The following is a 112,373-nucleotide window of genomic DNA, read 5'->3' as shown; positions in this document are numbered from 1 at the left end:
CGGACGGTGACTGTCGAGCTGGACGACTTTATCGGATGCGCGGCGCTCCGGGGTCTGGACCAGCTTCAGTGCCGGACGCTCGCCACGGAAAGGGTCTTCCTGGTCGCCGGCCGCCGGAAGTTCGTCACCGGTCTCGGCAAGCGGCTCGCCGTCGCCTGGCTCGGATGCCGTCAATTCGGTTGCAAACTCGGCGCCGTCGGTCGGTTCGCTTGGAGCTTCCACAGGCTCCGCTGCAGCGTTGCTTTCTTCTGTCACAACGTGCGGGGCTGTGTCTTCCGCCACCACCTCGTGATCCGCGGCCGACAGATCCTGCGCCGTGTCGTCAATCTCGCCGGCAACCGTCTCCTCGTCCGCCACGGGCGGGCGAAGAGTCAGGCCTGTTGCCTGTTCGTCATCGACAATATCGGCCACGCGCACGATACCGAAACCGCGGAAACCGTCGAATTCGCGATTGCGCGAATAGGTCGGAAGGGCGGCGAGATCGACCGGAACCTGCAGGCTGGTGCCTTCGACCGGCCAGTAGATCGTCTTTCCCGACCAGGTGTCGCGCCGTTTCAGAAGCTCGCTGATCGTGTTGCCCGGGTCGAGGTGATAGCGATCCGCCAGATCGCTAAAACTTTGCCCGGTAATATCGGCGGAATGCGGCCCGACAGCGGTTGCAAATTCCTCGGAGATTTCACTGAAACGTCCGTCCGCATCGATCTTCCAGACGAAACGCACGGCGCGGCTATTCGGGTTGAAGACGAAACCCTGCACAGGCTCTGGTGCGTCGTCTTCGGCAGACATGTCTTCAAGCGGGATATCGGTTGGGACCGTGGCGTCGCCGTCTGCCACATTATCAGTGGCGGTTTCGACAATGGGTGTGCCGCTGGCGGTTTCAATCACAACCGTTTCATCCAGCCCAACACGGTCGTGGACAGGTTCTTGCGGCACTTCGACCGGCTCGGGCGGCAACGGTTCGCCAGCCTCGATCTCCTGCGCCACCGTTTCATCGGCTTCAGGCACAACGGCAGTCTCCTCGGGGGCGCCGGTTTCGGCAACCTCGTCCAGATCGTCCACGGCTGAGGCGATAGGCTCCGGCGGTGCATCGGAAGGCAACTCCAGATGCGCTTCTGTCTCTTCGGCCACGGTTTCAACAGGAGCCATGAAATGGTCAGCGAAAGGCTGTTCGGTCTCTACGGCAGGCACGGCGTCATTATGCGGATCGACGAAGCCATCCTCTTCGGCAGCAATTTCTTCGATCTGCTCGATCTCGTCGATGACATCGGCGGGCAGGGCTGTGGGTGAGAGAACCGGCACGGCGGCCTCGCTGACAACCGGCTCGCTTGCGGCTGGCGTCTCACCGGTATCCGCAATCTCCTGAAAATCCGTTCCGGGATCGAGATTGCCCAAAATGGTCTCGACCGCAAACAGCAGATGCAGGGCGGGACGTTCCGAGAGCTTGCCGATTGCCGCCGGCAGATGGCCTTTGCCCGTCGGGATCGGACGCTTGAGCAGCCAGTCGCTGTCGCGGGTAACGGCTGTTACCAGCGAGCGGCAGGTCTGCGGTGTCATCGCCAGCGCTGCAAAACCGGGCGAGGCGGCAAGCACGGCGCCATCGCCATCCAGTACGGCCATATGCGTGTCCGGGTCGTCGAAGCCCGAGATCATTCTGGCCGCGCGGTCCTGAATGGCCAGCGGCTTGCCGTTGCGGGGAGCGGCAAAGAGGATGGCCGTTTCACCCGGCCGCACGGAGATCATCTCGACCGAGGCGCTGACCGAAGCGCGCTGGAAACCCGAGGCGATGCGCATCAGGAACGCCCGGCTATCGCCGCTGCGCTTCAACTGCCGGGCGGCGGCCTCCATCTGGCGATAGGCGGCATCGTTGCGGTTGGCGCCGCTGTCGATGAAATCATAGATCGACGGCAGGCCGAACAGGAACGCACCTTCGCCATTCGACCACAGCACCTGGCTCATGTCGGGCGAAAACAGGACCGCAGCATCGCCCTTGGCAAAATGCTCCCGCACCCGTTCGTGAACGGCTATGTCGATAAAGGGATACGATTTTGCGGGCATCGGCTGACCTGGTTTGCGCAACCGCCAAAGGGGCGGGATTGTTAACAGTCTATTAATAGACGCCGGCGCGCCTAGGGTCCAGCTTGCAGACTATGGCGCGAAGGCCTTTCGCGGCGCAAGGTTAATGCAGCTGATTTTAATGAATGCTGCACTGCACAAATATATTGCAATGCACAACAAAATCGCCTATATAGACATCATCACACGATGGGTGCCTCATGAGAGGGCCCAAAACCAAGGAGCGCAGATCATGGCTACCAAGAAAACCGACGACGTCTTTTCGCTTGCTTCGTTCGATCCGGCAAAGGTCACCGAAACGTTTCGCGATTTCGCTGAAAAGGGTGCTGCCCAGTCCAAGGAAGCCTATTCCAAGATGAAGACCGCCGCCGAAGACGCAACGAAGACGGTTGAAGCGACGATCGAAAGCGCCCAGTCCGGCTCCGTCGAACTCGGCCTCAAGGCGATCGATGCCCTGCGCACCAATGCTGAAAACTCGCTGTCGCACATGGAAGCGCTGCTCGGCGTCAAGTCGGTTTCCGAACTGTTCGAACTGCAGACCGCCTTCATCCGCAAGCAGGCAGAGCTTGCCATGGAGCAGGCGAAGTCGATGCAGGAAGCCACCCGCAAGATTGCCGAAACCGTGACGAAGCCAGGCAAGGATGCCGCCGAAAAGGCCATCTCCGGCTTCAAGAAGAACTGATTTCTGCAGGCGCGGTCTTTGGCCGCGCAGCGTGACGACAGAACCGGGTGATTTTTTACCCGGTTTTTTCACATCTACGGGCAAGTTATGGCTTGCAAAAAAGACGGACTGCCCGTATTTGACCCCTCAGCGGCACATGCTAATGTCTGTGCATCGCTGTGTTGTGCGGTTGTAGCTCAGTTGGTTAGAGCGCAGGTTTGTGGATCCTGAGGTCGGTGGTTCGATTCCACCCAACCGTACCATTCTCTTAACAATGAAATATTTGATGATACGGCGTTTTTGCTGATCGTGATTTGACGCATTGCAATGCCCCTCATTTTCAATAGTCCGTGTGCCTGCCGCTTGCAGCCCAGAATCTCCCGGTATTTTGATGTTCTGAGAAGGTCTCCATCTATCGAGAGCTTTCAATAAATGGGTTATTCGGAATCGTGAGCGATTCACGCCATCGGCATGCGAGGCGAGGGAAGAAAATGACTGACGCTGCTCCCGAAATCCTGATGCTGAGTACCAAAACTGTTTACCAGAACCGTTGGATGACGGTCCGGGAGGATATCGTTGAGCGCCGGGATGGCTCGCGGGGTGTTTACGGCGTTGTCGAGAAAAATGACTTTTCCCTGATCGTGCCCATCGATGCGACCGGTATCGTCTATCTGGTTGAACAGTTCCGCTATCCGGTCGGAAAACGCTATTGGGAGCTGCCCCAGGGTTCCTGGGAGGAGCAGGCGGGTGTTGATCCGCTTGAGCTGGCACACGGCGAATTGCGCGAGGAAACCGGTCTTGCCGCCGATGAAATGATGTATGTCGGCCAGCTCTTCGAAGCCTATGGATATTCGACCCAGAGATGACATATTTTCCTCGCCCGAGGTCTGCGTCCGCTTTCGACAGACCTCGACCCGGAAGAACAAGGATTGGTCAGTCGTGGCTTTGCGACGGAGGCGGTCATCGACATGATTGTGCGTGGCGAAATCAAGGATGCCGCTACGGTGGCGGCATTCGGGCTGCTGCGCCTTAAAGGGCTGCTTTAACCAGTCCCTTCGTTGACCCTGCCGATCTGCGGTCGCCGCAAAGTTGCAGAAAAGCCACAATACGCCCTCTTTTAGCGCCCGAGCGTGCCAAAGCACTCCACACCGGCCCGTTCGTTTGTTACCTTCGCCGTCGAAGAGCGTTGGCGCATAGAGGTTGCAGTTTGCCTAAGTAATACCGGTCTCAATCCAGTTTCACCCGTATTGTCCGACGGCGATGCCGCCGGCGTGCAGATGTGTTCATCGGGTGGTGGCATGAGACCGGTCTGGCATTGTTACAATGTGCCATGTGCAGCTCCGCTGTCTCAGCTCTTCAGCCGCCCAGAACATCGCCACACCGCGCCCGCAAGGGTTTCTCCTGCACCATCTTGGTGGACTTCCGAACGGAAGACCAAGACGATATGTGCAATTCACTTCGGGTCCGATGGACCATTACACCGCAGACGGCGCCCCAGCCCTGGATCGCCTGCAGCGGATGCGGAACGCAAAGGCCGTTCCAAAGCAGCGGCAAGATTCGGCTCAACGCCAACGGCCGCAGGCTCGATGCCTGGCTGATCTACAAATGCCTGTCCTGCGACAAGACCTGGAACCGGCCGATCTTCGAGCGCCAGGCTGTCGGTGATATCGATCCGGCAGTTCTCGACGCGTTACAGTCCAACAATCCGGATTGGATCAGGGCTGAAACGTTCAACATCGGGGCTCTGCGGCGGAAATCGCAACGCATCGAGGAGTTTCCAAACTTTGAAATCGCCAAGGAACTGCTTGAGGAAACGTCCGGTTGGACCGCGCTCAACATCGAGCTGAACGTGCCGTTTCCGGCCAGCATGCGGCTTGATCGCCTGCTGGCAAGCGAGCTGCAGGTATCGCGCACGCGGCTGCGGGCTCTGCACCATGGTGGTCTGCTTCAAACCGCGCCAGACGCCGCCGGCATTTGGCGAAAGCGGATCAGAAATGGCACCTGTGTCATGATCGATCTCGCCACCGAGGTGAATCGGGAGAAAGTGTGGAGACCTGTCGCCGCGGGAGGCACTGCATAGGGACCAAACGACGACACAAAGGCCTGCATTGCTGGGCCTCTGTGGTCTCTGTCAGCTCACTGGAGATTTACCGCCTGTCCTGTCATTCCAGAACGAGTGATTTCAGCGGTGTTCCACCTGCTGCGGCGGTTGCGGATTTTCATCGGGATTGGGCAACGGTTCCTCGTCCGGGAGCCGGTCTGGCTCGGGTTCGGTGACCGGTACCGGCTGCTGGATGGGCGGAATCGGGCCAGGAATGGGGTCGGCGGGAAGCGTCATCGTGCGGTCTCCTGTTTCAAGAATATCAACGCGATGGCGGCCCGCATGTTCCTTCATGCCGACCAAAGCCGGGCCTCCTCAGATCTTGGAGCCGTTTGTAAACCTTGTGTTTACCTAGTCCTGTGTCGTTTCCATCCATCACTCCTTAAATTAGGATTCTGTTGACCCTTCGCCGCTTAGGTTCCGGCTGTTCGATGTAGAACCGGCTCGCATGATGCGCCGCTGAAGATGACGATGGGGTTGGTGGCACATGACGTGCGGAAAATATCTGGCTATTCCGGCCGGCGCTCTCGGCTTGACTTTGATTCTGTTGCCGATGAGCCTTCAGGCGCAGCTCATGCTTTCTTTTGCTGTTCTCGGCATCATGTTCATCGGCATGACGCGTCCCGACAACAGCACGTTCCGCGTCATCACGCTCGTCTTTGCCGGCATCATCGCACTGCGCTACGGTTTCTGGCGCACCACCGAGACGCTGCCGGATATTACCGAGCCGCTCAACTTCATTCCCGGTTTCCTGCTCTACCTCGCCGAAATGTACTGCCTGGCGATGCTGGCGATCAGCTTCTTCATGGTCATCGATCCGATCAAGCGGAAGACGCCGGACATGGGCGCTGCCGCCGACCTGCCGACGGTCGATGTGTTCATTCCAAGCTATAATGAAGACGCCGAGCTTCTGGCCGTGACGCTGGCCGCCGCCAAGTCGATGGCCTATCCGAAGGACAAGCTGAACATCTACCTGCTCGACGACGGCGGCACGGATGCCAAGCGCAACCACAAGAACCCGCATGTCTCGGTCGCCGCCATCCGCCGCCATGAGCAGTTGAAGGCGCTCTGCGCCGCCATGGGCGTGCGCTACCATGCCCGCAAGCAGAACGATCACGCCAAGGCCGGCAATCTCAATGAAGGCCTGAAGGTTTCCAAAGGGGAACTGGTCGTCGTGTTCGATGCCGACCATGCCCCGGTGCGCGATTTTCTGCGCGAGACGGTCGGCTTCTTCAAGGAGGATGAAAAGCTCTTCCTCGTCCAGACGCCGCACTATTTCCTCAATCCCGACCCGCTGGAAAAGAACCTCCAGACCTTTGCCCGCATGCCGTCGGAAAACGAGATGTTCTATTCGATCCTGCAGCGCGGGCTCGACAAGTGGAACGCGTCGTTCTTCTGCGGCTCCGCCGCCGTGCTGCGCCGTTCGGCGCTGGTGACCACCGATGGTTTCTCCGGTCAGTCGATCACCGAGGATTGCGAAACGGCTTTGTCGCTGCATTGCCAGGGCTGGCATTCGGTCTATGTCGACAAGCCGCTGATCGCCGGCCTGCAGCCGGAGACGTTCGTCTCCTTCATCGGCCAGCGCGCCCGCTGGTGCCAGGGCATGCTGCAGATTCTGATCCTGAAGCGGCCGTTCCTGGCCAAGGGTCTCTCGATCCCGCAGCGCATCTCCTATGCCGGCATCAACATGTTCTGGCTGTTTCCGCTGTCGCGGCTCGCCTTCATGTTCTCGCCGCTGCTCTACATCTTCTTCTCGCTGGAAATCTACAAGGCCAACATCCTCGAGTTCGCCTCCTATGCGGTCACCTATCTGATCTCCTCGTTTGCCATGCAGAGCTATCTCTACGGCCGCGTCCGCTGGCCGTGGATTTCCGAGCTTTACGAATATGTCCAGGCCGTCTTCCTGTTCGGCAGCATCGTCAGCGTCGTGCGCAATCCGCGCAAGCCGACTTTCAATGTGACCGCCAAGGGCCAGACGCTGGACAAGAGCAAGCTGTCGCCGTTGGCTACGCCATACTTTGCCATCTTCTTCCTGCTGCTCGCCGCTGCCCTTTATTCCGGGTACCGCGTCCTGACGGAGCCGGTCGCCAGCGAGCTGCTTCTGATCGTCGCGATGTGGAACCTGATCAATCTTGGTCTCGCCGGTGCGGCCCTCGGAGCGATTGCCGAACGCCGCGAACTGCGCCGCAATCAGCGCCTGCCGGTCAAGCGTCATGCGCTGATGCATATCAACGACATCATTCATCATGTCATTGTGCAGGACGCCTCAAGCGGCGGCGTGTCGATCGAGTTCGTCGACAAGGAACCGAAACTGGACCTCGTCAATCCGACGGTGGCCAAGGTCGAGTTGCGCCGGGGCGGCCAGATCTTCTGTTTCAATGTCGTCTATCGCTCGCGGCGTTTGCTCGACCAGACGGCGATTTGCGGCTTTGCCTATTCCGAGCGCACGCCGGAAACGGTGATGGCGATTGCCGAACTGATGTATTCCGACCAGTCGGTGCTGCAGGATCGTCTGGAGCGCCGCCAGACGCGCAAAAACTTCTTCTGGGGCACCAGCCGGTTTGCGCTCTGGAGCCTGACGGAATCGCTGCGCGCCATCCGCTACAGCGCCGGCCTGATCCGGGAAAGCGTCGTCCAGTCCTTCGAGGATGCGCCGATGGTGCTGAACGACAACAACATCGCCCCGGTGCCGCTGCCTTTCAAAACAGCCGACCATGCCCCGGTTCTCAAGGGAGAGCAGCTCTATGGCTAAGCCTTTTCGCACCCGGACAGCTAGCCTGTCGCTTGCCCTCATCATGGCGCAGACGCTGCCGTTGTCCGCCCAGAGCCTGCTCGACGCAGCCCCATCCGCTGCCCGCATCCTGCCTGGCGACAGCGAGAGCATTCTGTCGACCCGCCCGGTTCAGGCGGAAGCTGCCGCTGCCAAGGTCACCGGTCTGGTGCCGTTCGAACAGGCCCTGCCGGCCTATCACCTGTCGGGCGAGGACGCCGTTGCAAGGCTGAGCTTCAATCTCGCGTCCGATCAGGCCGCGAGCGGCGGACAGCTGGCGCTCGCCTATCGCAATGCCGTTTCCGTCCTGCCGGATACGTCCGTCATGGATGTCGAGGTCAACGGCCGGTCTGCCGGAACATTGCGGATCGCCTCGCCAAACGGGTTCAAAAGCGAAGCGCTGACGATCGGTGCCGGCCTGTTGAAACCGGGCCGCAACCAGGTGGTTCTGCGGGCCCGGCAATACCATCGGGTCGATTGCTCGCTGGAAGCGACCTATGAGCTGTGGAGCGAGCTTGATCCTTCACAGAGCGGTTTTGTTGCCGGCAGCCATCATGGCTTCCGGACTTTCGCCGATCTCTTGACCGTCGCCCGCACCGACGCCAACGTCACCGATATCCGCCTGGTCCTGCCGCAGGCGGCGACCGCCGAAATGCTGAACGACGCGGCCCCCGCGCTGCAGACGCTGGCGCTGTTCATGAACCGGGAGGATCTGGCCGTCACGGTGGGCGAAAAGCCCGGCACCGGTCCGGGTATCGATCTCTATGTCTCGACGGACAAGACCGGGGCACAGGCGCGCGACGCCGATGGACGGCCGGCACCCTACGGCCTTTCGGTGCGCGACGCCGGTAACGGGGGCCGTGCAGCGGTCAGCCTGCGGGGCGCGACCCGCGCCGATATGAGCAGCCAGTTGCTTCAGGCCATCCAAGGGCCGCTGAAGGAAAGCCTCGACAGCGGCATTTTCTCACGCCAGTCCGGGGCAATCATTGCCGATGCGTCGACGAGCTATACGCTGTCTGACGCCGGATATGAGACCCGGGTCTTTTCCGGGCGCCTATCGCGCACCGGTTTCAACATGGTCATGCCGGCAGATTTCTACCCGGCCGACTATGCAACGATCGGCCTGAAGCTGAGCGCGGCCACGTCTCCCGGCCTGAAGCGCGCGGCGCAGTTTCTGGTGCGGGTCAACGACCGCGTCGTCACCAGCTATCCCTTCCGCAACACCGCCGGCGAACAGTTCGACGGCAAGCTGATCGAACTGCCGCTGCGGGCGTTCCGGCCGGGCAACAACAAGGTCGAGCTTCTGGCCGAGCTGCCGGTCGAGGCGGACGAGACCTGTGCGCCCGAGGCCCGCGACGACACCAGGCCACGGTTCATTCTCCTGAAGGACACCAGGATCGAAATCCCGGCACTCGCCCGGATCGGCCGTCTTCCGGATATCGGCGCGCTGGCCGGCACCGCCTATCCCTATGCCGATGGCAGGCCGTTCGACATATTCATCGAGCGTCCGGATGCGCAGTCCGCCGGCGCCGCCCTCACCATGCTGTCCCGCCTGGCGCTTGCCGCCCGAAATCCACTCAACGCCAATATCCGCCTGGGTGCCGCCAATCCGGCTGGAGATCGCAACGCGCTGGTGATCTCCACGCAGAACGCCTTTGCCGAGCTTGGCAGTGCCGGCAAGAGCGCCTTTCCTGTCGATGGCTTTCAGCCGATCGCGGTATCCATCGCGGACGTTGATCCGATCAGGACGGCGACCATCGGCGGCAATGTTTTCGCAGCCAGCCCGGCGCGAAACAATGACGACGATTCCACCGCATTGCTGGATGCGTTCCGTAAATCGACGACGCGGCCACAGGACACGCTGTCCGTGACATCGAAGCTGCAGGAATGGTTCTCAGGGGCTGGCGGGCGCTTCGGTAAATGGCTGAACTACCAGGACGGTTCGGGCACGACAGCAATGCTCAGGCCCGGGCATTCGCTACTGACCTTGACGCAGACCCCGTCACCGTCCGGCGAAGCGGTCTGGACCGTCGTCCATGCGGGATCGCCCGCCGATATCGCGCTTGGCGTTCGCCGGCTTGTCGAGCCTGCCGTCTGGCAGGGGTTGAGTGGCGGTTCGGCCGAGATCGAGACCGCCAGCCTCGCCGTCAACACGGTGCCGGCCGGATCGCACTTCATCGCCGGGATGACCGACCAGAGCCCCAGCAACATCCGCCGTCTGGCGGCCGCCTGGTTCTCCGACAATTTCCAGTTCTACGTTCTGCTCATCGTCGGGTTGATGGGCATCTTCGCCGTGTGGCTCGGTCTTGCCATTCCGCGCAAGGGTGTGAGGTCGGATCAATGATCATCATGAAAAAATACTGGGTCGCCCTTCTGGCCGCCTCAAGCCTGCTTATGCCCGCAATGGCGTCCTCGGAGGATTCGGCAAGGCTGCTGACGCAGGCGGCCGGCTCCTTCCGCATTCTCGATGAGGCGGCGTCCGGTGGGCCTGCAGATGTCGAGCCTTCACCTGCCGGCACTGCGCGGGCAGCGACAGCCGTGACCGCTGACAATCAGCCCGATGAGGTCGAGATGGCGGCGCTCTATTATTACGCCGGGCAGAAACAGGATGAGCGCGTCGCCGCAGAGGCTGCGCGCCTGCGGCTGAAATTCCCGCAATTCGAAATGCCACAGGACCTGTACCTGCCCCAATCGGCACGCGGCGCCGACGAAACCGTGCTCTGGCAGCTCTATGACAAAAGCGACTTCACCGGCATCGATGCCGAAATCATCCGCCGCAAGACCGAGGCGCCCGACTGGCAGCCGACGGCCGATTTCACGGAAAAGCTGGCGCGCCGCAAGCAGCGCGTGCTGATGACGGAAGCGGCCAAGGACAACAACTGGACGGACATCATCCAGGCCGGTGGCAGTATCGATCCCGCAACGGAAACAGAGATCGATCTGCTCTGGATGCTGATCGACGCCTATGCGCAGGCGGGCATGAAACAGCCTTTGGCCGATGTCTATCGCGGTATCCTTTTGCGTGAAGGCGACAAGCGGCTGCCGGACGCGGAGCTGGTGACGACTTCGCAGAAGGCGATCCGCGATTTCCCGGCGGCGGACGTCCAGGCGGCGATGCAGAAGCTGGCCGTGACGCCGGCGATGCAGGCAGGCCTGCAGCCCGTGGCCTTCGATCTGATGCGCAAGACGGTCGCCGATTTCAACGCCGATGAAAAACGGACGGTGCCGCTGACTGATGACCAGCTGGAGCCACTCAAGACAGCAAATCCTGCGAAGATCGAGGATATGGCCTTGCTCGGCTGGTACTACCTGAAGATCAAGCAGCCGGCTGTCAGCGCCGGGTGGTTCGGCAAGGCGCTGGCAATCCAGCCGGATGCTCCAAATGCCAAAGGGCTCTATCTCAGTCTTGCCGCGCAAAATCTCGAGGAAGAAGCCTACAAGGTGGCGACCACCTATCTGCAGGACCTGTCCGGCGACCCGGAATTCCTGATGAACGCGCTGTCTTTGCGTTTTGCCAAGCCCGATATGGCTGCGATCGACGAAAAGATCGTTGCGTCCTACTCGACGACGATCCTGCAGACGTTGAACGCCGATCACGCCGAAATCCTCGCCTGGTACGCCTATAATTCCAAACAGTACGAAGCGTCTGCCGCCTGGTTCCAGAAAACGGTCGACTGGAAAGCGGCCCCTGCGCGCGTCAAAGGGTTGGCGCTCTCTTACCTGCGGCTGTCACAAAAGGCGGAATTTGCCGCGCTGCAGGAAAAATATGGTTCGGCCTATCCCGATATCTGGGACGAGATTCGCGTTGCATCGCCGCCGAAGGGCAGGGTGGCCGCTGCGGTCGTGAAACCGCGTGGGGTCATTCGGGCCAACTACTTCCGCAATTTCCAGGCCAAGCGCTATGCCGCCTGCATCAACGATCTGGCCGACCTGCGCAGCCGGGGGCAGCTGTCGCCGGATGCGGCCCAGATCGGCGGCTGGTGCTATCTCGGTCTTGGCCGCCTTGCCGAGGCACGCGCAGCCTTCGCCGATGGCCTTGCCGCCGGCGGACAGGTGCAGGCCGATGCCGCCTATGGCACGGCACTGACCCTGTTGCGCGGACGTCTGACGGATGATGCCGAGGCGATCATCCGGGCCTATCCGCTCAGTGCCGCACGTGACCGGGAAATCCGGGTGGAAATCTATTTCCAGCGCGCCCGGGCAAGCTTTGATCGCAAGCAATATCAAAAGACGCTCGATGCGCTGAATGCGCGCGCGAGCCTGGTGGCGGAGCCAGCCGATCTCAGCCAGTTGCGCGGCTGGGCCTATTACCATCTCGGCAACAAGCAGGTCGCCAAACAGGTGTTCCAACGCCTCAACGATCACCTGTCGGACGCTGGCGTGAGAGCCGGCCTTGTCGCCACAAGCCAGACGGATACACGCCGATGAAAAGTTGTTTTCCAGCAATCGCTTTGCTCTCGATGCTCGCATCGTGCACGTCGGCCGTCGATGACCCGTTCTTGCGGACAGGATCTGTCGAGGGCAACTGGCCGTCGCTCGCAACCACCGTGTCACCCGAGCACGCAGTCGCAGCTCTGCCGGGACTTCCGGCAACGACTGTACGGCAGACCGGCGCCAAGGGGAAAATCGAGCAAACGATCGTCTACGCCAATGCGACCGACCTTGCTGGCGAGAACACGCTGAGCGTTACGATCGACCCGTCCGCCAAGATCACCCGCAGCAATGGTGCGCCGTCACGGTCGCAGGTCGAAGCTGAGATGCGAAGCGCCTTGGCTGGCGTGACGATGCGGATCAGCCCTGTGATTGCCGACAATGCCTATGGGGTCTTCGGCTACGCGACCGGCAGCATCGGCCAGGGCGGAAGCTGCGTTTACGCATGGCAGCTTGCAAGGAACAGCAGCCCCTATGATGGCGGGCGGTTTTCTACGGCCGGCGGTGCGGCCCAGATCCGGATGCGCTATTGCAGTCCGTCGATCGCGGCCGACCGCGTCGTCGCGCTGATGCAGGGCCTGCGTCTTAATCCGGCGTCGTCGCAAAACGTCCAGGCGCTGGGCTATGCCGCAGGGCCGGGCGCGTTTGAGCCTGTGCCGTTCACGGAACGGCAGGCCCGGCCGGTTGCGGCAGACTTCGCCGCCGCCCCGCCGGTGCGCCGGGTTAGCCGCCCTGCAGTCGTCGCAGAGACGCCTGTAGAAACAGCAAGCACCGAAGCGGCGGAGAAGACAGAAAAGATCATCGTCAACGCCGTTAAAGTGCCGCTGCCGGGAGAGACGGCTGTCCTGGCCACAGCCGATACAGCGCCGGCGGTTGTGCTGCAGGAGGCCGCGAAGTCCGTGATGAAACCATCCCTCGTGCCGTTGCCGGCAACCGTCGCGCAATGGGCATTGTCAAATGAAGATGCTGTGCTCTTCGGTCACCAGTTCCTGAAGGAAATCGACGACGGTGCGGACGCGGACGAGTTCGCGGGCGCTCTCGTGATAGGTGGTCCAGTAACCCCGCCGGATCGTCGTCTCCGGCAGGATGCGGATCAGCTCGGGATATTGCCGGGCGATATAGTTGTGCAGGATGCCGATGCCGGCACTTGAGCGCACCGCCTCGGTCTGGCCCGTGGCGCTGGAAATCTCGAACGAGGCATCCCAGCTGCGCATGATCTCGCCGGTGAAATTCAGCGAGGCGGTAAAGATCAGGTCTTCGACATAGCCGATGCGGCGATGGGTTTTCAGGTCGTCCACGCTTTCGGGCGCACCATAGGACGACAGGTATTCCTGGGAAGCATAGAGCCCCAGTGTGTAATCGGTCAGTTTCGACGATATCAGCCGGCCCTGTTCCGGCCGCTCCAGCGTGATGGCGATGTCGGCCTCGCGTTGCGACAGCGAAAACGAGCGGGGAACCGGTACCAGCTGGATGCGCAGTTCCGGGAAGCGGGCCGTCAGCTTGCCAAGGCGCGGGGCGAGGAACGAAACCCCAAAACCGTCGGGTGCCCCAACGCGCACGGTACCGGCAACTGCCGTGTCTATGCGGCCGATCTGCGCCTGCGCCGCCAGCATCTCGGTTTCCATTCGCTCTGCCGCATGCAGGAAGATCTCGCCCTCGGTCGTCAGGTCGCAGCCATTGGTCCGGCGGATCAAAAGCCGCGTCTTCAACGACTCTTCCAGCGCCGTGACCCGCCGGCTCAGCGTCGCATGATTGACCCCCAGCCGCTTGGAGGCCGACAGGATCTGGCCGCTACGGGCAACCGCCAGGAACATGCGGACGTCATCCCAGTTCATGGATACACTCCCTCTTCTCCCCACCGGGGAGAAGTGCCGAGCATGGCGAGGCGATGAGGGGGGCGTCAATCTCTAAAGGTGTGGCGCCCTCATCCGGCGCTATGCGCCACCTTCTCCCCGATGAGGAGAAGAGGGAACGGGCTTTGAACATCAATTTCTGCACAACGGTTCCTGAATATCGCGCGTTGATTTGTGCATATTGTAGTGCGACACTCCCGTCATAATCAAGATCAGGAGGATCACCATGTACGAGATCGGTCATTTCATCGGCGGCAAGCGCGTTGCGGGCACCAGCGGGCGTACCGCCAACGTCTTCAACCCGGCAACCGGCGAAGTTCAGGCAACCGTGGCGCTGGCAAGCGACGCGGAAATGGCTGCCGCCGTTGCAAACGCCAAGGCCGCACAGCCGAAATGGGCTGCGACCAATCCGCAGCGCCGTGCCCGCGTCTTCATGAAGTTCGTGCAGCTTTTGAACGACAACATGGACGAACTGGCCGAGATGCTGTCGCGTGAGCATGGCAAGACCATCGACGACGCCAAGGGCGACGTCATTCGCGGGCTGGAAGTCTGCGAGTTCGTCATCGGCATTCCGCACCTTTCCAAGAGCGAATTCACCGAAGGTGCCGGCCCGAACATCGATATGTATTCGATCCGCCAGGCCGTCGGCATCGGTGCCGGCATCACCCCGTTCAATTTCCCGGCGATGATCCCGATGTGGATGTTTGCCCCGGCGATCGCCTGCGGCAACGCCTTCATCCTCAAGCCTTCGGAGCGCGATCCGTCCGTACCGATGCGTTTGGCAGAACTGATGATCGAGGCTGGTTTGCCCGCCGGTATCCTCAACGTCGTCAACGGCGACAAGGGCGCGGTCGATGCGATCCTGACGCACCCGGACATTTCCGCCGTTTCCTTCGTCGGCTCGACACCTATCGCCCGCTACGTCTACGGCACGGCGGCAACGAACGGCAAGCGCGCCCAGTGCTTCGGCGGCGCCAAGAACCACATGATCATCATGCCGGATGCCGATCTCGACCAGGCCGCCAACGCCCTGATGGGCGCAGGTTACGGTTCGGCCGGCGAGCGCTGCATGGCGATTTCGGTTGCCGTTCCGGTCGGCAAGGAAACTGCCGACCGCCTGATCGCAAAGCTGACCCCGATGGTTGAATCCTTGCGCATCGGTCCTTACACCGACGAGAAGGCCGACCTGGGCCCGGTCGTCACCAAGGAAGCCAAGGAGCGCATCCTCGGCCTGATCAACAAGGGTGTCGAAGAAGGCGCCAATCTCGTCGTCGACGGCCGCGATTTCAAGCTGCAAGGCTATGAAAACGGCAACTTCGTCGGCGGCTGCCTGTTCGACAACGTCACTCCGGACATGGACATCTACAAGCAGGAGATCTTCGGGCCGGTTCTTTCCGTCGTTCGCGCCAACACCTACGAGGAAGCCCTTGATCTGCCGATGAAGCATGAATTCGGCAACGGCGTCGCGATCTATACCCGCGACGGCGACGCCGCCCGTGATTTCGCATCGCGCATTAACATCGGCATGGTCGGTATCAACGTGCCGATCCCGGTTCCGCTCGCCTACCACTCCTTCGGCGGCTGGAAGTCATCGTCCTTCGGCGACTTGAACCAGCACGGCACGGATTCGATCCGGTTCTGGACCAAGACCAAGACGATCACCTCGCGCTGGCCGTCCGGCATCAAGGACGGTGCCGAGTTCTCCATCCCGACGATGAAGTAAAGCCGGGATATCATCTATTCTCCCCGATTGGGCCTCCGTATGGAGGCCCTTTTTTGTTGTCAACTTTCTGGTGCGGTTGACCTGCGGAGGTGACAGTTTAAGAGTTTGCCCAAGCGGCCGAATATCGGGGGATGTTTGGCCGTTGTTGAATTGCATCTGATGATACGCAAGAGGGGCGACGATGAGCATAACCGACACGGCACCATTACCGGCCGCATCGCAGGATTTCCACCGGCTGTCGTTTACCGGAAAAGCGGCGGAATATTTCGGCATCTGGATCGTCAATATCCTTTTGACCATCATCACGCTGGGCATCTACTCCGCCTGGGCCAAGGTGCGCCGCAACCGGTATTTCTACGGCAACACAGTGCTGCTCGGCCGCGCCTTCGAATATCACGCCAAGGGCAAGCAGATTTTCATCGGACGGTTGATCGTCCTTGGCTATCTTGTGGTTTACAATATCATCCTGGCGGTGTTGCCGATTGCCGGCCTCGTCGTGGGTTTGGTCGCTCTGTGCTTCTTTCCCTGGCTGATCATGCGCGGTCTGCGTTTCAGCGCCCGCGTCACCAGTTACCGCAACGTCCGTTTTAACTTCGTCGGGAAAATGGGCGGTGCGTTCGTCGCCTTCATGGCGGGTCCGGTGATGGCCGTTCTGTCGCTCGGCATCCTGGCGCCTCTCGCCAGCCGCTGGATGTATCGCTATCTCGGCAACAATCTGCGCTATGGCGGCCGGCCGTTTGCAACGGATCCAAAACTCGGCTCGATCTATCAGACCTGGTTCTTCTCGGCGCTGATCGTCGTACTCGGCTTGCTGGTCGTCGCTGTCGCAGCGCTTGCCAACCTGTCCCTGATCGTGGCTTTGATCGATAACCCCAATGCACTGCCTCCCGAATTCCAGGCATCGATGGTCTTTCTCGGCATCATCGCCTATCTGGCCGTACTTTTGGCCTTCGGCATCGCAGCGCTGTTCTATCGTGCCGGCGTGCGCAATATCGCCTGGTCGGCGACCCGCTTCGATGGCAGGCATGACCTGAAAAGCGACTTGCCGCGCTTTGGCTATGTCTGGATCGCCGTGTCGAACGTCGTCGTCACTGTCCTGACGCTGGGCCTGATGCGCCCTTGGGCTGCGGTTCGCATGGCCCGTTACGTCAATGAGCACACGGCGATCCGCTTCGACGGCGATGTTGGTGACGTTCTTGCCACGGTCGAGCAGGAAGGGTCTGCAGTTGGAGCGGAATTCATGGAGTTCGAGGGCTTCGATTTTGGTTTTTGACGAAAAGCCGGTCTGCCGGGGTGATTGGCATCTGCGTGGTTCCAGCCGCTCGGTCCCGTCCCGCTTGGTCGAGAGGGACGGGCAGATCCTGGCCATTGCCGGGGACGATAGTGAACTCTCGTCCGCGATCTTTTCGAAACTCGACATTTCCCCCAGGGTCGGCGCGATCCCACGCCGTGTCGAGTTTCCCGATGGCTCGCTGTTCGAAACCACAGACAATGCTGCGATCGATGATCTGCAACGGGCGAACGGGCGCAAGCGGGCAGGGCTCGTTCACGGCCTCGAACGCTTTCACCCGCGGCTTCTGGTCTTCGTCGTCGCGGTGTTCCTGCTGTCCGGCCTGGTCTACCGGTATGCTCTGCCGGTGCTGGTGGAAATTGCCGTTGCCGTGACGCCGCCGGTGGTGCCGCACCTGATGTCGATCAGCACCCTGGAAACACTGGATCGCACCGTCCTCAGCGAAACGAAGCTGGACGCGGCAAAGCGGCGGGCGATTTCGGATGGTTTTGCCCGCATCGCGCTCAATTCCACCCGTGGTCCATCTGCCTATACGCTGAACTTCCGCGAGGGTGGGGCGGTTGGTCCGAATGCGTTCGCACTGCCGGACGGTACGCTGGTCATTACCGATGAACTGGTCGATCTTTCAGGCGGCGATACGGAGATGCTCATTGGCGTTCTGGCGCATGAGATCGGCCATGTCGAACTGGAGCACAGCCTGCGCCAGATTTACCGGGCTGCGGGCATGGCCGGTCTGATCATGCTGATCGCTGGCGATGTCGGCGATAGTGTCGAGGATTTGCTTGTCCAGGGCGGCGGCCTTCTGGCGCTGTCCTATTCCAGGGATGCGGAAGCGGCGGCTGACCGGCATTCGGTCGAGTTGATGCAAAAGGCTGGATACGATCCAACCGCGATCGCACGCTTTTTCGAGGTCATCGAAAAGAAACTCGGCGACACGTCCGGCACCAACATTCTGTCGACGCATCCTGGAACCCCGGACCGCCGAAAGGCGATCCGCGAATATGAGGCGGAATTGCGCGAAAAGCAGGCGGGAGATGAGGCCGGGAGGCGATAATCTACCTAAACTTGAGGTGTCATATCAACTTTTCCCGTCTGGAGGGTAGACAGGTCGCTGGAAGCTGATCATGATCGCTTCAATCATGTTTTTCTGCTTTTTGGAATTGTTCCAAACTAGCATCCGTCCTATATGATGAGCAGCGATGTGAGATGCCGGTCGAATCGACTGTGTGACCACGAATTTTTGAGTGCCTCTATGGGCTCACAGGTTCATCCGAACCCAGGGGCGCCGAACGATCCAAGCCTGGAGTGAATGATGCGTCTGACAAAGCAAACGAACTACGCAGTCCGCATGCTGATGTATTGCGCTGCCAATGATGGCCATCTCAGCCGCGTTCCTGAAATTGCCAAGGCCTATGGCGTGTCCGAGCTTTTCCTTTTCAAGATCCTGCAGCCGCTCAACAAGGCCGGTCTCGTCGAGACGGTGCGTGGCCGCAATGGCGGCGTGCGTCTGCCCAAGCCGGCAGCCGATATCAGCCTGTTCGATATCGTCAAGGTGACCGAAGATAGCTTTGCCATGGCGGAATGTTTCGAAGCCGGCGAGATCGATTGTCCGCTGGTTGACAGCTGCGGCCTCAATGCTGCCCTGCGCAAGGCGCTGAACGCATTCTTCGAAGTCCTGCAGCAATATTCGATTGATGATCTGGTGAAAGCCCGGCCACAGATCAACTTCCTGCTCGGCATCGACCTGATCACCCACCCGAAGACGGCTGCGGCCTGATATCATTTTCTATCGACGAAAAGCCCGGTTGAGCCGGGCTTTTTGCCGTTTATGCTCTCGTCACATATTCGCGCAGGATGAATTCGATTGCAGTCGGGTCGAGCTCGCCCTTGTCGATGCGGAAATCGGCGCCGTACTCTTCGAATTTCTGGAAATAGGGGTCGGCAAGCGACGAGGAAATAACCCCGATCGGCCCGATATAGCCCTGCTGGCGTAGCGCCGGCACGGTCTCGCGAAAATCGCATTGCTGCAGCCGGTTGTCCATCAGCACCATCGAAACCGGCGTGCCAGCTTGGATGAAGTCCAGTGCCGCGTCGATCGTCTGGCAATAATGCAGGTGGATCTCCACGCTAGAGACCTTTTTCATCAAGCCGCGCATGATCAGGTTTTCAGCCGGATCGTCGTCGACAAGCAGGATATGGATCGGCTGGGTCATCTGGCGATTTCGCTTGGTGAATGGCTATAATAAGACTGGTGAAAATGCATTTTCAGACGCCCGCGGGCGTCATTGTATGATCTGTTCCCGGATCGCTTTCGCCACCATCTGGGTTCGGTTGACGACATCGAGCTTCTTGAGGATCGTTGCCGTGTGCGAATTGACCGTGTGTTCCGAGACCGAGACGATCAGCGCGATCTCGCTGGCCGTCTTGCCGTGGGAAATCCACCGCAGGATCTCCGTTTCCCGCGGCGTCAGCCCAAGGCCCGCCTTGTTGGATAAAACCAACCGGTAGAAATAGTCGAAGGCGCAAACGGCGTCGTAGCACAGCGCGAAATGCGCCTGCCGGTCCATGTCCGCTCCATCGCCGAGAAACAGCACCACATACCGCGCCCCGTTGATGCCGGCGACCGGAACGCACATCAGCATGTCGAAGCCGAGCTGTCCAAGAAGATTGCCGCCATGGCCGGGATGGGGATCGTCGGCCTTCCAGATCGATGGAATGGACGATGCGTGAAGGCTTTTGAAAACGGAGGAATCACCAAACCGGTGGCGCTTATCATAGGCGTCGGCAAGTCCGGAGGGTAGGTCGTGCAACGCCAGCCGGTTGGTCAGCGTGCAGGCATCGCCCTCGTTTCCAAGCAGCAGGATACCAAAATGGTCGAACCCATAACGGAGTGCCATCGTGTGGAAAATTCGAAAGAAATCGACCCGATTGAGAGCCTTCTCCAAATCGCTGTCATGATAATTTTGCCGGTGGTTCTTTAAATCGGTCGTCACGTCGCGGCCGTCCCCCACGTATTCCGCGATTGCTATTTTAACGTGCGATTCACGATAAGCAACTGCGTGGGGACGGAAAAGCTGAGTTGTCGGCAGTTTTGATGACAGCGGCTGGTGGCCGGCATGCCCATAGCGAGAGGGAGGACTGAATATGGTCGCTTTCATCCAATCCCCGCCTGGCAGATGAAAGCTGAACAGTCCTCCCCGCCCCGCAATGGCCTTATGCCATGATGCCGCTCCGCATGCTATCAGTGCAAGTTGCGATTGACTTTAACGGTAAAACGAAATCGATTCGGCCGGGCGATGCTGGTGCCGAAAAGAAAGTCGTGTATAGCCTTCGGTCTTGTCGCATATGGAAGGATTTTCCAATTGGACAAATTTTTCGGGTCGCTTATTGCATTGCCCGATCAAATGTCGTTCCATCCGGGCTTGACCGGAAACAACGGCTTCTGCGTCAGAAAAATACGAGAACAAGAACAAAGCTGGGAAGCAAACTCATGAAAAAGCTCTCTACTCTCCTTGCGGCAACCGCAATCGCCACTTTGATGGCCGGTTCCGCATGGTCGAAGACCTTCGTCTACTGCTCGGAAGCATCGCCGGAAGGCTTCGACCCTGGTCTCTACACTGGCGGCCAGACCTTCGACGCTGCCGCGCACACGGTCTACAACCGGCTGGTGGAATTCAAGCGCGGCACGACGGAAATCGAGCCTGCGCTGGCCGAAAGCTGGGAAATTTCCGCTGATGGCAAGGAATACACCTTCAAGTTGCGTCCGGGCGTAAAGTTCCAGACGACCGAATATTTCACGCCGACGCGCGAACTGAACGCCGATGACGTGATCTTTTCCTTCGAGCGCCAGTACAAGGCCGACAATGCCTGGAACAAGTATGTTCCGGGTGCATCCTGGGAATATTTCTCCGGCATGGGCCTGCCGGATTTGCTCGAGAAGGTTGAAAAGGTCGACGACCTGACGGTCAAGATTGTCCTGAAGCGCCCGGAGGCGCCGTTGCTGGCCAACCTCGGCATGCCCTTCATCTCGATCCTGTCGAAGGAATATGCCGACAAGCTTCAGGCTGACGGCAAGATGGAACTGATGAACCAGCAGCCGCTCGGCACCGGTCCGTTCACGTTCGTCGCCTACCAGCCGGATGCCGCTATCCGCTACAAGGCAAACCCTGACTATTGGGGTGGCAAGCAGAAGATCGACGACCTCGTGTTCGCGATCACCACGGATGCCGCAGTGCGCGCGCAGAAGCTGAAGGCCGGCGAATGCCACCTGATGTCCTATCCGAACGCAGCTGACGTTGCCGAACTCAAGGCCGATCCGAACCTGAGCATCTCCGAACAGGCCGGCCTCAACGTTTCCTACCTCGCCTACAACACGCTCGTTGCTCCGTTCGACAAGGTCGAGGTCCGCAAGGCTCTCAACATGGCGGTCAACAAGCAGGCGATCGTCGATGCCGTGTTCCAGGGTGCCGCAACGGTTGCCAAGAACCCGATCCCGCCGACGATGTGGTCGTATAACGACAAGGTCGAGGACGACAAGTACGATCCGGAAGTCGCCAAGAAGATGCTTGAAGACGCTGGCGTCAAGGATCTCAAGATGAAGATCTGGGCAATGCCGGTCGCGCGTCCGTACATGCTGAACGCCCGCCGTGCAGCCGAACTGATGCAGTCCGACCTTGCCAAGATCGGCGTTACCGCCGAAATCGTCTCCTACGAATGGGCCGAGTACCTGAAGCTCTCGTCTGCCAAGGACCGCGACGGTGCGGCCATCCTCGGCTGGACCGGTGACAATGGTGATCCGGACAACTTCCTTGACACCCTGCTCGGCTGCGACGCTGTCGGCGGCAACAACCGCGCTCAGTGGTGCAACAAGGAGTTCGACGCCCTGGTGACGATGGCGAAGGAAACCTCCGACGTTGCCGAGCGCACCAAGCTCTATGAAGAGGCACAGATCGTCTTCAAGAAGGAAGCGCCTTGGAACACCCTCGACCACTCGCTCGCCGTCGTTCCGATGAGCAAGAAGGTCTCGGGCTTCGTCCAGTCTCCGCTCGGTGACTTCGTCTTCGAAGGCGTTGACATCGCCGAGTAAGATCGGCTGAAATAAAGAAAGGCACGCCGCAAAGAGCGTGCAATGGCCGGCGGCTCGAAGACATTCGGGCCGTCGGTTTTTCAAAGAAAGAAGGGATTGGCTCCCATGTTGCGCTTTATCTTCGGACGTCTTGCCGTCCTGATACCCACGTTCCTCGGGGTATCGCTGATCGCGTTCTCCTTCATTCGACTTCTGCCGGGCGATCCGGTCATGTTGATGTCGGGTGAGCGCGTCATGGCTCCGGAACGGCACACCGAACTCATGCACCAGCTCGGTCTCGACCGGCCGATGTATGTTCAGTATTTCGACTATCTCGGCGGTCTCGTGACGGGCGACTTCGGTTCGTCCATCGTCACCAAGCGGCCGGTTCTCGATGATTTCATGAACCTCTTTCCGGCAACGCTGGAATTGTCGCTTTGCGCCATCATCGTTGCGGTTCTGCTCGGCATTCCGGCCGGCGTGATCGCTGCGGTGAAACGGGGGACATGGCTCGACCAGTCGCTGATGGGGGTCGCCCTCATCGGCTATTCGATGCCGATCTTCTGGTGGGGCTTGCTGCTCATCATCTTCTTCTCAGGCTATCTCGGCTGGACGCCGGTCTCGGGGCGCATCTCGATGATGTACTTCTTCCCGCAGGTCACTGGCTTCATGCTGATCGACAGTCTGATCTCCGGGCAGACGGGCGCCTTCAGATCGGCGGTCAGCTATCTGATCCTGCCGACCGTCGTGCTGGCGACCATTCCGCTCGCGGTCATCGCCCGCCAGACGCGCTCGGCCATGCTGGAAGTGCTGGGCGAGGATTATGTCCGTACCGCCCGCTCCAAGGGCCTGTCGCCGTTCAGGGTCATCGGCGTGCACGCATTGCGCAACGCGCTAATCCCGGTCATCACCACCATCGGCCTGCAGGTCGGCGTGCTCTTGGCTGGGGCGATCCTGACGGAAACCATCTTCTCCTGGCCGGGTATCGGCAAATGGATGGTCGATTCGGTGTTCAAGCGTGACTATCAGGTCGTGCAGGGCGGGCTGATGCTGATCGCCGCCATGATCATGATCATCAACCTCATCGTTGATGTGCTTTATGGCTTCATCAATCCGCGTATCCGGCATTAGGAGGGTCTGATGGCTGTCGCTGAAATTAAAATTGCCAAGCCGCAGACCGGCTTTGCCGAGTTCTGGTTCTATTTCTCGCGCAACAAGGGCGCGGTGATGGGGCTTGCGATCTTCCTGATCATCCTGTTCGTCGCCATCTTTGCGGCTTTCGTCGCGCCGCATAGTCCAAGTATCCAGAACCGGGATGTGCTTCTTTTGCCGCCCGGCTGGACGCAGGGCGGGCAGTGGACCTATCTTCTGGGGACCGATGCCGTCGGCCGCGATATCCTGTCGCGTCTGATCTACGGTGCCCGTTTCTCGCTGTTCATCGGCCTCGTGGTCGTGACGCTTTCGGTCATCTCCGGCGTTCTCGTCGGCCTGATCGCCGGCTATTTCCGCGGCCGCACCGATACGATCATCATGCGCGTCATGGATATCATCCTCGCCTTTCCGTCGCTGCTTCTGGCCCTCGTGCTGGTGGCGGTGCTCGGTCCGGGCCTGGTCAACGCGATGATCGCGATCTCGCTGGTCAACCTGCCGCATTTCGTGCGGCTGACGCGTGCCGCCGTCATGTCGGAACGCACCAAGGACTATGTCATCGCGTCCAGGGTCGCCGGTGCCGGTACCCTGCGGCTTATGTTCCTGACCATCCTGCCCAACTGCCTCGCACCGCTGATCGTCCAGGCGACGCTCGCCTTCTCGGCAGCGATCCTTGACGCCGCAGCACTTGGCTTCCTCGGCATGGGCGCTCAGCCGCCGACACCGGAATGGGGCACGATGCTGGCCGAGGCCCGCGAGTTCATCCAGCGCGCCTGGTGGGTCGTGACATTCCCCGGTCTTGCCATTCTCGTCACCGTCATTGCCATCAATCTGATGGGCGACGGCCTGCGCGATGCGCTTGATCCCAAGTTGAAGAGGTCATGATGTCGCTTTTCGAAATCGAAAATCTCGTCGTCGAGTTCCAGACGGCTGCCGGTCCCTTCCGTGCCGTCGATGGCGTCTCGATGAGGGTCAATGCCGGCGAAGTGCTGGCCATCGTCGGCGAATCCGGCTCCGGCAAGTCGGTCTCGATGCTGGCGGCGATGGGCCTGTTGCCCTGGACGGCCAAGGTCACCGCCGACAAGCTGCAATTCAACGGCATCGATCTGCTCGGCCTGTCGCCGTCGGATCGGCGCAAGATCGTCGGCAAGGACATTGCCATGATCTTCCAGGAACCCGTTGCCAGCCTCAACCCCTGTTTTACCGTCGGGTTCCAGATCGAGGAAGTGCTGCGCATTCACCTCGGCCTCGACAAGGCGGCGCGCCGGGCGCGGGCCATCGAACTGTTCGATCTGGTCGGCATTCCCAACCCTGCAGAACGCCTGGGGCATTTCCCCCACCAGATGTCGGGTGGCCAGTGCCAGCGCGTGATGATCGCGATTGCGTTGTCGTGCAATCCGAAACTGCTGATCGCCGACGAGCCGACCACGGCGCTCGACGTCACGATCCAGAAGCAGATCCTCGATCTGTTGATGCGGCTGCAGGCCGAACATGGCATGGGCCTGATCATCATCACCCACAATATGGGCGTGGTGGCCGAAACTGCCGATCGCGTCATCGTCCAGTACAAGGGCCGCAAGATCGAGGAGGCCGACGTGCTGTCGCTGTTTGAATCACCCAAGAGCGAATACACGCGCGCGCTCCTGTCGGCACTTCCGGACAATGCCACCGGCGACCGCCTCCCGACGATCGCGGAATTCCTCAGCGACGACCAGATCTTTGCAGGAGCTGTTCGATGACCCATGTACTCGAAGCCCGAAACCTCACCCGCGATTATCACATCCCGGGCAGCCTGTTTAAAAAGTCCAAGACCGTTCACGCCGTCAAGGGTGTGAGCTTTGCGGTCGATCAGGGCAAGACGCTGGCCATCGTCGGCGAAAGCGGCTGCGGAAAATCGACGTTGGCCCGTATCGTCACCATGATCGATCCGGCAACCTCGGGCGACATGCTGATCGATGGTAACAAGGTCGATATTGCCAAGGAACGGCTGACGCCGGAAATGCGCCAGAAGGTGCAGATCGTCTTCCAGAACCCCTATGGCACGCTGAACCCGCGCAAGAAGATCGGCGAAATCCTCACCGAACCGCTGATCATCAACACCAATATGAAAGCCGACGACCGCCGCGACAAGGCGATGGCCATGCTGAAGAAGGTTGGGCTTGAAGAAAAGCACTACGGCCGCTATCCGCACATGTTTTCCGGCGGCCAGCGCCAGCGTGTGGCGATCGCCCGCGCGCTGATGCTCAATCCACGGCTCCTGGTGCTCGACGAGCCGGTCTCGGCACTCGATCTGTCGGTGCAGGCCCAGGTTCTCAACCTGCTCGCCGATCTGCAGGACGAATTCCAGCTGACCTATGTCTTCATCAGCCACGACCTGTCGGTGGTGCGCTACATCGCCGACGACGTGATGGTGATGTATTACGGTGAAGCCGTGGAATATGGCAGCCGTGAAGAGGTCTTCAGCGATCCTAAGCACAATTACACCAAGACGCTGTTTGCCGCGACGCCGCGCGCCGATGTCGACAGCATCAAGGCACGGCTCGCCCGCAAAAACGCGGCCTGAACGGCGCTGGGTGCGACAATCGCGTGATGACGGTTCCACTGACCGGAAATCTGCGGTAAAGCGCCTGCGTCACCACAATTCATATGCGGCCCGCCGCATCTTACGAGGAATATGAAGATGGAAATCAAACGCTTCGAAACCGGTCCGCGCATGAGCCAGGCCGTTGTTCACAATGGCACCGTCTATCTCGCTGGCCAGGTCGGCGAAGCCGGTTCCGATGTGACCGAGCAGACCAAGCAGGCTCTCGCATCGGTTGATCGTCTCTTGGCTGAAGCCGGCACCGACAAGTCCCGCATCCTGTCGGCAACCATCTGGCTGGCCGACATGGTCGATTTCCCGAAGATGAACGCTGTCTGGGACGGCTGGGCATCGCAGGGCAACACACCGGCGCGTGCGACCGGCGAAGCCAAGCTTGCAACTCCGGACTATCTCGTCGAAGTCATCGTCATCGCCGCTCTCTAAGAGCTGCCGCTGATCGCGAAAAAGCCGGCGCCTGTGAAGGGCGCCGGCTTTTTCGTTTCTGACGATCAGTTTCCGATGCGTGCCGTGCCGGTTTCGCCGTTGTCACGCACCCATTTCACCTTACCCTCGCCGGTTTCCGTCAGGTCGAAACACATCGGCGAACCGTCGTACCAAACCTTGAATTGCTGACAGAGCTTGTCGGACTGAATCCACCAGCGGCCCTGGTCGGTCGGCTGAATGAATTTTCCCAGACCCAGCGCCTTGCCGGTGCCATCGACTTGCCCGGAGGGATGATAGTTCAGTGGAAACTCCCCGCCCATCGGAGCGGCAAGATAGATCGTCTTTCCAATGATGAGGCTTCGGATATCAGCCTCCTTCATTTGGGTCGCTTCCGCCGCCGCAGCGAGGCCGGACACCGTGACGCTCAGAATGATGATTGCAGTTTTCCGCATGGCAGTCTCCATCGCATTGCACTCCATACGCCTCGCCAGGCAATTGGATCACTCAGCAATTGGATGAGCAGGAGCTACTCCGAATGTGTTCGCCTGGATCACCGCAAGGCTATGGAACTATTCGGCTTGATCTGCGTTAAACTCGGTATTCTAAGGGAATGCTCTCCAACATAAAGGAATGTGCCATGCTGTACTGGTTGCCAAGGCTATGCCTGTTCCTGCTCGCTGCTGCAGTTGTCGGCCTGGGTGTCCTCCCTGCGACGTCGGAAGACATTGCCAATACGCTGATCGTCGTGATCCTGGGTCTCGGCCTGTTTTCGCTGACCTTGCATGTCTTCCCTCCGGAGCGCTACTGACGACGTCGCTCCAAGGCGTGACAAAGCTGTTTCATTTTCTAGCAAACGTTGTAGGCTCCGCTGGTGAGCCGCTCGCAAAAAAAGCTGAACGATGCCCAATTCCGCGACCCTTGCGGTAGATGAGGCGGCGCATGCGAGAGGGCTGCTTGACCGCCATGCTTGAGGTTCGCGAATGGTGATCGCAAGGGCGGCCTATTCCAGAGCCGTGCCGGTGATGCTTTTCGCGGGCGCTGTTTTGCTCCTCGTGATTGTCCTTGCGTCGCTCCGTTTCGCCAATCAAACCCGGCGGGACTCGGAAGATGCCCTGCAGCGTCGGGATTGAACAATCGCGCACTGCTACTTTTCAGCTTGTTGCAGGATGCCGAAACCAGCCAGCGCGGTTATCTCATCACCGGCGAGGAAAAATACCTGGCGCCTTTCAAGCGTGCCGAGGCGCTCGTCAATATTCAATTCACCAGCATTACCGGCGACATGATGAAGTCGGGCATCAGCGATGTGACCATCGACCGCTTGAAGCGTCTGGTGGACGATAAGCTTGCCGAAATGCGCAAAACCATCGCCACCAAAGCCGCAGGCAAGGACGCGGAAGCCGTCACCATCGTTCGGAGCGATGCTGGCAAGAAGGCGATGGATGAAATTCGCGAAATCATGACGAGGATCAATGCCGTCACGAGCAATATCGCCTTTCAGAAAGGCATGTCTCTCGACAGTGCGGCCCGGTGGTTGTTGATCTCGATCACGGGCGGCGCGGTGCTGCTGGTGGTCCTGGTCGGTGGCGCCGTCTGCCTCGCTGTCGCCCATGCGCGGCAACTGGAGACAGCGCGCAATGCCCTTGCCGAGCACAACGAAATGCTTGAGGTCAGGATCGGTCAGCGCACCCAGTTCCTGGAGCGCGCCAATCGCGAGCTGCAAAGCTATGCCTATATCGTCGGCCATGATTTGCGTGCCCCGCTGGTCAATATCATGGGCTTCACCTCCGAACTTGAACGGGCGGCGGCCATCTTTGCCGGCTATATGAAAAAGCCGCCTGCATCCCGCGATGCGCTGACCGAGAAGGTTGCCCTTGAGGCGGTCGATATCGACATTCCCGAAGCTTTGGGTTTCATCCGTTCGTCGATGCGGCGCATGGATGATCTGATCAACGAGATATTGAGACTCGCGCGGGCCGGAAGCCGGCAGTTGAGCCGGGAACCCCTTGACCTTGCGGCGTTGCTGTCGGAGACCGTCGCCAACCTGAAGCACAGGCTCGACGAAAGCGGTGCCAGTGTCGTGCTTTCACCAAGCCTGCCGCATGTCATCTCGGATCGGCTTGCTCTGCAGCAGATTTTCGGTAACCTTTTGGACAATGCGGTGAAATACGCCGATCCATCGCGAAAGCCGGTTATCCGGGTGTCGGGAGCTGTCACCAATGGCAACGCAGCGATTGAGGTGAGCGATAACGGCAGAGGCATAGCCGAGCGGGATTTGGAGCGTATTTTCGAACTTTTCCGGCGCTCCGGACCTCAGGACCGGCCAGGCGAGGGGATCGGCCTCGCGCATGTCCGCGCACTGGTTCGACGCTTGGGAGGAGACGTCGCAGTGCAGTCGGTTCTGGGGCAGGGAACGACCTTTATCGTAACGTTTGCGGCCGATATCCGATCGACAAAAGCAGGGGAGAGGAGCCATGAATAACGGATTGCAACCGGTCGCCATCATCATGATCGAGGATGATCAGGGGCACGCCCGGCTGATCGAGAAGAACATCCGGCGCGCCGGTGTTACCAATGAGATCGTCCCATTCGCGACCGGCATGACAGCGCTCGCTTTTCTTCTCGGTCCGGACGGCAGTGGTAAGGTTCATGCCGGCCGGCCGCTTCTCATCCTGCTTGACCTCAACCTTCCGGACATGACCGGGATGGATATTCTTGCGCGGGTGCGCGAAAGCGACCATCTCAAGCGGGTCATGGTCATCGTGCTGACGACCACCGACGATCCCGTTGAAATACACCGCTGCTATGATCTCGGCGCCAATGTCTATGTTGCCAAGCCGATGGAATACGAAAAATTCGTCAACGCCATCCAGCAACTCGGCCTGTTTTTATCCGTCGTCACCGTGCCGGAGGTGTCCTGATGGATCGGGAGATATCGGCCGATCATCGTGGGACGACGATACTCTATATCGATGATGACGAGGCGCTTGGAGTTCTCCTGCGCAAGAACCTGGCGCGGCAGGGTTTTACCGTCGTCAACGCCATCGACGGGAAATCCGGTCTCGCCCGGCTGGAAGAGGGCGGGATCGATGTCGTCGCGCTTGATCATTATCTGCTGGGGGAAACCGGCCTGGATATTCTCCCCGTCATCGTCGAGATGCCCGACCATCCGCCGGTTGTCTATGTTACCGGCTCGGCGGACGCCAGTATCGCGGTCGAGGCTCTGAAACGCGGCGCCGACGACTACGTGACGAAGAGCGTCTCCACCGATTTTGTCGATCTGTTCGTTGCTGCACTCAACCAGGCATTGGAACGGGCACGGCTGCGGCGCGAAGCGCTGGCGGCGCAGGAGGCAATATGTCAGGCGCGTGATCGTGCCGAACTGTTGCTGCGGGAGGTCAATCACCGGGTCGCCAACAGCCTCAGCCTCGTGGCTTCGCTGGTTCGCATGCAAGCCTCCCTGATCGCCGACCCCGTGGCCGTCAGCGCGCTGCAGGAAACCCAGATGCGCATCCATGCCATCGGCAACGTCCATCGCCATCTCTACGCCAACGATCAGGTCGGCACGGTCGATCTCGACGGTTATCTGAAAAGCCTGCTCGACGAATTGCAATCCTCGATGCGCGACGAGGCACGGCCACATGATATCGTGCTGACGGCGGAAATGCTGCAATTGACCACCGACAAGGTCATATCGCTGGGGTTGGTGGTCAGCGAACTGGTGACCAACGCCTTCAAATACGCGTACGCCCAGGGAACGGCCGGTGAAATCCGTGTCCGGGTATCACGCCGGGATGGCTATACGATAGAGCTTCTTGTGGAGGACGATGGGACGGGATTTGATCCGGATGCGCCTGTCAAGGGAACGGGGCTAGGCACGAAGATACTCAATGCCATGGCCGCAACCATGGGTGGAGACCTTGCCTACGATCGCAACATCGCAGCCGGCACCCGTGCACGCATGACTTTCCCCGTCTAGCTTCATCGTCGCGACAGCCTCCTTTGCCGGCGTGCTCGGTTTTCTTGCCCGGCACTATGGGAACTTTTTCACAAGCAATGCGTTAGCAGCCGCTATGCACCGGAAGTGTCTCTACGCCGGTGTTTTCCGCACATTGATCTTATCGGTCGTCCGGCAGCCTGCGCGCCGTGGCGGGCCACATGGAGAGCCGGAACATGGGTGCTGCCTTGACGGGGAGTGGAGCTTTCAGGAAGCGGAAGCTGGCGGAACTGGAAGCGCAGGTGGTTGCGGCGGATATTCCCGAAACGTCGCCGAAGAGCGGGCTCGATCTGGTGGTCGCCTGGAGCATCGTCGGGACGTTCATCATCTTTGCCTCGACCGTTATCTACATGATGGAATCGATCCTGATGCCGGTCACGCTTGCGATCGTCATCGGCATGGTGCTCGGCCTTGCCGCCGATCGGCTGGCGCAATACGGATTGCCGCCGGCGCTGGGCGGTCTGCTGCTGGCCGCCATTTTTATCGTGGGGCTGTTCTTCCTGATCAATGCTCTCATCGAACCGTTGACATCGCTGGCGGGGCAGGCGCCGGGCATGCTTGAGCGGGCGATCGAGCGGATTCTGCCGTATATACAGCGGTTCGAATGGGCAAAGGTGGCGATAGCCGGTACGGACGAAAAAGCCGTGACCGATGTGGCCATTCAGAATGCCGGGACCATGCTCGGGCTGGTCGCTGCGGGCGTAACGCCGGCCTTCATCCAGACGATGGTGTTCATGGCGGCGCTTGGCCTGTTCCTTGTCGGACGCGGGCATCTGCGCAAGACGATCATCCTTGCCTTTGCCACCCGCGATCGCCGGCTTGCCGCGATTCGCATCATGAATGCGACGGAGAATGCGATCGGGTTTTACTTCTCGACAGCAAGCCTGATCTACATTGTGCTCGGCATGATCACCGCCTCGATCGCTTTTGTCGGCGGCCTGACGATGGCGCCGCTCTGGGGTCTGTTCGCCTTCGTTTCCAGCTTCATTCCCTATCTCGGCGTCACGGTGATGACGCTGGCGCTACTTTGCGCCGGTCTGATGACGCATGACGCCCTGTTGCTGGCGCTGGCCCCGGCCGCCGCATTTTTCATTCTGCATCTGGTCATGGAAAACCTGGTGACGCCGGCCATTCTCGGTCACCGGCTGGAAATCAACCCGTTCCTGATCTTCCTGGCGATCATCTTTTGGACGTGGATGTGGGGTGCCGTCGGCGCCATGCTGGCCATGCCGCTGTCACTGATCGCCATGACCATCTTCAACGAGGTTCGCACCCAGCCGCCGGAACGCCAATTGCCGGGTTGAGCAGAGGTAAGACACGATGCGAGACCGTTCCGGTGTATGACAACTGAAAGCGACATGAATGCCTCCAATGCTGGATACTTTCGATACGGTGCAGGCTGACCTCCATGGCGGCCGGGCGCCCTGGGGCCGCGGCATGCGCGCTCCCAACAATTCCCCTCTCTCGCAAAGCATCAAGACGGATGTCCTCGTCGTTGGCGGTGGCATCACCGGATCGCTCGCGGCCCAGCATCTGGCGGCGCGTGGGGTGGACGTCATTGTCGTCGACCGCGAGCAACCCGGTCTCGGCAGCACGGCTGCCAGCACCGCGATGCTGCAATGGGAAATCGATTGCACGCTTGGGGAATTGACCGAATTTTATGGTTTTGAACGGGCCGCCCAGCTCTACCGGCGCAGTGTCGCCGCAGTGCAGGGACTGACCGCATTGGTGGAGGGGCTCGGCTTCGATTGCGCCTTCCGGCCCCGCTCCACCCTCTATATTTCCGCCGGAGAGGCTGGCCCCTCAGCCTTGCGCGAGGAGCATCTGTTAAGGCAGCGTGCCGGCCTGCCCGGGATGGCGCTTGATCACAGGGACCTCTTGTCCCGCTTCGGGATCGACCGGGCAGCGGCCATTCTCTCGCCCGGCTCTGCCGATGCCGACCCGCTTCTTCTGTCCTGGGGCCTGTTGCGTGATGCTCAGGCGCGTGGTGCGCGGCTGATCGATGCGATGGTGACGGCTTACCATGATGCGCCGGGATCGGTGACCGTCGAGACCGATAGTCCGTTCGTTATCGAGGCCCGGCATGTCATCCTGGCAACGGGATATGTCATGCCCGATTTCGTCCGCAGCGACATCCATAGGACGGCGTCGAGCTGGGCGATCGCAACCGTGCCACAAGCGGCCGGTACGCTCTGGCCGGGTGGCGAACTGATCTGGGAAGCTTCGGAAACCTATAATTATGCACGCACCACCACGGATGGACGCATCATCATCGGCGGCGGCGACGACGATACGGTCGATCCGGCGGCGCGCGACAATAAGATGCCGGAGAAATCGGAAAAGCTGGTAGAGGACCTCGTCAAGCTGTGGCCCGCTGCCAATCCCGCCATCGACTTCTCCTGGTCCGGCGCGTTTGGAGAAACCGACGACGGCCTGCCGCTGATCGGCGCGGTTCCCGGCATGCCGTGCATTCTTGCGGCCTATGGTTATGGCGGCAACGGCATCACTTTCAGCTTCATGGCATCGCGCATTCTGGCCGAACTTTGCGCCGGCCAGCGTCAAGACTGGTTCGACGCCTTTGCAATCGACCGGCCTTCGCCGGTGGCCTAGGCTCAGAGTTTGCGGGCGCGGGCGTTTTCGTCGAAGAACAGCGCCTGGCTGATCAGTGCCTTGACCATTTCCGGGTTGAACGGCTTGGTCACCAGAAAGGCCGGCTCCGGCTTGGTGCCGGTCAGCAGCCGTTCCGGGAAGGCGGTGATGAAAATCACCGGGATCGTCGTGCTTTTGAGAATCTCGTTGACCGCGTCGATGCCCGAGCTGCCGTCGGCGAGTTGAATGTCGGCAAGGATCATTTTCGGTGCGGTCTTTTCAAACAGCGTGATTGCTTCGCCATACGTTCTCGCCACGCCGGCCACCTTGTGGCCTAGGCTGGTGACCATATCTTCGATGTCCATGGCGATCAGTGGTTCGTCTTCGATGATCAGGATTTCGGTGGCCACCTGTTTCGAAATATCCTCGGAGGCCTGGCGCAATAGGCCGGCGGCTTCCATTTCCGTGACGCCGAGGATCTGTGCCGTTTCTTCAGGCGAAAACCCTTCGACGGAGACCAGCAGGAAGGCCTTGCGCGCTGCAGGCGAAATCACTGAAAGGTTTGCTGCTGCGCGCGCTTCCCAGCTGAAGGGCGACGTTGCTTCCGGCACGTCGATGGTCAGCGTGTCGAATACGGAGCAGAACAATTTGAACAGGTTGACCCGGTCGTTGGCGCCTTTTGGAAAAAGCGTGATGTCTGCGATCAATGCTTCCAATACGGCAGCGACATAGGCGTCGCCCGAGGTCTGCGACCCGGTCACGGCGCGCGAGAAGCGGCGCAGATAGGGAAGATGGGCTGCGATCCGCATGGAAAGTGACATTTATGATTTCCTTCAGTATGATGGCGCCGAATTTTGCCGGTGCCCGACGCTGGCGCGTTACCAACATCGCATTGGTTTGAACATGTTTTATGCGTTAAGGGAAGTTTCCCAGCTGAACGAATTCTAGGTCGGTTTCAAGGAAGCCAGATAAAATTCGGAATATGGCAATGTTTTTGATGTACCAAACAAGGACGCGTGGAAGCGGCGCTGTATGGCCGCCGCCGATGCGGGTTCAGGAGCGAAACGGACGATGACGAACATACCGGAAAATCAGCGGCGTGCCGGTATGGGCAGCAGGACAGGTGTCGCCAGCAGCGATCCCAATGCGCAAATCGCCTCGAAACTCAAGGCCCTTTACAACGCCGTCGAGCAGGAACCCATTCCGGATCTGTTTCTCGGTCTCCTTGAAAAACTCGACCAAGCCGAGCAATTGGGTAAAACGCAGGGCTGACGCTTCAAGCGTTTCCGAACTCCCCCAACTTTTCGAGACGTAAAAAAACGGGCCGAAGCCCGTTTTTCTGTTTCGATTCTAGGCTTCTGATCAGCAAGATGCAGTGTAGCGGCGGCCGTAACGATCGCGGTAGACGCAGCGGCCCGGCTCGTTGGCATTGCCGATCAAGGCACCGGCCACACCACCAACGGCAGCACCGACTGCAGCGCCACGCACATTGCCGGTGGCTACCCCACCGATGATCGCGCCGGACGCAGCACCGATACCAGCACCCTTTTCAGTCTGGGAGCAGGCGGCGAGCGGAAGGATGAGCGCGACTGCAAGGAGGATCTTTTTCATGACTGGTTCCTTTTCAAAAGTGTTGATGGACGAAAGAATGAAGTTTTAAGGCAAATCAGATGCGGCCCATCAGCACAAGGATGAGGAGTATCACTACGACCAGCCCGAGGCCACCTGAAGGTCCATAGCCCCAATTGCGGCTGTGGCCCCAATTCGGCAGCGCGCCGATCAGCAAGAGCACTAAGACAATCAGGAGAATTGTACCGAGCATTGATATTTCCTCTTCGGGTTCCGGCCGTGCGGGTCACGGGGTCTGCTGCAATAACGCCGCTCACGCGAATTTGTTCCAGCGTGTACTGTCATTTAAGCGTTGCAAGCAGTGCATGGCGCAGAGACGCGCCAGGCCCTTGTTTCGTAAGAAAATTGTTACGGTTAGGTATCAGTGTGCGCTCTGTACTTACATGCAGGGATGTATCCAATCGCGCCGCCGGAAGAGTAAAGCCATGCTTCGGCGGGATAAAGCTCCACCAATCCCCGCCGTCATTTCTGCCCGTTGGCCAAGCGTCATTAGGGTCAAATATTTTGCGGGCAATAGATTGGAACTTACCGGCCATCCTCTCCGTTTCCCCGCCACATCATTCATGTGCAGGGAGCACGACGATGGAACATATTGCAGCGATCATGATGCTTGTCGGCTGTACGCAGGGCAATGTCGAATGCAAGGAACTCCCGGCTCCGGCCGTTGGTTTCGAAACCGCCGAGGACTGCCAGGCGCTGTTGCAGCCGTCGCTTGATGAGTTCCGGGGCAAGTACAAGATCGTTTACGGCAAATGTGCTGCGATCGATCCGGCCCTCTATATTGAAGATGCGACCATCACATGGGCGATCACCCCAGCCAATGAGCTTGATGTCCAGGTGACCTTTGATCAGCCTGCGGCACCGGTGCTGGTGGCCGGCAAAGGGGATCAGCAGAGCCTGCTCAGCAACTGAGCGTTTCACGGACGGTAGAATTCTACTGGCCGATCGTAGCACCCGCCAGCCTGAGACGGCACCTGAGGCTCGCATGCGGCAGGGTCCGTTTTTGCGTGCGGGATTTTGCCTGTAGCTGAAATTATGGAACAAAATCCGCGCGGTTACGTTCTCCAAGGCAATCGCAGCCAGTTGAACCCTGGCGTTTGGCCTGATGGCTTTCTCCCAAATTTACTCGAAGGAGCTCAACAATGATCCGCACTCTCATGGCGACGACCGCGCTTGCCGCGTTTTTGACGACCAGCGCGTTGTCCACAGGCGCATGGGCGCAGGAAGGTGCTACGAAGGCTGCTGGGGCTCAGGCTGCAAGCACCAGCTCAGAAGCTGCCAAGCCCGGTCCCGCCGGCTATTTTTCAGCCGCCCCCGAACAGGTTCTGGCAACGTCGGTCCTCGGCAAGACCGTCTATACCGGTGCTGACGAACAGGGTGAAGCCATCGGCGATGTCAACGACGTGGTCATCAATGCCGATGGCGGCGCAGAAGCGCTGGTGATCGGCGTGGGCGGGTTCCTCGGTATCGGCGAAAAGGATGTGGCGATCAGTTTCGACCGCGTGTCTTGGTCGGACAGGGATGGTCAGCGCATCATCGTCATTTCGGCAACCAAGGAAGAATTGCAGGCAGCCCCTGAGTTCCAGCGCACTGCCATCATGGATGGCGTCGCGGCAACGGTGCCCGAGGATCAAGCCGCTGCGCCCGCGACTGCACCGGTCATTACGGACGAGGCTGCGGAAGCGACGCCATCCGTGACCGGCACCACACCGCAGATGACAGACCCGGATATCGCCCCGCCGGTCGATTCCACCGGGACCACCGCAACGCCGCCGGATGAAATGCAGCTGGTCGATCCGGGATTGATCAGCGCGGAAAAGCTGATCGGCACCGAGGTCAAGGTCGCCGACGATACCAAGGTCGGCGAGATCGGCGACGTTCTTCTCGACAAGAACGGCAAGGTCGAGGCCTATGTCATCGACGTCGGCGGTTTCCTCGGTATCGGGCAAAAGCCGGTAGCGATGAGCGCGCAGAGCGTTCAGGTCATGGCCGACGCCAAGGGTACGATGGTCATCTATTCGCCGTTCACCAAGGCGCAAATGGAAACCCAGGCCGCTTATGACGAGGAGGCCTATAAGGCCAACCCGCGCGGGATCGTTTTGGCCGCTCCCGCAAATTAACGGTCGCGTTCAATGGACCGGCGTCGAAACGACGCCGGTCCATTTTTGGAAGTGAAGCCGGCGACTTTCAGGCAGGCACAAAAAAAGCGGCCGCTGGCCGCTATCTTTTTTTCGGGAAGTGCTCGGTTTCATTGACCCGACCCCTTGCGCGAAGCTTTTTCTGCGGCGTCGAGATCGGTCAAAAGATCCGAAAGCAGCCGGTCCGTTTTCGGCGGTGCTTCCGCAAAGTACAGATCGCGCAAGGTCGTACCGATATGTTGATGTCTATCGCGGCTCTTGCTTGGCAAGCGAGCTGAGGCCGCTGCAGATTTCCAGATGTTCGTTGTCGATACGGTCATTTTACTATCTCGCATGATGTATATGCCTTCACAACGTTCGCTACCTGGCTAATGTTCCGAGAAATACATGGCCAAACCGTGTCAAATTGGGACGATCTTTCGCGCCATGGTTAAGGATTAGTGTCAATCGGGATCCGTCGCGTCCCTGCCTTTTTTCCCGGAACAAAGGTTCACGTCCTGCGTTTATTCACCAATGCATTAAACTAAGGAGAATGTCCGATGCTGTATTATGCTCTCGTCTTCCTCGTTGTTGCCATCATCGCCGGTGTTCTGGGCTTTGGCGGTATTGCTGGCGCTTCTGCAGGTATTGCACAGATTCTGTTCTTCCTGTTCCTCGCCTTCCTGGTCATCTCGTTGGTGGCTGGTTTGATGCGTAGAACCTGATCCCATCTCAGGCGATGCGTGACGGAGGGAGCGATGCGAGAGCATCGTTCCCTTTTTCGTTCACGGTGGCGGGCCACTGCAGCCCGCATCAGCCTTGCCGAAGGCCATGGCCTTGGCTATTCATGACCGGACCATCTCGCAACTGCACAGTCCGGAGCCGCAGCAAGCATGAAATCGCTGGAACTCATCGTTGAAAGGATCATCCTGTCGAGCCGCTGGCTCCTGGTGGTCTTTTACCTGGGGCTGGTTGCGGCACTGGCGCTCTACGCAGTGTCCTTCGTCTACAAATTCTACAAGATCGCCATCATGGTCTTCACTTACGATGAATCGGACATGATTCTCGCCATGCTCGGCCTGATCGACGCAGCACTTGTTGCCAGCCTGATCGTCATGGTGATGATTTCCGGCTACGAAAACTTCGTCAGCCGTTTCGACGAGGGCGATGCCGAGGTGTCTTTCGTCGGCAAGCTTGATTCCGGCAGCTTGAAGATCAAGGTGGCGTCGTCGATCGTCGCCATCTCGTCCATCCATCTGCTTCAGATTTTCCTGAATGTGCAGAACTACACCAGCGAGCAGCTGATGTGGGCGACCATCATTCATATCGCTTTCGTGGTCTCCGCGCTGATGCTTGGGTTCCTCGAGCAGATCATGACCAGACTGAAGAAATAAGCAGAAAGCAGAGTGGGGAACCGGACATGAAGACAGACGTCGTAGTTTTGGGCGCAGGCATTGTCGGCCTGTCGACGGCCATTCACCTTGCGCGGCGTGGCAAGTCCGTCGTCCTGCTCGACCGCCGTGGCGCCGGCGAAGAAACCTCCTACGGCAATGCCGGCTTGATCCAGCGCGAGGGCGTTTTTCCCTATGGTTTCCCGCATGATTTCGGCGCGCTGTTCCGCTATGCGCTGAACAACACGATCGACGCCCACTATCATTTCCGCGCATTGCCCGGCCTCGTGCCGTTCCTTATCCGCTATTGGTGGAATTCGGGTTTTACCCAGCACCAGAACATTGCCTCGATGTATGCGCCGCTGATCGAGAATTCGATCGCCGAACATGCCGACCTGATCAATGCGTCCGGTGCCGGCGATCTCATCCGCAAGGACGGCTGGATGAAGGTCTTCCGCACCGAGGCTGCGCGGGATGCGGCCTACAAGGAGGCGGAAAAGCTTTCGTCGACGTTCGGCGTCAATCATCAGAAATTGTCGAGCAGCGAGCTGAAGGTGATGGAGCCGTCGATCCGGGCGGATCTCACCGGCGGACTGCGCTGGACCGATCCCTGGTCGATCCGCGATCCGCACAGCCTCAACAAGGCCTATCTCAGCTATTTCCAGTCGCTCGGCGGCCGCCTGGTATCCGGTGACGCGGCGACGCTCGAGCATATTCTCGAAGGTGCGGGCTGGCGCGTTGCGACGCCGGAAGGGCCGCTGGAGGCCAAGGAGGTCGTCGTGGCGCTCGGCCCCTGGGCCGATACCGTGACCAAGAAACTCGGCTACCGGTTCCCGTTGGCGGTGAAGCGCGGCTACCACATGCATTACGGTATGGAAGAGGGCGCTCAGCTGAACAACTGGGTGCTCGATGCCGAGAAGGGTTATTTTCTGGCGCCGATGCTGCGCGGCATCCGGCTGACCACCGGTGCCGAATTCGCCAATCGCGATGCACCGAAGACCCCGGTACAGTTGACGCGGGCCGAGCGCGTCGCGCGCGAATTCTTCCCGCTGGCAGAACGCCGCGACGACGAGCCGTGGATGGGAGCGCGCCCCTGCACGCCGGACATGATGCCGATCATCGGCAAGGCGCCGCGTCACGAAGGCCTGTGGTTTGCCTTTGGCCACGCCCATCACGGCATGACGCTTGGCCCGGTTACCGGCCGAGCGCTTGCCGAGAAAATGACAGGCGAAAAGACCGTAATCGACATCAAGCCGTTCCGGCCCGACCGGTTTGTGGCCTAATTGACATGCGGTATAAGGCGCCGAAGGTGATCCTCGGCGTCCAATCCTTTTTGCTTTTTTCCGATTAATTTCCTTGAAGCTGGAACAATCGTCAAAGTCGTCCGTTAAACAGGTCGGCTGAAGACGAGGACTCGGCCAGCTGTGCGTTGCGCGGCAAATGGAAATGACCGTCGTGAAAAGCGGCGGCGGGAGCGTATTTCATGCAGAAACAGGTGATAGAATTCGGCGGCGAAGCCGTGGGCGCTTTGATGCGTGAAGAGAACGGCTATCGCTTCGTCGCGGTCAAGTTCGGCGTCTGGAGCCTGGATGGCCGTCTGTTTTCGCAACCGTCCGAAGCGAAACGTGCGGTGAAGGTGCTTCTGTCGAAATCGGCAGGCCGGTCGATGCCGTCGGCCAGCTTCTGGGTTCCTGGCGCGGGCGACCCGTCCAGCAGCCAGTTCCAGTGGAACGCCGTTTCGCCGGTCCCGTCCGTATCCATCGAAAAACGCGTCTGACATTGACCCGTGCCGGTCATGGATCGGTATAGCCTGACGCCCGGATGTTGAACTCGTGGGCGGCCGGATCGGTTCGAAACAGCAATGTGCCCGTAGCGGCCGATTGTGCCGGGACATAATCGAAGGTGATTTCCTGCGTCTCGATCAGCGTGTTGCCATCCGTCACATCGCCCTTGACCGGTACGGAAGCGGCGGTTCGTGATCCTTTGTTTTCGATGATGAACGAGACTTCGTATCCGCCACCTGGCGCCGGCTGCTGGCGAAGGCCCTGCACCGACAATTGCGGCACACCGCCGGACGAAACGACGGCGTGGTAACTGATCCAGCCGATCATCGCAGCAACAAGCAGGGTGCAAATCCCGCCCGTCAGCCATTCGATCCAGTGCGCACCGCGGCCGACTGTGCGGCTGTTTGTTTTGACCGGTGTCGCGTCAGCCATGTTTGTTCCTCATAGCATGTTTGTTCCTCATAGAATGAGCCGCGCCGCAGCGGCGCCGATGGCGCCGGGAAAAGCTAGAACGATCATCGCCATCATCGCCGGCGTAAACGATCCGCCATCCAGCCGTTCAAAACTCCAGAGTCCGTAGAGACTGATGATCAGCGCGATGACGTAGCCGGGCAGGGTAAAGCGGATAAAGGCATGCCACCAAGGCGTATCGCTGGACAGCTCATGGCCCCCCTTGAAGGACACGGCATAAACGAAGGCGTGCATGAGGGTGATGGACATCACGATGGTCGCCAGCGCATGCCATGGCGTCATCTTGTAGGCGATCAGGATCATTTCCTCCGTCGGTGCCATGTTCAGGTTGAGGAACAATGCGCCCACCGCCATCATGAACAGCTCGCTGCCATAGCCGGCCTGCTGCTCGTCTTCGGTGTCGTCCTTGCCGCTGCCGAGCTGGCTGCGCCCGAGCAATGCACCTATGCTGGCGGGAATGGCCTGGACCGCGATCTTGCCGGTGATCTCCTCGGCCGGCATGCCGGCCACCAGCAGCTTGAACAAGGACAGCGTTACGGCGCTTGTGACGATGCCGATGCCATAGGCGATCATCGCGTCACGGATTGCGACCTTCCAGGAAAACGTCTCTTCAAAGCCGATACGATGGGAGATGCCGATCAACAGCGGTATGGCGAGCAGCAGAAGAAGCACCAGGCGCCAGCGGTCCATGGTGAAGCCCAATGCCCACATTTCCATGGTCATCTGCATCGGCAGCGCAAACAGAAGTGCCCCACCCATGCCCCGGCCGATGCCGATCAGAAATTTGGCCGGTTCGGTCGCCTCTCTGGACCGATCGGCATTATCGCCGCTTCCGGCAGCACCGGCGCTGGCCTTCTGCATAGATCCCCTCCTGCCATTCGCTTGAAAAGCCGCCGCTATTGCCTGCTGCGGCTGGAGCCTGCCGGTCAATCGTCCCAATCTACCGGGATGCCGCTGTCCGCACCGATTGTTTCCAGGGTATTGCGAATGCTGATCACGCCGGGAACGGCATAGATCAAGGCTTCGATCTGGCGTGCCTCCTTCGCGGTATCGACAGTGCCTTTCAAAAGGACAGCGCCGCGGCGGGCTTTGAGGTCGATACCCGATGTGTCGATATTGCTGTCTTCAAGCCTGTTGGCAATCAGCTCTTCCAGCGCATCGTCGTCGACATCTGCCTCGGTATCGTCGCCGAAAAGGTCGGGGCCATCCTCACTTTCGATCGCGGTATCGTTGCTGCGCTGGAAACCGGGGTTGCCCGCCTCGTCGAAATTTTCCGCGCCTTCTCCATAGGAGCCATTGCCGACCTTGGTCTCGGTTCCAGGGGTGGCGTCCGCGTAAGGCCAGCCTTCGTTGACATCCCGTTCCTCGTAGTCGCGGTAATCATCCTCGCGTCCTGTGGTCTTCGGTGTTTTGCCGGTCATGGTGATGTCCTCGTTTTGATGAATCGAGGGAGAAACGGATAGCGTGACATTTGGTTCATTTGCAAAAGGCGGTTCCGGAATATTCCGGGATCAGCGCATAAAAATGGCGGAGCCGCCGAAGCAGGTCCGCCATTCGTGTCAGACGTCCATCGCTGTTAGTTCTGCGGTGCAGTACCGGTAGCCGGGGTCTGAGTTTCCGGCGTCGCAGGCGTGGCGTTCGGGGTGGTTGTGGTGTTCGGCGTCACGCTTGTGTCCGGAGTTGCAGTGCCGGGCGTCGCGCTGTTATCGACAGGCGGAGTGACGGTATCCGCCGGCGGCGTTGTCGTCTGCTCTGTCGGCGTCGGCTGTGTTGCCGTGCCATTCGTCGGATCGCTCGACAATTCCGCCGGCAGCCAGACAAGCAGCGCCAGAACAAGACCCGCAAGCAGGATGATCAGGACTGGCCATTTCGAGCGTGCCGAGCGGGGTTCGAGTTCTTCCGGCAGCCGCTGATTGGCCAACGGATCGGTCACCGGAGCGCCTGTCACCGGATCGATACGCGGGCCTGCCTGTTCGGCCGGCCATGCTGCAGGATTCACGTTGCGGTTTTCAGTGGGATCAAAACGTTGATTCATGGCGGACATATCCTTTCGAGAAATGGTGCCTGTGCCAGCAAACGTTGCAGGCAACTGCCCGATAAACGTTGCCGCGAGGCGATTGTTCCTCAAAAGGCCGGCGAAGGCGGCAAAACCGCCAATCACCGGCAGGAAATGCCCATTTTACTCCAAAATACGCCGGAACGGGGCGGGATCAACTCGACGGCAGTTCGGCGATCTCGCCAAATTGTACCAGCAGCCGCGGACTGGTCATGTCGCCGCTTTCTTCATCGACCTCGACGGCATAGGCCGCCACTCCGATAAACCGGTCGGCCATGGCCGCAGCGATCTTTTCGGCGCTCGCAGCATTGGATGCCTGGCGCATTTCTCCCGGTCCCACTCCGCCCCGAACCTTGCGATAAGGAATGACGATGAATTTCTCGGCCATGGACGGCCCTTTCAAGAATTGATGCCGACAAGGCCCGGCACGGCCGGTTCGATGGACTGCACGGCGCATGGTGATTGCGGCAGGCGGGGCCTGCATGGGTGACATGGCTGCGATCTGTAGCACCGATCGCGCTGCGGCTGTACCGGCAATCCGGCAAGTGATGCACAAAATGCCGAAGGTGCTCTCCGGCTGCCGGTTGCTTTTACGCTTCCTTCGAAAAGGGAACCGTGCGCACCGGCAGACAGGGCACCTCGAGGTGGTCTGGCGGCAGTTTTGCCTTGGCCCGCTCCACCATCATCTCGTAACCGCTTTCCAGGTGACGGCAGAACCGCTCGGCATCAAACAGCGGCGCCAGAAACCTGTTGCGGGAAATCTGCTGTTTCAGCCGCCTGACCTCGTCCGGACTTTGCGACAGGTTGACCGCCAGCTCGACAAAGGCATCCGGTGTCGTCGCCACTAGGTTCGGCAGGCCGAGCGCGGTCATCAGGCTTTCGGAGACCCGCGAGGCGAAATTGCTTCCCTGCATCGAAACCACCGGAAGGCCCGCCCACAATTTGTCCGATGTGGTCGTATGGCCGTTATAGGGGAACGTATCGAGTCCGATATCGGCCGCCTGCAAGCGGGCGATATGGGCGTCATAGCCGGTCGGGGATGCAAAAATGATTCTGTCCGCTCCAACTCCGCGTTTGCCGAAGGCGGAAAGAAAATTGCTGCGGGACAGATCACCGTCAATCATCACCCAGAGAACCGAACGCTCGGACCGCCGCAGGATGTCCGCCCAGCGGTCAATCACCGCAAGCGATATCTTGCGGGCGGCATTGAAGGCGGCAAAGATGAAGCGGTCTGACGGCAAACCGAGCGCCTGCCGGCCGGTGGCCGGCGGTAGAGCCCGGTGGACAGGGTCGTTGGGCTGGTAGCTTTCCGGCAGCAGGCAGAATTTCTCGTGGTAGTTTCGTCTGGAACTGTTCGGCAGCACGATCCGGTCGCCGATGACATAGTCGCAATCGATATTCACCGCGCTGCCGGGGAAACCAAGAAAGGCAACCTGAATGGGCGCCACCATCTGGTTGAGAATGTTCGACCGGGAACCGCCGGTATGGCCCTTGAGATCGACGAGGATGTCGATATCGTGTTGGCGGATGATATCGGCCGCCTGTGCATCGGTCTTGCCGTGCAGCGAAACGATCCGGCCCCATCTCGACCGGTCGCCGTCGGCGGCGGCGTGGTGCTGCGGCGTGTAGCAGTAGAGCGTCACGTCAAACCGTTTGTCATCATGCGCTTCCAGCACGTTTTGCAGCAGCCGCATCGTCGCATGCTCGCTCCAGAAATCGCTGGAGAGATAGCCGATACGGATGCGCTCGCCCCAGGGATGCTGCCGCATCCGTCGCTGTCTGCTGCTGGCCGGTGTGGGGATCGATGTCAGGCCGGGATTGTTTGTCGCCAGCCGGTTCAGCCGCTCATCGCCGCACCGCAACAGGTTCGAATAGGCGGTTTCGCCCTCAAATGCGGAGAGGTCGCCGCCCGCCAGCTGACCGGCACTCGCACGCTCGAGTTTTTCGATCGCCTCGAAATCGCAGAAGTCGCGCGCCACCGACATGAACTTGAACTGCGTGTAGGGATCGTCGGGAAAGAGCGCCGCAAGCTTGCGAAACACCATCAGCGCCAATGGATTGCGCTCGCTGTCGCCAAGAATTTCCCCGGCAAGTTTCAGATGATCGGCCTCATCGCTATTGGCCAGTGCAGGCTTGACGAGATCGACAAGAGCGGTGTCGCCGGTGCGCCGGAACGACTGAGCCAGACTATAGGCGAGGCCGGCATCGTCCGGTCTGCTGTCCAAGAGTTTGATGCCGATCAGCTGGGCGCGGTCATCGTCGCCGGCCTCGACATACAGCGCCGTGGCGCGGCCAAGCAGTGTGCCGGCATCGCGGCCGGCATGGGGCGCCGCCTGCTCCAAGGCTTGCGCAGCCTCGGCCGGAAGCCCGAGTTTTTCGAGCGCGTCGCCGAGAAGCACGAGCGGAGCTGCATCCGTGGCTGTTCCAAGCAGGGGACTGAGAAGCGTCAGGCTTTCCAGATAGTCGCCCCGTTCAAAGGCAATCCGCGCCGCTGCAACCGCTTGTCCGTCCATATCCGCTATTCCAGGAAGTTCATCAGGAAAACGCGAAAATAGCGCCCATTGCTTGCGCGGAGCGGATCAACCGGCAGCGTGAAACGCAGCCGAAAGTCCGAAGGGTTGGCTTGAAATATGATGAATATTCAACGCGCTGACGTCGTCCTGGAAATGCCATGAGCCGAGAGAAGTGGACGGCCACGGCGTTTCGTGGCAGCGAGAGAGACGTCAATCTACCCGCCCGGCCCTATTCTAAATCTAATAGCAGCCGCGCCCTGTCCTTGCGGACGGAAGGCCTTTCGCAGATTTTTCCGGAAAATGAAACCCCGATTTTCACGAGGGGATGCGCTGCCGGACGCCGGACAGACCGCCGCTTGCCGGAAAACCAAAAACCGTGGGATGGAAAACGTTTCGAAGAAAAATTTGGCTGGGGAACCTGGAGCCGAACGGGTGTCTGCCAAAAACGGTTTACATACAGATGGTTACGCTATCTCGTGTCAACATTTTGGGGGTAGGATTCGGAGTTGTCAACTGAGGCTCTAAATCTGTCCCCCGACACCCTTAAACTTTTCAACAAACATCGCAATTTTCTGGAAGACGCTTTGTTTCCTGCTCAGATAGTGAGGGTTGAGCGGGCTCATTTTCGGCAATATTGCGTTTAGTTCCGTGCCGTTGTCGGTCGCAAATTCGCGTCTGATAGATGTGGCGATGTAGCGCTTTGCGGCGTCGACATTCAGATTCTCAGAGGAAATCAGTTCTTCCGCCTCCCGCCGCTGCTCTGCTTGGGCAAAGGTAAAAAAGGCATCAATGACGGTAGCCTTGTCGCCAATCTTGTCCAGATCGGTTTGATTAATGAAATCGACCAAAAGGCTTTCCTTTGCCCGGTTGCCAATGCTGGCTCGGATGATGCGCCGTACATCCTCAACAAGGGCGGCCTTGTCCTTGACCTTTTTGTTGTTTTCGAAAATCTGTTCCAGAATGTAGTCGAGATTAATCTCTTGAGACTTGAGTAGGTCCACCTCAAACACTACGTCGTCCCAATCGACGGTAGATTTGTCTGTCTCATTGGCCGCTTTTTCTCGGCGCAACCAATCGCGGATGTCGTTGTAGGTCGACCGGTAATCCTGGATTTTTCGCTCGGCCGGAATCCTGATTGCATTCAGTGTGGCGAAATCTTGATCGTCTAAATGATGCTCAGCTTTGAAGGTTTCCACGGCTTGGGCATCACTTGTGTCGATATCCTGCAGGGCTTTCAAACTTGCAAATTCATCGTAGTTTTGCAGCACGTTCTCGACGCGTAGATATTCGCCAAACAGCTTGGCGAAGTATTTCTTGTCGCTCTCTTTGACAATCTCGTCAGGATTAGGGAATCGCTGTTCCAACTCTGTCACCACATCGGCAAAACCACGTCGTGCCTCACCGGTAATCAGATCAGTGAAGCCTTCCATGTATTCGTGGTAGCTCTTTTCCAGAACAACGTTCTTGGTGCTGCTGTTACCAAACAAGGTGATGGCATCTGCGGTGGCTTTCTCAAGGTCGCGAAATGTGACGATGTTTCCAAATGTCTTGGTTGCATCGTAAATTCGGTTGGTGCGCGAGTAAGCCTGGATCAGGCCGTGATACCGCAGATTTTTATCAACAAATAGGGTATTTAGTGTTGGGGCATCGAAGCCAGTAAGGAACATGCCGACGACAATCAATAAGTCGACCTCTTTGGCTTTAACCCGTTTTGCCAGGTCACGGTAATAGTTCTGGAAGCTATTTCCATCGACACTAAAATTGGTTTTGAAAACGCCATTGTAGTCGGCAATTGCGGCGTCCAAAAATTCCTTGGCGCTGCTGTTCATGGCAGTAACGTCGAAAGTTTCGTCCGCAATCTCGCCGACGGCGTCCTGTTCCTCGTTGGCTGCGTAGGAAAATATTGTTGCAATTTTAAGCGGCTTTTCGTTGTCGGCCTGAAGCTTTGTTAGTGTTTCATAGTAAAGCTTAGCTGCGTCAACGCTGCTGACCGCAAACATGGCATTGAACCCCCTATTGCCGCCTTGAAGGCGATGCGTTTTCTGCCGAAAATTGTTCAATATGTATTGAGAGATTTCCCGGATGCGATCTGGGTGCAGAAGCGCTTTTCTGTTTTCAGCAGCGTTTAGTTTTTCCTCATCCTGTTCGGTCTCTATTACCTTAAACTGTGGGCGGACGTCGTTATAGTCCACCTTGAATTTCAGCACTTTCTCATCACGAATTGCATCGGTAATAACATAGGAATGCAGCTCATGCCCGAACACGCTCTTCGTATCCTCAGCGCCTAGCGCGTTTTCACCGGCGAAGATCGGTGTCCCAGTGAAGCCGAACTGATAGAAGCGCCTAAACTTTCTTTTCAAGTTCTTCTGAGCTTCCCCGAATTGACTCCGGTGGCATTCATCAAAAATGAAAATCACCTCTTTGTCGTAGACGGGTAGGTCACCTTCGCTCTTCATCAGGTTGTTGAGCTTCTGGATTGTCGTGACGATTATCTTGTTGTCGTCTTTATCCAGGTTCCGCTTCAGTCCGGCGGTGCTGTCGGAACCATTTACGCTATCCGGTGAAAAGCGCTGGTATTCCTTCATCGTCTGATAATCGAGGTCTTTTCTGTCCACGACAAAAAAGACCTTGTCGATAAACTCAAGTTCGGTTGCCAGACGTGCAGCCTTAAAGCTGGTGAGCGTTTTGCCCGACCCGGTCGTGTGCCAAATATAGCCGCCGCCTTCCGACTTGCTCCAGTTCTTGGCCTCGTGCGAACTTTTGATCTTCCACAGAATGCGCTCGATAGCGGCAATCTGGTAGGGTCGCATCACCAACAGCGTGTCGCTCACATCGAAGACGGAATAACGCAGCAGCACTTTCAACAACGTATCTTTTTGGAAAAAAGTTGTTGTAAAGTCCTTGAGGTCTTTGATCAGCCCGTTATCGGCCTTCGCCCAGTTCATGGTGAAGTCAAAGCTGTTCTTATCGCGGCGTGTAGTGTTCGCGAAATAGCGAGTGTCAGTGCCGTTCGATATAACGAAAAGCTGAAGGTACTTGAAGAGCGATTGCTCGCTGTTGAAGCTCTCCTTGCCGTAGCGGTGTAGTTGGTTAAAGGCTTCGCGAATGGCAACGCCACGCTTTTTCAGCTCAATCTGCACCATAGGCAGACCATTTACCAAAATGGTCACATCATAGCGATTGGCGTGTGTGCCGGTCTGCTCAAATTGCTTGACCACCTGCACCTTGTTGCGAGCAATGTTCTTCTTGTCGAGTAGGTAGATGTTTTGGATATGGCCGTCATCAAAGACGAAATCGTGGATGTAGTCGTCGTGAATTTTGCGGGTTTTGTCAGCGACGGTGTCGCTGGGCCGGTCCAGATAAGTTTCTACGAACCGCACCCATTCACCATCCTCAAAGCTCACATTGTTCAAGGTTTGCAATTGCTGGCGGACATTGGCCAAGAGAGATGCAGGCGTGTTGAGTTTTACCAGATCGTAGCCCTGAGATTGCAAATCCTGGATAAGCTCACGCTCCAAATCGCCTTCGCTCTGATAGCTGTCGCGGGCTTCCCACTCCCTGGAATATCTATCCAGGACGATAAAATGATTTGATTCCGCAATGGGCGTGGTTTGCTCAACCATTCGTTCTCTCCTGCTTCCAAAAGCCATAGTTAGCGATCAAGTTGTCGAGCAAGAGCTTAACGATTTGCTTTTCGGGTTCTGTCGGCTCTGCCACCTCTTCGTTGGATAGCGTGCGATGGCTGTTAAAGGTCATAATGCGCTTTAAGTAACCATCCTTATCGCCTGGGGCGGTGTCCAAAAGGTCGGTCCACTGTGCATACCCCAGGAAATTTGCAGTTTTTTCGTAGAGGTTTCGCAACAGGGTGAAGTGGTATTTTTCGATCCGATTTTCGGCAATTGCCTTCTCAAGTGTCTGCTTCAGATACAGATGATAGGAAAAACTCTTGTTCGAATCGCCCTGCTTTTCAGTCAGGGCGAAACTGCCATCTTCTAGTCGCTCCAGCAGATAGCAGGTCTTGCTCTTCACCTCATTGAACAGCACATTGTAAAAAAGCGGGCTGTGCGTGGTGATGAGAAATTTCAGACCGGATTGGCTGGATTTGACCAAGTCTGCCAGACTGACCGCCAATTCAATGAGATGGTTTTCGTCCAATGAGCTGACAGGGTCATCAATAAAGACATATTCGAGCTGGTTAAATTGATCTGTTTCACGTTCGCCGACTTCCGCGACATTCAGGATCGTAATCACTTGATCTAGCAGCGTGTAAAAAATACTCCAGATGAAATTGCTTTCTTCACCTTTCGAGATTTTTAAATTTCCAGAGGTGTCGGAACCGCCAGTCTCAATGGAAAATGTTATTTCCGAAAAAGCCTTGACCGTGATCTCTTGCCCGTCAGCGCCTTCAATTTCATATTCCGCGTTGAAGCGTGGCGTAAGCCTCTGGTTCGCGTAACGCTGAAAAGCCGTGATGACGTTCTGGTCCTGCCCCTGGTCCTTCAAAATCCATTCGGTGAAAGAGTTTGGCTGAATTTTTAGTCTGGGTTCCGCATCTTGGGCCAGGTCATTGTCCCAAAAAAACAGGTCCTCAGTGAAAGCATTATAATAGAGGATTTTGGTGCGGGTCCTTTCCTCCGGCGCTTCGTCTTCAGCATCGCCGTTCCTTGGCGCAATCAGGCGCTTGAATTCCCGTGAAAGTCGTGTCTTCCCTGTGCCATTAAAGGCATAGATCAACTGCACCTTTTTGTTGGCGTTCCTCAATTCTTCCGCGATTTCGTCGAGTTTTTTCCCCATCGCTATGCCGCCATCCCTTCAGGCTTCGGGAAGCTCAACAGCAAATCGCGATAATATTCATATTGCTTCTGCCGCAGCTCAATTTCGCGTGGCAAGCATTCGTTGATTGACGTGGTCAGGGCGTTGAATTTGTCGAGAACGTCGACGATGCGGGTTTGTTCGGCAATCGATCTCTTATAATTCGCAGCATGAGGAATTGGGATTCTAAGTTTCTTCAGCTCTCCTGAAGTAATTAGCGGTTGCCCTCCGCCCTTTGCATATTGCCTTAAGTTCATTTCCGTGAGGATGTAGAAGATAAACTTCAAGCTGTAATTTTCTCTCACATTGACGATGATTGTGTTGTCTGAAACATCATATTTTCCATCCGCAATGTGGACATAGCCAGCATTGGCTCCAACTCTAGCAACGAGTATTTGTTTTCCCTCGTGGACATATTCGTCTGTTTTGGCAATCACGCCTGTTGATCCAAAAACCGGGTACTTGCCTTCAGCGGACCTCTTCTTATTTGTTCCAGACGAAACAAAATTGCAGAGACTATCTAAAGGCTTCCACTCCACGACATCATTTTCAAAACTCAGCAGCTTGGCGCAATAGTAGTTGTATTGCTTCTTACGAGCATTAAGCTCTGCAGTAAGCTCTTTGGTAAGCTCTGCGGTGAGGGCGCTGAATGCGTCCAAAATGCGCACGATCTCCGCTTGGATCGCTAGCGATTTTGTCGGATTTTCAGGGCATGGGACGGGGAAAACAAGCTGTTCTACAACAGCCTTTGAAAGGCGCGGAATGCTGGCCCTACGAACTTGCCCCGATATTTTCTTTTTTTGAGTTAGCAGCCAGTGATATAAGTATTTGCTTAAAACTTTCTCTGAATGGCGAAAAAAATAAACGTCGTCTGCTGCCCAGAAGCCGGAGTCATTGTAACCGATTTCGCCAGCTGCCCCCGCGCAAATAATAAATACAGATTCTGGTTCAACATTGCTTTCATGGTAATAGCCGAGTGGCGTCATGCTGTTCTGAAATACAGCGAAATCCCCAGTTTCTTCCAACTGACTTTTAACAAGTCGTTTCCCACGCTCAATTGCTACCACATTTTTCAACGGCAACCAGTCCACGGTAGAACCGTCCAGCAGCTGTTCCATAAAGCTCTGTCCGCTCATGCTTCGATCTCTGCAACGATGGTTCCAATTTCCGCACGCAAGTTATCTATTTTTTCTACCCTGATTTCTATTTCTGTATTCAGTTCGTCAATATCTATGATTTCGCGGTTTTCTTTGGCTTCCACATAGGAAATAACTGAAAGACTAAAATCATTAGCTCTAATAGCTTCAAGAGGAACGGATTTGGCAAAATGCTCAACATCCTCTTTGCTATCGAAGACCGAAAGAATTTGCTGAATGTGGCCGGGATTGGCTTCGTCATCGCTGTCCGTCAACCAGTTGTTGTTAATTCCTTTTTTGAATAGGCTACTTGCATCAATAAACTGCGTGCTAGTGTCGCTCTTGTGTTTGGACAGGACCAGAATATTAACGGCAATGGTGGTGCCGTAAAACAGATTGGGAGCCAGTGAAATCACGCTTTCCACAAAGTTATTGTCGATGAGATATTGCCGGATTTTTTGTTCTGCGCCGCCTCGATAAAAAATACCGGGAAAGCAAACAATTGCGGCACGACCTTTCGCCGATAGATAGCTGAGGGCATGCAGCACGAAGGCGAAATCCGCCTTCGATTTTGGGGCAAGTACCCCTGCCGGAGCAAAACGATCATCGTTGATCAATGTCGGATCGTCATCACCTTTCCACCTCACCGAATAGGGGGGGTTGGAAACAATCGCATCGAATGGCTTTTCGTCGCCAAAATGAGGGTTTTCAAGTGTATTGCCTAGCTGAATATCAAACTTGTCGTAGTTGATGTTGTGCAGGAACATGTTCATGCGGGCCAGATTGTATGTCGTGTGGTTGATCTCCTGGCCGAAAAAACCCTCCTCAACAATATGCGCGTCAAAGTGCTTCTTCGCTTGCAGTAGCAAAGAGCCTGAGCCACATGCCGGGTCATATATTTTGTTCACGCTCGTTTGATTATGCATCGCGAGCCGCGCAATCAGCTTTGAAACATGTTGTGGGGTGAAAAACTCGCCGCCAGACTTGCCCGCAGTGGCCGCGTAGTTCGAAATAAGAAATTCGTAGGCATCACCAAAAAGGTCGATTTGGTCGCCGTGAAATTCGCCAAATTTCAGCTCCGCAACGCCCTTGATGACGGCTGCCAATCGGGAATTTTTATCTTTCACTGTGTTGCCAAGGCGGTTGCTTGTCGTGTCAAAGTCGGCGAACAAGCCCTTGATGTCAGCCTCTGAGGGGTAGCCGCTCGCGGACCCCTCAATTCCATCAAAAATCTTCTTCAGGTCAGTATTCAGGCTCTCATTGTCTTTGACGTTTTTCGCGACATTGGAAAACAGTTGGCTGGGGTAAATGAAATACCCCTTGGTCTTGACCGCATCGTCCTTGATTTCAGGCGTGATAACGCTGTCCGGCAGCTCGGCGTAATTGATGCTTTCATCGTCGGCTTCGATATAGCTGGCAAAATTCTCGCTGACGAAACGATAGAAAAGGGTGCCAAGCACATATTGCTTAAAGTCCCAGCCATCGACCGCACCGCGCACCTCGTTGGCGATCTGCCAGATTCGGCGTTGTAGCTCGGCACGTTGTTCGGCGCTCGTCATGCTCTCTTTTCCTTTTATTTCTGCTCTTGCTCAGCGATCCAACGTTCAATTTCTGATCTGCGAAAACGCCAAGACCCGCCAACCTTGAACCCTGGAATACGGCCCTCCGACACAAAGCGATAAGCCGTCTTTTCAGCAATTTTCAAATAGCTGGCCAGCTCTTTGATCGTAAGAATTTCATCGTCCGACATCGCAGCCCGAATCCAAATTGGGGAACTGTGAGGAAAATAATGGAAGATGGGGATAGCGCAAGCCTTAAGTGCGGCGCGCGCTCAACAGTTCAGTGCAAGGCTTTCCTTACCTCGTTTGTAGGGGCTGCGTTGTGAGACCCAATCACTTGATGGATTTGTGACTTGCAGAACTTGCGGCGATCCTTTCTCAAAGGAGATCGCCATGCAGCACTTTACGCTCAACCAAAAAGCCAGAATCAAAAAACAGGAAGAACGACGCCGCCGCGAACGACGGCTGCGTGAAGAAGAATACCGCAGGCGCATAGAACGCTTGCGCCGCCAGATCGAGGAAGCTCGAAAGCGCCGTCAACGCATATTGCTGCTGCTCTTGCTGGCTATCCTTGCCATTCAGGAATCGATTTTGGCAGCATTTCAGGGCTCATATGTAAACTGGTCTAATCCCGATCCAGGTCCGTTAGATTGGACGCCTGACCCGGCAAACGACTTTGCCCCACGACACGGCAGTGACGACTACTGTGACGGCTACAGCCGCGATCAATGGAATCGGATGCTGGATGAGCGCAGCATCAAGGTCAGCCGCAAGGCCGAGATGAAAGCGGAGTGGGAAGCCGACCCAGAACGCGAGTTATTCCCTGAACGGTATCAGCTCTGGGGGCATCGCCCCTACGTCTGCCAAATCATGCCCGAGCTAACTGCCCCATACTGGCGAGAAGATGCCTTCGCAGCGCTTAAACTTCTGACGCCGCACGAAGTCCACACATATCTTCACGAAGCACATGCAACCGACCCTAGTGATCTTCGCAGGTGTTTTGGAGATCGCGATCAGCAGATAATCGCGGCATTCCAGCAGCGAGCTATCTTGTGGGAGGAACGCAAGAAAAGAGAAGCCCTGGACGCGGGGAAGGCGAAAAGAGCAAATAGACCAGACGACGACGATAATAAATTCGAACCGTGAGAACTCCTCTTCCGCGTCCATCTATATCGTCAAAGATTATGCCCGTTGTTCCTTGAGCCTAGCAACTCCGGCTCGTTCGGCTGCACAGGATCAGAGACAGCGGCCAATCCACCCGCAGTTGGCGACCACCAGACGCTTTCAGCCAGCGGTCACACTGGACGTAATCAAAGCCGTTGCGACAATATCACTTTATGAATTGCGGTTTTCCTATTTCTGAAAACCGGTTTTCATAACCAGCCTTGGGCTGGGTGATCGCTCCGGCGCGTCGGGATCAGCAGCAGGCGTCAGGATCGACCGCAGACGGTCGCGCTCGATGCCTGCCCGGAAGGCCGAATCCTGTGCTTCACAAGCCCTTCTTTCGGCTTCGTAGCGCTGGCGCTCAGCCTCAAGTTGCTTTCTCTCGGCTGTCTGCGCGACATTCCGCCAGCGGTCGATTTCGCTAGCGAATTCCCCACGAACCTTTTCAATGAGGCAGGACTTCCGCAGGCGATCCCAGACTGCGCGCAAGCGACCGGCCCAACCGGAATATCGTTCGGCATCGGCCATCGCTGATTGGGCTTGCTCTTGGTCTTTTCTGGCTCGATCCTGAGCAGCCAGCGCAGCGGCTGTCGCTTTGCGGGCTGCCTCCTGTTGACGGGCAGCGTCGGCGGCGACAGTAGCGGCGTCAGCCTTCGTTTTCGCAATGAAGGTTTCGCCGTCCGCCTTGACCTTCTGTGCTCGCTGTACGACCTTTTGCAATGATCGGGCTTGTACCTGTTCACGTTGCCACTCATCCCGCGTCAGGCGGCGGCGCTGTGGGCCAAGACGCGTCAATCCACAAGGGACCGCAACAGCCTCATGGTAGCTGTCTTGCCATGCCCGCATTGCTTGCTTGTATGCCCCATCTGCTCGTTTCGAGAGAGTTTTTCTATCCTCGCCGTCCTTGCCGGTGTCCATTACGGCACGCTTCGCGATGACGCCTGGATGGAATTTTAAGGCGGACATACCGGGCTCATCGACCGGTACAACATAGGCGTGGATATGAAAGTATTCCTCGTCCTCGTGCCTGACAACGGACTTTAGATCGTCTCCATACTGTGAACGAAGCCAATTTATCGTTCGCTTTTCCCACTCTTTGGCTTCTTTTCGTTTCACTGGATCGTCACGTATTTCGGCCATCGTGGCCGGATATGAAGCAACGACCGTGTGCAGAGTTTTTTTGTCTTTTGCGAGCTTCCGAGTATGACCGCCCTTGACGGCGATGGTTGCGGCAGCGGCGGCAGTGTCATGCATGTCCTGCACCGTCGCCACATCGACCCCGTACACGACGACGGGCGGGGCCGGATTCTCGACATGAACGGATGCTTCCGGCTTTCGCCTTGCTTCCGCAAATATGAAATCGGTGGAACGCCCTTTGGTGTCGGCTTTACGGGCAAAAGATTCGAGATGTACGAATTGGTAACCCACCGTATCACCTCAGCCTGTGCGGCGGTTATGTTCTGTCGCCAGAACGCTGTCCATGTCACTCCATCCGCCCGGTAGACGTGAGGCAAGCTCATTCTTCAGGTGAAATGATTGGAGGGACCAGTTCGCGAGCCATTCAACGGCGTAGCCGTAACGGATATGAGAGTGTAGAGCCTCAAAAACATCTCTGGGCAATATGAATAAGCCGTGTGGGTCCATACCGTCACTCGACGCACCTTCGGTCAGATCAAGCCAAGTTTGCGCGACCTCGGGGTCATCGATAGCCATTGCGGCCAGCAAGGAACTGGCAACGGCGATGTGCCGCGCGTCGAGTTCAATTATGCGATCTATGATTTGACGCGTCTGACGTTCCTGCATCGCTTCGCTCCAAAGATAGGAAAAATATCCTTAGAGCATGAGTCCAAAATCCATCGGCGGAAACAGGAAAAATGGGAAGAACCCGAAATTAGTAGTGACCGACTACTCATTGCAAGCAATCATCGGCCACTTCATGGAGACAATTCCATCGAGGGAGTGATGCCAGCCCCCCAGTGTCCGGGGAGGCCATCAGGCATGACCCTCCCCGCCTTCCGGCTGAAACAAATGTTCACGACATAAGCAGACCCTTCTGCCGGGAGGGCGGCGAGGGCGGTCACCTTCAGAGGCCCGGCAGATGCTCAGGCCTCTCTCAGTTTAGTTCGCCAGTTAGCAACTGTCTGAGGAGATACACCGATCCTTCGCGCAATTGCTCGGTTTGAGCGGTCGGGGTATTCTTTTAGCATCAGGCAGACTTCTGCTATTCGCTCCTTAAAGGGCTGCGAAGCTTTCGGAGTTTCCGGCGCTGGCCGAGGTTCGAACAAGCGAAGATCATCGAGCAGGCGCATTTGAAGAGATGCTTCATCGTCAGGCGATAAAAAAGCACCTGACTTGCTCCGCATTTGCCACAGCCGGACGCGGGCCTGGACATCATAGATAGACCTGGCGGGGTAGGTATCGACGATGTTCTCAAGAATCCGCTTCCGCCCGTCGATCCACCACTCGGTGTCGTAGCAGAAGAAAGCCTGTCGGTTTCGGTGGACCCTATGCCATTCCATCAATTCGAACATGGCGGAAGCTGGCGTAGAGTGAACTGGAAACACGCTGCCAAATAAGGTCTTCAGCTCCCCGCTGAGGTCGTCGTAGCGGAAATGTTCGGGAAGGCCGCCAGATGGAGGATAGCCTTTTACTGCTTTTTGAAGGGCCCGCTCTAGGCTTGATGGCCGCAGCACACTGTCTTCGTCACCATATAGCTTTAACAGTTCGCGACGACGATCCTGGTCGATGCGTTCCTGATCTGCCACAAGCGCCTTGTATTCCTCGCTATCGAGATATTCTTCCAGGAGTTCCGAGGAGGGGCGTTTACTAAACTGGCTAATGGACCTGACGGCCTCAAGGAACGTTAGTCCTGCCGCCGTGGCGACACGCTTTGCGAGAGTGCGGTGTAGTGCCCGCTGGTCAACTGGCCCTGAGCAGGACAGTGCTAAGAACCGAGTAAATCTGGCTTGATCGAGGTCATATGGTGGAACGCCAATCATGCGCACACCTCACTTGGCAAAAATGAAGAGACCCAATGAATGTCCAATTTGAGCGGTGGCCATTTTTCAGTCCCTCCTTTGTGCTGACCAAATTCTTCATGCGTGCCCAAAAATGCGTTTCTAGCCCAATCTGCATAACTCTGGGAAAACACTTGGCGCTTCTCTGCGCGGTTTTCTGGCTTCCAGGCATGACCAAGAGCTATTTTATGGACAGCTAAGTTTACCTGATCACGAAACTGCGCCTCGACGTCCTTCCAGATCACCAGAAAGAGTAGATGATGGTCCGATGGCTTGTTAATCGGAGGAATGTTGAAGGTCGGTGTAGGCATAAATGATGCTCCTTTAGTAAATATACGTCTGTGGCTTTCCAGAGACGGCATGACAGGGGTGAAATGGATTCGGTCAGGTGCTGACAGCGGAACGGAATGTTCCTCATCTAGGCGGGCTCCTGGCGGTTCAGACGGTGCAATGATGTTCTAGCCCTGTCGACATTGCGCCGGAGCTTGGCTTTGATCAGACTCCGTCCTCGGTGGGAGGCGACGGTTCTGCATTGGCTCCGCTACTGGTCATAGCCAGGGGACAATTCCTCGCAGCATGGTTTGCGGTTATGGGATTGTTGATGTTAGTGCGCTGGCCGTACAGAGAATCCTCTTTACCTCCAGAGCAAGAGGTCTTGTTCCCTGGTTCATCTTCCAACGTTCCTTTCACAGATTTGTCCGCCCCTTCTGGCGGATCATGAGCCGCCCGTCTTGACGGTTCATGATCCGTCATTACCGACGGGTCCAAGGGCATGTAACTCGCCACTTCCGGCGGTTCATTCTGAGGAAAGATGGGGTGCTTTCGTGCCTCGCGACGCTCTTGTCTTTGCTCCCGCAGTTCATCGACATGATCGAGGATTGCATGAACCTTTCGTTTCGATACCCGCCAGCGGTAAAAATTTGTGGTGGTTTTGCCGCGCCTGGTGATTTCCATCCAGCCGGAAGCCGCAATCTGGGGAACCCACCGCTCAACGGTACGGACGCCAACCCCCAACTCGTCTGCGATGGTCTGGTAGCTCGGATCACAGCGGCCGGTATCGCCGTTCAGGCAATCCAGCATGAAGTTTGATATTACCTTCGCGGTTTTGCTCATACGGCTATCACGATCTTTCCCGATCCAAGTGCGATACTCGTGCTTCGCCTTGGTGAACTGACGATGGAAATGGTCATAGTCCGCCTTAAGGCCACTAGGCCATTTCGATTTATGGACGCCGCGAATCTGCTCCGCGATATGACGCGGCAGCACCGGTATTGTGTACATTCCATCTTTTTCAATCATGTGGGCCTCTCCGGGGACCATGATGAATTTGATCAGCATGCTCAGTTTGGAGGGGGCTCAAATTGGACACCGGACCATCCATTACGCAAAATGAATGTTCCTCGCCGGGGTTCACGGCCAACGCTACTTTGACAACAGTGGACACCCGCTCGCCAAGGCGTTGATTGAGACTGCCTATCGACCGCAAGAAATTCGCAATATTGTGCATGCTCACCTCAACCGCGTCGCAAGATGGCGGCAGCTACGGCTTCCGCATAGTCGCCGACGACATATTGCAGACGGCTCCAAGTTCCGCCTTCAATCCCGTCGGCGATATGAGAATAGTCTGCAGCGTGCAGGATCGCTTGCACGAGGGCTCTGTCGCCAGTTCCCCCCGGCAGCGCACAAAAAATGTCTGGCAGTTTCCCGTTTTTCTTGTAATCAAGGTCGCTAAACGCGTTGGTAAAGTCCCGCCACGTGTCGAGATGGCCGATCTTCAGCCCGCCCTTGGCGCAAATGCGCCCGGCTGGACCGCTCCGAAAGTCGCGAAATGAAAGAAGCAGAGAGGACATGGGTATTTCCTTTTTGTTAGAGCCAAACCGGGACCTCGGCATAAAATCCTGGAAGAATGAGTTGTGAAATGAAGGGCGCGGGTTCGCGCCCTCCAGAGCTTGTCGGCGACAAGGGAGTGAACTATTCAGCATGTGCGGATACAAAACCGGACAAGTAACCGGACTTCGCCGCAGGGCATTTCCAGGCCGAAAGCCTGACGATCTGCCACAGCACCTATGACTGGGACCGACCATGACAGCAGCAATGACGCCGTTGTTAAGGTGAAGTTGGTGCAAGGCTCCGAAAAATTCAACGGATATATTTTTCAGTTGGCTAGGTGCAAATCGCTTGAACCGGCTATGCTTTTGAACTACTATAGAATACTATTCTTCTTGAGTTGGCTTTTCACTATTTGATTAGAAAAATATACTTTTTCAGATGTTCAGTCTCTAGTATGGAATAGATTTTCTGCAAGAGCAGACGAAAATAAATTCGATTTGCCCAAAATAGCTTGGTTAGGCCTTGCAAAAGGTCGTTCCATTCTGATCGTCTCCGTTCCCGGAGACTACCGCTGTACCGTCTGCGTCTCTTCGTAAGATGCTAGCCGGTTGGAACCGATACGTTTTTGTGTTTTGCGCCATTTATTCAGGTGGCCGCAGCCCTGCATCAAGCTCCTGAGAAGGCCCATTTTCCAAGCTTAAGGTGAACTACATCTGCCTCATTATATCCGTCTCGTGGTCTTGGTGGTTAGCGTCACCGCACGTCCAGAACCGCGTGTCTTAGTCAGGTATACTGAAGCAATACAATTCTGCGAGACACTTTTCGCGTCTCAATAGGGTTTACTTCCGAGTTTTAAGACAACAAACTGTATGCATCTAGAGTCAATTGAGACATCGCCGATGATAGGACAGCTTTACGGATACGCCCGCGTTTCGACAAACGACCAGGACCTTGCCATTCAGGAGGCGGCTCTCAAGGCGGCAGGATGCAAGATCATCCGTGCAGAGAAAAAGTCCGGCACATCGACCGGCGGACGAGACGAGTTACGAACGCTTTTAGATTTTATGCGAGCAGGCGACACCGTAGTTGTTACGCGCATTGACCGGCTGGCGCGCTCGATTGCTGACCTCGGCGCAATAGTCAAAGAACTAGAGACGCGCGGTGTGGCTTTAAAGGCCACCGAGCAGCCGATTGACACTTCTTCCGCAGCAGGCCGCGCGTTCCTGCAGATGCTGGGCGTTTTCGCAGAATTTGAAACCGCGATCAGGAAGGAGCGCCAGCTCGAAGGCATCGCCAAGGCTAAGGCGGAAGGCGTCTACAAAGGCCGGAAGCCATCCATAGACGCCAAGCGTATTCGAGTGTTGCTGGAGGAAGGCAAGGGTGCGTCGGAAATCGCCCGACTATTGGGAATTGGCCGCGCCAGCGTATACAGGGTGATGCAGACGTGAAAAACAAGGCACCGGCAATCGGAAAATCCGGCAGGGGTAGCCTCGCTCTTTTCACGACGATTCTCCACCCCTTCAAATCAAGCCACTTGTCTCGATCTGATCGCCGACGGCGACCGGGCCTCCTGAATAGTCGCGAAACTTTCTCGCTCAGTGACGGTCAGCGCGGCGGCTCTTTGTGACCTGCGGTCACCGCCATGGCCATGCTGGCCAAGACGGTACAAGAGCCTATGCCGCCGCGCAGGCCGTCAACCCCTACCTGTCGTCGAGATCAATGCAAACGTGGTTTACTGCCGCTTGACGCTCGGCCTCAAGATTTTTCCGTTCGCGGCTAAAAGCGGCGGGGTCAGCTTCCTCTTCTTTATCCGAGCTATCGGTGCGGGGGGAGGGGCGCTTGTGTCCGCAACCTCAAGAAACGCTAGGTCCAGAGGTGACTGAAAGGCTTCGACAACTTCCTTGAGCTTAGCTGTTGTGATGCGCTTCGTATAAGTTGCGCCTTCGCCTCCACCACCTTCGTGGCCCATGACCGCATTAATATGGGAGTCTTTGAGGTCGGTGGAGTCCAGCACTGTGCGAAATGTATGCCGGAACGAATGGAACGAAGTTTTCCCGCTCACCCCCAAAGCTATTTTGATCTTTGAAAAGTGGCGGCTAAATTCCTTACTGAGGCTTTTACCGTTGTCAGGCAGTTGCGGCGAGAAAAGGTGCCCTGCTGCACGAGTGCGCTGCAGCTTTACGAAGTTCATGAAGCCGTGTTTGATCAACCAGGGATGGATGGGAATGATACGTGCTCCTGCTTCAGTCTTTGGGTCCCACCCTTCACGAGGCGTGATGTTGAAGCAGGGTATTGCGTCCCTGGTAATGATGTCGACGTCAGGTCGCAGGCGGCAAATCTCTTCGAGTCTCATGCCGCCGTGGAGGGCGATCAAAGGCAACCAGTGTAAGGCGCTGGATGTTGGCGCACTGCGGTACTCGCTCGACGTAAGCAGCCGCTGAAGGTCCTCACGCGACCAGTCGTCGCGAGCGGACTTCTTGTTCTTTGTTCCAGGGAACGAGTGCCCCGCAAATGGTTGAAGCGTCGCGGGAACGTGCTTTTTGTAGGTCAACCATTTCCAGATAGAGCGCATACCAGAAAAATGGCGTTTGACGGTTTTCATCGTGACGCGCGGCAACATCTCGTTGGCAGCGGCGCGGGCAAGTTCCTTTTTAGGAGACACTACTGCGCCCTTCCCATGGGTGGCAGGCATGCTTAGGATAAACGTACGGAATTCACTAGCGACATCAAATGTAATCTGGTCGAGTGGCAGATCGCCCATCAGGCCGATAAATAGTTCTACGGTTTTAAGGTACTGATCTGCGTCCTTCAGCGGATTATGGTGGTTATAACCAGCGATAATGTCCTTTTGCCAGTCGGCCAGGAATTGGGATATCCTTGCTGAAGAAATCCCTGAGGCGCGCACCGTCGGACTGATCGGGGCCTCAACGGTCACCAAATGTGAAGTCGAAGCCTCAGGCCGGAAAACCTCCTGCATGCGTTTGTCGACATGCTCCTGTAGCGCATGCAGCATTGCTTCGACCGTCCTTGCCACGATCTTGCCGTTCCCGGTGAAGCCCGCGTCTTCAAGAACATATTGGGCCTCCACGTACATGGCGTCTCGCTCTTTGAACAAAGCGTCTGTTTCGACGTTCACCATAAGCGAGCGGGCAAGATCAGCATGATGCGCACGGAGTGAGCCCGGAGTCCTTGACTGCAATTTCTTGATACGCTCCTGCCAGACCTCTGTGCTCAAGCTCCAGCGCACTGCAGCGCGAATGTCTTCGTCTGTGGGAACGTAGTCCTCTTCTTCCTCAAGCATCCGAAACAGCCCTTCCGTCTGGATGAACAGCTCAGCTGCTCGTAACTTGGCCATTCTTCGCATGGTGGTATTTAACGAGCGGTATAACTCTTTCCGTCGAAGCCGAGCCTGAAGGTGCGGAGGAACGCGCCGCCTAAACACGAATGAATCAGCTTCACGTCGAAGATAACTAGACATCGTCAATGCGCCCTATGTGGGGGTGCAATGTGGGGTAATCCCCAACACTGACGAGATCGGCATAAATTATTGAATTAAAACAATGTTTTTGGCTGGGGAACCTGGATTCGAACCAGGACTAACGGAGTCAGAGTCCGTGGGTCTACCGTTAACCTATTCCCCAAAACTGCGTGGGCGATGTTTGTGCCCAGCCGGTGAAGCGGGCTTATAAACAAAAGATCGGGGGATGCAATAGATTTTGGCAAAAAATCCGCAAGCCCCGGTAAAAACTCGCGAGGGTGGCCGTGCGAAGTGGGCGGATGGCGATCCTTGACGCTGTGCAAAAAGAATTTGGCGAATTGGGACGGCGCTGGTAAAGTCCATCCAACGAAAATCAAGAGAGCGCCTTGAGCGGCTATCGTTCCGCGCGGCGCAATGGACAGACACGTGAGAGACCCCGACAACGGCGAACAGCCGTCCGTTTCCGGGGCGTCGGCAGCAGACCGCAACGATGGGCAGTCAGTACCTCGTTCCGGCAAAGGCAAGCGCAGGCGGGGAAAACCGTCGCGCGCAGCCTCTGCGAATGCCAGTTCCCCCGTTGGTAACGGAGAAACACGGCGTCCCGAAGTGACAGATGCAACCGGAGAACCGGTGCGCAAGCGTAAACGCAGGCGCCGTTCCAAATCCGGTCAGGCACAGCCTTCCGTTGCCTCCGGTGCAATGGCCGAGGCGGCTGGTCCGAAGGCGGCCGCTGTACCAGGCGCAGACAATTCCAGCCGCAAACGCAGCAATAAGAGCCGGCAGCGCCGCAGCCTGCAGGGGCGCCCGCTTGCGGCTACCGAAAAGCCGCGGCCCGTCAGCGACGCCGCAAAACAGCAGCCGTCGCAACCTTCCGCCGCCAGCGCGCGGGTCGAAGAACGCCCGCCGTCCGGCTTTCATGGTTCAGCAAACAACGGTCACGACCGGCGTGGCAATGGCCAGTCCTTTCTGCATGGCTCCGATTCGGGCTCGCCGCTTTATGCGGCGCTCGATCTCGGCACCAACAATTGCCGGCTGTTGATTGCGCAGCCGACCCGTCCGGGCCAGTTTCGTGTCGTCGATGCGTTTTCGCGCATTGTCCGGCTCGGCGAAGGGCTCGGTGCGTCCGGCCGCCTGTCGCAGGAAGCGATGGACCGCTCGATCGAGGCCCTGAAAGTCTGCGCCGCCAAGCTGAAGACCCGCGACATCCGCAAGACCCGGCTGATTGCCACCGAGGCCGCCCGTGCCGCCGAAAACGGCGAGGCTTTTCTTGAGCGCGTTCTGGCCGAAACCGGTCTGGAACTTGAGATCATCAACCGCGAAACCGAGGCACGGCTTGCCGTCTCCGGCTGCTCGTCGCTGGTCGGGCGCGAAACCAAATCGGTGGTTCTGTTCGATATCGGCGGTGGTTCCTCGGAAATCGCCGTCATCAAGATCGGCGAAACCCGGTCGAGCCGCCTTGCCAATCACATCACCCATTGGACATCGCTGCCGGTCGGCGTCGTGACGCTGTCGGAGCGTCATGGCGGCCAGGACGTCTCGCCGGAAAGCTTCGAGGCGATGGTGGTCGAGGTTCAGGGCATGCTGTCCAATTTCGATTGCCCGGCCATCCACACGCTCGACAATCCCGGCGACGAGAACGGCTTTCACCTGATCGGCACCTCCGGCACGGTGACGACGCTGGCCGGCGTGCATCTCGATCTGCCGCGTTACGATCGCCGCAAGGTCGATGGCCTCTGGCTGTCGGACGACGAGGTCTCGGCGATGCAGGCGCGTCTGTTGTCCTGGGATTTCACCGCCCGCGCCGCCAATCCCTGCATCGGGCCGGACCGGGCCGATCTGGTTCTGGCCGGATGCGCCATTCTTGAAGCCATTCGCCGCCGCTGGCCATCGGAGCGCATGCGCGTCGCCGATCGCGGCCTGCGCGAGGGGCTTTTGACCGATATGATGGCCGATGATGGTGTCTGGCGGCGCGGACGCGCCCGCCGCCATCCGCGCGGCATGCAGTACGGTTCCCACGAAGGAAACTCACAATGACAAAACCCCCGATCGGCGGAAACCGCACCGGGCGCAAGCTTGGCCAGAAGGTCAAGAAGGGCAAGCTGAAGGCGTCGTCGCGGCGCTGGATCGAGCGGCATATCAACGATCCCTATGTGCAGCGCGCCCAGCTCGAAGGCTATCGCGCCCGTGCGGCGTTCAAGCTTCTGGAGATCGACGAGAAGCACAAGATCCTCACCGGTGCCAAGCGCATCATCGATCTGGGTGCTGCGCCGGGCAGCTGGTCGCAGATCGCCGCCAAGGTGACGAACTCGACCGATAGCGATCCGAAGGTCGTGGCGATCGATTTTCTCGAGCTCGATCCGCTGGCCGGTGTGCATATCCTGCAGCTGGACTTCCTTGACCCGACCGCACCGGAAAAGCTGATGACGGCACTGGGTGGCACACCGGATCTGGTGTTGTCGGACATGGCGGCGCCGACAACGGGCCATCGCCAGACCGACCATATCCGCACCATGCATCTCTGCGAGGTCGCGGCCTATTTCGCCATCGACGTTCTCGGCGAAGGCGGGCATTTTCTGGCAAAGACATTCCAGGGCGGTGCCGAGCGCGAGCTTTTGACCCTGCTGAAGCAGAACTTCAAGCAGGTCATCCATGTGAAACCGGCGGCCTCGCGGGCGGAATCGGTTGAGATGTTCCTGCTCGCCAAGGGTTTCAAGGGCCGCAAGCCCGGCGCCCGCTCACTCTATGACAGTGAGACCGAGATTGACGAGCGCGAAGTGGTGGATGAGCGGGATTCGGTCGAGGCCGATTAAGCGATGCTTCTCTACCTCACCATCGGCACCAATGATCTGGACCGGGCGCAGCTGTTTTATGACGCAGCGCTCGCTCCGCTGGGTTTGAAACGCCGCAAGCAGGACGATGTCGAAATCGGTTACGGGGCGGAGAGCGACAGCCGCTGCCGCCTATGGGTCGTCACGCCCTATGACCGCAAGCCTGCGACGATCGGCAATGGCTCGATGGTTGCGCTCGAAGCGGAAAGCCGCGCCGTGGTTGATGCTTTCTATCAGGCAGCCCTTGCCAATGGCGGCACCGACGAGGGCGCGCCGGGCTTACGGCCATTTCACGCGAATTTCTACGCGGCCTTTGTCCGCGATCCTGATGGCAACAAGCTGTCGGCCGTCTGCGAGCGGCCGCAATAGGCCGGTCCCAACTTACTTGACGCTGATTGTCTCAGTCTCCGGATCGGTTCGCATCCGGTGACCGGAGACCGATGCGCCGGCTGTTTTCGACATGCCGATCAGCGGAATGATCGCCGTCAGGGTGATCGCCGAGATCAGCATGAAGGCGAGCTGGAAATCGCCCAGCTCCAGCTTCGATCCCGTCAGCGTCGTTTCGATTTCCAGGATGGCGCCGGCAACGGCAACGCCGAGCGCCAGGCTCATCTGCTGCAGCACGGCGGTCATCGATGTGGCCTTGCTCGCCATCGAATCCGGGATATCGGCGAAGGCCAGTGCATTGACGCTGGTGAAGAAGAACGAGCGGGCAAAACCGGCGAGCAGCAGGATGAACATCATCACGATGTAAGGCGTTGCCGGTGTGAAAAGGCCGTTGACGAACGTCAGGATCGTGCCGGCGATGCAGGCAAAGATCAGCGTTGTGCGAAAGCCCGCAAAGATCAGCACGCGCTTGGCAAAGAATTTCGTCGTCAGCGCCCCGACGGCGCCGACGAAGGTGATCATGCCGGATTGGAATGGCGTCAGGCCAAAGCCGACCTGCAGCATCAACGGCATCAGGAAAGGCACCGCACCGATCGAGATGCGAAACAGCGTGCCGCCGATCGCAGCGGCGCGAAACGCGCTATCCTTGAACAGGTTGAGATCGAGCAGCGGGGCAGGGTGGCGCCGCGCGTGGCGGACATAAAGGAAGCCGCAGATGATGCCGATGACGACGGCGGCGGCGCCGATCTGCGGTGGCAGTACCGGCAGGCTCATCACCGACAGTCCGAACATCGTGCCCGAGGCGGCGATGGCGCTCAGGAAAAAGCCCTTGATATCGATCGGCGGCGGCGCATCGCTCTTGATCTCCGGCAGGTAGATGCCCGACAGGATATAGCCGATGATCCCGACCGGCACGTTGATCAGAAAGATCCAGTGCCAGGAGAAATAGGTGGTGATGAAGCCGCCGAGCGGCGGTCCGGCGAGTGGCCCGACGAGGGCGGGAATGGTGAGCAGCGCCATGGCGCCGACCAGTTCGCTGCGCTGCGTCGAGCGCACCAGGACGAGGCGGGCAACCGGCGTCATCATCGCCCCGCCCATGCCCTGCAGAAAGCGCGAAACGACGAAGGCAAGCACGCTGTCGGCGACGGCACAAAGGATCGAGCCGAAGACGAATACGAGAATGGCCGCGCGAAAAATGCGCTTGGCGCCGAACCGGTCGGCCATCCAGCCGCTCAAGGGAATGAAGATCGCCAGCGATACCATGTAGGACGTCAGCGCCAGCTTCAGCGTGATCGGCCCGACGCCGAGGTCATGGGCGATCGCCGGCAGCGATGTGGCAATGACGGTGGAGTCCATCTGCTCCATGAACAGAGCGACGGCGAGGATCATCGGAACGATGCGATTCATGCGAACGGCCTTGCGCGGTGGGGCGGAGCGTCGGGAACATGGAACTTTCGCGGCGAAAGTCGCGGTCTGGTGCTCACTTTGCGATCACATCCGTGTGAGTTCAGCGGCCATCTCCTGTCAAGACCCTAGATGTCGCCTTGTTGATTGGACGCACCCCCCGTTCAATCCAACAATGCCAGCCTTCCAATCAAAAAAATGGAGAACAGCATGACGACGTCTATTCCCTTGAGCCGCCGTGCCCTATTTGGAGCGACGGCCGCTGGCGCCCTGGCGGCACCGTTCGTGATGACGCGGGCGGCTTTTGCGCAAAGCGAACCGAAAGCGGACATGATGAAAATACCGGCAGGCAGGACCAGCAGTTTCAAGCTCGGCACTTTCGGCGTCACCGTCATCAGCGACGGCCTGCGTATCGGCGAAAAACCGGAGGAAACCTTCGGCACCGACCAGACCCCGCAGGCGGTCGGCGATCTGCTCAAAGCCAACTTCCTGCCCACCGACAAATTCGTCAACGGCTTCTCGCCGACCCTGATCGATACCGGCACGGAGGTGATCCTGTTCGATACCGGCATGGGCGAGGGCGGACGGCAGGCCGGTGCCGGTCATCTGCTTGAAGGAATTTCGGCCGCCGGTTACACGGCCGATCAGGTCAGTATCGTCGTCATCACCCACATGCACGGCGATCATATCGGCGGACTGATGGAAGGCGGCGCACCGGCCTTCAAGAATGCCCGCTATGTCGCAGGCCAGGCCGAGTTCGATTTCTGGAAGGACGAAGCCCGCGTCGGAACGCCGGCCGAGGGCGGGCACAAGGGCGTCTTGAAAAACGTCGTGCCGCTGGCCGAAAAGATGACCTTCATCGCCGATGGTGCAGAGGTCGTGCCCGGCATCACCGCGATGGCGGCCTTTGGCCATTCTCCGGGGCATATGGTCTTCAAGGTCGAATCGGAAGGCAAGGGTCTGGTGCTGACGGCCGATACCGCCAACCATTTCGTGCTGTCGCTGCAGCGCCCGGATTGGGAAGTGAAGTTCGACATGGACAAGACCAAGGCTGCCGCATCGCGCAAAAGGGTCTTCGACATGGTCGCTGCCGACCGCCTGCCCTTCGTCGGCTACCACATGCCGTTCCCGGCCGTGGGCTTCATTGAGAAGTTCGAACAGGGCTATCGATTCGTGCCGGAGACCTACCAGTTCGAAACCTGATATCGCACTTGCGAACAGAATCTTGGCTGGCCCGGCACTCTTGCCGGGCTTTTGCTATTTCCAACCCGTCATATCCGTGTTACCAGCCCTCGCCAACTTCCAAGAAACTCTCGCCCGCTTGAGCGCGGCGAGTCTTCCACCGCACAGTTGTCAAACTGTGCGGGGAGAACACCTTTTACTGAAGGGATTTGGCCATGGCGCGCATCATCGAAACGGCAACCGGCTTGGAGGCATTGACCTTCGACGACGTTCTTCTGCAACCCGGACATTCCGAGGTCATGCCGGGGCAGACGAATATCGCCACCCGCATCGCCCAGGACATCGACCTCAACCTGCCGATCCTCTCCTCGGCGATGGACACGGTCACGGAAGGCCGTTTGGCAATCGCCATGGCGCAGGCCGGCGGCATCGGTGTCATCCACCGCAATCTCACCCCGATCGAACAGGCCGAGCAGGTTCGCCAGGTCAAGAAGTTCGAAAGCGGCATGGTCGTCAATCCGGTCACGATCGGCCCCGACGCAACGCTTGCCGACGCGCTGGCGCTGATGAAGATGTACTCGATCTCCGGCATCCCGGTCGTCGAAAATGCAACCGGCAAGATTCCCGGCCGCCTCGTCGGTATCCTGACCAACCGCGATGTGCGGTTTGCATCGGACCCAGGCCAGAAGATCTACGAACTGATGACCCGTGAAAACCTGATCACGGTGACCGAAAACGTCGACCAGAAGGAAGCCAAGCGTCTTCTTCACACGCACCGCATCGAAAAGCTGCTGGTCATCGATGCTGACCGCCGTTGCGTCGGTCTGATCACGGTCAAGGATATTGAAAAGTCGCAGCTCAACCCGAATGCCTCGAAGGATGCGCAGGGCCGCCTGCGTGCCGCTGCCGCCATCAGCGTTGGCGACGACGGTATCGAGCGGGCCGAACGGTTGATCGATGCCGGCGTCGATCTGATCGTCGTCGACACGGCTCATGGTCATTCGCAACGCGTTCTCGACGCCGTGACCAAGGTCAAGACCATGTCGAACTCGGTTCGCGTCATGGCCGGCAATGTCGCCACTGCCGGCGGCACCAAGGCGCTGATCGATGCAGGTGCGGATGCTGTCAAGGTCGGTATCGGCCCAGGATCGATCTGCACCACCCGCATCGTCGCCGGTGTCGGCGTGCCGCAGCTCGCAGCCATCATGTCGGCTGTCGAGGCGGCCCAGGCGGCCAATATCCCGGTTATCGCCGATGGCGGCATCAAGTTCTCGGGCGATCTGGCCAAGGCGATCGCTGCCGGTGCTTCGGCCTGCATGATCGGCTCGCTGCTTGCCGGCACCGATGAAAGCCCGGGCGAAGTGTTCCTCTACCAGGGCCGCTCGTTCAAGGCCTATCGCGGCATGGGCTCCGTCGGCGCCATGGCGCGCGGCTCGGCTGACCGCTATTTCCAGGCAGAAGTGCGCGACACCCTGAAGCTGGTGCCGGAAGGCATCGAAGGCCAGGTTCCGTACAAGGGCCCGGTCTCCGGCGTTCTGCATCAGCTGGCAGGCGGTCTGAAGGCCTCGATGGGGTATGTCGGCGGCGCGACCATCAAGGACTTCCAGGAGCGCGCCACGTTCGTGCGCATATCCGGTGCGGGCCTGCGCGAAAGCCACGCCCATGATGTGACGATTACCCGCGAAAGCCCGAACTATCCGGGCGCAAGCTGAGCGACTGTACTGACTCTGAATATGAAAAGCGGCGGAGATGTCTTCGCCGCTTTTTCTTTGTCTACGCCCCCAGCGCCCGCTGAAGGGCGGCGCTGCCGTAACGATGGCCCTTGACCTCGTAACCGACGACGGGAACGAGCGGCGAGAACATCAGGATGATAAGGCAGAAGGTCATGTTGACGCCTGCGGCAGCACACAGGACGGCCAGGATAACCACCGCCGTCATGCCGATCATCAGCCCGAGATAGAAGGTCTCCAGCTTGCGCAGCAGATAGACGTAATGCGCAAAGACCAGGGTGACATAGGCAAACACCGGCACGGCGACGGTGAGAACAGCGGCAACCGCGCCGATATGCGCCTTATGCTCGATGTAATAGGCCGCCACATGCAGGCCAGCACCTGTCGCCGCGATCGATGCGAAGATCGCCATGTGACCGTATCCCCAGAGGAAGGCGCGGTTGCGGAAGCGGTGCAGGACCTGGGCTGACGGCATAAGGAAATACAGCCACCACATGCCGAAGGTGAGCCCGGTGCCGGCAACGCAGATCAGGATGGCATCAAGGCTCCATCCCTGCTCGCCGACGATGGCCGAAATCGATGCCACGGTTCCGACGACACCTTCCCCGAGCGTGATGATTGCCAGCAGCCCGTAGCGCTCGGCGATATGGTGTGCGTGCCACGGTGTGCCGCCGCCTTTGCGTTCGGCAATGATTGGGCCCAGCATTTCGATCAGGGTGAGCAGGACGACGCAGAGAAAGGTCGGCAGCAGCGGCATGTCGATGAAGATCAGCGCGATCCAGCCGATCTGGGCAATCGAGATCGCCGTCACATAGGACAGACAGGCAGGGCGGCAATCCGGTGTTTGCCGGGCGGCCCGCAGCCATTGAAAAATCATCGCCACCCGCATGACGACATAGCCGAGCACCATGATGCCATTATCGACATGTGCGCCCTTGTCGATCGATTCGAACATTTGAGGCAGTCCGAGCGCCAGGATCAGCACGCCGACCATCTGCACCATGGTGGTCAGCCGGTAGATCCAGTCGTCGGTGTCGAAGGCGGAGGCAAACCACGAAAAGTTCACCCAGGCCCAGCAGACGGCAAACATCGCAAAGCCAAAGCCCATCAGCCCGGCGGCGTAATGGCCTTCGGCCAGCAGATGGGCGAGCTGTGACCCGGCAACGCCAAAAGCGATGACGAAGGTCAGGTCGAACAGCAGTTCGAGCGGCGTCGCCACCCGGTGGTGTTCGTGAGGGTCGCGTCCGCGCATCGGGGCGGCATGATGGGTGGGCAGTGGGGCTACGGGAGCATGCTGTTCGGACATACGGGTCTTTCTTACGGCTGCGGAGGCACTGTTTTGAGCATCCTTCATTCACAAAACAGCTGTCAAGCATGGAGCGGGCTGCAGGAGCGCTGCCGATGCTGTTCTGGATTTCCTGCTCGCCCGCTATAGATCAAGTCCGGTGCGAATCAACGGAGTGATCATGCCCATATCGACTGCAATCTTCTGGCCGGTCATCGCGCAGGTCGCGCTGATCCACGCGATCTATTTCCTGATGTTGAGGCGCCGTTACGGCGCCGTGCGCGCCGGAACCGCCAAAGCGTCGGATTTCTGGATTCCGGCGATCGAGCCGGAGCCCAGCGCCACCGTCGCCCGCAGCCTGATCAACCAGTTCGAGCTGCCCGTGCTTTTCTTTCTGGTTTGCACGCTGCTGTATGTAACGGCGGGCGTCAGTCATGCCGTGGTCGCCATTGCTTGGCTGTTCGTGCTCAGCCGTTTTGCCCATGCCTATATTCATGTAACGTCCAACCGGTTGCGCGTCCGCCAACGGCTCTTCGTCGCCGGGTTCGTGTTGAATTTCGTCTTGTGGGTGCTTTTTGCAGTTCACATCGCCGGTTTTTGACGGGGTCCGGCGTCACATTCTGTTGCATTGCACAGCGCGCAGTCCTGGGTTAGCATCCCGGCGAACGGGTAGGGTGGCGCGTCGAATGTTCTTCTAACGAATTGAATATAAATGAAATAAGCTTTCCTTCTGCTCGTCCCGCATTACGAAAACTTAATTTGCGGAAGCAGGACGCCGTCATTTCCAAGTGCTAACATTTCGCAATTGCAGCATACGAAGGGGGCGCATTCAGTGAGTACCATTCCGATGGGAAAGACTGTTCTGGTGTTTCAGGGCGGCGGTGCTCTCGGCGCCTATCAGGCCGGTGCCTACGAGGCTCTGCACGAAGCCGGTATCCGCCCCGATTGGCTGGCCGGCATCTCCATCGGTTCCATCAACTCCGCCATCATTGCCGGTAGCCCGATAGATGCCCGTGTCGATAACCTGCGCACCTTCTGGCATCGCGTATCGTCCGGTCTGCCGGGTCATTTCCTCGGCAATGGCGATGTTATGCGCAAGTGGTTCAACGAGTCGGCTGCCGTCCTCGGTTCGCTGACGGGCGTTCCCGGTTTCTTCACGCCGCGTGCCTTCGCGCCCTGGAACATTCCAGGCGATCCGATGGCCGCGATCAGCCTGTACGACACCGCCCCCCTTCAGGAAACACTGGCCGGTCTGATCGATTTCGACCTGATCAATGCCGGTGCCGTCCGCCTCAGTCTGGGAGCGGTCGATGTCGTCAGCGGCAATTTCAATTATTTCGACAATACGGAATGCGATTTTTCGCCGAAACACGTGGCCGCGTCCGGCGCCCTGCCGCCGGGCTTTGCGCCGGTGGAAATAGACGGCCGGTACTATTGGGATGGCGGCATCGTCTCCAATACGCCTCTCCAGCGCATTCTCGGCGGCGGCGAACTGGAAAGCGACATGTGTATTTTCCAGGTCGATCTGTTCAGCGCGAGGGGGAAGATGCCGAAGGATCTGTTCGATGTCGAGGCCCGTGAAAAGGAAATCCGCTTCTCCAGCCGCACGCGCCTCAACACCGACCAGTTCCGCAAGCTGCAGACTGTCCGCATGGCGGCCAAGCGGCTGATGGAAAAGCTTCCGACGGAGTTGAAGGACGATCCGGACGCGCGGCTGCTCGAAAAGATCGGCAATGATAGCGCCGTCACCATGGTGCACCTGATCTACCGGCATGCGGCCTATGAAAGCGGGTCCAAGGATTACGAGTTTTCCCGGCTCTCGGTGGAGGAACACTGGAAGGCCGGACATGACGATGTGGTCGAAACGCTCAACCATCCGGATTGGCTCAACCGCACGCGTCCGACCAATGGGATACGGGTTTTCGATCTTGCCGAGCAACGCCTGCGTGGGAAAAAGCCATGAAAATCGAAGATGTCGTCCGCAATGCCTTTGCCATGCCGCTGACCAGCCCATCCTATCCGCCGGGGCCATACCGGTTCGTCAACCGCGAATACATGATCATCACCTACCGCACCGACCCGGAAGCCTTGCGCCGGGTGGTGCCCGAGCCGCTGCAGTTCGATGAACCTCTGGTGAAATACGAGTTCATCCGCATGCCGGATTCGACCGGTTTCGGCGATTATACCGAGTCCGGCCAGGTCATCCCGGTTACTTACGAGGGCGTGCACGGCGGCTATGTGCACTCGATGTATCTGAACGACGACGCGCCGATCGCCGGTGGCCGCGAGATCTGGGGTTTCCCGAAGAAGCTTGCAGAGCCATCGCTGACATCGATGAAGGATGCGCTGGTCGGCACGCTCGACTATGGCGGCCAGCGGGTGGCAACCGCGACCATGGGTTTCAAGCATCGCACGCTCGACACGGCCAAGGTCCTGGAAAGCCTGAAACAGCCGAATTTCATGCTGAAGATCATTCCGCATGTCGATTGCACGCCGCGCATCTGCGAGCTTGTCCGCTACTATCTCGAAGACCTGACGGTGAAGGGGGCCTGGGAAGGTCCAGGCGCCTTGGCGCTGTTTCCGCATGCGCTGGCACCTGTCGCCGACCTGCCGGTGCTGGAAGTCAAATCCGCCGTCCATATTCTCTCCGACCTGACGCTGGGCCTCGGCGAAGTGGTCCATGATTATCTTGCAAAATAGGGAGTTAAAACCATGAAACTCAAGGACAAGGTCTGCATCGTCACCGGCTCGGCCAGCGGCATCGGCCTGGCGATTGCCAAGAAGTATGTGTCGGAAGGCGCCAAGGTCGTCATCGCCGACCTGAAGCTCGAAGCGGCGGAGGCGACGGCCAAGGACCTGACGGCGCAGGGGCCAGGCGAGGCGATCGGCATTGCCATGGACGTGACCAGCGAAGACGCCGTCAATGCCGGCGTTGCCGCCGTCGTTGCCAAATGGGGCAGGGTGGACGTGCTCGTCTCCAATGCCGGCATCCAGATCGTCAACAAGATCGAGGACTATGCCTTTTCCGACTGGAAGAAGATGCTCGCCATCCATCTTGACGGCGCCTTCCTCACCACCAAGGCCTGCATTCCGCACATGAAGGCGCAGAAGGGCGGCGCGATCATCTATATGGGCTCGGTGCATAGCCACGAGGCTTCGCCGCTGAAATCCGCCTATGTCACCGCCAAACACGGCCTGCTCGGCCTTGCCCGCGTGGTTGCCAAGGAAGGTGGACCGGACGGCGTGCGTGCCAACGTCATCTGCCCTGGTTTTGTAAAGACGCCGCTGGTTGAAAAGCAGATCCCGGAACAGGCGAAGGCGCTCGGCATCTCGGAAGACGAGGTCGTCAGGAAGATGATGCTCGGCGGCACCGTTGATGCCGAATTCACCACCGTCGAGGACGTCGCCGAAGTGGCGCTCTTGTTCGCTGGCTTCGAGACCAATGCGCTGACCGGCCAGTCGCTCGTCGTCAGCCACGGCTGGTACATGCAATAGGCAACAAACGTGATCCGGCCGGCATCGTCCGGATCACGTTTGCGTCAACTGTGCGGTGTTGTCATTGTCTAACGCTGCAAGTGCCGCAATTCTGTGTTTTGGCCGGTCATGCTCGCACTGTGTCGTGACCGAACGCCATTACAGCGCGTCTGCATGTCCTTGGGACCTGACGGCGCCGGCCACAGGAGGAAAGCATGAACAAGCCGCAGATCACCCAGGCGATGATCAACGCCTATGACGAGTACACCCATTTGAGCCTCGACCGCCGCGCTTTCATGCGAAAGCTGACGGCGCTGACCGGATCGGCCGCAACCGCCGCAGCCATCGCGCCGCTGTTGGCCGCCGATAGCGCTCAGGCGGAAATCGTCCCGGAAACCGATGCACGTGTGAAAGCCGAGGATGTCACCTATCCCGGTGCCGGTGGCGATATGAAGGGCTATCTGGCGCGCCCGGCCGATGCGACCGGCAAGCTGCCCGCCGTCATCGTCATCCACGAGAACCGTGGCCTCAATCCGCATATCAAGGACGTCGCCCGCCGCATGGCGCTGGAAGGTTTCGTGGCGCTCGCCCCGGACTTCCTGTCGCCCGCCGGTGGAACGCCGGCCGACGAGGACAAGGCCCGCGAAATGATCGGTGCGCTGGACGGCAAGCAGACCGTCGATAATGCGGTTGCGACCGTCACCTATCTTGAAGGCAATGACCTCACCACCGGCAAGGCGGGTGCGATCGGCTTTTGCTGGGGTGGCGGCATGGTCAACAAGCTGGCCGTTGCCTCTCCGGACCTGAAAGCCGGCGTCGCCTATTACGGTGCCCAGCCGCCGGCCGAGGACGTACCGAAGATCAAGGCGGCGCTTCTGTTGCAATACGCCGGTCTCGACGACCGCATCAATGCCGGCATCGATGCCTATAAGAAGGCACTCACCGACAACGGCAAGGACTTCGCCATTCACGTCTATGATGGCGTCAACCACGCCTTCAACAACGACACGTCGGCTGCCCGCTACGACAAGAAAGCTGCGGATCTGGCCTGGGGCCGGACGGTGGAGTTCCTGAAAGCGAAGGTCGTCTGACCTATTGCAGCAGACGCCTGGCGGCCTCCGAAATCAGGCTGGCCAAGGCGTGCTGGTCGTTCTGGCGGCCGCTGCGCGTGCGCCAGACCAGCCCGATCTTGCGCGACGGCTGCGGCTCGGCGAAGGGGACGATCCGCATGCGGTTGCGGGTCTTTTCGTCGTTGACGGCGATCTCCGGGATCAGCGTGATGCCCATGCCGTGGCTGACCATCTGCAAAAGCGTCGCCATCGACGTCGCGCCATAATTGGCGACGCGCCGGCCGGAATGAATGCCGCAAACGGCCAGCGCATGATCGCGCAGGCAGTGGCCTTCCTCGAGCAGAAGCAGCCGCTCGACATCGACCTTGTCCTCGGTCATCGGCGACATCAGGATGGTGTTTTCATCCTCCGTGCTGGCGATCAGGAACCTGTCTTCGAACAGCAGTGAGCTCGACAGGTTTTCCTCGTCGATCGGCAGCGCAACGATGACGCTGTCGAGCCGGCCGTGGCGCAACTCGTCGAGGAGGGGGCCGGTCAGAAGCTCTTTCAGCTCGATCTGCAGATTGGGATAGCGCTGGCGCACCAGCGGAATGAGCACGGGCACGAGATAGGGGGCAACGGTCGGGATGATCCCCAGCCGGTGTTTGCCTTCCAGCACCCCGGTGACCTGCCGCGCCTGCTGGTAGAGTTGATCGATACCACCGAGAATTTTGCGTATTTCCGGCAAAAGCGCTTCGCCCTCGCGGGTCAAAAGTGTCGGCCCCCTGCCGCGCTCGACCAGCTTGACGCCGAGTTCGCGTTCCATTTCGGCGATCTGCGCCGAGAGGGCAGGCTGGCTGACATTGACCATCAGGGCTGCCCGCCCGAAATGCCGGGCGCTGGCGAGCGCATCAAAATAGCGCATTTGGCGTATGGTGATCATGATAAGTTTATCCTATCGATAATTCAATTAAATACAATTGGAAATTATGGAACTTTTAGGGGATGTTGCGGCGGAACCGACGAAATTGCATTTCAAACAGGAGGCAGGAATGGACGCCAAAGTCGAGAATACGGGCAAGTGTCCGGTCATGCACGGGTCGCTCACCAGCAACTCGGGCGAGGGGACATCGAACCGGGAATGGTGGCCGAACCAGCTCAACTTGAAGATTCTGCACCAGAATTCGGCCCTGTCCGACCCGCTGGGCACTGGTTTTGATTATGCCGAGGCATTCAAGACGCTCGATCTTGCCGCAGTCAAGCAGGACATCTTCGCCCTGATGACGGATTCGAAGGATTGGTGGCCGGCCGATTTCGGCCATTACGGTCCCTTCTTCATCCGCATGGCCTGGCACAGCGCCGGCACCTATCGCACCGGCGATGGCCGCGGCGGTGCGTCCTCCGGCACCCAGCGCTTTGCGCCGCTCAACAGCTGGCCGGATAACGTCAATCTCGACAAGGCTCGCCGCCTGCTCTGGCCGATCAAGCAGAAATACGGCACCACGCTGTCCTGGGCCGATCTTCTGGTCCTGGCCGGCAATTGCGCGCTGGAATCGATGGGCTTCAAGACCTTCGGTTTTGCCGGTGGCCGTGCCGATGTCTGGGAGCCGGAAGAAGATATCTATTGGGGTGCGGAACGCACCTGGCTCGACGACAAACGCTATAGCGGCGACCGCGATCTCGAAAACCCTCTGGCAGCTGTGCAAATGGGCCTGATCTACGTCAACCCGGAAGGCCCGAACGGCAATCCGGACCCGCTGGCTTCTGCCCGCGACATCCGCGAAACTTTCGCCCGCATGGCCATGAACGACGAGGAAACCGTTGCTCTCATCGCCGGCGGCCATACCTTCGGCAAGACCCATGGTGCCGGCGACGCCGCCCATGTCGGCCGGGAGCCGGAAGGCGCCGATATCGAGCAACAGGGTCTCGGCTGGGCCAGCAGCTATGGCAGCGGCAAGGGTGGTGACACCATTTCCAGCGGCCTGGAAGTCACCTGGACCTCGACGCCGACGCGCTGGAGCAACAACTTCTTCTGGAACCTCTTCGGCTATGAATGGGAACTGACCAAGAGCCCGGCCGGTGCCCACCAGTGGACCCCGAAGCACGGCATGGGCGCCCGCTCGGTCCCGGATGCTCACGACCCTGAAAAGCGTCATGCACCTGCCATGCTGACCAGCGATCTGGCGCTGCGCTTCGATCCGGCCTACGAGCAGATCTCGCGCCGCTTCTACGAAAATCCGGATCAGTTCGCCGATGCCTTTGCCCGCGCCTGGTTCAAGCTGACCCACCGCGACATGGGTCCGAAGGTGCGTTATCTCGGTCCGGAAGTGCCCAGCGAAGACCTGATCTGGCAGGATCCGATCCCGGCTGTGGATCATCCGCTGATCGATGCGGCCGATATTGCCGACCTCAAGGAAAAGATCCTGGCGTCAGGCTTGACGGTTTCGCAACTGGTCTCGACTGCCTGGGCCTCGGCATCGACCTTCCGCGGTTCCGACAAGCGTGGCGGTGCCAATGGTGCGCGCATCCGTCTTGCTCCGCAAAAGGATTGGCAGGCCAATCAGCCCGAGCAGCTGGCGACGGTTCTCGCCACGCTCGAAGGCATCCAGAGGGCGTTCAACGACGCACACCTGGGCGGCAAGAAAGTATCACTGGCCGATCTGATCGTGCTCGGCGGTGCCGCCGCTGTCGAAAAGGCGGCAAAGAGTGCCGGTCAGGATGTTGCCGTTGCCTTCACGCCCGGCCGCACCGACGCGACGCAGGAACAGACAGACATCGAATCCTTCTCGGTGCTTGAGCCGGTTTCGGACGGTTTCCGCAACTATCAGAAGGCAAGCTTCACGGTATCGGCCGAGGAACTGTTGATCGACAAGGCGCAGCTGCTCACCCTGACGGCTCCGGAAATGACGGTTCTCATCGGCGGCCTTCGGGCGCTGAACGCCAATCATGGGCAGGTCCAGCACGGCGTCTTCACAACGCGCCCCGAAACCCTGAGCAACGACTTCTTCGTCAACCTGCTGGATATGGGTACGGTCTGGAAAGCGGCCTCGCCGGATAAGGACGTTTTCGAAGGACGTGATCGGACAACCGGCGAGCTGAAATGGACCGCCACCCGCACCGATCTCGTCTTCGGCTCGAATTCCCAGCTGCGCGCCTTGGCCGAAGTCTACGGCCAGAACGATGCACAGGGCAAATTCGTCCGTGACTTCGTTGCTGCCTGGAACAAGGTGATGAACGCAGACCGGTTCGATATCGCCTGATCCGGTTTACGGCACGCGATCGACGCCGCAAGGCGGCGGAAGTCAACCATCAAAATTTAAGAAGCCGGGCTCTGAAAAGGGCCCGGTTTGCGTTGCGCGGGCGAGATGAAAGCCGTCTGTCGTTAACCAACCCCTAATTTCCTAGGGGATTCCACCAAAAATGGTCCACTTGACCTATTGGGCATATATTCAAATTATCGTATAAATGCCCGGCAGTGCTTTTTGGGGCTGCGTATGACCAAATTATATTGCAGTCGATTTTTACGGCCGCGTTTTATGGCCGAGTATCAATTAAAGCAGATACAAAAGGGCCGCGCCTCCGCAAGGAGCACGGCCTTTTTGCTGGTCCGGATGCGCTGGCCTTACCAGCCAGGCAGCATATGGCTCTGCCGCAGCCGCGGATAGCGCGGAAAATTCTTCATGTCGCCGTCCAGATCATCGGTGCTTGTCGTCGGCGTGATGTTGTCGAGACAGGCGGTGATGTGGTTGGTGATCGCATTCGACAGCGAGGGCGAGAGACCCGGACGCTTCATGATGCCGATCTGTACCGGAGCCAGCGCGGGAAAGCCGTCCGCCTGGGTCAAAACCTTCATGCCGGTGCGCAACGCCGATTCCGGCAGCACCGAAACGGCCATGCCGGCCAATACAGCAGCGGCCACCACCGTCGAGGACCAGCTGGTAAACAGGATATTGTATTCCTTGCCCGTTGCATCGAGCGCCGAGCAGGCGGCTTGCCGCCAGGCGCAGTCGCGTTTGCCGACGGCAAGCGGTACCGGCGCGTTTTCCGGCAACGGATGGTTGATCGAGCTGACCCAGCAGAGCGGCTCGGTGCGCACGACGTCGGATGCGCGGGCGCGGGGATTATGCGTCACCAGCGCGATGTCGAGTTCACCCTTGGCCATCTTCTCGGCAAGATCCACCGAGGGCTCGCAGACGATGTTGAGCTCGACATTCGGATGGGTCTTGGCAAAACGGACGATGATTTCCGGCATGTAGCGGTCGGCATAGTCGTCCGGCGTGCCGATCCGAAGCGTGCCTTCCAGCCGGTTGTCGTCGAAGGAAGCGATTGCCTCATTGTTGAGGCGGATCATCCGCCGGGCAAAATTGAGCAGCCGGTCGCCCTCGGTCGTCAGCCGGTTGCCACGGCCGTCCTTGGCGAACAGCTGCTTGCCGATGCGCTCTTCCAGCCGGCGCATCTGCATCGAGACAGCTGACTGGGTTTTGAAAACGCGATCCGCAGCCTTGGTGAAGCTACCGGTATCGGCGATGGCAACGAACGTTTGCAGTTGATCGATATCGAGCGGTGCGGACATGGTCCCGGTCCTCAAAAAAGAGCACTCATAAGATTGTTTGATGAATACCATTAGAAACATTCGTTGGACTGATCAATAAGGATTTGCGAATCTGGTCTGGCAAATCGCATTCTGAAAGTTCCCGGCGAGCCACCTGCAAAGCCGGTCCACCATCATGGTTTCGACCCAGCCCCCGCGCCGACCTCCCTGCGGGGATGGGTCGCCCTTGCATAATTTCCAAGATCGAAATCGATCGGGGAAAACCTAGAATGACAGCGACCTTTGCACGTCTGAACGACGTGCGGCGCTGACGTGCCCTGAAAAAGGAGTAAGCATCATGCGCACGACCGACCACGCACTTGACCTCACCCTAACCGGGAAGCTGTCCGCGACATCCCGCCAGACGGGGTTGATGGGCGTGCTGATGTCGGTATGGCGCCAGCTGCGAAGCCGAAATTCCATCGGGCGGCTGCGCGATCTCGATGATCATCAGCTGCTCGACATGGGGCTTTGCCGCCACGAAGTACGCGAGGCGCTGACATCGTCCTTTTTCGAGGATCCGGGCCGTCAACTGACACAGGCATCCCGCAATCGGGCGAACACGTTTTACCGGAATGCGCGTCTCGATTGATCCGCGCATTGGCTACGCGGGGCTCAAGGCCGGAAGGTCCCGCTAAGCAGTTCAAGAGTTTTGTTGCGTGCCTCAGACGTTGAAAAACGTTGCACGCAACAGGGACGCGCAGCCGCCTCTGCGCGTTACCGTTCCCCGCAGGGTTAGAGCCAATTGCCCTGCTGCTTGCCCGGTGCCCGGTCCCCAAGACCCGGTACCGGGCTTTTTCTTTTCCGGGTCTGGTGAGAGAATGGGTGGGTTGGGCGAAACTCTCAGGGCGAGTTTGCGGGCGCCATCTCCTGTCGCGATCTGCGGATAGCGCGCGTACCTCCTGCTTACTTCTTAAGGCTGATGGAACATTAGGTAGGCTCAACGTATTGTAGCTACACCACTTCCTCCCGCAAGGAGTTTTGCAGTGAACAATGCCGACACAAGTAAATGGAATTTCGACAATGATGGGAAGATGAAGACCCATGGTTTGGTCGAATGGGGCGTCGCATCGGTCCTGGGGCAGATCGTATTGCGCGTAGGCTATGTCCGCTCGCAGCGCGAACACGAAATCTACCACGACACGGATCAGGCCCCGCATCAGATTCAAGTGTCGATCTCGGCCGCTGCAGCACGGGAATTGTCGGTACAGTTATCCCACTATGCCGAGGGTTTGGACCTTCAACTTCCAGCAGAGTGACGTTCAAGCCGTGGTGTTCTTCCGGTAGGTATCGAACAACCCGTCGATATTCTTCTGGTATTCCTTCTGCGCTTCCAGCCCGCTGTCGAACATGCTGTTGAACATCTCCGTGAACGGCGCCATCGGATTGGAATCGGCGGGCTTTTTTTCCGGCTCCGGAGCGGCCGCCGCTTGCGGCCTTGCGCTCATCATGTCCTGAAAAGCCTTCACAAAAGGATTGGCGGCAAACATATCCGGTGCGGATTGCTGTTTTTCCTCAGGCTTGGCCATGCCGAAGAAGCCCTGCATCGCCTGCGTGAAGGGATTGTCGAAGGGATTGGGTGCTGGCTGCGGCTTCTTGGTAAAGCCGGATGCTTCCAGCCACGGCTTCATCATCGCTTCCATCGGCGTATTGGCGAAGGGATTTGCCATTCCCCCCATCGGGCTGCCCATCTGTCCGGATGCCTGCTTGAACAGTCCGCCCATGATCGCACTCGCCACCACCGGCAGCATCTGCTTGTAGATGTCCTGGCCGATGCCTGTTATCTGCGCTGCCTGCGCCGAGACGGCCTGAAGCATGTCCTTGGAGCCGAAAAGCTGGTTGAGAATAGTGTTGCCGTCAGCCAATCCCTGCGGCGTGAAGGCCTTGTTCATGTCCTCGAAATACTGGGCGTAATTGCCGTTCGACATGGCAGCGAGGAAGGTGCTGAAATCATAGGGATTGGCAGTGTTGCGCTTCAGCGCGGTGGAAAAGGCCGGCATCAAAGCCGCCGTCGCCTTGGCCATCTGTTCCTGGGCGAGGCCGAACTGCTTGGCCATCACATCCATGGCGTTGCCATTCTGCGCCTGCATCATCATATCAAAAAGCGGGATCATCTTTTCGTCCTCTCCAGCAGGCAGCGCAACGCATGTGTCTGCACTATAACGGCAAAAACCCGCGAGAACACCGCTTTTTGTTAGCCGGGACAATGCCGTCCATGCGGGGATAATTTCACGCTCCACAACGTTCGGGTGTTCGCCTATCCTCGGCATTGCCGAAGCTGAGAGCGGAACCGCATGAAACGTCCCATGATCGAAATCATCCCCGAAAATGCCAGCCCGCAGGATGCAGCAGCCATCCTTGCCGTGCTGGAGCAGCATGCAGCGCTCCATATCGGTGCCATCGAGGAGAAGCCGGATTTCGCCATTCTGCTGCGCGATCCGGACACGCAGGCCGTCGTCGGCGGTCTCTATGGCATGGATGGCTTCGGCTGGGCCTTCGTCAAATATCTGGCTGTCCCCGATGCGTATCGCGGCCAAGGGCTGGGCTCGCGCCTGCTTGCGGAAGCAGAAGCGATTGCGCGTGCCCGCGGCTATATCGGCGTCTGGCTGGATACGTTCGAGTTCCAGGCGCGGCCGTTCTATGAGAAGCTCGGCTATAGCGTATTCGGCGAGCTTGAAGGCGCGCCGAACGCGATCCCGCGTTATTTCCTGAAGAAGAGCTTTTAGCGCTTAATATTGATAATCGGTAAACACCGGCTCGACCGAACCATTCCAGCGGCCGTTGTAGAGCGCCAGCAGATCCTCGGCGAGCGTCGCTTTCTTGGCCAGCACTTCGTCGAGCGGGGCGAGGAAGATGCTCTCGTCGACCTCGTCGCCGTTCAGCCGGTTGCGGTTTTTCAGCCCGAGGCGCGAAATCGACAGCACTTCGCGGGCAATGTCGAACAGGGACGTACCGCGATGCGTCGCCGAAAGGCCCTGTACCGGAACCGCATTGCGCATGGCAAGCGTGTCTTCATAGGTCCAGTCGCGGGTCAGGTCTTCGGCGGCGTCAAGCGCCGCGCCGTCGTAGAGCAGGCCGACCCAGAAGGCCGGCAGCGCGCAGATGCGGCGCCACGGGCCGCCATCGGCGCCGCGCATTTCGAGGAAGCGCTTGAGGCGCACATCCGGGAATAACGTCGAGAGATGGTTGGTCCAGTCGCCCATATTGGGCTCCCAGTCGGCAAGCTCGCCCTTCATCGCGCCGTTCATGAACTGGCGGAAGGTGACATGCGTGCAGTCATGATACCTGCCGTCGCGAACGACGAAATACATCGGCACGTCGAGCGCCCATTTGACATAGTCCTCGAAGCCGAAATCGGCATTGAAAACCGCAGGCAGCACGCCGGCACGCTGATTGTCGGTGTCGCGCCAGATATCGCCGCGCCAGGAGAGCAGGCCGTTCGGCTTGCCGTCGGTAAACGGAGAGCTGGCAAACAGCGCCGTCGACAGCGGTTGCAGCTTCAGCGACACCTGCATCTTGCGGCGCATGTCCTGTTCGGACGAAAAGTCGAGGTTCACCTGGATCGTACAGGTGCGATACATCATGTCGAGGCCCTGCGTGCCGACCTTCGGCATGTAGCGGCTCATGATGTCGTACCGCGATTTTGGCATGCGCGGCGTTTCCGCCAGCGTCCATTTCGGGCTCCCGCCGATGCCGAGAAAGCGGATGCCGAGCGGCTCGGCGATCTCGCGCAGATCGGCCAGATGGCGGTTGGATTCCTTGCAGGTCTGGTGCAGGTTTTCGAGCGGCGCGCCGGACAATTCGAACTGGCCGCCGGGCTCCAGCGAAATCGCGCCCTGGCCGGAAGGTTCGGCGAGGCCGATGATATTGCCGGCGTCGACGATCGGCTCCCAGCCGCTTTTCTGCGCCATGCCGTTCAAGAGTGCCGAGATGCTGGCCTCACCGGAATAGGGAACCGGGCTGTTGTCTGCCTTGAAGAAGGCAAATTTCTCGTGCTCCGTACCAATGCGGAATTTGTCCTCCGGCTTGTTGCCCTCTGCCAGATATTCGGTCAGGTCTGCAACGGAGGTAACCGGCGTCTGGTCGGTGGTGTCTCTGGCCATGGGCGTCTTCTTTTGAACGGGCTGGACCTGCCGGACGGCAGACATCAGGAGGGTGATTGAACCGGTTTCAGGTGTGGTGCAAGTGAAATTGTTTCAAGGCCGGATCAAATTTTCAACACCTCGAAACGGCTTGAATTCCTCAGTTTCTATTGCCAGTCGCCGATCGACGCCTGGATCACCGCCATCGCTGCCACAGCCGCCGTATCCGCCCGCAGGATTCGTGGTCCAAGCGGGATGGCCGTGACGAAATCGAGACTGCGCAGCAAAGACCGTTCGCTATCCGAAAAACCACCTTCTGGACCGATCAGCAGCGCCAATTTGCGTTCCTTCACCGCAGCCAGAACCGGCAGCGGATTTTGCCCGCTATCGCCCTCGTCGCAAAAGATGATCCGGCGATCGCCGGGCCAGCCGCTGAGAATATCTTCCAGCCTGCGCGGCTCGGCAACCTCGGGGATGCCGAGAACGCCGCACTGTTCGGCCGCCTCGACGACATTGGCGCGGACCCGGTCGAGATTGCTGATCTTGCCCTGCACATGCTGGGTCATCACCGGCTGCAACAGGCCGGCGCCCATTTCCACGGCCTTCTGCACGAGATAATCGAGCCTGCCGACTTTCAGCGGCGCAAACAGATAGTGCAGATCGCACGGCGCCGGTTGTGGGCGGGCCTGTTCGGTCGCCGTCAGGAAAAGCCGCTTCTTGGTCGGAAATGAAAGTTCCGCCTGCCATTCGCCGTCACGGCCGTTGAAGACGAGCACGGCGTCGCCCGCTTCGAAGCGCAGCACATTGACGAGATAGTTGAATTGCTCCCGCGAGACTTCGTAGATCGTCCCCTTTACCAGCGTCACGTCGATGAAAAGCCGCTGCATGCGGAAGTTGGCGCGCATAGATCAGTCCTTAGATGAAGAGTACCGCGAAAACCATGTAGACCGCCGCCGACAACAGTGCGGAGATGGGAACGGTGATAACCCAGGCGGCGATGATTGTCATGAAATGCGACCGCCGCACCAGTCGGCGCCGGTGCGATTCTTCCGGACTGTGCTGGACGCGCCGTTCGAAGTCCAGATGCCCGGTTTTCTGACGCACATATTCCAGCCGCCGCTTCGAGTTGCGGGTGTACCATTCGCGAAAGAAGCCGATGCCGAAGACAGCGCCGACGGCGGTGTGCGTGGTCGAGACGGGCAGGCCGAGCGAGGTGGCGATGATGACGGTGATCGCCGTTGCCAGGGCCACGCAATAGGCGCGCATCGGATTGAGCTTGGTGATCTCCTCACCGACGACGCGGATGAGTTTGGGGCCGAACAAAAGCAGGCCGCAGGAAATGCCGAAGGCCCCGATCAGCATCACCCAAAGCGGCACATAGGTCGTTTGCGCGATCGCAAGGCCGTTGACGTTGGCAACGATCGCCGCAAGCGGGCCTACTGCATTCGACACGTCATTGGCGCCGTGGGCAAACGAGAGCAGTGCTGCCGACAGGATCAGCGGCATCTGAAACAGCTTGCGCAGCGACTGGTTGCGGTTGTCGAGCCCCTGGGCCTGGCGCACGATCCAGGGCTTGGCGGCGATAATGGTCATCACCGCCACCGCCAGCCCGATCAGGATACCCCGGGTCATGCCGATATGAGCCACTTTCTCGATGCCGATCACGGCGAAATAGGTGGCGAACGATCCCGTCATGACGGCGAGCAGGATCGGCGTCCAGAAGACTGCCGCCTTGATCTTGTCTTCACGGTAGATGATGAAGGTCTTGATGAAAGCCAGAAGCAGCGCGGCTATGCCGCCGCCGAGCAGAGGCGACACCGTCCAACTCGCCGTTATGCCCGCAAGCGATCCCCAGTGGATCGAGGAAAATCCGGCCGCCGCAACGCCGGATCCGAGAATGCCGCCGACGATCGAGTGGGTGGTCGAAATCGGTGCGCCAGACCAGGTGGCGATGTTGATCCATACCGCGGCCGAAATCAGGGCGGCCATCATCACCCAGACGAAGGCCTCGCCGGAAGGCATCTGGGCCGCATCGACAATGCCCGCCTCGATCGTCGAAACGACGCGTCCCCCGGCAAACACGGCGCCGGCGATCTCGAAGACGGCGGCAATGATCAACGCCGTGGTCATGGTGATCGCCTTGGATCCCACGGCAGCGCCGACATTGTTGGTCACGTCATTGGCGCCGATGTTCATCGCCATGTAGCCGGCCACGGCTGCGGCGGCGAGAATGATCAGATACTTGGGCTCTTCGGAGACATAGACAGCCGCAAAAATCACGCTGACCAGCATGAACAAAAGCCCGAGGCCGACACCGGCCCACGGCCGCAACACATGGTGCGTTGCTTCCTCCGTCAGGGTCACCTTGTCCAGGTATTTGTCGAGGGTCGGCTTTTCGAGGCTCGGGCGCGGTTTTGTCACCGTCTGTTCTCCAATTCAGTCTGCCAACCCTGAGATTTGGGTAAGCACCGGCCGGCGCCGCAGGATCGGGGAAGCCTCGCGTCGTTCTATCCATTTATATCAGCGTTTATCGCGTCACGGCCTTCTGAGCCGGGTTCATCGTGCCAAGCAGCCGCTGTTCGAAGCTCAGGATGAGATCCTTGAGCATCGGTTCGGCCACCCGCTTGGCACCTTCCTGAAAGCTCACCCATTCCATCTTCCGGCTGCCTTTTTCCGGAAAGCTTTTGAGCATATCCAGAACGACCAGCGGATAGACCTGAACCATGCACTGCACCTTCAGCCCCTGATCCATGCCCTTGTCGTACATATAGAAGCCGATCCGTTCGGCGCCGGTTTCACCCTTGACGCCGGCTTCTTCATACGCCTCGCGTTCGGCAGCCTGATGGCACATCTTGCCTTCCATCGGCCAGCCCTTGGGGATGACCCAGCGGCCGGTGTCGCGGCTGGTGATCAGAAGCATCTCGGGTGCCGCGCTTTTCTTCTTGAACCGGTAGCAGAGAGCAGCACACTGCATTCGCACCGGACGGCGGAACATCAGGCGTACGTCAGTGACAATGCGATTCAGAATATTCAACGTCGGGGCATCCTTTCAAAAAACGAATCATTTTCAGCCTGCAATATCGCTTAAATATGCTCGCTTTATGCGGCCTGTAAACGCGCAGATTTGGTGAAGCACATATAGTTATCGCGGCGTACCGTATGAAGGGCGCAGCAACGCGAAAGACGGGCAATTTAATGAGATTGCGCCAGAAAAATGTGCCTGTAGCGGCTTTATAGAGCATGTTTGCGGCATTGGCGAGACAAGAGCGCCTATTTGTCCGGGGGCATGTCTTTTCTCCGCCGCCGATAACGCTCAGACGCCAGCCTGCCTGTCGCGCTGCTGCATTCTCAGCTGCGATATGCGGGCCCATTCGCCGGAGCGTTCGGCATCCCGTGTGGCGGTGATGATGAAGTCGATATGGGTTTGGGCGGCTTCACGCGCCTGCGCCGGGTTTCCCGCCATGATCGCCTCATAGATCGCCTCGTGCTGGGCAAGCAGCATGTCGCCGGCACCCGGTGCTGCAAACAGCACCTCGCGGCTGAAGAAGATGCCGCCGCTCAAAAGCCGGTAACAGGCGCGCAGAGTGTGCAACAGGATGATGTTATGGGCGCATTCGCCGATGGCGCTGTGCAGTTCGACATCGGTCTTCAGCCCGCCCTCGGCCGAGCCGGACAGATGCGCCGCCCGCATCTCGTCCATGATGCGCGTCAGCATGTCCCGGTCGAAACGGGTGGCGCGGCGTGCGGCCAGCTCCGCCGTCATGCCCTCCAGTTCGCGGCGATATTCGAGATAATCCTGGGTCGCCTTCTGGTGGCGCGAGATCAGGTCGATCACCGGCTTGGAAAACACCTGGCCGATGACATCGGCGACAAACGTGCCGCCGCCGTGATGGCTGACCAGCAGCCCACGTGCCTCCAGCTCCTTCAGCGCCTCGCGCAGGATCGGCCGCGAAACGTCGAAACGGCGCGACAGGTCCCGTTCGCTCGGCAGCCGTTCGCTGTCGCGCAGAACGCCTTCGAGGATCAGGAGTTCGATCTGCTGGATGATTTCGCCGGAGGTCCGGCTGTGCGGGATGCGGGCAAAGGCATCGATGGTGTCGTCTGTCACGGCAGCTCTCCTTGATGCCAACTTAGTCACCCCGTTGAAAGTGGTCAATTTCTTTAGCCACTTTATAAAGTCAACCAATTTAAGCCTGGGCCGAAACAAACGCAGGCCTGCGTCAAAGCGTCCTTTCCCTTTTGCTCATCCTGTTGATAAGACAGTTCTGATTGATGCGTGAGAGGGGAAAACGCTTCATGGCCAAACGCAGTTTCGCATTTCCATCGGCTCCGGCCCGCGCCCAGGCGCTGGGCGAGATCCATGCGCGTCCATATGCGCTGGTGACGTCGCCGCGCGTCATTTTCCAGCTCGCCTTCATGACCGATGGCGGGGCTGCCGTCGATCACGCGGTTCTTTCCGAACTGTCGCGCGCCCGGGGCGTCTCGCCACCCAGCCGCGAGGCCAGCCATCATGCGCTGTCCTGGGGGCAGGGCACGCTACGCTGGGAACGCCACACCGAATTCTCGACCTATTTCTGGGACGGCGTCATTCCCGACCAGTTTGGCGGCGATGTCACCACCCATCCCTTCGGCGATGGCTTTTCGCCGCCGGGAACGCTGATCTCCGGCATACGGCTGGAAATCCGCCCGGATTCGGAGGAAACGCGCGCGGCGATGAGCGCGTTCGATCCGACCAGCCTCTGTTACAGCGATATCAAGAACGGCCAGTCGGTGGTGCTGACCGATTTTCGCCAGAACGGCGACGGCCTGACGCAGATCCTCGTCATCGACCGCGGCATGACCGAGGCCGGAACCGGTGCGCTCGTCCAGCGGCTGCTCGATATCGAAACCTATCGCACGCTGGCGATGCTCGGCCTGCCGCTGGCGCAATCGCTCTCGCCGGATATCCGCCGGATCGAGGACGGGCTGACCGGCGTCACCCAGCGGATGCGCACCAGCGCCCGCGAAAAGGCCGACGAGATGCTGGCCGAAATCACCCTTCTGGCCGCCGAACTCGAAGCCGGAGCGGCGCTGAGCCTCTATCGTTTCGGCGCCAGCCGCGCCTATTACGGCATCGTTCAGGAGCGCATCCGCTCGCTGATCGAAACCGGCGTGCCGGGCTATGAAACGCTCGGAACCTTCCTGGAGCGGCGGCTCGCCCCGGCTATGCGCACCTGCCAGTCGGTGGAAGAGCGCCAGGCCAACCTATCGCGAAAACTCACCCGTGCTACGGCGCTTCTCAGAAGCTGGGTGGATGTCGAGCTTGAGCGCCAAAACAGCGTGCTGCTCAATTCGATGGACCGCCGTGCCAAGCTGCAGCTGCGCCTGCAGCAGACGGTCGAAGGCCTCTCGGTTGCCGCGATCTCCTATTATGTCGTCGGCCTGTTCGGTTATATCGCCAAGGCTCTGGAAAGCGAGGGCATTCCGATCAAGTCGAGCGTGCTGACCGGCTTCTTCGTGCCGGTCGCCGTTCTCGCCATGTGGCTGGTCGTCAGGCGCATCCGCAAGCACCATGCTGACGAGGACCGCGAAAGTCTTTAAGCCTTGGGGATATTCGAAACGAATCGACCCGGCGACACCATGGCAAAAGCGGTAAAAGCGGCGAAGAAGGCAAAACTTGACCGGGATGGCCTGACGGCGCTCGGTCTGGAACGGCTGATCGAGATCGCGCTGGATGAGGCGGCCCTCAACACATCCTTCAAGAAACGGCTGAGCGCGGCGCTTGCCGGCATCAGCGGTGCCGCTGGCGTGGCCAAGCTGATCGACAGCCGCCTGACGGCGCTCGAAAAATCGGGCACGCGCATCCGCTGGCAGAAGGAACGTGCCTTCGGCAACGACCTCGACAGCATTGCGGCCAGCATCGTCAAGGAGTTCGGCGCCGTCGATCCCGGCATGGCGCTGGAAAGGCTGATCCGTTTCGTCTTCGGCTATGAGGGGATCTCCGAGCGCGTCAACGATTCCAGCGGCCGCATCGCCAACATCTATGTCCAGGCCTGCGAGGCGGCCGGGCGTTTGGCACCGCTCGTGCCCGTCGATCAGCAGGCGCGTATCCCGCCCTTGCTGACGCCCGGCCTGCAGGGCATGGACTATCACGGCGTCAAGACGTTGCTGGCGGTGCGGATTGCGGCTGCGCTGTCGCCCAGCGTCCTGAAAGCCTGGGACGAAACCCTGGCTGCGGCCACGAAGATACCGGCCGGAACCACCATTCTGCCGGCCATCGTCCATGTGCGCCGCGCCATTGCCGATGCCCGCAGCGATCTCGATGCCTATGTGGCGATCGAGGAGAGCCTGCCCGAGGCGTTGCGCGAACCGGTCGTGGTCGCCGAGCGGCTCCATACGGCCGGGCGCAACGCCGAAGCACTGATCTGGGTGCGCAAGCCCCGCAAGTCGCGTATCGGCTTTGCCCGCCGTGTCGATATCCTCACCGGCGGGCTAAAACCATTGCCGGACAAGGACAGGATCGAGGCCGCCATTCTCGATGGGATGAAGGACCGTGGCGCTTCGCAAGCCGTGCGCTGGAAGATTTTCGAACAAGGGCTCGATGCCGGGATCTTGCGCGAATATATCGCCAAGGCCGGTGATTTCGAGGAATTCGAGGCGCTGGATAAGGCCTTCGCTTTCGTCGAGCATCACCGCGAACCGCATGCCGCGTTGCGTTTCTATCTGGCCTGGGGGAGGCTCGATCTGGCTGCGCGCTATGTCGTTGCCCGCTGGGGTGTCTGGGAGGGCGAATTCTACGAGTTTCTTCTGCCTGCCGCCGAGGCTTTCGAGGCTGGCGACTATCCGGCAGCGGCTACCGCGCTCTACCGTGCCCTGCTTGATCGCATCATCGGCCGGGGCCTGTCGGAGGCCTATGGATACGGCGCCGATTATCTTGCACGGCTTGCGGCGCTGGCCAAACGCCCCGGCGGCAATGACGGTTTGATGTCGCATGCCGATTATGTCGCGGATCTGCGCAGGCACCATATCCGCAGGCATGGTTTCTGGGACCGCATTCCACCGGAAACCTATCGTTCCCAGTAGGGATCGGGTCCGTAAAGCCCAGCCAGATAATCGATGAACAGCCGCACCTTGGCTGGCAGAAACTGGCGGCTGGGATAAAGCGCCGAGACGAACAGATTGCGGGAGCCTTCCCAGGCGGGCAGGACCTGCACCAGCTTTCCTGATTTCAGGTCGCTGCCGATATCCCAGGTCGAGCGCAATGCGATGCCGGCGCCTGAAAGCACGGCTTCGCGCACCACTTCCGATGAATTGGTGATCAGCCGGCCCTGCGGCTTGAAGCTCATCGAACCCGCCTCGCTTTCCAGCTTCCAGGTGTCGTGATTGTGCTGGCGCAGGCAGATATGCTCGCCGAGATCGTCGATCGTGTCCGGCACGCCGTAGCGCGCGAGATAGGTGGGGGCAGCGCAGAGGATACGCCGCACCGGCACCAGCTTGCGCGCCACCAGCGTCGAATCGCTGAGTTCGCCGATGCGGATGGCAAGGTCGAACCCCTCGGCGACGATGTCGGTGAATTCATCGGAGAGCACGATATTCAAAATGAGATCGGGATGCGCCTCGATGAAGCGGGCGAGATGCGGCGCCACATGCATGCGGCCAAAGGAGGTGGGGGCGGTGATGCGCAACGTGCCCTGCGGCTGGCCGGAGCGGCCGGAAGCAAAGGCCTCGGCTTCCTCGATGCCGGCCATGATCCCCAGCACCCGGTCGTAAAATCCCTGTCCGGCTTCGGTGAGCGATATCTGCCGGGTGGTCCGCTGAAACAGCCGCGTGCCGAGCCGGTCTTCCAGCCGTTTGATGCGTTTGGAAATAACAGCTGGGGAAAAACCCAATGCCCGCCCCGCCGCCGACATACTGCCGGTGGATACGACACGCGTGAACACCTCAAGATCGCCCAGATTTGTCATCAATCTTGACCATTGTTTCGAAAATAGAAAAACTGATTAGCATTTGCTGCGTCATGGTGAAAGTGGTAAAGAAAAAATACCAATCATGCCGCAGGACGACTACGCCGGGAGGCCGATATGCCGGAAACGATTGCCTTTCTGGAGCCGAAACCATCCGTGCTCGCGCGCCGCCATCAGATCGTCGAGGACCTCGCCGATATCCTGCCCGCCGGCTGCCTGATCAGCGAGAAACGCGGGCTTGTCCCGTTCGAGACGGATGCCTTCATCGCCTATCGCCAGGTGCCCCTGGCCGTCGCTCTGCCTGAAACCACGGCGCAGGTGGCGGCCGTGTTGAAATATTGCAGCCGCTACGGCATTCCCGTCGTGCCGCGCGGGGCAGGCACGTCCTTGTCGGGCGGAGCCATTCCGCAAGCCGACGCGGTGGTGATCGGCTTGTCAAAAATGTCGCGCATCCTCGATATCGATTTTGCCAACCGCTCCGCCACGGTGCAGGCGGGTGTCACCAATATCAACATTTCCGAAGCGGTCTCCGCCGATGGCTTCTTTTATGCGCCGGACCCGAGTTCGCAGCTTGCCTGCACCATCGGCGGCAATATCGGCATGAATTCCGGCGGCGCCCATTGCCTGAAATATGGCGTCACCACCAACAATCTTCTGGGCGTCAAGATGGTGCTGTTCGACGGCACGGTGATCGAGCTCGGCGGCAAGGCGCTGGATGCGCCGGGCTATGACCTGCTCGGCCTCGTCTGCGGTTCGGAGGGCCAGCTCGGCATCGTCACCGAGGCGACGGTCCGGTTGCTGGCCAAGCCGGAAGGGACGCGGCCGGTGCTGTTCGGCTTCATGTCGTCGGAGGAGGCTGGGACTTGTGTCGCCGAGGTCATCGGGTCGGGTATCATTCCTGTTGCCATCGAATTCATGGACAAGCCGGCCATCGGCATTTGCGAGGCGTTCGCGCAGGCCGGATATCCGATGGATGTCGAGGCGCTGCTGATCGTCGAAGTCGAGGGATCGGAAGCCGAGATGGAGGCGATGCTCGCCAGCATCATCGACATCGCCCGCCGTCATGGCGTCGCCACCATCCGCGAAAGCCAGTCGGCAACGGAAGCGGCCTTGATCTGGAAAGGCCGCAAATCCGCCTTTGGCGCCACTGGCCGTATCGCCGACTATATCTGCATGGATGGAACCGTGCCGCTCAGCCAGCTTTCCTATGTGCTGAAGAAAACCGCCGAGATCATCGACGGCTACGGCCTGCGCGTCGCCAACGTCTTCCACGCCGGAGACGGCAACATGCATCCGCTGATCCTCTACAATATCAACGATCCGGAAGACGCCGCCCGCGCCGAAGCCGCAGGCAACGATATTCTGAGGCTCTGCGTCGATGCCGGCGGCTGCCTGACGGGCGAGCATGGCGTCGGCATCGAGAAACGCGACCTGATGCTGCACCAGTTCACCCAGATCGATCTGAACCAGCAGATGGCCGCGCGCGCCGCCTTCGATCCGCAATGGATCATGAACCCCTCAAAAGTCTTTCCGCTGGAAGGACGCCCAATCGCATGAGCATGGACTTCGAACCGACATCGGAGATGGAAGCCGCCGATATCATCCGGCAGGCTGCGGGAGCGGGAATGCCGCTGGCGATCACCGGCGGCGGTACACGCTCGGGCTTTGGAAACCGCGTCCGGGCAGAACAGGTGCTCTCGGCGCGAAAACTGTCCGGCATCGTCAGCTACAATCCGGCCGAAATGACGATGAGCGCCAAGGCGGGAACGCCGATGGCCGAGATCGAGGCAGCACTTTTCGGCGATCGGCAGATGCTCGCCTTCGAGCCGATGGATCATCGCGGCGTCATGGGTACCAGCGGCGAGCCGACCATCGGCGGTGTGTTTGCCGCCAACGTCTCCGGCCCGCGCCGCATCACCGCCGGTGCCGCCCGCGATCACCTGCTTGGCATCCGTTTCGTCAACGGCGCGGGCGAAGCGATCAAATCCGGTGGCCGGGTGATGAAAAACGTCACCGGCCTCGATCTGGTCAAGCTGCTCTGCGGCTCGCATGGCACGCTGGGGCTGTTGACTGAAGTCACCTTCAAGGTCCTGCCTCTGCCACCTGCCGCCGCAACCATCGTGGCGTTCGGCCTCGACGATGCGCAGGCCGCCGCTGCCATGGCGCATGCGCTGTCCATGCCGGTCGAAGTGTCGGGTGCCGCCCATCTGACCGAAAGCGTGCGATACCGCTTCATCGGCAGCAGCCATCCGGAGGGCGCCGCGACCGTCCTGCGCCTGGAAGGCCTGCCGGCCTCGGTTTCTGTCCGGGCGGAAAAACTGAAAGCCGCCTTTGCCCAGGTCGCGCCCGCGACGGTGCTTGATCACGAGGCGACGGAAAAGCTCTGGCGGGATATCCGCGATGTCAAACCCTATGCCGACGGCACGCAAAAACCGCTCTGGCGCGTCTCCGTCGCCCCAACCGCCGGTCATCAGCTGGTCGCCGCCCTGCGGCTGCAAACCGGCGTCGACGCCTTTTATGACTGGCAGGGCGGCGTCGTCTGGCTGCGCATGGAAGCCGATGCCGAAGCTGACATGCTGCGCCGGTTTATCAAGGGCATTGGTGGCGGCCATGCAACATTGGTGCGGGCATCCGATGCGGTTCGCGCGGTTACCCCGGCCTTCGAGCCGGAGCCTGCTTTCGTGGCGGCACTGTCGGCGCGGATCAAGGAAAAATTCGATCCCAGAGGGATATTCAATCCGGGGAAGATGGGGTGATGATGCGCATGCGGCCCACCCCCCTCTGTCCCTCCGGGACATCTCCCCCTCAAGGGGGGAGATTGCTCGCCAGCCCCAAGCCCGCCTTACCAAAAGGCCAACTTGGGAAAAGAATGATCTCCCCCCTTGAGGGGGAGATGTCACGGAGTGACAGAGGGGGGCATGCGTCCCCGGATAAGGGGCCAGACATGGGGAATGCCACCTGATGCAGACCAACTTCACCCCCGATCAGCTCACCGATCCGCATGTGGCCGAATCCGAGGGGATCCTGCGCAAATGCGTACATTGCGGCTTCTGCACCGCCACCTGTCCCACCTATGTGACGCTCGGCAACGAGCTCGACAGCCCGCGCGGGCGGATTTATCTGATCAAGGACATGCTGGAAAACGGCCGTCCGGCGGATGAGGAAGTGGTCACCCATATCGACCGCTGCCTGTCCTGCCTGGCCTGCATGACCACCTGTCCGTCCGGCGTCAACTATATGCACCTGGTCGATCACGCCCGCGTCCATATCGAGCAGACCTACAAGCGCCCCTTGAAGGACAGGCTGGTGCGCAGCGTGCTGGCGGCTGTATTGCCCTATCCCGGCCGGTTCCGGCTGGCGCTGAAGGCGGCCCGGCTTGGTCAGCCGCTCGCGGCGGCGATGAAGCGGGTGCCGTTTTTGAAGACCTTCGGCGTCATGCTGGACCTTGCACCCTCAGACATAGCCCCGGCATCCGCAGCATCCGTGCCCGGCATCCGCGCTGCGCAAACCGAAAAACGCGGCCGGGTCGCCATTCTCACCGGCTGCGCCCAGCCGGTGCTGAAACCGGGGATCAACGAGGCGACCATCCGGCTGTTGACGCGGCTCGGCGTCGAGGTCGTGGTGCCGGAAGGCGAGGGCTGTTGCGGCGCGCTGGTGCACCACATGGGCCGCGAGGAACAGGCGCTTGCGGCTGCCCGCCGCAATGTCGATGTCTGGGTGAAGGCTGCGGACACGGGCGGGCTCGATGCCATCATCATCACCGCGTCGGGCTGTGGCACCACTATCAAGGATTACGGCCATATGCTCAGGCTCGATCCGGCCTATGCGCAAAAGGCTGCGCGTGTCTCGGCTCTGGCCAAGGACATTACCGAATATCTGGCGACGCTCGATCTGCCTCGCCAGGAGCCAAAAAACCTGATCGTCGCCTATCATTCGGCCTGCTCGATGCAGCACGGCCAGAAGATCACCCTGGCGCCGAAACTGTTGCTGCGCAATGCCGGCTTCACCGTCCGCGATCCGGCCGAAGGCCATCTCTGTTGCGGCTCGGCCGGTACCTACAACATCCTGCAGCCGGAAATTTCGGCGACGCTCAAAGCGCGCAAGGTGAAGAATATCGAGGCGACCAAGGCCGACATCATCGCCACCGGCAATATCGGCTGCATCACCCAGATCGCCACCGGCACATCCATGCCGATCCTGCACACGGTCGAATTGCTGGACTGGGCCTATGGCGGCGAGCAGCCCGCCGGCATTCCACCCTCCCCTTGAGGGGGAGGGTCGGCGCAAAGCGCCGGGGTGGGGTGATCTGCGGCATGCACAATGGATTGTGGTGTTTGCGGTGGGTCACCCCCACCCGCGGCTGCGCCGCGACCTCCCCCCTCAAGGGGGAGGTAAAAATCCCTCTTCTCCCCGTCGGGGAGAAGGTGGCCCGCAGGCCCGGATGAGGGGGCGGTACGCCCCGGTTTTGCCGAAGCACCCCATCATCGCCTCGCTACATCAGGCACTTCTCCTCGCAGGGGAGAAGAGGGAGATAGACCCTCAGCCGCCGAAGATCGTCCGCAGGAGGTCGACGCCACGGTCATTGTAGGAGACATTGCCCTGCTTGTTGCCGGGGCCGACGACGATGACCTTGGTGCCGATCGAGGCGCGTTCGTAGAGGTGCTCGACATCCTTGTTCATCATGCGGATGCAGCCGGACGACATATTGAGGCCGATCGTCCAGGGCTGGTTGGTGCCATGGATGCGGAAGCCGGAATCGTTGCCGCCCTTGTAGAGATAGAGCGCGCGGGCGCCGAGCGGATTGTCGATGCCGCCTTCCTGGAAGGCCGGAAGGATATGCCCCTTCTTGCGCTCGCGGGCGATCATTTCCTTCGGTGGTGTCCAGCCCGGCCATTCGGCCTTGCGCTGCACCTTGACGACGCCCGACCAGCCAAAGCCTTCGCGGCCGACGCCGATGCCGTAGCGGGTCGCCCGGTTCGGGCCTTCGATATAATAGAGATATTTGTTGTTGGTATCGACGATGATGGTGCCCGGTGCTTCATCCGTGCTCAGCCGAACCTTGGTGCGCCAGAACTTTTGCGCCGGCTTCCGCTCCGTTGCCACCAGCGTGACGTCGGAATTGGCCTTTGCGCCGGGTTCGCCCGGCATGAAAGCCGAGGCGCTTGAGGCGCTAAACGTAACAGCAGCGGCGAATCCAATCGCGGCCATTGTCTGCAAGACATATTTCATAGGCAGTTCCCTCATCCAGTCCCAAGTTGCGAAACGCTATTCAATATCGCGTTTTACGCAAGTCTTATGGGTTCTGGTTAGGGCAAATGTGATCGATCGGGCTGCAACCCAAGGCGCCGCTGTTGCCGAAAGGCCACGGTGCGGCCCTTCGGCGGGTAAGCGGCGGCTTAGATGACGATGACCTTGGTTCCGACCTTCACGCGTTCGTAGAGATCGCTGACGTCTTCATTGCGCATGCGGATGCAGCCCGACGAAACCGCGTAACCGATCGTCCAGGGCGCGTTGGTGCCGTGGATGCGGTAGAGCGTCGAGCCGAGATACATGGCCCGTGCGCCAAGCGGATTTTCCGGGCCGCCACTCATGCTGACCGGCAGAAAGTGCCCCTTGGCCGCCTCGCGGGCGCGCATTTCGGCAGGCGGCGTCCAGTTGGGCCATTCGGCCTTGCGGGTCACCTTGTGGGCGCCGGCCCATTCGAAGCCCGGCTTGCCAACGCCGACGCCGTAGCGCCGCGCCGCGCCGTTGCCGGTGACAAGATAGAGGAACCGGTTGTTGGTATCGATGATGATCGTGCCGGCCTTTTCCTTGCTGTCATAGGCAACGGTCTGCGGCAGGAACTGCGGGTCCAGTTGCCGGGCCGGCCTCTGGGCGCGCGTCATCGCCACCGGTTGGGCAATACTGGCGCCGGAGCGCTGGACGCGCTGCTGGAACAGATACTGTTTTCGGGTGGCGCCCGGCTGCTGAACCGCGATAGGCCGCTGCTGACGATAGACGACGCGCTCCGGTGTGCCGCCGAGTTGGGTTACCCAGGGCGCGGTCAGGTCCGGGCTGATGACAACAGGCGGCCGGTTCTGGTACCGGTCCTGCGCCTCGGCAAGACTGGTCAGCGCAACGAGCAGGGATGTGGCAAGGATCAGGGTTTTCTTCAGCATCGGACGGGCTCACTACCTTTCGCCGGGATCTGTCATAGCTTCGCCGTCCGCGGCTCAGCGGATGACGAGCGGTACGGACGCCAATTAAAGGATTGGCGGAATGGAAAGATCGTGGCACCCGGCAGCAACCGAATGGTAAATGCCGGTTCATTAAAACCCCTTCGCCCGGATAAAGCTTTGGGTAGGGTTATCGGAGGCTTTAGGACTATGGTTGGCAATCGGTAAACGGCAGCGTGGCGCGTTCATGACAGGCAACGGTCGCCGTGGAAGTTGAAACAATTCAGGGAGAATCGCGTGACTGCAAAGGGCATCATCACCGGGGAGGACGGTATCGACCGCTGCGCCTGGCATGCCAATCTGGCGGATTATCAGCGCTACCATGACGACGAGTGGGGCAAGCCGATGGCCGATGATATCCGGCTGTTCGAAAAGATCTGCCTGGAAGGCTTTCAGTCCGGCCTCTCATGGCTGACCATCCTGCGCAAGCGCGAGGCCTTTCGCGCTGCCTTTGCCGGTTTCGATTTCGATGTGGTGGCGACCTTCGGCGATGAGGATATCGTCCGTTGCCTGGGCGACGCCGGCATCGTGCGCCATCGCGGCAAGATCGTTTCGACGATCAACAATGCCAAACGGGCGCAGGAACTGAAGGCCGAGTTTGGTTCGCTGGCGCGCTATTTCTGGAGCCATGAGCCGGGCGGCAACGAGCGGCCGAAGGTGGTCACCTGGGAGGCGATCGCCGCCAACCCCACGACGTCGACCTCGACGCTCATTTCCAAGGACTTGAAAAAGCGCGGCTGGACCTTTGTCGGCCCGACCACGGTCTACGCCTTCATGCAGGCGATGGGCCTGGTCAACGATCATATCGAAGGCTGCTACTGCCGCAGCCGGATCGAAGACCTGCGGAGCGCGTTCGCGCGGCCCTAGACATTGCATCCCGACGGGTGGCAGAGGCCTAAAAGAGATCGTCGGGCATGCCGTGCAGCCGGGTGGTGGGGCGGTTGTTCTGGTAGAGCAGCCCGATGGCGAAGATCACCAGCATGGCGCCGATCACCAGCCATTCCCTGTTGCCCGACATGGCCATGCCGGGAATGATGTTGGAGCCTTGCAGCATCCACAGGCCGCCGAGCAAGATGATGACGATGCCTGCGATATTCTTGAATACCTTCATGACGTCCTCCCACGCACTGGAGGAAATTATGTGCCCAAGGTGGCGTTCGGTCAACATCCGTCAAAAGCACCGCCGGCAGGCGCTGAAGACAAGCACCGGCGGCGCCTCGATCGGCTCAAAGGTGGCCGTTCCGTCAGCGCCCCGGCGTCGAAAAGGCAAAGATACCCTGCATGCGGCCGGTCGCGGCTTCCGCATCGATCGACGATGTTCCGATGCAGAAGAGCGGGCCAGCGGAAGAATCGGTGATATCCGTGCAATAACAGAAGGATGAGGCCGCAGCCGTTGCTTCTTCCAGAATGCTCAGGACGATCTTGCGATGATTTTCCGCGTATCCGCGAATGATATCCAGCAACCCGCAGAGGCTCTGCTCAAGCGCGTGAACACGCTGTGCCATCTCGCCGACAAGGAATATGCCGGTGGAAAGATCGCAGTGCCAGCCCTCGATGACAAAATCATGCCCGGTGAGTTCGGCGATCCACTCTTCGTGGGCGCGCGTGTCCTCGGGAAGGATCGTGCCGAAGCCGGGTTTCACCAATCTGAGCATGCTGTTCCGCTTTTCCATGGCCGCCGGTACGCGGCATTTTCAAGTTTGAGACGTTTTCTGCAGCATGTTGAGGGCGGTCATCAAAAAGCGCTTTACCGGCAGCCGGAAAAGCGCTGTCTCTGATGGTTCGCCGCAGCGTTGCAGTCAGCAGAAATCGGTCTTCATGGTTTTAAAAAATAGTCGACAAAAGCTTTTGCCGAAACCGTGGCAATTGATCATTGACTCTTCCTTTGGCGCATTGAAATTTCCCGTCACAACTCCTGATTTTACAAAAAGTTGCATTGCATGAATCTGATTCGGGGCGAACTGATCGGGCAATTGCAGGCCTACCGGTTGAAGGCCGGGCTGACGCAGGGCGACATTGCCTGGAAACTGGGCTTTTCGCTGCCGACCGTCTCGCGTTGGGAACGGGGCATCTGCACGCCGGACCTGCGCGCCATCGGTGCCATCGTCGATTTCCTGCGGCGTGCTGACGCACATACGGAAAGGGTTCTTTTGCAATCCATCCTGTCGGCCAAGGACAGCCGCAATCTCTGGGAGGGCGAAGATATTCGCTATCTCGCCGGCTCGCGGCAGGAATTCACGGATACGCCGCTGATGCGGGCGATGGTCGGCAAAAGCATCCGCCGTTACATGACCGGGCTCTATCACGATTTCATCGAGGATCAGGCAACCCTTTCGAGCCTCAAATCCGGCGAGCTTGCCAGCATCGATTTCTACGGCGGGGCGGCCATGTCGCTGACCAGCATTCCCGATGGCTTCGTGCAATTCAAGCGAATGAGCTTTCAGTCGGAAGTGAGGGGCATCATCCGCGGCGACACCCATTCGATCCTCATTCCTGCGGCCGAAGCACCCATGGCAGAGGGCGCGATCGTTCACAGCTGGGATACGCTGTCACGGCCGCTTTAGGCCGGTGCCGGCAGCGCAAAGACTTGCCGCCATGGCCTTGATCGGCTAGGGAAAGCGCCAATTCCCATGACGGATCGGGCATGACCGATCGACGCTGAAAGTGTTGCTGCCATGAACGACAAAAAGAAGAAGCCACAGAAGCTGAGAGCCCGGCTGCCGCGCGGTTTTGTCGATCGCTCTGCCGCCGACATCCGCGCCGTCAACGAGATGACCGCAAAGATCCGCGAAGTCTACGAGCGCTATGGCTTCGACCCAGTCGAAACGCCTTTGTTCGAATATACCGATGCGCTCGGAAAATTCCTGCCCGACAGCGACCGCCCGAACGAGGGCGTCTTCTCGCTTCAGGACGATGACGAGCAATGGATGAGCGCCCGCTACGATCTGACGGCGCCGCTCGCCCGCCATGTCGCTGAAAATTTCAACGATATCCAGCTGCCCTACCGCACCTACCGCGCCGGCTACGTCTTCCGCAACGAAAAGCCGGGTCCCGGCCGTTTCCGCCAGTTCATGCAGTTCGATGCCGATACGGTCGGCGCCGCCGGTGTCCAGGCGGATGCCGAAATGTGCATGATGATGGCCGATACGATGGAAGCTTTGGGCATTGCGCGTGGGGATTATGTAATTCGGGTCAACAACCGCAAGGTTCTGGACGGTGTGCTCGAGGCCATCGGCCTGGGTGGCGAAGAGAATGCTGGACGGCGGCTGAATGTGCTGCGGGCGATCGACAAGCTCGATAAGTTCGGCCCGGAAGGCGTCAAGCTGCTGCTCGGAGCGGGCCGTAAGGACGAGAGCGGCGACTTCACCAAGGGTGCGGGGCTGAATGAAGATCAGACAAGCTCTGTCCTCCAGTATCTAGGTTGGAAGTCGATACAATATACGCCGGTCGATGGCTCCGATAACTTCGAGGTGGAGGCGAATACGACGTCAACCAACGAAGAAGTTGTGGAGGGTTTTGCTAAGTCATTTTCAAATGATAACCTGCGTTTTTCCGAGGGTGTTGAAGAGCTTCGGATAATTGCAAAGCTGACCGCCGCAGCTGGGTATGGTCGTGATCGGATACAAATCGACCCCTCGGTCGTCCGTGGCCTCGAATATTACACCGGTCCGGTCTTCGAAGCCGAGCTCCAGTTCGCCGTCACCAACGAAAAGGGCGAAAAGGTCGTGTTCGGCTCGGTCGGCGGCGGTGGCCGGTATGATGGTCTCGTCTCGCGCTTCATGGGCCAGCCGGTTCCGGCAACGGGCTTCTCCATCGGCGTCTCGCGCCTGATGACGGCGCTGAAGAACCTTGGCAAGCTTGGTATGGACGAAGTCGTCGCCCCGGTCGTCGTCTGCGTCATGGACCGCGATATTGAAAGCCTCGGCAAGTACCAGCAATTCACCCAGGCGCTGCGCCATGCCGGCATCCGCGCCGAAATGTACCAGGGCAACAAGAAGAACTTTGGCGACCAGCTGAAATATGCCGACCGCCGCAGCTCACCGCTCGCCATCATCCAGGGCGGCGACGAGCGCGCGCAGGGGGTCGTGCAGATCAAGGACCTGATCGAAGGCAAGCGCCTGTCCGGCGAGATCGAGGACAACACGGCATGGCGCGAAGCCCGCGTGGCGCAGGTCTCGGTGCCGGAAGCAGACCTCGTCGCCAAGGTGCGCGAAATGCTGGCCGAGCAGGCGGAAGACCGGGCGCGCGGCTAAGATGTTTGAGATTGTGTCGGTAATCAGACCCCTCCCCAACCCTCCCCACAAGGGGGAGGGAGTGGTTTCGTGCGCGCGGCCAGTATCAGTCACCACAACAACCGACCGTGAGCTGTCATCGAGAGCGAAGCTTGGTGACGTCTTGCGAACTGTCATTTCCAGAGTTTTGGATATGCAAAACGGCCGGTTCGGCAAATTAACTCCCTCCCCCTTGTGGGGAGGGTTGGGGAGGGGCATTCCCGCACCCACCTGCGTTGCGAGTGTCCCATGCCCCTGATCAACCTCCCAGCCTTTGCCGCTGACCTCTTGGCCGATTTCGAGCGGTTGGGAACGCTGCGTGTCGATACGCCGGTGATCCAGCCGGCCGAGCCGTTCCTCGATATGGCCGGCGAAGACCTGCGCCGCCGTATCTTCATGACCGAGAGCGAGACGGGCAAGAGCCTCTGCCTGCGCCCGGAATTCACCATTCCCGTCTGCCTGCGCCATATCGAGACCGCCACCGGCACGCCGCAGCGCTATTCCTATCTCGGCGAAATCTTTCGCCAGCGGCGGGAAGGGGCGAACGAGTTCTATCAGGCCGGTATCGAGGACCTCGGCGAAACCGATGTGGCGAGCGCCGACGCCCGCGCCATCGGCGATGCCATCGCCATTCTCACCGCACGCCTGCCGGGCAGGACGCTCAATGTGACGCTCGGCGATCAGTCGGTGTTCGAAGCCGTCGTCGCCGCCTGCGGCCTGCCCGCCGGCTGGCAGAAGCGCCTGATCCACGCGTTTGGCAATCCAGCCCAGATCGACACCCTTTTGACGCGGCTCTCCAGCCCGCAGCCGGTCACCGGGCTCAGCGCCGAGATCGAGGCGCTGCTGGCATCCGGCGATGATGCCACGCTGATTGCCCATCTCGATGAGACGATGGAGGCCACCGGCTATTCCACCAATGCCAGCCGCAGCCCGACGGAAATTGCTGCCCGGCTGAAGGAAAAGCGGGCGCTGGAAAAGACCGCGCTCGATGGCCGCACGCTTTCCGTCCTGCGCCAATTCCTGTCGTTGAACATGCCGCTTGCCGATGCACCGGCTGCCCTTTTTGCGTTTGCGGAAAAGTCCGGACTGACGCTTGACGGTGCCCTGTCGCGGTTTGACGCGCGTGTCGCAGCGCTCGGCATTGCCGGTGTCGATGCCAAGGCGCTCACTTACCGCGCCGCCTTCGGCCGCCCGCTCGATTATTACACAGGCATGGTCTTCGAGATCGTCATCGAAGGTTCTTCGGCGGTGTTGGCCGGTGGCGGCCGGTTCGACCGGCTGATGACGCTGCTCGGCGCAAAGCAACGCATTCCGGCCGTCGGCTTCGCACTCTGGCTCGACCGGATGGAACAGGCGCTCGCCAAGCCAAAAGCGGAGGCCGCCCAATGACCATCACCATCGCGCTGCCCTCCAAGGGCCGGATGAAGGACGATGCCTCCGCCATCTTCGAAAAGGCGGGCCTGAAGATCGTCGCCGTCGGCAACGAGCGCTCCTATCGCGGCCGTGTCGAAGGCCTCGACGATGTCGAGATCGCCTTCCTGTCGGCGTCTGAAATCTCCCGCGAAATCGGCGCAGGCTCGATCGATTTCGGCGTCACCGGCGAAGACCTGATCCGCGAAGGACTGTCGGAAGCCGATGCCCGCGTCGAATTCTGCGCCCGGCTCGGCTTCGGCCATGCCGATGTCGTCGTCGCCGTCCCGGAAATCTGGCTCGACGTCGATACCATGGCCGACCTTGGCGATGTCGCCGCCGATTTTCGCGCCCGTCATGGCCGCAGGCTGGCGATCGCCACCAAATACTGGCGCCTGACCCAGCAGTTCTTCTCGTCCCAGCACGGCATCCAGCTCTACCGCATCGTCGAAAGCCTTGGTGCCACCGAAGGCGCACCGGCTTCCGGCTCGGCCGATATCATCGTCGATATCACTTCGACCGGCTCGACGCTGAAAGCCAACCACCTGAAGATCCTCTCGGATGGCATCATGCTGCGATCTGAGGCCTGTCTGGTACGGGCGCGCAAGGTCGAGCACGCGGGCGATCCGCTGGTGGCAAAGATTATCGAGGCGGTACAGAGAGCTGTCGCCTAGCCTTGTGGCCGGATGGCGTCATTCCTTTGGTGTTTGACGCAGAAGCGCCGCGTAATCGCGGCGTCCCGAGAAAACATTGGTGATCCAGACAGTTTGATCGCGAACGATGTAGAGGATCACGGCCTTCCGCTCGAAGGGGACCACACGGATGCCCGGCCCGAGATCATCTCTCGATACGCCGCCAAAGGGGGCATCACCAATTTTTTCACAGCGCTCGAAGACACGATCAGTGAACCGGGCGGCCGTTACCGCATCGAAGCTTGTTTCCAGGACATAGCTGAACAGGTACTCGATATCTTCAACAGCATCGGCGCGATATTCGACCGGGAAGCGCTGCTTCGCGATCAACTGTTATGTTTCGCATAAAGCGCGTCGAGCCGTTCCCGCGCCTGTTTGCCAGTCAAGTTCGGTCGAGGGTCTTCGAGTGAATGCTTCACACGGGCGCGCAGTCCCTCGATCCGCTCTTCATGTTCTTCTTCCAGCCGTAGCCATGTTCGCATCGCTTCGCGGATGACCTCGCTGGTCGAGGCGTGGGAACCGGCTTCGACGCGGCTCTTGATCGCGTCGACCATTTCGGAAGGAAGCGTGATGCTCAGTTTCTCTACCATGAGACAGCTCCAGAGTGTGTCTAAGGGAGGGTAGGATAAAATCCTACCGGACGCAATCTGTACGGCGGCTGTCTCTGTTGCCTGCCTCAAAATGCACCCAAAAATTCCGTTGAGCGCCCTGACATTCTGGACACGACTGTCTTATATTCGAATTCCAACCTCAAGGAGTTCCTTATGGCCGACCTCAGTTCCTTCCCGATCACCACCCGCTGGCCCGCTAAAAACCCGGATATCATTCAGCTCTATTCGCTGCCGACGCCGAATGGTGTGAAGGTTTCGATCGCGCTTGAGGAACTCGGGCTGCCCTATGAGCCGCACCTGATTTCCTTCGGTACAAATGACCAGAAGACGCCGGAATTCCTTTCGCTCAATCCCAATGGCCGCATCCCGGCGATCATCGATCCGAATGGTCCGGGCGGCAAGCCGATCGGCCTGTTCGAGTCCGGCGCCATCCTGATCTATCTCGCCGAAAAGACCGGCAAGCTGATCCCCGCCGATGCGGCCGGACGCTACGAGACGCTGGCATGGGTGATGTTCCAGATGGGCGGCGTCGGGCCGATGTTCGGTCAGTTCGGCCATTTCTTCAAATTCGCCGCCGACAAGGTCGCCAACAATTCCTATCCGATGGAGCGCTATCGCGATGAGGCCAAGCGGCTTCTTGGCGTGCTGGAAGGGCGTCTCGAAGGCCGGCAATGGCTGATGGGCGATCAATATACCATCGCCGATATCACCACCTATTCCTGGATCGAGGGCGCCCGCAAATTCTATGGCGCTGCCGATGTGCTGGAATATGCCAAGTTCCCCAATGTCATGGCCTGGGTTGATCGTGCCCTTGCCCGTCCGGCCGTACAGAAGGGCATGGACATTCCCAAGCGCGACTGATCGCGCGCGCCGCCCAGCATGCACATCGTCCGCCCGAGTTGACGGCGCTCGGGCGGACAGGCTACGTCTGGGGAAAAGAAGCATTCTCGACGGGTGAGCAAACGTGACAGGCAGACTTGTTGTTGTGGGCGGCGGGCAGGCCGCTTTTGCGTTGGTGGCCAAATTGCGGGCCTTGAAGGACGAGCGTCCGATCACGATCGTCGCAGCGGAAGCCAGCCACCCCTATCAACGGCCGCCGCTGTCGAAGAAATACCTGCTGCGCGAAATGGATCTCGACCGGCTGCTCTACCGGCCGGAAAGCTGGTACGCCGAGCACGCTATCGATATCCGCCTTTCCACGTCGGTGACGGCGATCGACCGATCGTCAAAGACAGTCACGCTCAGCGACGGCTCGACGCTGGAGTATGACGTGCTGGCGCTCGCCACCGGCTCGACCCCGCGCAAATTGCCGGCCAGTGCCGGCGGCGATCTCGACGGCGTCTTCGTGGTGCGCGATTTCACCGATGCCGACCGTCTTGCCGAGGAGATGAAGCCCGGCAAACACGCGCTGATCGTCGGTGGCGGCTATATCGGCCTGGAAGCCGCAGCCGTGGCGCGCTCAAGCGGGCTTGACGTGACCGTCATCGAAATGGCCGACCGCATCCTGCAGCGCGTCGCCTCAGTTGCGACCTCCTACCTCGTCAAGGACATTCATACATCACGCGGCGTCGATATCCGCGAGGGCACCGGCCTTGTCCGGCTGATCGGCACCGATGGCCGGGTGACCTCTGCGGAGTTGACCGACGGTTCGACCATCCCGGTCGGTCTGGTGATCGTCGGTATCGGCGTGACGGCCAATGACGCCCTGGCGCATGCCGCCGGTCTGGACGTTGCCAACGGCATTGTCGTCGATGGTTTCGGCCGCACGTCGGATCCGGCCATCCATGCAATGGGCGACTGCGCGGTGCTGCCCTGGAAGGACATCCGCATCCGGCTGGAATCGGTACAGAATGCCGTTGACCAAGCCGAGGCCGTGGCAGCGCTGCTGGCTGGCGGCGAAGCGCCCTATGAGCCCAAACCCTGGTTCTGGTCGGATCAATATGACGTCAAGCTGCAGATCGCCGGCTTTGGCCACGGTCACGACGAGACGGTGGTGCGCAAGGGACAGCGCGAAGGCAGTATTTCGGTCTGGTATTTCACGGCCGGCAAGCTGGTCGCCGTCGATGCGCTCAACGATGCCAAGGCCTATGTCACCGGCAAAAAGCTGCTGGATCTCGGCCTGACGCCGGACCGGGCTCTGCTCGAGGACCCGCAGACCGATTTGAAGACGCTTCTGCCGTAGCGGCCAAGCGCCCGCCTACCGCCTGCTTCTATTGATGGTGGGCGAAGGCGTGCCTGCGTGCCTCCAGCTGGAAGCGCGGAAAGAAGAACACGCCGGTAATCGAGCCTGAATAGCGTTGTTCCAGCCCCGTCGATTCGCCGATGCAGAAAACCGGCTGTTTCTGACCGGACGGCAGGATGATCGTCGTCGAAAAGCAGAAGGACGAGGACGTCGTTGCTGCCTGCTCGAAAAGAGCCAGCACGTGATTGCGGTCGGTGGTGTCATAGCAGCGGACCAGATTGAGCAAGCCGCATTCGGCCTGATTGAGGCCATGCATGGCAGCCGCACTTTCGCCAAGACGAAACAGGCCGTTCGACAGGTCGCCCGACCAGCCTTCGGAAAAGCAGAATTGACCGAGCATCTCCAGCCCGCTTTCGCCATGGGCAAAGGAATCAGCGCTCGCTGGCTGTGCTAGGCCTGTTCTTGCAATCTTAAACAAGGCGGACCCCGGTATGGTCACAAAATCCAAAATTCATTCGTCTGTTCCCGTAAGTGTTCACAAGAAACAATTTCTACTTCTCAACAGGATCGGGCGACGCGGCAAATATATGGCGAGGCGTGGTTCGCTGTAAAAAAATAGAAAGCTCAATTTTCTAGTCTTGGGCACGTGCGTCGGCAAGACGAAACAAATTGTATGCGAGGAAAATCTATAGGCTTTGTGATCTGGAATCAAAAGGATGTTGGGCAAACGGTTAATACGGAAAAGTTGAACTATCTTATTGTCAATTCGTCCGAGTTCTTGATCCCTGTGAATCTGTGGTTCACTTGGAGCGCTGTTATAATTGCTTTTTCTCGCGCTTCAATGGTGTTCGAGAAATATTTTGTGATCCGAGATAAATATTCCCGATTGCAGCGATTTGGCCGAAGTACAATCAGAGCATGATCCGCAGAGCTCGGCAATAAGCCTGAGAGCTTTTCATGGAGATCGTCGAGGGGAAACGAAAAAGGGCAGACCTCGCGGCCTGCCCCTTCCCAATCCGGAAACCCGTATGGTCGTCATTCGTAATAAGGCAAACGCCTTATTACATCATGCCGCCCATGCCGCCCATGCCACCCATGTCAGGCATGCCGCCGCCAGCCGAATCCTTCTTCGGCAGTTCGGCAATCATGGCTTCCGTGGTGATCAGCAGCGAAGCAACCGAAGCTGCGTTCTGCAGGGCCGTACGGACAACCTTGACCGGATCGACGATACCCATGGCGATCATGTCGCCGAATTCGCCGGTCTGGGCGTTGTAGCCGAAGTTGTCGGTGTTGCTTTCGAGGATCTTGCCGACGATGATCGAACCTTCGTCGCCTGCGTTTTCAGCAATCTGGCGAACCAGCGACTGAAGTGCCTTGCGGATGATCGAGATACCAGCGGTCTGATCGTCGTTTGCGCCCTTGAGATCGAGAACGATCGAAGCACGCAGCAGAGCCGTACCACCACCAGGAACGATACCTTCCTGAACGGCAGCACGCGTTGCGTTCAGCGCGTCGTCGATACGGTCCTTCTTTTCCTTCACTTCGATTTCAGTCGCACCGCCAACGCGGATGACTGCAACGCCGCCAGCGAGCTTGGCAAGACGTTCCTGCAGCTTTTCGCGGTCGTAATCGGATGTGGTTTCTTCGATCTGGCCCTTGATCTGAGCAACGCGGCCTTCGATTTCGGCCTTCTTGCCAGCGCCATCAACGATGGTGGTGTTTTCCTTGGAGATCGAAACCTTCTTCGCACGGCCGAGCATTTCGAGCGTGACGTTTTCCAGCTTGATGCCGATGTCTTCGGAGATAACCTGACCACCGGTCAGGATCGCGATGTCTTCGAGCATGGCCTTGCGGCGATCGCCGAAGCCAGGAGCCTTGACGGCAGCGATCTTCAGGCCGCCACGCAGCTTGTTGACCACGAGCGTAGCAAGCGCTTCGCCTTCGACGTCTTCCGAGATGATCAGCAGCGGCTTGCCGGTCTGAACGACGGCTTCCAGAACCGGAAGCATGGCCTGCAGGTTGGAGAGCTTCTTCTCATGGAGAAGGATGTAAGCGTCTTCCAGCTCGGCAACCATCTTTTCAGGGTTGGTTACGAAGTAAGGGCTGAGATAGCCGCGGTCGAACTGCATGCCTTCGACGACTTCGAGTTCGGTTTCGGCGGTCTTGGCTTCTTCAACCGTGATGACGCCTTCATTGCCGACCTTCTGCATCGCTTCAGCGATGTACTGGCCGATTTCCTTTTCGCCGTTGGCGGAGATCGTGCCGACCTGGGCCACTTCTTCCGAAGTGTTGATCTTCTTTGCCTTGGCAACGAGGTCCTTGACGATGGCTGCGACTGCGAGGTCGATGCCGCGCTTCAGGTCCATCGGGTTCATGCCGGCAGCAACGGCCTTGCCGCCTTCGCGAACGATGGCCTGGGCGAGAACGGTTGCAGTCGTGGTACCGTCACCGGCGATGTCGTTGGTCTTCGAAGCAACTTCGCGGACCATCTGGGCGCCCATGTTTTCGAACTTGTCTTCCAGTTCGATTTCCTTGGCGACGGAAACGCCATCCTTGGTGATGCGCGGTGCGCCGAAGGACTTGTCGATGATGACGTTGCGGCCCTTCGGACCGAGCGTAACCTTCACTGCGTCTGCGAGGATGTCGACGCCGCGCAGCATCTTTTCGCGCGCGGTACGGCCGAACTTAATTTCTTTGGCTGCCATGTTAAAAACTCCCGGGCTGGTGCCCAATTGGTTTTATGGAAAGTGGAAAGGTGGAAACCGGCTGGATCAGCCGATAACGCCCATGATGTCGGCTTCCTTCATGATCAGAAGGTCTTCGCCGTTGAGCTTGACTTCGGTGCCCGACCACTTGCCGAACAGGATGCGATCGCCAGCCTTAACGTCGAGCGCGATGAGAGCGCCCTTGTCGTCACGGGTGCCGGTGCCGACAGCGACGATTTCGCCTTCCTGCGGCTTTTCCTTGGCGGTGTCCGGAATGATGATGCCACCCTTGGTCTTGGCTTCGGCCTCGATACGGCGCACGACGACGCGGTCATGCAGCGGGCGGAAATTGGTGCTTGTCATTGTCTAATCCCTCGATCAAATGACTTCACGGATCGTCTTCGCGATCCGATGGATGGATGTTAGCACTCCTATTGCTTGAGTGCTAGCGGCCTGGAGATAGGGGTGGCCGCGAGATGAGTCAAGAACGGCCTGTCGAAAATATTTCATCGATCATGGTTATCTGACCGGCATGCTCTTGCCCCAACAACACGACCTCAATGTGACACCCGTCCATCCCTCCTTGGCGGAGGCTGCAAAAGTCTGGGCAAGGATCGGTGTGTTGGGTTTTGGCGGCCCGGCGGGGCAGATCGCGCTGATGCACAAGGAACTGGTGGAGCAGCGCCGCTGGATTTCCGAGAGCCGGTTCCTGCATGCGCTGAATTTCTGCATGCTGTTGCCGGGTCCCGAAGCGCAGCAGCTTGCCACCTATATCGGCTGGCTGTTGCACGGCACCCGCGGTGGCATCGCCGCCGGGCTGCTGTTTATCCTGCCCGGCTTTTTCGTCATTCTCGGCCTGTCCTGCGCCTATGCGCTGTTTCAGCAAACGGATTGGCTGACCGGTCTGTTCTTCGGGCTGAAGGCGGCGGTGCTGGCGATCGTCATCGAGGCCGTCATTCGCGTTGGCCGCCGGGCGTTGAAAACCCGGTTTGCCCTCATCGTCGCGGCGCTCGCCTTCGCAGCCCTGTTCTTTTTTGATCTGCCGTTTCCGCTCGTCGTGCTGGCGGCCGGCGTTGCCGGATACGTCGCCACGCGCCTGCAGCCGGCAACGGGCGAAAAAGCCGTGGCAGCGGCGGCAAAACAGGCACTTGCCGACAGGCCTTCGGTCATCGACAGCAGTTTTTTTCCCGACAGCGCTTCAAGCTGGAGCCGCACGTTTCAGGTTCTCGCCACCTGGCTGGTCCTCTGGATCGCGCCCTTCATCATCATTGGCATCATGCTCGGTTTCGCCACCGTCTACACCGCCATCGGTCTGTTCTTCTCGAAGATGGCGGTCGTAACCTTCGGTGGCGCCTATGCCGTTCTGGCCTATGTCGCACAGCAGGCGGTCGAGGCCTATCATTGGCTGAAACCCGGCGAAATGCTGGATGGTTTGGCGCTGGCCGAAACGACGCCGGGGCCTTTGGTGCTGGTGCTGTCCTTCGTCGGCTTCATGGCGGCCTTCCGCGCGCCGCTGGGGCTCGATCCGCTTGTGTCCGGCTTGCTCGGGGCGACGCTCGCGGCGTGGGTGACCTTTATCCCATGTTTCCTCTGGATCTTTCTGGGCGCCCCTTATGTCGAGGCCCTGCGCAACAACAGGGCGCTGTCGGGCGCGCTTGCGGCGATCTCGGCGGCTATCACCGGCGTTATCCTCAATCTGGCCGTCTGGTTTAGCCTGCACGTTCTCTTTTCCAGTGTGGATCGCTTTGCGGCAGGGCCGATGTCCATGCCTCTTCCCGTCTGGCAGACCTTCCAGTTACCGGCATTTGGTTTGGCCCTTCTGGCAGCCGCGCTCTTGTTTTTCTTCAAGCGTGGTGTCGTGGCGACGCTCGCCATCTGCGCGGTTGCCGGTTGGCTGATCCGCGGATTTTAGCGGTTCCATCGCTTTGCACGCCGGAAACCTTGGAATTCAGCCGCCATTTTCCCGATGGAGACTTGTGTTTTTAACGCCTGCCTGCGATGTCAGCCCGACCATTTCTTTTCTGCGGGAAGCCAGCATGGCCGTTCGGATCAACAGTTTTCGCGACATTGCCAGCCGCTATGACGTCGTGCTCTGCGATGTCTGGGGCGTGCTGCACAATGGCGTCGAAGCGTTCAAGGGCGCCTGCGAGGCACTGACGCAAGCGCGCGCCAAAGGCCTGACCGTCGTTCTGATCACCAATTCGCCGCGCCCGCATCCCGGCGTCATCGTCCAGATCCGCGGCCTCGGCGTGCCGGACACAGCTTACGATCGGATCGTAACATCTGGCGACGTCACCCGCGCGCTGATCTCGGCCGGTCCGAAGAAGGTCTATTTCATCGGCGCGGAAAAGGATCTGCCGCTGCTCGAAGGCCTCGACGTCGGCATGGTCTCCTCCGAGGAAGCCGAAATCGTCGTCTGCGCTGGCTTTTTCGATGACGAAACGGAAACTGCCGACGACTATCGCGCCACGCTCTCAAGCCTTGCCAAGCGCAAGGTGCCGTTCATCTGCGCCAATCCGGATCTGGTGGTCGAGCGCGGCCACAAGCTCATTCCCTGCGCCGGTGCCATCGCCAAGGTCTATGCGGAATTGGGCGGCGAAACCCGGATTTCCGGCAAGCCGCATGTGCCGATCTATCGCGCGTCCCTGTC

At 59.1% G+C, this 112,373-nt stretch carries 107 protein-coding genes, 2 tRNA genes and 1 pseudogene (2 of these 110 running past the window's edge); 61 read left to right on the top strand and 49 right to left on the bottom strand.

Features of this window, described 5'->3' with window-relative positions; translation table 11 throughout:
• On the bottom strand, positions 1 to 2,055 hold the 5' portion of the coding sequence (locus ACP7BS_RS06995; RefSeq protein WP_426237200.1) for an ATP-binding protein. The gene continues 1,779 nt to the left of window position 1, outside the view; 2,055 of the gene's 3,834 nt are visible here — the first part of the coding sequence; the start codon lies at positions 2,053 to 2,055; its stop codon lies off the left edge, out of view.
• 250 nt (positions 2,056 to 2,305) lie between these two features.
• On the opposite strand from ACP7BS_RS06995, the gene ACP7BS_RS06990 reads away from it, so the two are divergent.
• From ACP7BS_RS06990 to ACP7BS_RS06975, 4 genes are all read left to right on the top strand, one after another.
• Positions 2,306 to 2,755 (top strand): phasin, encoded by a 450-nt coding sequence (locus tag ACP7BS_RS06990; protein ID WP_113314172.1) that lies wholly within the window; start codon positions 2,306 to 2,308, stop codon positions 2,753 to 2,755.
• A 165-nt stretch (positions 2,756 to 2,920) separates the two neighbouring features.
• Positions 2,921 to 2,997, top strand: a tRNA-His gene (locus ACP7BS_RS06985).
• Positions 2,998 to 3,225: 228 nt separating this feature from the next.
• Positions 3,226 to 3,600 (top strand): NUDIX domain-containing protein, encoded by a 375-nt coding sequence (locus ACP7BS_RS06980; RefSeq protein ID WP_426237198.1) that lies wholly within the window; start codon positions 3,226 to 3,228, stop codon positions 3,598 to 3,600.
• A 578-nt stretch (positions 3,601 to 4,178) separates the two neighbouring features.
• Positions 4,179 to 4,814, top strand: a complete 636-nt coding sequence (locus ACP7BS_RS06975; protein ID WP_426237196.1) for a DUF1062 domain-containing protein — start codon at positions 4,179 to 4,181, stop codon at positions 4,812 to 4,814.
• Positions 4,815 to 4,916: 102 nt separating this feature from the next.
• Here ACP7BS_RS06975 and ACP7BS_RS06970 read toward each other — a convergent pair whose 3' ends face one another.
• Entirely contained in the window at positions 4,917 to 5,129 is a 213-nt protein-coding gene (locus tag ACP7BS_RS06970; RefSeq protein WP_426237468.1) for a hypothetical protein, read from the bottom strand.
• A 193-nt stretch (positions 5,130 to 5,322) separates the two neighbouring features.
• On the opposite strand from ACP7BS_RS06970, the gene bcsA reads away from it, so the two are divergent.
• From bcsA to bcsN, 4 genes and pseudogenes are all read left to right on the top strand, one after another.
• The gene (gene bcsA / locus ACP7BS_RS06965) at positions 5,323 to 7,587 is read left to right on the top strand and encodes a UDP-forming cellulose synthase catalytic subunit (RefSeq protein WP_426237194.1); all 2,265 of its coding nucleotides are present in this window, start codon (positions 5,323 to 5,325) and stop codon (positions 7,585 to 7,587) included.
• Positions 7,580 to 9,949, top strand: coding sequence for a cellulose biosynthesis cyclic di-GMP-binding regulatory protein BcsB (locus ACP7BS_RS06960; protein ID WP_426237190.1), 2,370 nt, complete (start codon positions 7,580 to 7,582; stop codon positions 9,947 to 9,949). The genes bcsA and ACP7BS_RS06960 overlap by 8 nt, the downstream gene beginning before the upstream one ends.
• Positions 9,946 to 12,033, top strand: a complete 2,088-nt coding sequence (locus ACP7BS_RS06955) for a bacterial transcriptional activator domain-containing protein (protein WP_426237188.1) — start codon at positions 9,946 to 9,948, stop codon at positions 12,031 to 12,033. Before ACP7BS_RS06960 ends, ACP7BS_RS06955 begins: the two co-directional genes overlap by 4 nt.
• Positions 12,030 to 12,620, top strand: a pseudogene (gene bcsN, locus ACP7BS_RS06950) (cellulose biosynthesis protein BcsN); the annotation flags it as partial. The gene ACP7BS_RS06955 and the pseudogene bcsN, both read left to right, overlap by 4 nt.
• Positions 12,621 to 12,989: 369 nt before the next feature.
• Here bcsN and ACP7BS_RS06945 read toward each other — a convergent pair.
• Positions 12,990 to 13,871 carry a LysR family transcriptional regulator gene (locus tag ACP7BS_RS06945; RefSeq protein WP_426237186.1) on the bottom strand — a complete coding sequence of 294 codons (882 nt, stop codon included), beginning with the start codon at positions 13,869 to 13,871 and terminating at the stop codon, positions 12,990 to 12,992.
• Between the two features lie 244 nt (positions 13,872 to 14,115).
• Between ACP7BS_RS06945 and ACP7BS_RS06940 the strand changes: the two genes are divergently transcribed.
• From ACP7BS_RS06940 to rirA, 4 genes are all read left to right on the top strand, one after another.
• A complete protein-coding gene (locus ACP7BS_RS06940; protein WP_426237184.1) occupies positions 14,116 to 15,612 on the top strand; it encodes a CoA-acylating methylmalonate-semialdehyde dehydrogenase in 1,497 nt (498 codons plus the stop codon).
• A gap of 181 nt (positions 15,613 to 15,793) precedes the next feature.
• A complete protein-coding gene (locus ACP7BS_RS06935) occupies positions 15,794 to 16,885 on the top strand; it encodes a YjgN family protein (protein ID WP_426237182.1) in 1,092 nt (363 codons plus the stop codon).
• On the top strand, positions 16,875 to 17,957 hold the full coding sequence (locus tag ACP7BS_RS06930; RefSeq protein WP_426237180.1) for a M48 family metallopeptidase: 1,083 nt from the start codon (positions 16,875 to 16,877) through the stop codon (positions 17,955 to 17,957). Before ACP7BS_RS06935 ends, ACP7BS_RS06930 begins: the two co-directional genes overlap by 11 nt.
• A 258-nt stretch (positions 17,958 to 18,215) precedes the next feature.
• Positions 18,216 to 18,680, top strand: coding sequence for an iron-responsive transcriptional regulator RirA (gene rirA, locus ACP7BS_RS06925; RefSeq protein ID WP_426229023.1), 465 nt, complete (start codon positions 18,216 to 18,218; stop codon positions 18,678 to 18,680).
• A gap of 49 nt (positions 18,681 to 18,729) precedes the next feature.
• Here rirA and ACP7BS_RS06920 read toward each other — a convergent pair whose 3' ends face one another.
• Together ACP7BS_RS06920 and ACP7BS_RS06915 are read right to left on the bottom strand one after the other, a co-directional pair.
• Entirely contained in the window at positions 18,730 to 19,116 is a 387-nt protein-coding gene (locus tag ACP7BS_RS06920) for a response regulator (protein WP_426237178.1), read from the bottom strand.
• A 69-nt stretch (positions 19,117 to 19,185) separates the two neighbouring features.
• On the bottom strand, positions 19,186 to 19,896 hold the full coding sequence (locus ACP7BS_RS06915) for a helix-turn-helix transcriptional regulator (RefSeq protein ID WP_426237176.1): 711 nt from the start codon (positions 19,894 to 19,896) through the stop codon (positions 19,186 to 19,188).
• Between the two features lie 497 nt (positions 19,897 to 20,393).
• On the opposite strand from ACP7BS_RS06915, the gene ACP7BS_RS06910 reads away from it, so the two are divergent.
• The 6 genes from ACP7BS_RS06910 (at position 20,394) to ACP7BS_RS06885 (ending at position 26,142) form a co-directional block, all read left to right on the top strand.
• Complete coding sequence (locus tag ACP7BS_RS06910) at positions 20,394 to 21,989, top strand: ABC transporter substrate-binding protein (protein ID WP_426237174.1); 1,596 nt, start codon at positions 20,394 to 20,396, stop codon at positions 21,987 to 21,989.
• 105 nt (positions 21,990 to 22,094) lie between these two features.
• Positions 22,095 to 23,099 (top strand): ABC transporter permease subunit, encoded by a 1,005-nt coding sequence (locus ACP7BS_RS06905; protein WP_426237172.1) that lies wholly within the window; start codon positions 22,095 to 22,097, stop codon positions 23,097 to 23,099.
• A 9-nt stretch (positions 23,100 to 23,108) separates the two neighbouring features.
• Positions 23,109 to 24,002 carry an ABC transporter permease subunit gene (locus tag ACP7BS_RS06900; RefSeq protein ID WP_426229018.1) on the top strand — a complete coding sequence of 298 codons (894 nt, stop codon included), beginning with the start codon at positions 23,109 to 23,111 and terminating at the stop codon, positions 24,000 to 24,002.
• Positions 24,002 to 24,856 carry an ABC transporter ATP-binding protein gene (locus ACP7BS_RS06895; RefSeq protein WP_426237170.1) on the top strand — a complete coding sequence of 285 codons (855 nt, stop codon included), beginning with the start codon at positions 24,002 to 24,004 and terminating at the stop codon, positions 24,854 to 24,856. The genes ACP7BS_RS06900 and ACP7BS_RS06895 overlap by 1 nt, the downstream gene beginning before the upstream one ends.
• A complete protein-coding gene (locus ACP7BS_RS06890; protein WP_426229017.1) occupies positions 24,853 to 25,680 on the top strand; it encodes a dipeptide ABC transporter ATP-binding protein in 828 nt (275 codons plus the stop codon). The genes ACP7BS_RS06895 and ACP7BS_RS06890 overlap by 4 nt, the downstream gene beginning before the upstream one ends.
• A 117-nt stretch (positions 25,681 to 25,797) precedes the next feature.
• Positions 25,798 to 26,142 (top strand): RidA family protein, encoded by a 345-nt coding sequence (locus ACP7BS_RS06885; protein ID WP_060635949.1) that lies wholly within the window; start codon positions 25,798 to 25,800, stop codon positions 26,140 to 26,142.
• Positions 26,143 to 26,207: 65 nt separating this feature from the next.
• On the opposite strand, the gene ACP7BS_RS06880 is transcribed toward ACP7BS_RS06885, so the two are convergent.
• Positions 26,208 to 26,594 carry a hypothetical protein gene (locus ACP7BS_RS06880; RefSeq protein WP_426237168.1) on the bottom strand — a complete coding sequence of 129 codons (387 nt, stop codon included), beginning with the start codon at positions 26,592 to 26,594 and terminating at the stop codon, positions 26,208 to 26,210.
• 185 nt (positions 26,595 to 26,779) lie between these two features.
• On the opposite strand from ACP7BS_RS06880, the gene ACP7BS_RS06875 reads away from it, so the two are divergent.
• The 6 genes from ACP7BS_RS06875 to ACP7BS_RS06850 all read left to right on the top strand — a co-directional run bounded on the left by ACP7BS_RS06875 (position 26,780) and on the right by ACP7BS_RS06850 (position 32,746).
• On the top strand, positions 26,780 to 26,950 hold the full coding sequence (locus ACP7BS_RS06875; RefSeq protein ID WP_426237166.1) for a hypothetical protein: 171 nt from the start codon (positions 26,780 to 26,782) through the stop codon (positions 26,948 to 26,950).
• 318 nt (positions 26,951 to 27,268) lie between these two features.
• The gene (locus ACP7BS_RS06870) at positions 27,269 to 28,621 is read left to right on the top strand and encodes a sensor histidine kinase (RefSeq protein WP_426237164.1); all 1,353 of its coding nucleotides are present in this window, start codon (positions 27,269 to 27,271) and stop codon (positions 28,619 to 28,621) included.
• Positions 28,614 to 29,060 (top strand): response regulator, encoded by a 447-nt coding sequence (locus ACP7BS_RS06865; RefSeq protein WP_426237162.1) that lies wholly within the window; start codon positions 28,614 to 28,616, stop codon positions 29,058 to 29,060. The genes ACP7BS_RS06870 and ACP7BS_RS06865 overlap by 8 nt, the downstream gene beginning before the upstream one ends.
• A complete protein-coding gene (locus ACP7BS_RS06860; RefSeq protein WP_426237160.1) occupies positions 29,060 to 30,118 on the top strand; it encodes a sensor histidine kinase in 1,059 nt (352 codons plus the stop codon). The genes ACP7BS_RS06865 and ACP7BS_RS06860 overlap by 1 nt, the downstream gene beginning before the upstream one ends.
• A 194-nt stretch (positions 30,119 to 30,312) precedes the next feature.
• Complete coding sequence (locus ACP7BS_RS06855) at positions 30,313 to 31,440, top strand: AI-2E family transporter (protein ID WP_426229433.1); 1,128 nt, start codon at positions 30,313 to 30,315, stop codon at positions 31,438 to 31,440.
• A 67-nt stretch (positions 31,441 to 31,507) separates the two neighbouring features.
• Positions 31,508 to 32,746: an NAD(P)/FAD-dependent oxidoreductase gene (locus tag ACP7BS_RS06850; RefSeq protein WP_426237158.1), complete on the top strand. Its 1,239-nt coding sequence runs from the start codon at positions 31,508 to 31,510 to the stop codon at positions 32,744 to 32,746.
• Between the two features lie 2 nt (positions 32,747 to 32,748).
• On the opposite strand, the gene ACP7BS_RS06845 is transcribed toward ACP7BS_RS06850, so the two are convergent.
• Positions 32,749 to 33,546: a response regulator gene (locus tag ACP7BS_RS06845; protein ID WP_426237156.1), complete on the bottom strand. Its 798-nt coding sequence runs from the start codon at positions 33,544 to 33,546 to the stop codon at positions 32,749 to 32,751.
• Between the two features lie 286 nt (positions 33,547 to 33,832).
• Here ACP7BS_RS06845 and ACP7BS_RS06840 point away from each other — a divergent pair, with 286 nt between their 5' ends.
• On the top strand, positions 33,833 to 33,997 hold the full coding sequence (locus ACP7BS_RS06840; protein WP_426237466.1) for a NepR family anti-sigma factor: 165 nt from the start codon (positions 33,833 to 33,835) through the stop codon (positions 33,995 to 33,997).
• 90 nt (positions 33,998 to 34,087) lie between these two features.
• Here the strand turns inward: ACP7BS_RS06840 and ACP7BS_RS06835 are convergent, their stop codons facing one another.
• The gene (locus ACP7BS_RS06835) at positions 34,088 to 34,336 is read right to left on the bottom strand and encodes a YMGG-like glycine zipper-containing protein (protein WP_426229008.1); all 249 of its coding nucleotides are present in this window, start codon (positions 34,334 to 34,336) and stop codon (positions 34,088 to 34,090) included.
• A 55-nt stretch (positions 34,337 to 34,391) separates the two neighbouring features.
• Complete coding sequence (locus tag ACP7BS_RS06830) at positions 34,392 to 34,547, bottom strand: DUF3309 family protein (protein ID WP_082512023.1); 156 nt, start codon at positions 34,545 to 34,547, stop codon at positions 34,392 to 34,394.
• A gap of 389 nt (positions 34,548 to 34,936) precedes the next feature.
• Here ACP7BS_RS06830 and ACP7BS_RS06825 point away from each other — a divergent pair, with 389 nt between their 5' ends.
• Both ACP7BS_RS06825 and ACP7BS_RS06820 read left to right on the top strand, forming a co-directional pair.
• A complete protein-coding gene (locus ACP7BS_RS06825; RefSeq protein WP_426229007.1) occupies positions 34,937 to 35,266 on the top strand; it encodes a hypothetical protein in 330 nt (109 codons plus the stop codon).
• 230 nt (positions 35,267 to 35,496) lie between these two features.
• Positions 35,497 to 36,474, top strand: a complete 978-nt coding sequence (locus ACP7BS_RS06820; protein WP_426237154.1) for a PRC-barrel domain-containing protein — start codon at positions 35,497 to 35,499, stop codon at positions 36,472 to 36,474.
• A 128-nt stretch (positions 36,475 to 36,602) separates the two neighbouring features.
• Here the strand turns inward: ACP7BS_RS06820 and ACP7BS_RS06815 are convergent, their stop codons facing one another.
• Positions 36,603 to 36,812: a hypothetical protein gene (locus ACP7BS_RS06815; RefSeq protein WP_426229005.1), complete on the bottom strand. Its 210-nt coding sequence runs from the start codon at positions 36,810 to 36,812 to the stop codon at positions 36,603 to 36,605.
• 219 nt (positions 36,813 to 37,031) lie between these two features.
• Here ACP7BS_RS06815 and ACP7BS_RS06810 point away from each other — a divergent pair, with 219 nt between their 5' ends.
• From ACP7BS_RS06810 to ACP7BS_RS06795, 4 genes are all read left to right on the top strand, one after another.
• Positions 37,032 to 37,196, top strand: coding sequence for a DUF1328 domain-containing protein (locus tag ACP7BS_RS06810; RefSeq protein ID WP_037105882.1), 165 nt, complete (start codon positions 37,032 to 37,034; stop codon positions 37,194 to 37,196).
• Positions 37,197 to 37,364: 168 nt separating this feature from the next.
• The gene (locus ACP7BS_RS06805; RefSeq protein WP_318412490.1) at positions 37,365 to 37,865 is read left to right on the top strand and encodes a TIGR00645 family protein; all 501 of its coding nucleotides are present in this window, start codon (positions 37,365 to 37,367) and stop codon (positions 37,863 to 37,865) included.
• A gap of 26 nt (positions 37,866 to 37,891) precedes the next feature.
• Positions 37,892 to 39,145, top strand: coding sequence for an NAD(P)/FAD-dependent oxidoreductase (locus ACP7BS_RS06800; protein WP_426229003.1), 1,254 nt, complete (start codon positions 37,892 to 37,894; stop codon positions 39,143 to 39,145).
• 200 nt (positions 39,146 to 39,345) lie between these two features.
• A complete protein-coding gene (locus ACP7BS_RS06795; RefSeq protein ID WP_426237151.1) occupies positions 39,346 to 39,639 on the top strand; it encodes a hypothetical protein in 294 nt (97 codons plus the stop codon).
• A gap of 16 nt (positions 39,640 to 39,655) precedes the next feature.
• Here the strand turns inward: ACP7BS_RS06795 and ACP7BS_RS06790 are convergent, their stop codons facing one another.
• From ACP7BS_RS06790 to mads1, 11 genes are all read right to left on the bottom strand, one after another.
• On the bottom strand, positions 39,656 to 40,078 hold the full coding sequence (locus tag ACP7BS_RS06790; RefSeq protein WP_426237149.1) for a TIGR02588 family protein: 423 nt from the start codon (positions 40,076 to 40,078) through the stop codon (positions 39,656 to 39,658).
• A 27-nt stretch (positions 40,079 to 40,105) separates the two neighbouring features.
• Positions 40,106 to 40,978 (bottom strand): TIGR02587 family membrane protein, encoded by an 873-nt coding sequence (locus ACP7BS_RS06785; RefSeq protein ID WP_426237147.1) that lies wholly within the window; start codon positions 40,976 to 40,978, stop codon positions 40,106 to 40,108.
• Between the two features lie 65 nt (positions 40,979 to 41,043).
• The gene (locus tag ACP7BS_RS06780) at positions 41,044 to 41,538 is read right to left on the bottom strand and encodes a BON domain-containing protein (protein WP_426237145.1); all 495 of its coding nucleotides are present in this window, start codon (positions 41,536 to 41,538) and stop codon (positions 41,044 to 41,046) included.
• Positions 41,539 to 41,693: 155 nt separating this feature from the next.
• Entirely contained in the window at positions 41,694 to 42,152 is a 459-nt protein-coding gene (locus ACP7BS_RS06775; protein ID WP_426237143.1) for a hypothetical protein, read from the bottom strand.
• Positions 42,153 to 42,327: 175 nt separating this feature from the next.
• Entirely contained in the window at positions 42,328 to 42,561 is a 234-nt protein-coding gene (locus ACP7BS_RS06770) for a hypothetical protein (protein WP_113247562.1), read from the bottom strand.
• A gap of 202 nt (positions 42,562 to 42,763) precedes the next feature.
• On the bottom strand, positions 42,764 to 44,686 hold the full coding sequence (locus ACP7BS_RS06765) for a glycosyl transferase (protein ID WP_426237141.1): 1,923 nt from the start codon (positions 44,684 to 44,686) through the stop codon (positions 42,764 to 42,766).
• Positions 44,687 to 45,207: 521 nt separating this feature from the next.
• Positions 45,208 to 48,309, bottom strand: coding sequence for a type I restriction endonuclease subunit R (locus ACP7BS_RS06760; RefSeq protein ID WP_426237139.1), 3,102 nt, complete (start codon positions 48,307 to 48,309; stop codon positions 45,208 to 45,210).
• Positions 48,302 to 49,480: an anticodon nuclease gene (locus ACP7BS_RS06755; RefSeq protein WP_426237137.1), complete on the bottom strand. Its 1,179-nt coding sequence runs from the start codon at positions 49,478 to 49,480 to the stop codon at positions 48,302 to 48,304. The genes ACP7BS_RS06760 and ACP7BS_RS06755 overlap by 8 nt, the downstream gene beginning before the upstream one ends.
• Before the next feature lie 2 nt (positions 49,481 to 49,482).
• On the bottom strand, positions 49,483 to 50,634 hold the full coding sequence (locus ACP7BS_RS06750) for a restriction endonuclease subunit S (protein WP_426237136.1): 1,152 nt from the start codon (positions 50,632 to 50,634) through the stop codon (positions 49,483 to 49,485).
• Positions 50,631 to 52,193 carry a type I restriction-modification system subunit M gene (locus ACP7BS_RS06745; RefSeq protein ID WP_426237134.1) on the bottom strand — a complete coding sequence of 521 codons (1,563 nt, stop codon included), beginning with the start codon at positions 52,191 to 52,193 and terminating at the stop codon, positions 50,631 to 50,633. Before ACP7BS_RS06745 ends, ACP7BS_RS06750 begins: the two co-directional genes overlap by 4 nt.
• Before the next feature lie 14 nt (positions 52,194 to 52,207).
• Positions 52,208 to 52,384 (bottom strand): methylation-associated defense system helix-turn-helix domain-containing protein MAD1, encoded by a 177-nt coding sequence (mads1, locus tag ACP7BS_RS06740; RefSeq protein ID WP_113102180.1) that lies wholly within the window; start codon positions 52,382 to 52,384, stop codon positions 52,208 to 52,210.
• 202 nt (positions 52,385 to 52,586) lie between these two features.
• Here mads1 and ACP7BS_RS06735 point away from each other — a divergent pair, with 202 nt between their 5' ends.
• Positions 52,587 to 53,339, top strand: a complete 753-nt coding sequence (locus ACP7BS_RS06735; protein ID WP_426237132.1) for a hypothetical protein — start codon at positions 52,587 to 52,589, stop codon at positions 53,337 to 53,339.
• 207 nt (positions 53,340 to 53,546) lie between these two features.
• On the opposite strand, the gene ACP7BS_RS06730 is transcribed toward ACP7BS_RS06735, so the two are convergent.
• The 6 genes from ACP7BS_RS06730 to ACP7BS_RS06705 all read right to left on the bottom strand — a co-directional run bounded on the left by ACP7BS_RS06730 (position 53,547) and on the right by ACP7BS_RS06705 (position 58,224).
• Positions 53,547 to 54,785, bottom strand: coding sequence for a plasmid recombination protein (locus tag ACP7BS_RS06730; RefSeq protein WP_426237130.1), 1,239 nt, complete (start codon positions 54,783 to 54,785; stop codon positions 53,547 to 53,549).
• Between the two features lie 9 nt (positions 54,786 to 54,794).
• The gene (locus tag ACP7BS_RS06725; protein WP_426237128.1) at positions 54,795 to 55,160 is read right to left on the bottom strand and encodes a hypothetical protein; all 366 of its coding nucleotides are present in this window, start codon (positions 55,158 to 55,160) and stop codon (positions 54,795 to 54,797) included.
• Between the two features lie 299 nt (positions 55,161 to 55,459).
• The gene (locus ACP7BS_RS06720) at positions 55,460 to 56,356 is read right to left on the bottom strand and encodes a hypothetical protein (protein WP_426237126.1); all 897 of its coding nucleotides are present in this window, start codon (positions 56,354 to 56,356) and stop codon (positions 55,460 to 55,462) included.
• Positions 56,353 to 56,685 (bottom strand): hypothetical protein, encoded by a 333-nt coding sequence (locus tag ACP7BS_RS06715; RefSeq protein ID WP_426237124.1) that lies wholly within the window; start codon positions 56,683 to 56,685, stop codon positions 56,353 to 56,355. The genes ACP7BS_RS06720 and ACP7BS_RS06715 overlap by 4 nt, the downstream gene beginning before the upstream one ends.
• Positions 56,686 to 56,869: 184 nt before the next feature.
• Positions 56,870 to 57,673 (bottom strand): helix-turn-helix domain-containing protein, encoded by an 804-nt coding sequence (locus tag ACP7BS_RS06710; protein ID WP_426237122.1) that lies wholly within the window; start codon positions 57,671 to 57,673, stop codon positions 56,870 to 56,872.
• 215 nt (positions 57,674 to 57,888) lie between these two features.
• Positions 57,889 to 58,224, bottom strand: a complete 336-nt coding sequence (locus tag ACP7BS_RS06705) for a hypothetical protein (protein ID WP_426237120.1) — start codon at positions 58,222 to 58,224, stop codon at positions 57,889 to 57,891.
• Positions 58,225 to 59,103: 879 nt separating this feature from the next.
• On the opposite strand from ACP7BS_RS06705, the gene ACP7BS_RS06700 reads away from it, so the two are divergent.
• Positions 59,104 to 59,652 (top strand): recombinase family protein, encoded by a 549-nt coding sequence (locus ACP7BS_RS06700; protein WP_426237118.1) that lies wholly within the window; start codon positions 59,104 to 59,106, stop codon positions 59,650 to 59,652.
• Positions 59,653 to 59,936: 284 nt separating this feature from the next.
• Here the strand turns inward: ACP7BS_RS06700 and ACP7BS_RS06695 are convergent, their stop codons facing one another.
• Complete coding sequence (locus ACP7BS_RS06695) at positions 59,937 to 61,682, bottom strand: DUF6538 domain-containing protein (RefSeq protein WP_426237116.1); 1,746 nt, start codon at positions 61,680 to 61,682, stop codon at positions 59,937 to 59,939.
• An 89-nt stretch (positions 61,683 to 61,771) separates the two neighbouring features.
• Positions 61,772 to 61,845, bottom strand: a tRNA-Gln gene (locus tag ACP7BS_RS06690).
• 263 nt (positions 61,846 to 62,108) lie between these two features.
• On the opposite strand from ACP7BS_RS06690, the gene ACP7BS_RS06685 reads away from it, so the two are divergent.
• Genes ACP7BS_RS06685 through ACP7BS_RS06675 form a run of 3 tightly spaced genes read left to right on the top strand, consistent with a single transcriptional unit; the run spans position 62,109 to position 64,879 of the window.
• Positions 62,109 to 63,716, top strand: a complete 1,608-nt coding sequence (locus ACP7BS_RS06685) for a Ppx/GppA phosphatase family protein (RefSeq protein WP_426237114.1) — start codon at positions 62,109 to 62,111, stop codon at positions 63,714 to 63,716.
• Positions 63,713 to 64,492 carry an RlmE family RNA methyltransferase gene (locus tag ACP7BS_RS06680; RefSeq protein WP_113316614.1) on the top strand — a complete coding sequence of 260 codons (780 nt, stop codon included), beginning with the start codon at positions 63,713 to 63,715 and terminating at the stop codon, positions 64,490 to 64,492. Before ACP7BS_RS06685 ends, ACP7BS_RS06680 begins: the two co-directional genes overlap by 4 nt.
• Before the next feature lie 3 nt (positions 64,493 to 64,495).
• Positions 64,496 to 64,879, top strand: coding sequence for a VOC family protein (locus ACP7BS_RS06675; RefSeq protein WP_426237112.1), 384 nt, complete (start codon positions 64,496 to 64,498; stop codon positions 64,877 to 64,879).
• A 12-nt stretch (positions 64,880 to 64,891) separates the two neighbouring features.
• Here the strand turns inward: ACP7BS_RS06675 and ACP7BS_RS06670 are convergent, their stop codons facing one another.
• Entirely contained in the window at positions 64,892 to 66,304 is a 1,413-nt protein-coding gene (locus ACP7BS_RS06670; RefSeq protein ID WP_426237110.1) for a DHA2 family efflux MFS transporter permease subunit, read from the bottom strand.
• A gap of 207 nt (positions 66,305 to 66,511) precedes the next feature.
• Between ACP7BS_RS06670 and ACP7BS_RS06665 the strand changes: the two genes are divergently transcribed.
• Together ACP7BS_RS06665 and guaB are read left to right on the top strand one after the other, a co-directional pair.
• Positions 66,512 to 67,504, top strand: coding sequence for an MBL fold metallo-hydrolase (locus ACP7BS_RS06665; protein ID WP_426237108.1), 993 nt, complete (start codon positions 66,512 to 66,514; stop codon positions 67,502 to 67,504).
• A 194-nt stretch (positions 67,505 to 67,698) separates the two neighbouring features.
• Positions 67,699 to 69,195, top strand: a complete 1,497-nt coding sequence (gene guaB / locus ACP7BS_RS06660) for an IMP dehydrogenase (protein ID WP_426237107.1) — start codon at positions 67,699 to 67,701, stop codon at positions 69,193 to 69,195.
• Positions 69,196 to 69,256: 61 nt separating this feature from the next.
• Here the strand turns inward: guaB and ACP7BS_RS06655 are convergent, their stop codons facing one another.
• Complete coding sequence (locus ACP7BS_RS06655) at positions 69,257 to 70,519, bottom strand: low temperature requirement protein A (protein ID WP_426237105.1); 1,263 nt, start codon at positions 70,517 to 70,519, stop codon at positions 69,257 to 69,259.
• A gap of 160 nt (positions 70,520 to 70,679) precedes the next feature.
• On the opposite strand from ACP7BS_RS06655, the gene ACP7BS_RS06650 reads away from it, so the two are divergent.
• The 5 genes from ACP7BS_RS06650 to ACP7BS_RS06630 all read left to right on the top strand — a co-directional run bounded on the left by ACP7BS_RS06650 (position 70,680) and on the right by ACP7BS_RS06630 (position 75,063).
• Positions 70,680 to 71,099, top strand: coding sequence for an MAPEG family protein (locus ACP7BS_RS06650; protein ID WP_426237103.1), 420 nt, complete (start codon positions 70,680 to 70,682; stop codon positions 71,097 to 71,099).
• Positions 71,100 to 71,330: 231 nt separating this feature from the next.
• The gene (locus ACP7BS_RS06645) at positions 71,331 to 72,461 is read left to right on the top strand and encodes a DUF3734 domain-containing protein (protein ID WP_426237101.1); all 1,131 of its coding nucleotides are present in this window, start codon (positions 71,331 to 71,333) and stop codon (positions 72,459 to 72,461) included.
• The gene (locus ACP7BS_RS06640; RefSeq protein WP_426237099.1) at positions 72,458 to 73,198 is read left to right on the top strand and encodes an acetoacetate decarboxylase; all 741 of its coding nucleotides are present in this window, start codon (positions 72,458 to 72,460) and stop codon (positions 73,196 to 73,198) included. Before ACP7BS_RS06645 ends, ACP7BS_RS06640 begins: the two co-directional genes overlap by 4 nt.
• Before the next feature lie 12 nt (positions 73,199 to 73,210).
• A complete protein-coding gene (locus ACP7BS_RS06635; protein WP_426237097.1) occupies positions 73,211 to 73,993 on the top strand; it encodes a 3-hydroxybutyrate dehydrogenase in 783 nt (260 codons plus the stop codon).
• Between the two features lie 194 nt (positions 73,994 to 74,187).
• The gene (locus ACP7BS_RS06630) at positions 74,188 to 75,063 is read left to right on the top strand and encodes a dienelactone hydrolase family protein (protein ID WP_426237095.1); all 876 of its coding nucleotides are present in this window, start codon (positions 74,188 to 74,190) and stop codon (positions 75,061 to 75,063) included.
• Between the two features lies 1 nt (position 75,064).
• On the opposite strand, the gene ACP7BS_RS06625 is transcribed toward ACP7BS_RS06630, so the two are convergent.
• On the bottom strand, positions 75,065 to 75,964 hold the full coding sequence (locus ACP7BS_RS06625; protein ID WP_426228984.1) for a hydrogen peroxide-inducible genes activator: 900 nt from the start codon (positions 75,962 to 75,964) through the stop codon (positions 75,065 to 75,067).
• Between the two features lie 109 nt (positions 75,965 to 76,073).
• Here ACP7BS_RS06625 and katG point away from each other — a divergent pair, with 109 nt between their 5' ends.
• Positions 76,074 to 78,281 carry a catalase/peroxidase HPI gene (katG, locus tag ACP7BS_RS06620; protein WP_426237093.1) on the top strand — a complete coding sequence of 736 codons (2,208 nt, stop codon included), beginning with the start codon at positions 76,074 to 76,076 and terminating at the stop codon, positions 78,279 to 78,281.
• 362 nt (positions 78,282 to 78,643) lie between these two features.
• Here katG and ACP7BS_RS06615 read toward each other — a convergent pair whose 3' ends face one another.
• Entirely contained in the window at positions 78,644 to 79,594 is a 951-nt protein-coding gene (locus ACP7BS_RS06615) for a LysR substrate-binding domain-containing protein (protein ID WP_060504715.1), read from the bottom strand.
• Between the two features lie 316 nt (positions 79,595 to 79,910).
• On the opposite strand from ACP7BS_RS06615, the gene ACP7BS_RS06610 reads away from it, so the two are divergent.
• Both ACP7BS_RS06610 and ACP7BS_RS06605 read left to right on the top strand, forming a co-directional pair.
• The gene (locus tag ACP7BS_RS06610; protein ID WP_426237092.1) at positions 79,911 to 80,204 is read left to right on the top strand and encodes a DUF1127 domain-containing protein; all 294 of its coding nucleotides are present in this window, start codon (positions 79,911 to 79,913) and stop codon (positions 80,202 to 80,204) included.
• A gap of 394 nt (positions 80,205 to 80,598) precedes the next feature.
• Positions 80,599 to 80,871, top strand: coding sequence for a hypothetical protein (locus ACP7BS_RS06605; RefSeq protein WP_426228981.1), 273 nt, complete (start codon positions 80,599 to 80,601; stop codon positions 80,869 to 80,871).
• A gap of 3 nt (positions 80,872 to 80,874) precedes the next feature.
• Here the strand turns inward: ACP7BS_RS06605 and ACP7BS_RS06600 are convergent, their stop codons facing one another.
• Positions 80,875 to 81,726 (bottom strand): DUF937 domain-containing protein, encoded by an 852-nt coding sequence (locus ACP7BS_RS06600; RefSeq protein WP_426237090.1) that lies wholly within the window; start codon positions 81,724 to 81,726, stop codon positions 80,875 to 80,877.
• Between the two features lie 192 nt (positions 81,727 to 81,918).
• Between ACP7BS_RS06600 and ACP7BS_RS06595 the strand changes: the two genes are divergently transcribed.
• On the top strand, positions 81,919 to 82,338 hold the full coding sequence (locus ACP7BS_RS06595) for a GNAT family N-acetyltransferase (RefSeq protein ID WP_426237087.1): 420 nt from the start codon (positions 81,919 to 81,921) through the stop codon (positions 82,336 to 82,338).
• A 3-nt stretch (positions 82,339 to 82,341) separates the two neighbouring features.
• On the opposite strand, the gene ACP7BS_RS06590 is transcribed toward ACP7BS_RS06595, so the two are convergent.
• The 5 genes from ACP7BS_RS06590 to ACP7BS_RS06570 form a co-directional block, all read right to left on the bottom strand.
• Complete coding sequence (locus ACP7BS_RS06590) at positions 82,342 to 83,715, bottom strand: glutamate--cysteine ligase (RefSeq protein WP_426237085.1); 1,374 nt, start codon at positions 83,713 to 83,715, stop codon at positions 82,342 to 82,344.
• 146 nt (positions 83,716 to 83,861) lie between these two features.
• A complete protein-coding gene (locus ACP7BS_RS06585) occupies positions 83,862 to 84,599 on the bottom strand; it encodes a 16S rRNA (uracil(1498)-N(3))-methyltransferase (RefSeq protein ID WP_426237083.1) in 738 nt (245 codons plus the stop codon).
• A gap of 10 nt (positions 84,600 to 84,609) precedes the next feature.
• Positions 84,610 to 86,115 carry an inorganic phosphate transporter gene (locus tag ACP7BS_RS06580; RefSeq protein WP_426237082.1) on the bottom strand — a complete coding sequence of 502 codons (1,506 nt, stop codon included), beginning with the start codon at positions 86,113 to 86,115 and terminating at the stop codon, positions 84,610 to 84,612.
• Between the two features lie 106 nt (positions 86,116 to 86,221).
• Positions 86,222 to 86,728: an NUDIX hydrolase gene (locus ACP7BS_RS06575; protein WP_426228975.1), complete on the bottom strand. Its 507-nt coding sequence runs from the start codon at positions 86,726 to 86,728 to the stop codon at positions 86,222 to 86,224.
• A 279-nt stretch (positions 86,729 to 87,007) separates the two neighbouring features.
• Positions 87,008 to 87,802, bottom strand: coding sequence for a FadR/GntR family transcriptional regulator (locus tag ACP7BS_RS06570; RefSeq protein ID WP_426237080.1), 795 nt, complete (start codon positions 87,800 to 87,802; stop codon positions 87,008 to 87,010).
• 188 nt (positions 87,803 to 87,990) lie between these two features.
• On the opposite strand from ACP7BS_RS06570, the gene ACP7BS_RS06565 reads away from it, so the two are divergent.
• Positions 87,991 to 89,274 (top strand): DUF3422 family protein, encoded by a 1,284-nt coding sequence (locus ACP7BS_RS06565; protein ID WP_426237078.1) that lies wholly within the window; start codon positions 87,991 to 87,993, stop codon positions 89,272 to 89,274.
• A 39-nt stretch (positions 89,275 to 89,313) separates the two neighbouring features.
• On the top strand, positions 89,314 to 90,756 hold the full coding sequence (locus ACP7BS_RS06560; RefSeq protein ID WP_426237076.1) for a DUF6880 family protein: 1,443 nt from the start codon (positions 89,314 to 89,316) through the stop codon (positions 90,754 to 90,756).
• Here ACP7BS_RS06560 and ACP7BS_RS06555 read toward each other — a convergent pair.
• Positions 90,741 to 91,637 (bottom strand): LysR family transcriptional regulator, encoded by an 897-nt coding sequence (locus ACP7BS_RS06555; protein ID WP_426228971.1) that lies wholly within the window; start codon positions 91,635 to 91,637, stop codon positions 90,741 to 90,743. The genes ACP7BS_RS06560 and ACP7BS_RS06555 overlap by 16 nt on opposite strands.
• Before the next feature lie 117 nt (positions 91,638 to 91,754).
• Here ACP7BS_RS06555 and ACP7BS_RS06550 point away from each other — a divergent pair, with 117 nt between their 5' ends.
• The 3 genes from ACP7BS_RS06550 to glcF all read left to right on the top strand — a co-directional run bounded on the left by ACP7BS_RS06550 (position 91,755) and on the right by glcF (position 95,906).
• Positions 91,755 to 93,194, top strand: coding sequence for an FAD-binding oxidoreductase (locus tag ACP7BS_RS06550; protein WP_426237075.1), 1,440 nt, complete (start codon positions 91,755 to 91,757; stop codon positions 93,192 to 93,194).
• The gene (gene glcE / locus ACP7BS_RS06545; protein WP_426237073.1) at positions 93,191 to 94,393 is read left to right on the top strand and encodes a glycolate oxidase subunit GlcE; all 1,203 of its coding nucleotides are present in this window, start codon (positions 93,191 to 93,193) and stop codon (positions 94,391 to 94,393) included. The genes ACP7BS_RS06550 and glcE overlap by 4 nt, the downstream gene beginning before the upstream one ends.
• A gap of 205 nt (positions 94,394 to 94,598) precedes the next feature.
• Entirely contained in the window at positions 94,599 to 95,906 is a 1,308-nt protein-coding gene (glcF, locus tag ACP7BS_RS06540) for a glycolate oxidase subunit GlcF (RefSeq protein ID WP_426237071.1), read from the top strand.
• Positions 95,907 to 96,176: 270 nt separating this feature from the next.
• On the opposite strand, the gene ACP7BS_RS06535 is transcribed toward glcF, so the two are convergent.
• Together ACP7BS_RS06535 and ACP7BS_RS06530 are read right to left on the bottom strand one after the other, a co-directional pair.
• Entirely contained in the window at positions 96,177 to 96,866 is a 690-nt protein-coding gene (locus ACP7BS_RS06535) for a L,D-transpeptidase (protein ID WP_426228967.1), read from the bottom strand.
• Positions 96,867 to 97,033: 167 nt separating this feature from the next.
• A complete protein-coding gene (locus ACP7BS_RS06530; protein WP_426237069.1) occupies positions 97,034 to 97,795 on the bottom strand; it encodes a L,D-transpeptidase in 762 nt (253 codons plus the stop codon).
• 294 nt (positions 97,796 to 98,089) lie between these two features.
• On the opposite strand from ACP7BS_RS06530, the gene ACP7BS_RS06525 reads away from it, so the two are divergent.
• A complete protein-coding gene (locus tag ACP7BS_RS06525) occupies positions 98,090 to 98,719 on the top strand; it encodes a DNA-3-methyladenine glycosylase I (protein WP_426237067.1) in 630 nt (209 codons plus the stop codon).
• Between the two features lie 28 nt (positions 98,720 to 98,747).
• On the opposite strand, the gene ACP7BS_RS06520 is transcribed toward ACP7BS_RS06525, so the two are convergent.
• Together ACP7BS_RS06520 and ACP7BS_RS06515 are read right to left on the bottom strand one after the other, a co-directional pair.
• Entirely contained in the window at positions 98,748 to 98,963 is a 216-nt protein-coding gene (locus ACP7BS_RS06520; RefSeq protein ID WP_426125269.1) for a hypothetical protein, read from the bottom strand.
• A 133-nt stretch (positions 98,964 to 99,096) separates the two neighbouring features.
• Positions 99,097 to 99,507, bottom strand: a complete 411-nt coding sequence (locus ACP7BS_RS06515; RefSeq protein WP_426237065.1) for a hypothetical protein — start codon at positions 99,505 to 99,507, stop codon at positions 99,097 to 99,099.
• Between the two features lie 285 nt (positions 99,508 to 99,792).
• Between ACP7BS_RS06515 and ACP7BS_RS06510 the strand changes: the two genes are divergently transcribed.
• From ACP7BS_RS06510 to hisG, 4 genes are all read left to right on the top strand, one after another.
• The gene (locus ACP7BS_RS06510; protein ID WP_426237063.1) at positions 99,793 to 100,416 is read left to right on the top strand and encodes a helix-turn-helix domain-containing protein; all 624 of its coding nucleotides are present in this window, start codon (positions 99,793 to 99,795) and stop codon (positions 100,414 to 100,416) included.
• 111 nt (positions 100,417 to 100,527) lie between these two features.
• Positions 100,528 to 102,105: a histidine--tRNA ligase gene (gene hisS / locus ACP7BS_RS06505; RefSeq protein WP_426237061.1), complete on the top strand. Its 1,578-nt coding sequence runs from the start codon at positions 100,528 to 100,530 to the stop codon at positions 102,103 to 102,105.
• A gap of 267 nt (positions 102,106 to 102,372) precedes the next feature.
• Positions 102,373 to 103,512, top strand: coding sequence for an ATP phosphoribosyltransferase regulatory subunit (locus ACP7BS_RS06500; RefSeq protein WP_426237059.1), 1,140 nt, complete (start codon positions 102,373 to 102,375; stop codon positions 103,510 to 103,512).
• Positions 103,509 to 104,207: an ATP phosphoribosyltransferase gene (gene hisG, locus ACP7BS_RS06495; RefSeq protein WP_426237057.1), complete on the top strand. Its 699-nt coding sequence runs from the start codon at positions 103,509 to 103,511 to the stop codon at positions 104,205 to 104,207. Before ACP7BS_RS06500 ends, hisG begins: the two co-directional genes overlap by 4 nt.
• Before the next feature lie 18 nt (positions 104,208 to 104,225).
• On the opposite strand, the gene ACP7BS_RS06490 is transcribed toward hisG, so the two are convergent.
• Both ACP7BS_RS06490 and ACP7BS_RS06485 read right to left on the bottom strand, forming a co-directional pair.
• A complete protein-coding gene (locus ACP7BS_RS06490) occupies positions 104,226 to 104,555 on the bottom strand; it encodes a type II toxin-antitoxin system RelE/ParE family toxin (RefSeq protein WP_426237055.1) in 330 nt (109 codons plus the stop codon).
• A complete protein-coding gene (locus ACP7BS_RS06485; RefSeq protein WP_426237053.1) occupies positions 104,552 to 104,815 on the bottom strand; it encodes a ribbon-helix-helix domain-containing protein in 264 nt (87 codons plus the stop codon). Before ACP7BS_RS06485 ends, ACP7BS_RS06490 begins: the two co-directional genes overlap by 4 nt.
• Before the next feature lie 174 nt (positions 104,816 to 104,989).
• Here ACP7BS_RS06485 and ACP7BS_RS06480 point away from each other — a divergent pair, with 174 nt between their 5' ends.
• Positions 104,990 to 105,697, top strand: a complete 708-nt coding sequence (locus ACP7BS_RS06480) for a glutathione binding-like protein (RefSeq protein ID WP_426228956.1) — start codon at positions 104,990 to 104,992, stop codon at positions 105,695 to 105,697.
• A 103-nt stretch (positions 105,698 to 105,800) separates the two neighbouring features.
• The gene (locus ACP7BS_RS06475) at positions 105,801 to 107,018 is read left to right on the top strand and encodes an NAD(P)/FAD-dependent oxidoreductase (protein WP_426237051.1); all 1,218 of its coding nucleotides are present in this window, start codon (positions 105,801 to 105,803) and stop codon (positions 107,016 to 107,018) included.
• Positions 107,019 to 107,046: 28 nt separating this feature from the next.
• Here ACP7BS_RS06475 and ACP7BS_RS06470 read toward each other — a convergent pair whose 3' ends face one another.
• The 3 genes from ACP7BS_RS06470 to groES all read right to left on the bottom strand — a co-directional run bounded on the left by ACP7BS_RS06470 (position 107,047) and on the right by groES (position 110,086).
• The gene (locus ACP7BS_RS06470) at positions 107,047 to 107,496 is read right to left on the bottom strand and encodes a hypothetical protein (protein ID WP_426228954.1); all 450 of its coding nucleotides are present in this window, start codon (positions 107,494 to 107,496) and stop codon (positions 107,047 to 107,049) included.
• A gap of 583 nt (positions 107,497 to 108,079) precedes the next feature.
• Complete coding sequence (gene groL, locus ACP7BS_RS06465; protein WP_113316572.1) at positions 108,080 to 109,723, bottom strand: chaperonin GroEL; 1,644 nt, start codon at positions 109,721 to 109,723, stop codon at positions 108,080 to 108,082.
• Positions 109,724 to 109,789: 66 nt separating this feature from the next.
• The gene (gene groES, locus ACP7BS_RS06460) at positions 109,790 to 110,086 is read right to left on the bottom strand and encodes a co-chaperone GroES (protein ID WP_275789194.1); all 297 of its coding nucleotides are present in this window, start codon (positions 110,084 to 110,086) and stop codon (positions 109,790 to 109,792) included.
• Positions 110,087 to 110,261: 175 nt separating this feature from the next.
• Here groES and chrA point away from each other — a divergent pair, with 175 nt between their 5' ends.
• On the top strand, positions 110,262 to 111,635 hold the full coding sequence (chrA, locus tag ACP7BS_RS06455; protein ID WP_426237048.1) for a chromate efflux transporter: 1,374 nt from the start codon (positions 110,262 to 110,264) through the stop codon (positions 111,633 to 111,635).
• A gap of 124 nt (positions 111,636 to 111,759) precedes the next feature.
• On the top strand, positions 111,760 to 112,373 hold the 5' portion of the coding sequence (locus ACP7BS_RS06450) for a TIGR01459 family HAD-type hydrolase (RefSeq protein WP_426237046.1). Its footprint extends 235 nt past the window's final position; the window shows 614 of its 849 coding nt (coding positions 1-614); the start codon lies at positions 111,760 to 111,762; its stop codon lies beyond the right edge, outside the window.

It is taken from the genome of Pararhizobium sp. DWP1-1-3 (assembly GCF_049896125.1).
Lineage (GTDB): Bacteria > Pseudomonadota > Alphaproteobacteria > Rhizobiales > Rhizobiaceae > Pararhizobium.
Note: the sequence above shows the minus strand (reverse complement) of the source record. Positions and strands in the feature narration are given on the sequence as shown.

Bases quoted from the DNA above. Each gene is read 5' to 3' on its own strand.
- ACP7BS_RS06910 (WP_426237174.1), top strand. From the start codon at position 20,394: ATGAAAAAGCTCTCTACTCTCCTTGCGGCAACCGCAATCGCCACTTTG.
- ACP7BS_RS06675 (WP_426237112.1), top strand. From the start codon at position 64,496: ATGCTTCTCTACCTCACCATCGGCACCAATGATCTGGACCGGGCGCAG.
- ACP7BS_RS06920 (WP_426237178.1), bottom strand. From the start codon at position 19,116: ATGACCCAGCCGATCCATATCCTGCTTGTCGACGACGATCCGGCTGAA.
- ACP7BS_RS06860 (WP_426237160.1), top strand. From the start codon at position 29,060: ATGGATCGGGAGATATCGGCCGATCATCGTGGGACGACGATACTCTAT.
- ACP7BS_RS06880 (WP_426237168.1), bottom strand. From the start codon at position 26,594: ATGCGGAAAACTGCAATCATCATTCTGAGCGTCACGGTGTCCGGCCTC.
- ACP7BS_RS06755 (WP_426237137.1), bottom strand. From the start codon at position 49,480: ATGGGGAAAAAACTCGACGAAATCGCGGAAGAATTGAGGAACGCCAAC.
- mads1 (WP_113102180.1), bottom strand. From the start codon at position 52,384: ATGTCGGACGATGAAATTCTTACGATCAAAGAGCTGGCCAGCTATTTG.
- ACP7BS_RS06940 (WP_426237184.1), top strand. From the start codon at position 14,116: ATGTACGAGATCGGTCATTTCATCGGCGGCAAGCGCGTTGCGGGCACC.
- glcE (WP_426237073.1), top strand. From the start codon at position 93,191: ATGAGCATGGACTTCGAACCGACATCGGAGATGGAAGCCGCCGATATC.
- ACP7BS_RS06515 (WP_426237065.1), bottom strand. From the start codon at position 99,507: ATGCTCAGATTGGTGAAACCCGGCTTCGGCACGATCCTTCCCGAGGAC.
- ACP7BS_RS06825 (WP_426229007.1), top strand. From the start codon at position 34,937: ATGGAACATATTGCAGCGATCATGATGCTTGTCGGCTGTACGCAGGGC.
- ACP7BS_RS06945 (WP_426237186.1), bottom strand. From the start codon at position 13,871: ATGAACTGGGATGACGTCCGCATGTTCCTGGCGGTTGCCCGTAGCGGC.
- ACP7BS_RS06635 (WP_426237097.1), top strand. From the start codon at position 73,211: ATGAAACTCAAGGACAAGGTCTGCATCGTCACCGGCTCGGCCAGCGGC.
- ACP7BS_RS06610 (WP_426237092.1), top strand. From the start codon at position 79,911: ATGCGCACGACCGACCACGCACTTGACCTCACCCTAACCGGGAAGCTG.
- ACP7BS_RS06640 (WP_426237099.1), top strand. From the start codon at position 72,458: ATGAAAATCGAAGATGTCGTCCGCAATGCCTTTGCCATGCCGCTGACC.
- ACP7BS_RS06970 (WP_426237468.1), bottom strand. From the start codon at position 5,129: ATGAAGGAACATGCGGGCCGCCATCGCGTTGATATTCTTGAAACAGGA.
- ACP7BS_RS06835 (WP_426229008.1), bottom strand. From the start codon at position 34,336: ATGAAAAAGATCCTCCTTGCAGTCGCGCTCATCCTTCCGCTCGCCGCC.
- ACP7BS_RS06710 (WP_426237122.1), bottom strand. From the start codon at position 57,673: ATGATTGAAAAAGATGGAATGTACACAATACCGGTGCTGCCGCGTCAT.
- hisG (WP_426237057.1), top strand. From the start codon at position 103,509: ATGACCATCACCATCGCGCTGCCCTCCAAGGGCCGGATGAAGGACGAT.
- ACP7BS_RS06955 (WP_426237188.1), top strand. From the start codon at position 9,946: ATGATCATCATGAAAAAATACTGGGTCGCCCTTCTGGCCGCCTCAAGC.
- ACP7BS_RS06975 (WP_426237196.1), top strand. From the start codon at position 4,179: ATGTGCAATTCACTTCGGGTCCGATGGACCATTACACCGCAGACGGCG.
- groL (WP_113316572.1), bottom strand. From the start codon at position 109,723: ATGGCAGCCAAAGAAATTAAGTTCGGCCGTACCGCGCGCGAAAAGATG.
- ACP7BS_RS06595 (WP_426237087.1), top strand. From the start codon at position 81,919: ATGATCGAAATCATCCCCGAAAATGCCAGCCCGCAGGATGCAGCAGCC.
- ACP7BS_RS06650 (WP_426237103.1), top strand. From the start codon at position 70,680: ATGCCCATATCGACTGCAATCTTCTGGCCGGTCATCGCGCAGGTCGCG.
- ACP7BS_RS06535 (WP_426228967.1), bottom strand. From the start codon at position 96,866: ATGAAATATGTCTTGCAGACAATGGCCGCGATTGGATTCGCCGCTGCT.
- katG (WP_426237093.1), top strand. From the start codon at position 76,074: ATGGACGCCAAAGTCGAGAATACGGGCAAGTGTCCGGTCATGCACGGG.
- ACP7BS_RS06830 (WP_082512023.1), bottom strand. From the start codon at position 34,547: ATGCTCGGTACAATTCTCCTGATTGTCTTAGTGCTCTTGCTGATCGGC.
- ACP7BS_RS06875 (WP_426237166.1), top strand. From the start codon at position 26,780: ATGCTGTACTGGTTGCCAAGGCTATGCCTGTTCCTGCTCGCTGCTGCA.
- ACP7BS_RS06820 (WP_426237154.1), top strand. From the start codon at position 35,497: ATGATCCGCACTCTCATGGCGACGACCGCGCTTGCCGCGTTTTTGACG.
- ACP7BS_RS06670 (WP_426237110.1), bottom strand. From the start codon at position 66,304: ATGAATCGCATCGTTCCGATGATCCTCGCCGTCGCTCTGTTCATGGAG.
- ACP7BS_RS06520 (WP_426125269.1), bottom strand. From the start codon at position 98,963: ATGAAGGTATTCAAGAATATCGCAGGCATCGTCATCATCTTGCTCGGC.
- ACP7BS_RS06900 (WP_426229018.1), top strand. From the start codon at position 23,109: ATGGCTGTCGCTGAAATTAAAATTGCCAAGCCGCAGACCGGCTTTGCC.
- ACP7BS_RS06855 (WP_426229433.1), top strand. From the start codon at position 30,313: ATGGGTGCTGCCTTGACGGGGAGTGGAGCTTTCAGGAAGCGGAAGCTG.
- ACP7BS_RS06590 (WP_426237085.1), bottom strand. From the start codon at position 83,715: ATGGCCAGAGACACCACCGACCAGACGCCGGTTACCTCCGTTGCAGAC.
- ACP7BS_RS06655 (WP_426237105.1), bottom strand. From the start codon at position 70,519: ATGTCCGAACAGCATGCTCCCGTAGCCCCACTGCCCACCCATCATGCC.
- ACP7BS_RS06850 (WP_426237158.1), top strand. From the start codon at position 31,508: ATGCTGGATACTTTCGATACGGTGCAGGCTGACCTCCATGGCGGCCGG.
- ACP7BS_RS06510 (WP_426237063.1), top strand. From the start codon at position 99,793: ATGAATCTGATTCGGGGCGAACTGATCGGGCAATTGCAGGCCTACCGG.
- hisS (WP_426237061.1), top strand. From the start codon at position 100,528: ATGAACGACAAAAAGAAGAAGCCACAGAAGCTGAGAGCCCGGCTGCCG.
- ACP7BS_RS06785 (WP_426237147.1), bottom strand. From the start codon at position 40,978: ATGCAGAAGGCCAGCGCCGGTGCTGCCGGAAGCGGCGATAATGCCGAT.
- ACP7BS_RS06485 (WP_426237053.1), bottom strand. From the start codon at position 104,815: ATGGTAGAGAAACTGAGCATCACGCTTCCTTCCGAAATGGTCGACGCG.
- ACP7BS_RS06745 (WP_426237134.1), bottom strand. From the start codon at position 52,193: ATGACGAGCGCCGAACAACGTGCCGAGCTACAACGCCGAATCTGGCAG.
- ACP7BS_RS06865 (WP_426237162.1), top strand. From the start codon at position 28,614: ATGAATAACGGATTGCAACCGGTCGCCATCATCATGATCGAGGATGAT.
- ACP7BS_RS06990 (WP_113314172.1), top strand. From the start codon at position 2,306: ATGGCTACCAAGAAAACCGACGACGTCTTTTCGCTTGCTTCGTTCGAT.
- ACP7BS_RS06905 (WP_426237172.1), top strand. From the start codon at position 22,095: ATGTTGCGCTTTATCTTCGGACGTCTTGCCGTCCTGATACCCACGTTC.
- ACP7BS_RS06480 (WP_426228956.1), top strand. From the start codon at position 104,990: ATGGCCGACCTCAGTTCCTTCCCGATCACCACCCGCTGGCCCGCTAAA.
- ACP7BS_RS06555 (WP_426228971.1), bottom strand. From the start codon at position 91,637: ATGACAAATCTGGGCGATCTTGAGGTGTTCACGCGTGTCGTATCCACC.
- ACP7BS_RS06790 (WP_426237149.1), bottom strand. From the start codon at position 40,078: ATGGCTGACGCGACACCGGTCAAAACAAACAGCCGCACAGTCGGCCGC.
- ACP7BS_RS06895 (WP_426237170.1), top strand. From the start codon at position 24,002: ATGTCGCTTTTCGAAATCGAAAATCTCGTCGTCGAGTTCCAGACGGCT.
- groES (WP_275789194.1), bottom strand. From the start codon at position 110,086: ATGACAAGCACCAATTTCCGCCCGCTGCATGACCGCGTCGTCGTGCGC.
- ACP7BS_RS06630 (WP_426237095.1), top strand. From the start codon at position 74,188: ATGAACAAGCCGCAGATCACCCAGGCGATGATCAACGCCTATGACGAG.
- ACP7BS_RS06810 (WP_037105882.1), top strand. From the start codon at position 37,032: ATGCTGTATTATGCTCTCGTCTTCCTCGTTGTTGCCATCATCGCCGGT.
- ACP7BS_RS06615 (WP_060504715.1), bottom strand. From the start codon at position 79,594: ATGTCCGCACCGCTCGATATCGATCAACTGCAAACGTTCGTTGCCATC.
- bcsA (WP_426237194.1), top strand. From the start codon at position 5,323: ATGACGTGCGGAAAATATCTGGCTATTCCGGCCGGCGCTCTCGGCTTG.
- rirA (WP_426229023.1), top strand. From the start codon at position 18,216: ATGCGTCTGACAAAGCAAACGAACTACGCAGTCCGCATGCTGATGTAT.
- ACP7BS_RS06800 (WP_426229003.1), top strand. From the start codon at position 37,892: ATGAAGACAGACGTCGTAGTTTTGGGCGCAGGCATTGTCGGCCTGTCG.
- ACP7BS_RS06715 (WP_426237124.1), bottom strand. From the start codon at position 56,685: ATGCCTACACCGACCTTCAACATTCCTCCGATTAACAAGCCATCGGAC.
- ACP7BS_RS06750 (WP_426237136.1), bottom strand. From the start codon at position 50,634: ATGAGCGGACAGAGCTTTATGGAACAGCTGCTGGACGGTTCTACCGTG.
- ACP7BS_RS06530 (WP_426237069.1), bottom strand. From the start codon at position 97,795: ATGCTGAAGAAAACCCTGATCCTTGCCACATCCCTGCTCGTTGCGCTG.
- ACP7BS_RS06935 (WP_426237182.1), top strand. From the start codon at position 15,794: ATGAGCATAACCGACACGGCACCATTACCGGCCGCATCGCAGGATTTC.
- ACP7BS_RS06550 (WP_426237075.1), top strand. From the start codon at position 91,755: ATGCCGGAAACGATTGCCTTTCTGGAGCCGAAACCATCCGTGCTCGCG.
- ACP7BS_RS06705 (WP_426237120.1), bottom strand. From the start codon at position 58,224: ATGTCCTCTCTGCTTCTTTCATTTCGCGACTTTCGGAGCGGTCCAGCC.
- ACP7BS_RS06775 (WP_426237143.1), bottom strand. From the start codon at position 42,152: ATGAATCAACGTTTTGATCCCACTGAAAACCGCAACGTGAATCCTGCA.
- ACP7BS_RS06840 (WP_426237466.1), top strand. From the start codon at position 33,833: ATGGGCAGCAGGACAGGTGTCGCCAGCAGCGATCCCAATGCGCAAATC.
- ACP7BS_RS06765 (WP_426237141.1), bottom strand. From the start codon at position 44,686: ATGGACGGACAAGCGGTTGCAGCGGCGCGGATTGCCTTTGAACGGGGC.
- ACP7BS_RS06720 (WP_426237126.1), bottom strand. From the start codon at position 56,356: ATGATTGGCGTTCCACCATATGACCTCGATCAAGCCAGATTTACTCGG.
- ACP7BS_RS06735 (WP_426237132.1), top strand. From the start codon at position 52,587: ATGCAGCACTTTACGCTCAACCAAAAAGCCAGAATCAAAAAACAGGAA.
- glcF (WP_426237071.1), top strand. From the start codon at position 94,599: ATGCAGACCAACTTCACCCCCGATCAGCTCACCGATCCGCATGTGGCC.
- ACP7BS_RS06805 (WP_318412490.1), top strand. From the start codon at position 37,365: ATGAAATCGCTGGAACTCATCGTTGAAAGGATCATCCTGTCGAGCCGC.
- ACP7BS_RS06960 (WP_426237190.1), top strand. From the start codon at position 7,580: ATGGCTAAGCCTTTTCGCACCCGGACAGCTAGCCTGTCGCTTGCCCTC.
- ACP7BS_RS06625 (WP_426228984.1), bottom strand. From the start codon at position 75,964: ATGATCACCATACGCCAAATGCGCTATTTTGATGCGCTCGCCAGCGCC.
- ACP7BS_RS06695 (WP_426237116.1), bottom strand. From the start codon at position 61,682: ATGTCTAGTTATCTTCGACGTGAAGCTGATTCATTCGTGTTTAGGCGG.
- ACP7BS_RS06770 (WP_113247562.1), bottom strand. From the start codon at position 42,561: ATGGCCGAGAAATTCATCGTCATTCCTTATCGCAAGGTTCGGGGCGGA.
- ACP7BS_RS06780 (WP_426237145.1), bottom strand. From the start codon at position 41,538: ATGACCGGCAAAACACCGAAGACCACAGGACGCGAGGATGATTACCGC.
- ACP7BS_RS06795 (WP_426237151.1), top strand. From the start codon at position 39,346: ATGCAGAAACAGGTGATAGAATTCGGCGGCGAAGCCGTGGGCGCTTTG.
- ACP7BS_RS06890 (WP_426229017.1), top strand. From the start codon at position 24,853: ATGACCCATGTACTCGAAGCCCGAAACCTCACCCGCGATTATCACATC.
- ACP7BS_RS06845 (WP_426237156.1), bottom strand. From the start codon at position 33,546: ATGTCACTTTCCATGCGGATCGCAGCCCATCTTCCCTATCTGCGCCGC.
- ACP7BS_RS06980 (WP_426237198.1), top strand. From the start codon at position 3,226: ATGACTGACGCTGCTCCCGAAATCCTGATGCTGAGTACCAAAACTGTT.
- ACP7BS_RS06815 (WP_426229005.1), bottom strand. From the start codon at position 36,812: ATGACCGTATCGACAACGAACATCTGGAAATCTGCAGCGGCCTCAGCT.
- ACP7BS_RS06565 (WP_426237078.1), top strand. From the start codon at position 87,991: ATGGCCAAACGCAGTTTCGCATTTCCATCGGCTCCGGCCCGCGCCCAG.
- ACP7BS_RS06885 (WP_060635949.1), top strand. From the start codon at position 25,798: ATGGAAATCAAACGCTTCGAAACCGGTCCGCGCATGAGCCAGGCCGTT.
- ACP7BS_RS06585 (WP_426237083.1), bottom strand. From the start codon at position 84,599: ATGCGCGCCAACTTCCGCATGCAGCGGCTTTTCATCGACGTGACGCTG.
- ACP7BS_RS06600 (WP_426237090.1), bottom strand. From the start codon at position 81,726: ATGATCCCGCTTTTTGATATGATGATGCAGGCGCAGAATGGCAACGCC.
- guaB (WP_426237107.1), top strand. From the start codon at position 67,699: ATGGCGCGCATCATCGAAACGGCAACCGGCTTGGAGGCATTGACCTTC.
- ACP7BS_RS06500 (WP_426237059.1), top strand. From the start codon at position 102,373: ATGCCCCTGATCAACCTCCCAGCCTTTGCCGCTGACCTCTTGGCCGAT.
- ACP7BS_RS06760 (WP_426237139.1), bottom strand. From the start codon at position 48,309: ATGGTTGAGCAAACCACGCCCATTGCGGAATCAAATCATTTTATCGTC.
- ACP7BS_RS06725 (WP_426237128.1), bottom strand. From the start codon at position 55,160: ATGCAGGAACGTCAGACGCGTCAAATCATAGATCGCATAATTGAACTC.
- ACP7BS_RS06665 (WP_426237108.1), top strand. From the start codon at position 66,512: ATGACGACGTCTATTCCCTTGAGCCGCCGTGCCCTATTTGGAGCGACG.
- ACP7BS_RS06680 (WP_113316614.1), top strand. From the start codon at position 63,713: ATGACAAAACCCCCGATCGGCGGAAACCGCACCGGGCGCAAGCTTGGC.
- ACP7BS_RS06700 (WP_426237118.1), top strand. From the start codon at position 59,104: ATGATAGGACAGCTTTACGGATACGCCCGCGTTTCGACAAACGACCAG.
- ACP7BS_RS06560 (WP_426237076.1), top strand. From the start codon at position 89,314: ATGGCAAAAGCGGTAAAAGCGGCGAAGAAGGCAAAACTTGACCGGGAT.